Raw genomic sequence first — 85,360 nt, 5'->3', positions numbered from 1 at the left:
CGCAGCGACCTCATAGACGGCTGCCTCGCCGAGACCGGCCTGACCATCAGACCCGCCTGAGCAACCCAGCGACATCACGAGTTCAACCTCAGTAGTAATCGCAGCCGAAGTTGCGCTCTCAGCTTGGGAAGCTGCGATCATTTCGAGCTGGCTCGGGCGTTGACCTGGGCGGACGGCTGGGCTGCGGCCTCATCGGCGTCGATGGCTTTCACCGTGGTTACCCGCTGTTCCCCGCTCGATCTGGTGCGCTTGTGGTGCAGCGGCGTTGTCAGCGTTCGCCCGTACCCTACGAAGCGTTGGGTCGGTCTGCTGCCGTTGTACGGCGAGAGCGCGACCAAGGGGGGTGGCTCAGAAGGGGCCCCGAGCCACGTTGGTCCGGGACTTCGTGAAGCTCCGACACCACCCCCTCCCAAGCCTCAGGGGACGTGCACGCTTTCCACCTGTGGTGGTTGGGCGGTGGGACTCGTACGGGAGCGTTCACCTGCGTTCATGGGTGGCCGGCCGTCTGGGCGGCTACCGCCTCCGGCCCTGTTTGAACGGCTGTGAACGGCGCTGAATGAGACGGAAACTGAGACGGACGGCGGGACCGAGTTCGCTAGCATCGTCACTCTCGGAGGGGATGTCATGGCGCTGGTCCGCAAGGGATCACGACGGATCGTCGTCGACGGCACGGCCTACCGCTGGAGCCTGCGAGGCAGGCCGACGTATGCCCAAGGCTTGGCCTGGTCGCCGTGCACATTCGCGGTCGAGCATGCGGACACTCCGGGTACGACCCTTGTGGTCACCACCGACCAGCCGCATCCGAGCAACTGGATCGGTCGCGAGGCTGACCCGGTACTGCCGTCTGGTGTTGCTGCGGCTGTTCGGCTCGCCCTGCGTGAGGGTTGGACTCCGACGGTTCCGGGCTCCGCCTTCCACCTCGATCACTCCGCCGACTTCACGCCTTCGAACTGACCGGATCTGGGAATCGTTGGTGGTCGCACCTCAGCCGACGACAGTCAGCCACGACGGTGAGTGCGTCGACCGACCACGCACGCATGTGCCTCGCTGCACCCCCACCCGCCCCAGCCACGCTGCCATGCCGTCGTTCTGTCAATCCCCTCGGGCTGTGGAGATCTTTCAAGCGGCCAGCTCCACAGTGGGGTCGGCCTGGTGGTCTCGTTCGTAATCGATCGGGCTGTGGTACCCGCATACGCTGTGTAGCCGTCGGTTGTTGCGGGACCGTCCGATGCAGCTGTGGCAGATGGACATCGTCGGTGGCGTGATGCTGGTCGATGCGGTCACCGGCGAGCTGGCCGAGGCCAAGGTGGTGACCGGGGTGGATGACCATTCCCGGTACTGCGTGATCGCGCAGGTGGTGGAGCGGGTGACCGGGAGGGCGGTCTGCGCGGCGTTCGCTGGGGCTTTGCAGAGGTTCGGGGTGCCGGAGGAGGTGCTGACCGACAACGGCAAGCAGTTCACCGACCGGTTCGGGCAGGGCGGTGAGGTGTTGTTCGACCGGATCTGCCGGGAGAACGGGATCGCGCACCGGCTCACCCAGCCGGCCTCGCCGACCACGACGGGCAAGGTCGAGCGGTTCCACCAGACACTGCGGCGCGAACTTCTCGGCGAATGCGGTGCGTTCGAGAGCGTCGAGCAGGCTCAGGCGACGCTGGATATGCAGTCTTCGGGAGATCGGTTCGCCCCGGTTGCTGAGCAGGAGCAGAACGTCCTGGGCCTGAAGATCCCCGGAGTGCTGGCGCTGGTGCCGCAGCAGCGGACACCCCTGAAGGATCCGGAGTCGGTTCCGGCCGGAGCCTCCGAGGTTCCTGCCGCCCTGCCTGGGGTGGTCCCGGCAGCGGTGCCGGTGGAGCCCGGCGCCCCGGTGGAGTTCGAGCGGGTGGTGCCTGCGAGTGGGAATCTGCAGGTCGCGGGCAAGCAGTTCTGGCTGGGGCCGGCCCGTTCGGGGCTGACGGTGACCTTCTGGGCGGACACGTCGGTGATCCACCTGCTGATCGCCGGGACGCGGATCAAGACCGTGCGGTCGCACCTGTCGGTGGCGGATCTGGGACGGCTGGCGGCCCGGGGCGGTCGTGCGGCCGGACCCCTGCCGCTGCCGACCGGTGACGAGGCCGCGTTCGAGGTGGACCGGGTGGTGAACAACAGCGGCCTGGTGGGCCTGGGTGGGCACCAGGTGCTGGCGGCGGAGATCCTGGGTGGCCGGCCAGGTGGGCATCCACATCGACGAGGAGACGCTGTCGTTCTTCGATCCGTCCTCGCGGGAACTGCTGCGGGTGCGGCCCAATCCGTTGACCAGTGAGGAAGTCCGCAGGCTGCGGGGTCTGCGTCCGGCTGGCCCGCCGCCGCGTCCGGGCATCGAGTCGGTGCGGGTGCAGCAGCGGGTCAGTGCGGTGGGCACGGTCATGGTCTGCCGCCAGACCGTCTCCCTCGGCCGCCCCTACGCAGGCCAGACCGTGACCGTGCACGTCTCGGACACGGCTCTCACCGTCGAGCTGGACGGCCAGGTCCGGGTCATCCGGCACACGACCGACGTCCCGGTCCGCAACATGAAGGCGAACAAGCCCCACAAGGTTTCCGATGTTGTCCAGGCCCACCGTCAAGCAACAGCTGAGACCAGAACGTCAAACATCACCTGGGACTAGACACTGTGCGGTGGGGCGTGAAGCTGTGTGCGCATGCTGGGAGTTCGGTGTCCTGCCGGTGTGCGAGGGGTAGGAAGAGCGCTGGTCGGATCGTCCAGGTGATGCGGACGTCGGCATGGGTGATGGTCACCGTGCAGGGCTCGGAGCGCATCAGGGCTCTGCGGGTCTCGGCGCGTTCGTCGTGCAGCCATGTCCATGCTTCGTCTGACGCGTCGGAGTCGAGTGCCGGTGAGATGGTACGGAGAGCGATGGCGACCCATCGGTCTGTCTCGGGTGCCGAGTATGCGTCGAACGATGCCAGGCGCGCCGGTTCTTCTGTGCTGGTGACTTGCTCGGTCCAGCATTCGCACCAGTAGCCGCGGGTGGGCCCGTTCATGGGGTCGCTCCTGCCGGGTAGGCCAGCAGTACGTAGCGGGTGCTTTCGTCGTAGAGGGTGAGTTGGTACCCCGTGCCGCTGGTCAGGTAGGCGAGGGCTCGTTCGTGTTCGGTCTCATCCGTCAGCCAGTGCAGGCCTGGTTGTGCGTATGCGGCGTCGAGCTGGTCGGTGATGTGTTGCGTGCGTTCGCGTAACCAGCGCAGTGCCAGGCGTGGGCTCGTGGCGCCGTGTGATCCCAGGAGGATGGAACAGACCTCGTTCAACGGGTAGGCGGCGGCTCGGCATTGGTAGGGGAGGGGGCGGCTGCCTGTGCTCAGCGCTGCGGGAGGAGCGGACGTCAGCACGGGTGTTCTCCTGCGGGGCCGGCATCGGTGAAGAGTTCCGCGGTGACCGTGTGGCCGCCGTGGCTGCCGTGGACGACGACCCGGTGAGCGAGTGCGCGGACCATGCCCAGGCCCCGGCCGTGCTCCGCCTCCTGGTCCTGGTGCTCGACCTTCGGCGCGGTGCCGGTGCTTCCGTCGTCCGTGACGGATAGGGCAATCACCTGCGGGGAGACCGCGAGGGCCAGATGGAAGGTGCCGGATGTCTGGCCGCTGGCCGTGTGGAGGATCGCGTTCGCGCTCAGCTCGCTGACGATCAGCTCGGCGTCCTCGGCCAACGGCGATCCCCGCAGGATGTCGCGGGTCCAGCGGCGGGCCCTGCTGACCTCTTCCGGGAATCCTGGGCAACTGAGCCCCCAGACCCGGGCGCTACTCGTATACTCGTGCATACAAGTTCCTTCGTGCTGGTAGGCCGCCATGTGCAGCGGGTTCGGACTAGACGAGTTTCACGCCGTCGTGGGCGCGGACGGCCGGCGGGGATGCCGCGTCGAGTGCGTCGAGGACGCGGATCGCGTATGCCTCGTCGGCGAGTTCGATGACTTCTTCGCGGGTGGCCCAGCGCAGTGCGCGGGTCTCGTCTCCCGTGGTGGGGGTGCCGTCGGCCGCCTGGCAGCGGAAGACGAGGGAGACGATCAGGCCCGTCATGTTCTTGTAGACGCCGGTCAGGGTCGCGGGAAGCTCGATCTTGATGCCGGTCTCTTCGAGGACTTCGCGCTGGAGGGCTTCGGGGATGGTTTCCTCGCGTTCGAGGACTCCGCCCGGGGGTTCCCAGTGGCCGTTGTCGCGGCGCTTGATCAGGAGGGCCCGGCCCTGGTCGTCGACGATGACCCCGGCGACGCTCACGGAGTGCGGGCGTTCTGTGCTCACGTTCCTCGGCCCTCTCGGCTGACTAGGCTCACCACCGTAGCAACGAGGCTCGCCTACTTGTCTAGATATCTAAAGGAGTACGTGTGACATCCCTGTCCAGCATCCTCGGCGGTCTCGACCCGACCAGTGACCGGGCCGTCTTCCGGCAGATCGCCGACCAACTGCGCGAGGCCATCGAGCGCGGAAGGTTCCAGGAGGGCGAGAAGCTGCCCTCCGAGGCCGAACTGGTCGAGCACTACGGGGTCTCCCGGATGACGGCCCGGAACGCCTTCTCGATCCTCCAGGGCGAGGGCCTGGTGCACGCCGAGCATGGCCGGGGAGTCTTCGTCCGCCCCCGGCCTCCGGTCCGGCGCCTCGCCTCCGACCGGTTCGCCAGGCGCCACCGCGAGCAGGGCAGGTCCGCGTTCCTCGTGGAGGCCGACGCCGCCGGCAGCCCCCCCCACCGTGGACAGCCTGGAGGTGAAGGAGGAGAAGGCCGGCCAGGACATCTCCACCCGGCTCGGTTCCGTGCGGCGCGTGCTGGCCCGGCGTCGCCGGTACCTGCTCGACGGCCGACCGGTCGAGTTCGCCACGTCCTACCTCCCGCTCGACATCGCCCGCGGGACGCAGATCGCCGAACCCAACCCGGGCCCCGGCGGCATCTACGCCCGTCTCGAGGAACTGGGTCACCAGCTCGACCACTTCGAGGAGGAGATCCGGGCCCGGATGCCCTCACCGTCTGAGGTGAAGACGCTGCAACTGGCCTCCGGCGTGCCCGTGATCCACCTGGTCCGTACCGCCTACGACACGGCTGGGCGGGCCGTGGAGGTCTGCGACACGGTCATGGCCGCCGACGCGTACGTCCTCTCCTACCAGCTCCCGGCAACCTGATCAGCGAGATCAACCAGGGCATTTCCCGAACGGCCCTCGCCAGGTACCTGGGCCACTCGGACCCGGGCCTGACGCTCTGCGTGTACGCACATCTCATGCCTTCGAGTCAGGAACGTACTCACAAGGCAGTGGCGTCCGTCTTCGACCGCAGGTGACAGACCTCTTCTCAGTCAACTTGACCAGCTCAGCGGCGGCGAAGAGGGGCCATCGCGGCTCTGGATCAGGTCACAAAACTTGATGGAATTAGTAGCGTCGTGAGACATTGCATTGCAATGTCTGAGTGTCACACTCGGATGACCGAGGACCTGGATCCGGCGGCAACCAGACCCAGGCCCTCTCGCCGTCAACGAGCCCGGTCGCCTATCAGCAGACCGGGCTCGCTGCATGCACAGCTCCCGGTCGCGACCGTCCTCGCGCGTGACTCGCTCATCGAGCGAACTGCATCACGCCGGTAGCGATGGCCACCAGGAGACCCGCTCCCGTAAGCCAGACCTGCCACCTCTCGGCGCTGGTCCACCTACGAGGCTCGTCCTTCTCAAGGCTCACCTCTACCGCCTCCCTTCTCCTCCAGCCGACCCGCTTCTCGGGCCGGGGCCTTGGAACTCACTCGCATCTGCGCGGAGTTCAGGGGAGGTTCAGGCGAGGCGCGATCAGCATACCGGGCACATCGCTATTCACCGAGACACACGGGAACGCTTGACAGCGGCCCCGGATCCCTTTCACGGCCCAGCGACGGCCCCAGTGCAGAAACAAGCCCCCTGCCTACGGGAAAACCGCAGGAAGGGGGCTTGATCAGTACCGGTTACTTCTTCTTGCCCTGGTTCTTCACGGCCTCGATGGCCGCTGCCGCCGCGTCCGGGTCGAGGTAGGTGCCGCCCGGGTTGAGGGGCTTGAAGTCGGCGTCGAGCTCGTAGGTGAGCGGGATGCCGGTGGGGATGTTCAGGCCCGCGATGTCGGCGTCGGAGATGCCGTCGAGGTGCTTGACGAGGGCGCGCAGCGAGTTGCCGTGCGCCGCGACCAGGACGGTGCGGCCGGTGAGGAGGTCGGGGACGATGCTGTCGAACCAGTACGGCAGCATGCGGACGACGACGTCCTTGAGGCACTCCGTCTGCGGGCGCAGCTCCGGCGGGAGCATGGCGTAGCGCGGGTCGGAGAACTGGGAGTACTCGGCGTCGCGGTCCAGCGGGGGCGGCGGGGTGTCGTAGGAGCGGCGCCAGAGCATGAACTGCTCCTCGCCGAACTCGGCGAGGGTCTGGGCCTTGTCCTTGCCCTGGAGGGCGCCGTAGTGGCGCTCGTTGAGGCGCCAGTGGCGGTGGACGGGGATCCAGTGGCGGTCGGCGGCCTCCAGCGCGAGCTGGGCCGTGCGGATCGCGCGCTTCTGGACGGACGTGTGGACCACGTCGGGCAGCAGGCCGGCGTCCTTGAGCAGCTCGCCGCCGCGCGTCGCCTCCTTCTCGCCCTTCGGGGTGAGGTTGACGTCCACCCAGCCGGTGAACAGGTTCTTCTCGTTCCACTCGCTCTCGCCGTGGCGGAGGAGGATCAGCTTGTACGGTGCGTCGGCCATGGTTCCGAGCGTAATCGAACCGCCTGATCGACCGCGCGCCGCGCCCGCCCGTCGGACGGTTGACGGGAAGTGTTAATCGAGTGGCCTGCGGCGATCACTCGATCGTAAGTTGTGCTCATCACTTGAGACGCTTACATCTACCGGGGGTCCCCTATGTCCGTCGCCGGGCTGAGACGTGCCGTCCGGGAGTCCGTCGCCGGGCTCCCGCGGGAGTTCTGGTGGCTGTGGACCAGCACCCTGGTCAACCGGCTCGGCGCCTTCGTCGCCACGTTCATGGCGCTGTACCTGACCCTGGACCGGGGCTACTCCGCCTCGTACGCCGGTCTGGTGGCCGCGCTGCACGGGCTCGGCGGGGTGGTGTCCTCGCTGGTGGCCGGGGTGATGACGGACCGGCTCGGGCGGCGGCCGACGCTGCTGGTGGCGCAGGTCTCCACCGCCCTGTCCGTCGCGCTGCTCGGCTTCGTGCGGGATCCGGTCTCCATCGCGGCCGTCGCCTTCCTGGTCGGCATGGCGAGCAACGCCTCGCGGCCCGCGGTGCAGGCGATGATGGCGGACATCGTGCGGCCCGAGGACCGTATCCGGGCCTTCTCGCTCAACTACTGGGCGATCAACCTCGGTTTCGCGGTCTCCTCGATGGGGGCCGGTTTCATCGCCGAGTTCAGTTATCTCGCCGGTTTCCTGATCGAGGCGGGCATGACCCTGGTCTGCGCGGTCCTGGTCTTCGTGAAGCTGCCCGAGTCGCGGCCCGGGAAGGACTCCGCGCAGGCCGCCGCCGCGGCCGGTGAGCCGTCGGTGTCCCTGCTGACCGTCCTGCGGGACGGTCGTTACATGGCCGTCGTCGGGCTGTCCTTCCTGGTGGCCCTCATCTTCCAGCAGGGGTATCTGGCGCTGCCGGTGGCGATGGGCGAGGCCGGGTTCACGCCCGCGGACTACGGTGCGGCCATCGCGGTCAACGGCGTCCTGATCGTCGTCCTGCAGATCCCGGTCACCCGGTTCATCGAGCACCGGGATCCCCGGCGGCTGCTCGTCGTCTCGTCGCTGCTGGCCGGGTACGGCTTCGGGCTCACCGCCTTCGCCGGGTCGGTCGGGGTGTTCGCCCTCACCGTGTGCGTGTGGACGCTGGCCGAGATCGTCAACGCGCCGACGCAGACGGGGCTGGTCGTGCGCCTGTCCCCGGCGCACGGGCGCGGGCGTTACCAGGGCATGTACTCCATGTCCTGGGCCGTGGCCGCGCTCGTCGCCCCGCTGCTGTCGGGTTTCGTCATCGACCACTGGGGTGCCGAGTGGCTGTGGGGCATGTGCGCGGTCGTCGGCACGGGGGCGGCGGTCGGGTACGCGGCGCTGATGCGGCGGCTGCCGAAGGAGGAGAAGGAGGAGAACGAAGAGAAGGAGGAGGCCGGGCCCGTGCGCTCCGGGGCGTCCGTCCCGGTGGAGTCCGGGACCGGCGCGGCCTGACGTTCTCCTCCGGTGCCCGTAAGGGGTGCTTCAGGGGTGCATGCGGGCGCCCTTGAGCACCTTGTCCACGGCGTTCCTCGGGCCGTACACCGCCAGGCCGGCCAGGTCCAGGTCGGCGGTCGGTACGGCCCGCACCGCCGCGCGGTTGTCACGGTCGTTGCCGGTGGTGAAGAGGTCGGTGGTGAACAGGGCGCGGGGCAGGGCCCGGGTCAGCGCACGCGCGTGGGCCCGGGTCAGGGTCTCCTTGGTGCCCTCGAAGACCAGCACCGGCTGCCGGAACATCGGCAGGTAGGGGACGTCGTCGGCGTCCTCGTAGGGCTCGCCGATCAGCTCGGGGAACCGGGTGCCCAGGCCGCTGACCAGGAAGGCGGTGACGTTCAGGCGCTGCCAGGTCTCCAGGTCCTCGCTGAGCAGGACGGCGATCTTGGTGTCGTGGCGGACGGGGGTCCGGGCGTCGTCGTGCGTGTTCATACGGTGAGACTGCCGGTCGGCGCACGGCGTGGTCTTGTACGTTTTTTGCATGGCCGAGCAGCGGAACGTCTCCGCCTGGCGTCCCCGTGTCCCGGGGGTCGTCGAGGTCTTCCACGCGCACTACACGGCGTACAGCTATCCGATGCACGTCCACGACGCCTGGACGCTGCTCGTGGTGGACGACGGGGCCGTGCGCTACGACCTGGACCGGCACGAGCACGGCACGCCGCACGACACGGTCACGCTGCTGCCGCCGCACGTGCCGCACAACGGCTCCCCCGCCGGCCCGGACGGTTTCCGCAAGCGCGTCCTGTACCTGGACACCTCCCTGCTCGGCGAGGAGCTGATCGGGCGGGCGGTCGACGCACCGGTGCTGCGGGACCCGGTGCTGCGGCGGCGGGTCGGGCAGGTGCACGCCGCGCTGGCCCGGCCCGGTGACGAGCTGGAGGCGGAGAGCAGGCTGACGCTGATCGGGGAGCGGCTGCACGGTCATCTGCTGCGCCGGGAGGAGCCGCGCCCTCCGCGTCCCGACCCGGTCCTCGCCCGCCGGCTGCGTGAGCTGCTGGACGAGCGGGTCGTCGAGGGGGTGGGGCTGGAGGAGGCCGGCCGGCTCGTGTCGGCCCATCCCGCGCATCTGGTGCGGGCGTTCGGCGCGGCGTACGGGATCGCGCCGCACCAGTACCTGATGTCCCGTCGGGTGGGCATGGCCCGGCGGCTGCTGCTCGCGGGGCGTGCCCCGGCCGATGTGGCGGGGGCGGCCGGGTTCTACGACCAGGCGCATCTGACCCGGCACTTCAAGAGGCTGGTGGGGGTGACGCCGGGGCGTTACCGCGCCGGCGCGCGGCGGAACTGACCAGGCGTCAGGAGTCAGTCCCCGGAGCCGCGTTCGATGAGGTGCTGGAAGGCCTCCAGGTTCCGGGTCGGCTCGCCGCGCGACGTACGCCACTCGTACTCCTTGCGGATGGCGGAGGCGAAGCCCAGTTCCAGCAGGGTGTTGAAGGCGCCGTCGGCGGCCTCCAGGACCTGGCCGAGGAGGCGGTCGATCCCGTCGGCGGTGACGGCGGCCAGCGGGAGCCTGGCGGTGACATAGACGTCGCCGAGGCGGTCGACGGCGTAACTCACGCCGTACAGCTTGAGGTTGCGTTCCAGGAGCCAGCGGTGGACGGCGGGCTCGTTCTCGTCGGGGTGGCGGATGACGAAGGCGTTGAGGGAGAGGGAGTGCCGGCCCAGGCGCAGGGAGACGGTCGTCGACAGTTTGCGGGTGCCGGGGAGTGCGACGACGTAGGTGCCGGGTTCGGGGCTCTCCCAGTCCAGCCCGGCGTCCTTCAGGGCGTCCTCGAGGACCTGTGCTGCCTTCTGCGCTGCCTCAGCCATGGTGGGAGCGTACGTGACGGCGGTGGGACTGGGTCGCGGCCGTGTAGACGTCGGCGGTCGCGGCGGCGGCGCTGTCCCAGCCGAAGGACCGGGCGTGGCGGGCGGCGGCGTCGCCCATGCGGGAGACGAGCTCCGGGTGGTCGGCGAAGTCGCGCAGCACGCGCGCGTAGGCGGCGGGGTCGTGGCCCTGGACGAGGCGGCCGGTGTGTCCGTCGCGCACGGCGACCGGGAGGCCGCCGACCGCGGCGGCGAGGACGGGCGTGCCGGTGGCCTGGGCCTCCAGGGCGACCAGGCCGAAGGACTCGCTGTAGGACGGCATGACCAGCACGGACGCGGCCCGGAACCAGTCGGCGAGCTGCTCCTGTCCGACCGGCGGCCGGAAGCGCACGACGTCGGCGATGCCGAGCCGCGCGGCGAGTTTCTGCAGGCCCTCCGGTTTGGCGAGGCCGCTGCCGCTGGGGCCGCCGACGACGGGGACGACGAGGCGGGAGCGCAGCTCGGGACGCTCGTCGAGGAGGACGGCGACGGCGCGCAGCAGGACGTCGGGGGCCTTGAGGGGCTGTATGCGGCCGGCGAAGAGGGGGATCAGCGCGTCCTCGGGCAGGCCGAGGCGGGCGCGTGCGGCGGCGCGGCCGTCGGCGGGGCGGAAGCGGTCGAGGTTGACGCCGGGGTGGACGACGGCGACCTTGGCGCGGTCGGCGTCGTAGTGCCGGACGAGTTCCTCGGCCTCCTCGGCGGTGTTGGCGATCAGCCGGTCGGCGGCGGCGACGATCTGGGTCTCGCCGATGACGCGGGCGGCCGGTTCGGGGGTGTCGCCGTCGGCCAGGTTGGCGTTCTTGACCTTGGCCATGGTGTGCATGGCGTGCACCAGGGGGGCGCCCCAGCGCTGGGCGGCGAGCCAGCCGACGTGGCCGGAGAGCCAGTAGTGGGAGTGGACCAGGTCGTAGTAGCCGGGGCGGTGTCCGGCCCAGGCCTGCATGACGCCGTGGGTGAAGGCGCACAGCTGGGCCGGCAGCTCCTCCTTGGCGAGTCCCTCGTAGGGGCCGGCGTCGACGTGCCGGACGAGGACGCCGGGGGCCAGTTCGACGGTGGGCGGGAGCGCGGCGGTCGTCGCCCGCGTGAAGATCTCGACCTCGATGTTGATCGCGGCCAGGCGCTGGGCGAGCTCCACGATGTAGACGTTCATGCCGCCGGCGTCACCGGTGCCGGGCTGGTGGAGCGGGGATGTGTGCACGGAGAGCATGGCGACGCGGCGTGGCCTGCGGTGCAGCCGGAGCCGCGGGGAGGCCGCCGGTGAACGGCGCCCGAGCCTGCTGACGTACTGGCTCACGAGCCGTTCCTCCTCGCTGCGGGCATGCCGGTCGGAGGACACGCGCCGCCCTCCGTGAGAGGGAACGCCGGACGGAGGGACTCCATTTCCGGATTCCCGCCCTTTACCGAATCATTACCGACACTCGCTCAACCGTTCGACACCCGGGGGCGTACGAGGGCCTCGATGCCCTTCCCCCACGCCTCCGCCAGATCCGCCCCCGGCGGAAACCGGCCGTGGATCTCGAGGACCACCATCCCGTGCGCGAACGCCCAGACCGACCGCGCCAGGTCCCCGTCCCCCGCGCAGGCCCGCAGCAGCGGGGCGGCGGCCCGTTCCTCCAGGCCGGCCGGGAGGGACTCGCGGGGCAGGGGGCGCTCGTTGACCAGGCAGTACAGGTGGGGGTGGGCGAGCGCGTAGGCCCGGTACGCCCGCGCCAGCGCCGTCGGGGAGCCGGGTTCGCGGGCCTCGGCGGCCTCCAGCGTCTCGGCCACCTCGGTGAGCAGCTGGGCGGCCAGCTCGTCCTCGACGGCCTTCTTGTCCGGGAAGTGCTTGTAGAGGGAGGGGGCCTTGATGCCGAGGCGGTCGGCGAGCGCCCGCAGGGTGAGCGCCGGGGCTCCGGCCTCCTCCAGGAGGGCGCGTGCCGCCGCGGCGATCTCGCGGGCCCGGGGGGACAGGCGGTCGGTCACGCCGATGCCCTCCTTCGTGTGCGGTCCACGGCCGAAGGCGCGACCGCACGCGGGGGCGCGGAATCCTCGGCTAACGCTGTTAGCCGCAGGGTAGGGTTCGCGGCGTCCGCCGTCAAGCACGGCCGGCCGGGCGCATACCCTCGTACACATGACAGCCCGCGCCGCCTCACGCCCCGTAGGGACGGTCACGCGCGGGACGACCAACCCGAACCGGCTGCGCCGCATGGACCGCTGGATCGCGGCCGTGCACGGCGCCGAACTGCGCCGCGCCACCGATCCCCTCGCCGTCGACCTCGGCTACGGCGCGGCCCCCTGGACCGCCGTCGAGCTGCTGCACCGCCTGCGCACGACGGCCCCGCGCGTGCGCGTGGTGGGCGTCGAGATCGACCCGGCGCGGGTGGCGGCGGCCGCGCCGTACGCGCGCGAGGGGCTCGCCTTCCGGCACGGCGGCTTCGAGGTGCCGGTCCCCCGGCCGCCGTCGCTGATCCGCGCGGCGAACGTGCTGCGCCAGTACGACGAGGGCGAGGTCGCCGCGGTCTGGCGGCGGCTGTGCGCGCGGCTCGCGCCGGCGACGGAGCACTCCCGCGGCGGGCTGCTGGTCGAGGGCACCTGCGACGAGATCGGCCGCCGGCACGTGTGGGTCGCGCTCGGCCCGGAGGGACCGCGCACGGTCACCTTCGCGACCCGCCTCGGCTCCCTCGACCGCCCCTCCGACCTGGCCGAACGGCTGCCCAAGGCGCTCATCCACCGCAACGTACCCGGCGAACCGGTGCACGCCTTCCTGCGCGACTTCGACCGCGCCTGGGCCGCCGCCGCGCCCTACGCCTCCTACGGCGCCCGCCAGCGCTGGATCCGGGCGGTGCGGGACCTGAGCGCCGACTGGCCGGTGACGGACGGTCCGGCACGGTGGCGGCAGGGTGAGGCGACGGTGCGCTGGGAGGCACTGGCGCCGCGCGGCTGAACCGGCGGACCCGCACCCCGCCGCCCCCTCCGGCGCGGCGCCGGGAACGATCTCCGTGCGGCGTTCGTCACACCGCGAGGGGATCACCGTGCCGCGGGGCGGGGACGCGGGAAGGGGGAGGCCGGAGAGGGGGGAGAGGGGAGGGGGAAGGGGAGGAGACATGCGGAGGACGCTCTCCGCCCACCGGCCCCGAAGCACTTCCCCCACCATCGGCACCGCCTCTGTCGCTTTGCGCTCCGGCGTGGCACGATCCCTCGAGCACCGATGTTACTGACGGTTAATCAGTTCTGGGGGCGAGGTATGCGTACGGGCAAGCAGGGCTGGACGGCCGCCGCCGTGACCGTGGTCTGCGCGGTCACCGTGCTGGCGGCGCCGGGCACGGCGTTCGCGGACCCGGGCCCGTCACCGGCGGCCTCGCCGACGGCACCGCCCGCCGCCTCCCCGGACAAGGACCTGGAGGCCGTGCGCAAGAGGCTCGACGAGCTCTACCGCGCGGCGTCCTCGGCCACGGACCAGTACAACGCCGCCGAGGAGGCGGCGAAGAAACAGTCCGACGAGCTGGCCGGGCTGGCGAAGAAGATCACCGAGGGCCGGCGGGAACTGGACGGGCTGAAGGACCGCGCCGGCGCCGCGGCCCGCTCCCAGTACCGCACCGGCGGGCTGCCCGACGAGGCCAAGCTGGTGCTCAGCGGTGACCCCGAGGAGTTCCTCGACGGCACCGGCCGCGTCATGCAGGGCCAGCGCGCCGCCGAGGCCCTGCTCGGCGAGCTGTCCCGCGCCCAGGCGGACCTGCTGGCCTACCAGGCCGACGCCTCGGCCCGGTGGAAGAAGCTGGAGTCCAGCCGCAGGGCGAAGGCGGCCGCCCGGAAGGAGATCGAGCAGCGGATCGCGGCAGCCGAGAAACTCGAGTCCGAGCTGGAGAAGGAGGAGAAGGAGCGCCTCGCCCGGCTGGAGCGGATCGCCCAGGAGAAGGCCCAGGCCGCCTGGCTCGGCTCCGGCGCCGTCAAGGACCTCGGCGTACAGGCGACCGGGCAGGGCAGGAAGGCCGTGGAGTACGCCACCGCCCAGATCGGCAAGCCGTACCGGTGGGGCGCCGAGGGCCCGAAGGCGTACGACTGCTCCGGTCTGACCTCACAGGCCTGGGCGGCGGCCGGGAAGGCCATCCCGCGCACCTCCCAGCAGCAGTGGCAGCAGCTCAGGCACGTCGGCACCGAGGACATGCGCCCCGGTGACCTGATCATCTACTTCGACGACGCCAGCCACGTCGGGATGTACATCGGCGACGGCAGGATCGTCCACGCCCCGCGTCCGGGACGCGCGATCACGGTCGCGGGGGCGGGCACCATGCCCATCCTCGGTGTGGTCCGCCCCGAAACGCCCCCGGCACCGCCCCGGACCCAGGCCCCCGGCGCGTGACGCCGCCCACGTGACCCACCGCACGCCGGGCGCCCCGCCCCGCGTGACGTTCGTCATCCCCGGCCCCCGGCCGACGTGTCCAACTGCGCTGGACAACACGGCACATGACGGTGGCCGAAGGACGCCCGACGTGTCGCGGACCATTCCGCGGCGGCACCGTCACCCGCTATGGTCCCCGTCGGTGGGTCGAGGTCCCTCGCCCCCGCCATGCCCTCGGGGGAGGGAAGGAACCCAAGACGATGCCCGTACCCGTACCGCGGCAGAGGGCGATCCCGGCCGTGGAACGCGGTCAGGTGCCCGCCGTACCCCAGGGCAGCGGCCGTCCCCAGGACCAGGCCCCGCCCGTGACGAAACCGGCCGGGAACCCCACCGGCCGGCCGGAGACCACGCAGAAGCGCGAGAAGACCACGGAGACGCGAGAGAGCACCACTCCCACCAACCTGACCCTGCTGCTGATCGAGGACGATCCGGCCGGCTCGCCGATCGTGCCGGATCTGCTCGACCAGGCCGGCAAGCCGATCCGCGTCCGCACGGCCCGCAACCTCACCGAGGCGGAGCGGCTGCTGACCGACGACGTCCACTGCATCCTGCTGGACCTCGCCCTGCCGGCACCCGGCCCCGCCCGCAAGGGCGAGGACGGGCGGGACGACGAGCTGGCGGTGCTCAAGCACGTGCTGGAGCTCGCGCCCCGGCACGCCGTGCTCGCGCTCACCTCCTCCAGCGACGCCGAGCGCGGCGCGGAGGCGGTCGCGGTCGGCGCCCAGGACTACCTGTTCCGCGACGAGCTGGACGGCCGGCTGCTGAGCCGCGCCATCCGCTACGCCGTCGAACGCAAGCGCTCCGACACCGCCGAACGGCGCCTGGCCGAGGGCCGGCTGCGGGCACAGGAGAACCGCCGGCTGGAACGCGGCCTGCTGCCGACCCCGCTGCTGGCCGGATCCCCGCTGCGGTTCGCCGCCCGCTACCGTCCGGGCCGCTCCCGCGCCCTGCTCGGCGGCGACTTCTACGACGTCGTCCGCACCCCGGACGGCACCGTCCACGCCATGATCGGCGACGTCTGCGGGCACGGCCCGGACGAGGCGGCGCTCGGCGTCGAGCTGCGCATCGCCTGGCGCGCGCTGACCCTGGCGGGGCTCTGCGGCGACCAGCTGCTCGGCACGCTGCAGCAGGTGCTGGAGCACGAACGCCCGGACGACGAGATCTTCGCGACCGTGTGCACGGTGGACATCGCGCCCGACGGCCGCCGCGCCGGCCTCTGCCTGGCCGGCCACCCGGCACCGCTGGTCGCCGGCCCCGGCCTGCCCGCCCGGCTGCTGCCCTACGACAACAACGGCCCGGCGCTCGGGCTGCTGCCGGGCGCCCGCTGGCCGCGCACGCAGGTGGAGCTGGGCGCCGAGTGGAGCCTGATGCTCTACACCGACGGCCTGATCGAGGGCCACATCGGCGAGGGGCGCGAGCGGCTCGGTCAGGACGGCATGGTGGAGATGGTCCGCCGCCGCTTCGCCGAGGGCCTGCGCGGCGAGGAACTGCTGCGGACGGCGGTGAACGAGGTCCGCGAACTCAACGGCGGCGAGCTGGCGGACGACGTGGCGGTCCTGCTGCTGGACCGGATCCCGGACCGCCGCTGAGGACTCGGGGGCCCGGAGGAACGGCGCGGGCGTCAGCGTCCGCCGTTGTACGGGCCGTAGGGGCCGTCGCTGCTGGAGCCGCGGCGGCTGTTGCGGCCGCCGCCCGGCAGACCGCGCAGCGCGGGCCGTACGTCGACCATGTACACGATCGTCGCGATCAGGCCGATGATCGGCAGGAACGACAGCAGCGGGAAGATCAGGCTCACCACGAAGGCGAGCCCGAGCATGATCAGCCAGAACGGCTTGGTCTTCTTGTCCGCCGCGCGGTAGGCGTCCTCCCGGCGGACGGCGGCGTCGATCAGCGCGAAGCCGTTGAAAACGGTCAGGGCGATGCTCAGAAGCCCCATGAAGTTCATGAACCCCTGCATCAGCACAACGTCCACCACCAGACTCGGGTCGTCCTACGCGGTCACCGTACCCGGAGAACGGGCCGGGCACCCCCAGGGTGCCCGGCCCGCACACGCTTCCGCCGTCCCTTACTCGGCTACTCGGCCTTACTCGGCCTTGCCGAGGCTCACTCGGCGGTCGGCGTCGTCTTCTTCCCGGCGGGGGTGGTGCTCTTCTTCGCCGCCGGGGCCTTGCGGGCGGCGGGCGTGGTGCCGGACTTCGCCGCGGCGGGCTTGTCCTCCGTGACAGTGACGGGCTCGGCCTTCGGCTCGACGGCCACGGCCAGCTCCTCCACCTCCCCGGCGACGCCCTCGATGCCGTCGGCGGCCTGGCCGCGCCAGGTGCGCACGGCCTGCTCGCCGCGCTCGGCGACCTTCTCGTAGGTCTCCCGGGCCTTCACGGCGTACTCGGCGGCGACGCCGACGCTCCGCAGCGCGAGGTCCTGGGCGGTCTCGCCGAGCTTCTTGAGGTCGGCGTCGAGGGAGCCGAAGAGCTCGCCGGCCTTGGCCTGGAGCGTGCCCTGGGTCTCCTTGACGCGGGCCGCCGCCTTCTCCTGGACGGCCTTCGGGTCGGTGTTGCGGACGGCCTCGATCCGTGCCGGGGCCTCGGCGCGCAGCTGCTCCACCAGCACCGGCACCTTCTTCGCCTGCTGGAAGGCCAGGTCGGCGGTGCCGGCGGCGAAGTAGAGCGGGCGGGGGTCGCTGAGGGTCTTGCGCAGATCGTCGGTGATGGCCATGGTGCTGGTCCTCCCGGAATGCTTTCGGCGATGGGTTTCCTGGTGTTCCCGCGCCCGGCCGGCCGGGCGTTCACTGCCGCTCAGCCGGCCGTCCGCGGCGGGCCGGCGTCTTCGCCGCCCCCCGTACGGGGACGGTCGCCGGATATGGAGTCGCCGACGGTGTCGCCCGGGGCGGCCTCGGGGGCGCCGTCGGCACCGAATCCGTTCTCCTTGCGGAAGGAGTCGTAGATCTGGAGCAGCACCTGCTTCTGCCGCTCGGTCAGCGTGGGATCGGCGAGGACGACCGCACGCGTCTCCACCGCGTCCCGCTCCCGTTCCGCGTCGAGGATGCCGGCGCGGACGTACAGCGTCTCGGCGGAGATCCGCAGGGCCTTGGCGACCTGCTGCAGCACCTCCGCGCTCGGCTTGCGCAGGCCGCGCTCGATCTGGCTGAGGTACGGATTGGACACCCCGGCGGCGTCGGCGAGCTGCCGCAGCGACAGCTGTGCGTTGCGCCGCTGCTCGCGCAGGTACTCGCCGAGATTGCCGACGTTGAGCGAAGCCATGCTTCCCACCATGCCCCACTCCGCTAACTATTGCAAGCGCATGCTTGCAATAGTGCGCCCACGGAGGTCCGGGCGTGATCCTGAACATGCCGACACAGCCGAGGGACGCGGACGGCCGGCTGACGGGCGAGGAGACGGCGACCGGCCTGCGCTGGCTGCTGGACGACCTCGCCGACGCGGCGGCCGGGGCACGCGAGGACGACAACACCTTCGTCTGACTCCTCGGGGTTCCCCGGGGTGCCCCCGCCGACCCCGGCGGGGGCACCCCTCAGGCCGGTTCGGGCCGGGGGCGTGCCTGCGGTGCCGGCACCGCCACCGCCTGGGGGTCCCACTGCCGGGTGGTGCGGGTGTAGCCGTAGACCACGGAGGCCGCCGCGAGGATCAGCAGGGGGCCGGCCACCCACGGGTGCGCGGCCATCTCCTCGGGCAGGTAGCGGTACGAGGTCAGGAGCGCGGCGAAGACCGCCGTGCCGTAGGCGACCAGCACGACGCCCGACCGGTCCCAGCCGCGGTCGAAGGTGCGCAGCGCCGCCTCGACCGTGTACGCGAACACCACGCCGGCCACCAGGTCCACGCCGTAGTGGTAGCCGAAGCCCAGCGTCGCCGTGAGCGTGGCGACGAGCCAGGCGGTGCCCGCCCAGCGCAGGGGGCGGGGGGCCGTGCGGGAGTGGATGAAGATCACCACGGACCACGCCGTGTGCAGGCTCGGCATGCAGTTGCGCGGGGTGGCCTCGTCGTAGAGCAGGTGCTGCGGGGCGGCGGCCGGCGGCAGCGTGTGCGGCCACAGGTCGGCCACCGCCCATTCCAGGCCGCCGGTGCCCCAGGCGCCGGTGCCGTAGGCGAAGACCGGTCCGACCACCGGGAAGATCATGTAGACGGCCGGTCCGAGCAGGCCCACGACCAGGAAGGTGCGCACCAGGTGGTGGCGGGGGAAGCGGCGCTCGGCCGCCACCTTGCGCAGCTGCCAGACGGCGACGACGACCGCGGCCACGGGGAGCATGACGTAGACGAAGTCGAGGATGCCGTGGCCGACCGCGCCGGTGGCCTCGACGATCCGGCCGGCCACCCAGGAGGGGTTGCCCAGGGCGTGGTCGGCGCTCGCCAGGTACCGGTCGAGCACCATGGGGCGGGTCCTGGAGGTGATGAGCAGCCAGGTGTCGCCGGTCTTGCGGCCGGCCACCAGCAGCAGCCCCAGCCCGACGCCCTTCAGCAGCAGGACGCGTTCATGGCCGGTGCGGCGCGTGAGGGCGAGGACCGCGTGGCCCAGGATCACCCACAACGCGCCGTTGCCGAAGCCCATGTCGGCGCCGACCGCCCAGCGCACCAGCGCGAAGACGACGTCGATACCGGCCGCGGCGCCCACCGCGACCAGACGCTGCCGCCAGGTGAGCACCACCGACATCAGCGCCAGGCTGGCGTACAGCAGGGGGCCCGAGCTGGGTACGAGAATCGCCTCGCGCGCCTGGGTGGTGAGCGGCCCCGGCGCCCCGTAGTGACGCGCGGCGAACTCCAGCGCGACGAGGAAGCCGAGGACCGTCGCACCCGCCGCGGTCCACAGCACCGCCCGTGGCCGGCGCCACGCGGCGAACGTTTCTCTGACGCTGGTCCGCGCGGACGGGCGCGGGGCTGAAGATATCAATTTTTGGCCGATTTGTGAGGAAGATCCGGTGGACGCGAGGCGAGCGCGGGAGGGGCGTTCGTCGCAAGTTCGGACATGCTAGCGAATCCTGTGCGAGTCGCGCCGGTGTCTTCCCGGCCGTCCTCAGAACGGCAGCGGCCGCGAGTGCACCACGTCCAGCCGGGACACCGCCCGGGTCAGCACGACGTACAGCCGGTGCAGCCCTCGCTCCTCCGCCTCGGCGATCGCCGCCGGCTCCACGGCGACGACGTGGTCGTACTCCAGACCCTTGACGAGGCTCGCCGGGGCGTCCGGCGGCGGCTCAGTCGGCAGGCGTCGTGCACCAGGGAGGCACCGACGCCAGGCCCCAGAGGCTGTCGAAGTGCTTGTTCCAGGTGGTGAGGGCCACCTTGGCGTCGTCGCCTCCTTCCCGCGACCAGACCATGAGGTCGGTGCGGTAGCCCTTGGGGTCGTAGAACTCCGGGCCCGAGTTGCGCAGGACCGTGCGGGCGGTGACGTCGTAGAGGCCGTGCAGGACGAGCTCGCGGTTGAAGACGCAGACCTTGTGCGTGGGGATGCCGGGATACAGGCGGTACTCGCACCGGGCCGTCACCCTGCCGAGACGGGTCAGGCGCTCGGCCAGGCCGGAGAGTGTCTGGTCGTACTCCCGGCACTTGTCCTCGAGCCGCTTGCGGAAGTCCTGGTCGTCCTCCGGCCTGCCGTCCTGGCCGACCCTCGAGGGCACGGTCATGGGGCGGCCGAAGTCGGGGACGAGGAACCGCACGTTGACGTGGCGGGTGGGCCCGGGGTCTTCCTGCAGACCTTCCAGGCGGTGGTGCAGCTCGTTGTAGAGGGTCTCGCCGGTGTAGCCGAGGAAACTGATCTCCACCGTACGGGCGCGGAACGCCTCGCTCACGAACGTGCCCAGTTCCCTGGACTCGACCTGGGCCCGCGCGGGAAGGCGCAGTGATGTCGCCAGATCCTTCACCGCCTCGTACAGCACGTACCCCACGAGGCTGAGCAGTGCGCCGCCGAGAAAGGCCTTGTCCTGCAGGGCGTCACCGACCGGCTCGATGAGCTGGGCGCTCACTCCTGTGACGAACAGGCCCAGCAGCAGGGTGCGGGTCACCACCGGTTCATAACGTGCCTGCAGCCGCCGGAAGCGCGACGCCATTCCATCGGTGCCCGTTCCGTCCGGCCTGCCCGGCATACGCAGTCCCCCCGAACCGTCACCGCCCTGCGGTCGCTCAGACGTCCGCCGCCAGGCGAGCTCTTTGTGACCCACCATGGTCTCCCTGCGGCAACGCACGGGCAAGGCCGTGACGGGCCGCGGACTTGTCCGGCAGGCCCAGCGCGGCCGTGGCCCCGGCCAGGGTCATCGCGTAGGACTCGAGGGCGCGTTCGACGTTGGGCGCGTCCCGACCGGTACCGGTCACCAGGCGGTCGAGGTCGATGTAGGCGGAGCGGACGGTCTCGACCCACCGGTACACACGCCAGTCCTCGTGCGCGTCCTTGGTGCAGTCGGACGGGAGCAGGCGCTCCCAACGGCGGAACATGCGGTCGCGGATCTCGGGCCGCGTCGGGGTGAGGTGCATGTGGCGGACGAGGTCGTACAGGGGGTCGCCCACCATGGCCATCTCCCAGTCGATCAGCGTCAGTCCCCCGTCCCTCCGGCGCACCAGGTTCCACGGGTTCAGGTCACCGTGCAGCAGGACGGAACGGCGGGGTGTCAGAGTGTGACGGGAGAGGATCTCGGCCAGCCGGACGCTGTCCGGCAGCCCCAGTTCGCGGGCCAGTTCCATGGTGGCTTCGGGCAGTTCGCTCACCAGGCGGACCAACTCGCCGCGCAGCCAGGGGTAGAAGACGGCCCCGTTCAGCGGGTCCAGCGCCGCGCAGTCGACCTTGGTCAGCTCGGCCAACTGGTCCACAAGGTCGTCCGCCTCGTGCGGGCGCAGTCCACGCGTGGGGTGCTCCGGTGGGCAGAACCGGTCCGCCGGCCCCTCGTAGGAGTGCACGGCGAACTGCTCGTCCAGTCCGCTGGTGCCCAGAGCCAGCACCCGTGGGGCCCGGACGCGTGCCCCGCACACCTCGATCGCGGACAGCACGGCATGCTCGCTGAGGAACCGGCGTTCCCGTGTGTCGCCGGTGCCTGTCTTCCGACGGACCACGACGAGCGTGCTCACACCCTCGACCTGTACGACCGTGTTCAAGTGGGCCGTACCCCTGAAGACCCGGTCGGCGGGGGCCTTTCCCTCCTCCAGCAGCGCCCGGCCGACCGCCCACGCGGGGAAGCCGTGCCGGAGGGGGACACGCGGATCGCGCTGCCACACGACCTGGCGCGGGGCCCGTACTCGGCTGTGCCGGTTGCCGTGGGACTCATTCCACCGGAAGAGGACACGCTCAATGGCCGACTCGTCCGGCACGTTCTTCAGCCGCAACGGCTCTTCGGCCGCCACCAGCGCCCGGTGCACCGTCCGCGTCGCGGCGTCCAGGTCCCTCTGGTCGAACGCGTCACCGAGCGACCGCGCGGCTCGCATGACGTCCGGGTAGACCGACTGAGCCCGCTCGAAGGCGACGTAGTGCTTCAGGTCCCGGTCCAGACCGTTGACGGCCCTGCCACGCCGCTCCCCCATCACCTTGCGCCAGGCCTCGACGACCTCCGGCCACTGATGGCCGGGGTAGCGCATGCGCACCAGGTGCGTGGCGAGATCGTGGAGCGGGTCGCCGTAACCGGCCAGCTCCCAGTCGACACAGATCAGTGGGGGATTCCCGCCGTACGAGATGATCACGTTGTCCCGGTGCAGGTCCGTGTGGAGCAGGCTGAACGGGCGGCTGACGAGCGTGGGCACCCGTTCGGCGAACCGGATCAAGGCGTCCTCCGGGATGCCCAGCATGGCGAGCAGGCCGCCGAACTCCGCCCGGTTGCGCTGCCTGATCTGTTCCTCGGCCGCGAACGCCAGTGCTCTGAGGAACGCGCCGCTGTCCCGGCCGGACCGGGGCCAGGAGGTCGGCAGCGGGGGCAGGTGATGCCGACGTACCCGTGTCATGTCGGCGAGCAGCTCCACCAGCGCGGTGATCAAGTCGTGGTCGACGGGTGTGTCGTCGGGGCAGACGATCGACAGGGGCACGCCCTCGACGTGGCTGAGAACCATGACGTCACCGTGCTTGGCCGGACAGCGTGGGACGTTGTGCAGCACGCTCCGGATCCGGTTCAGCAGGTCGGCCTCGTCCTGCCACGTCCGGATGACCGCCGGCAGGGCGGACGGGATGCGCTTGCGGACGGTGACCGGCGCACCGTTCCCGGCGGCCCCCCGTCTCGAGTCCTCGGTGGTGAGGGGGCGCACCATGTGGTTCAGGCGGTGGTCCCCCCGGCTGAACCGGCCCAGCGCCGTCGCTTGCGCCAGAGACCGGTCGAACGCCTCGCCCGCCGCCCGCTCCGGTGCCGGTTCACCGAGCGGGGAGGGACGGCTCACGGAGTGCTCCAGGAGGGACGTGCGACGCGCCAGGGCTTCGTACGATGACGAAGAAAGCGGGCACACAGTACAGCTGCGACAGGTTGCCCGTTGGGTGTACTTCAGCCTTTGTGCCGCACAGCGGCAACCCGGTTGACCCGGACGGGCGAATCGGTCCTGTCGTCCGCCGGTCCCCGCCCGGCACACCGGAGCGGCCGGCAGTCCCAGCAGGAGTCGAACCAGCTCTGCACGCTCCGGACGAAGACGGAGCCGGCCGAGCTCGGGTCCCCTTCGTCGCTGACGTGCCGGGTGAGCACGGAGCCCGGCCCCAGCACGTCCAGGACCTCGACCGCCGTACCGTCGTCCAGCAGGCTGGTCCGCTCGATCACCTCGTACGGTCCGAAGAGCGCCGCGGTCCCCGGAGGCGGGTACAGCTTGAACACCGGCGTCAGGGGCACGTGCCGGACCTCCACGCGCACGGACGAGACGGTGCCCTCGGTCCGCAGGTCGCGCAGGGCGGTCTCTTCGGAGGGCGGCAGCATCCGCGCCTCGATGGCGGCGGCCGTGCTCTGCGTCCTGCTGATGACTCAGGCGTGAGCCCGCCGTCCGCCGCTCTCCCGCACCAGCGTCAGCACCGGTTCCAGTGACCGTACGACCGTTTCCGCGCCGGCCTTCCTCAGGAGCTTCTCCTTCTCCTCGTTGCGGGCGTACCCGAGGAACGGCACACCGGCCCGCCGGGCGGCCGTCAGGTCGGAGGCGGTGTCGCCGACCATCAGGGCCTGTCCGGGTGCGGCACCCATCGCGTCGAGGGCGCGGTCGAGGCAGTACGGGTCGGGCTTGAGCAGGGCGAGATCCTGGGTGCGGCCGTAGATGTGCGGGGAGAAGCAGCCCAGCAGGCCGCGCGTCGTGAGGTACTCGCCGACCACGCGCGGCGAGTTGTTGGTGGTCATGGCGAGGCCCACCCCCAGCGCGGCCCAGGTCCGGATCAGGGGGTCCGCGTACGCGGTCGGCCGTGCGGTGGGCACGGCGCGCAGTTCCTCGCGGGTGAGTTGCTCCTCGAACTCGGCGACCAGGTCACTGCGGTGGCTCCTGCGGTCGACCGCGCCCAGCAGGACGTGCGGATCGGGGTGGACCCGCTCCTCCTCGGTCAGCAGGTCCTTGTGGCCCGTCCGCTCGAGCCAGCCCACCAGCCGGCCGGCGACCCGGTCCGCCGGGTAGCCCGCGAACAGTCTGCAGACGGGGCCGTCGAAGTCCCACAGGACGACCCGGGCACCCGCTATCAGGTCTCTGAGGCCGGCGGTCCGCTCGGTCGCCGGTTCGGTCCGTTCCGTGTCGGATGTCACTAGGAGAGTGTCATGTCCGTGGTGATGGTTTCCCAGAGGGCGTCGAACCACTTCTGCGATTCCTCCACGAACACGGCGTCCCGGTGCCCCGTGCGCTTCAGGAAGGAGAACAGCAGCGACTGGGAGCCGAGGGCGTCGTACATCTCCAGGGTCCGGCTCTCGTACTCCTCCTCGCGCCGGGTCAGCAGGTAGTAGCCGAGGAGGGCCTCCTCGCCGTTGAGCAGGTACAGCTTCATCGGCGAGGTGAAGGGCAGCGCGCGGAAGGCGACGCGGACGTCGACGTGGTGGGTGGAGCGCACGGCGTGCAGGTTGTGCTGGAGGACGCGGGCCTGGGCGTTGCGCATCTGCAGCCAGCGCTGGTGGACCGGGTCGTCCTCCTCGTCCTCGACCAGGACGGGGAAGGCCAGCTCGATGTCGCGCGAGGGCATCAGGACGCGGAAGTCGATGGACTCCGGGCGGATGCGGCCCTCGTGGATCAGGCGGAGCGGCTCGCTGAGCGCCAGCATCAGCGTCTCCGAGGTGTGGCACACGACGTCGATCCGCACGTGCGGTGCCGCGAACGCCTCCGCCAGCCGCGGCCCGAGCGCCACCATGGTCGGCTGCGGTTCGCCGCGGGCCGGGGCCGGTTCGGCGATGCGGGGCGGGCTGCCCTTGCTGACGTTGGTGAGCAGGCCGTCCTCCTGGAGGGCGCGCAGGGCCTGGCGGACGGTGCCGCGCTCCACCCCGAACTCGTCGGCCAGTTCGGCCTGGGTGGGCAGGCGGTCGCCCGCCTTGAGGACGCCCCCTCGGATCCGCTCCCGCAGGATGTCGGCGATCTCCTGGGACGAGGGCCTTCTGCCGTCGTTCACGGGCACGTTCTCCTGAGTCACGACCAAACGGTACAACTCCGGTCCATCCGAGGGGAGTTGTTGGGAACTTGTTTACAACTACAGACCAAGTGGGGACAACATAAGCAGAGTTGGTTACCAACTTTTTCGAGTTGGCGGAAGTTTTACTTCCAAGGCTCCCGAAGGGGGAACGACCATGCCCGTCCTCGCCCTCGTCTCCGCGGTCTTCGTCATCGGCTTCGAACAGCTCGTCCAGTGGAAGTACGGCACCACGGGCATCGTCGGCCTGCTCCTGCTCACCGTCGGCATCAAGGCCAAGAGCCCCTCCGTCAGCTCCGCCGGCGCGGTGGTGCTGGCCCTGCTGGTCGCCGGGCCCGCCCTGTGAGAGGGAGGGGCCGGTTCGTGCGCGTCAGTCCGTGAGCGTCAGCCCGGTGCTGATCGTCTCCCACAGCGCGTCGAACCACAGCCGCGACTGCGCGACGAACGCCGTGTCACGCGGCCCGGCCCCCCGCTCGAAGGCGAACAGCGTCGAGCGGGTGCCCTCGACGTCGTACGTCTCCAGCCGCTCGTGGCCGATCTGCTGCTCGCGCCGGGTGAGGGTGTAGTACGCGAACAGCGCTTCCGTGTCGTTGAGCAGGTAGAGCTTCACCGGCGGCGTGAAGGGCAGCGCCCGGAAGGTGACGCCCACGTCGATGCCGTGCGTGGCGCGCAGCGCCAGCAGGCTGTGCCGCAGCACCCGCCCCTGGGCGTTGCGCATGGACAGCCACCGCTCGTGCACCGGGGCGCCGCCGCCCCCGCCCCCGGGGCCCGGCACCGGCACCGGCACCGGGAAGGCCAGGGGGATGCCCCGGTCCGGCAGCAGGACGCGGACGTCGACCTTGGCCGGTTTCCACCGCCCGGCGTGTATCTGGCGCAGCGGTTCGCCGATGGCCAGCGTGAGGGAACCCGCGGTCAGGCACAGCGCGTCGATACGGACGTGCGGGGCGGCGAACGCCTGCGAGATCCGGGGGGCGAGGGTCACCGTGGTCGGCATCGGCGGCGCGTCCGGGCCGGTCAGCGCCCTGTCGAGGCCGGGCGCGACGGTCGCCGGGCTCCCCTTGGTCACGTTGGTGAGCAGGCGCTCCGACTGCAGGATGCGCAGAGCCTGGCGGACGGTGCCGCGCTCCACCCCGAACTCGTCGGCCAACTGGGCCTGGGTGGGCATGCGCTGGCCCGAGCGCAGCGTCCCGGACCTGATCCGGGCGCGCAGTTCGTCGGCCACCTCGCGATGTGTTCTCGCAGGTGCCGGCGGCTTCTTCCGGCCGTTGACCGGGGCATGTTCCCGCTCCACGACCAAACCCTACAACTTCCCGCCATCTTCCGGCAGTTCACGGAAAGGTGGTTATGAGACTCTCCCAAGTGGAGATAAGTAAAGAGAAGTTGGCTGCCAACTTGGGCAGCGTGGTCGGGCCTCCTGCCCGTCACCATCAAGGCGCTGAACCGGCGTACCGCCGTCCGGGCTCTCCTCCGGAGGGGAGCCGTGAGCCCGGGCGGCCGGTCGTCACCACCGCACGACAACCACAACCACAACCGAACAGCACGCGCTACGGATGGCGCTTGCGCGCACCACCCGTCCCGTCACCGGCAGAAGGGAGCGATCCTCGGAACATGTCCGGGCACCGAGGCCGCCCGGACGTACGCAGCAGGGCGTCGGCCGGACGGGCGGCGCCCGCTCGCTCTTCCCGGACCCGTCCGAGCGCCGCCGGCCGTACGGCCGACTCGTCGCCCGGCCACAGCGTCGCGGGTGTCTCCGCGGACCGCGCCCGCCGCCGGCCCGTGGTCAGAACGCCGCCCGGATCTCCCCCACCTCGTGCCCACCGCCCAGCAGCGGTGCGCGGCCGATGCGTTCGACCACCGGCGCGTCCACGCCCAGCAGCGTCAGCGCGCGGGCCAGCACCGGGCCCAGCGCCCTGCCCGCCCCGTCCTCCACCTTGAAGGCGAGGGCGCGGCCGTCGGGCAGGGCGAGGGCCTGGACGGCCTCCGCGCCCATCTTGGAGAGCGTGCCGGGCACCTCGCGCATCAGCCAGGTGTCGGGGCGGCGGGTGCCGGCGACGTACTCGGGGTGGGCGCGCATCGCGTCGGCGACCCGGCGTTCGGCCGTGCCGGGCTCGGCGGCGACGAAGCCGCGGAAGGCGCGGGCCAGTCCGACCAGGCTGATCGCCATCAGCGGGGCCCCGCACCCGTCGGTGCCGACGGCGGCGACCGGCTCGCCCGCCGCGTCCTCCACCACCTTGTGGATGAGCCGCTGCAGCGGGTGGTCCGCGTGGAGGTAGGTGTCCAGCGGCCAGCCCCGCTGGGCGCAGACGGCGAGCATCGCGGTGTGCTTGCCGGAGCAGTTCATGGTGATCCGGTCGGGCACCTCGCCCGAGGCCAGATAGGTGTCCCGTTCCTCGGGGTCCAGCGGCAGGTCGGGCGGGCACTGGAGCAGGGCCGGGTCGAGGCCGTGCTCGTCGAGCATCTTGCGGACCAGGTCGCGGTGGAAGGGCTCCCCGGAGTGGCTCGCGGCGGCCAGCGCCAGCCGCTCCCCCGCGAGGTCCAGGCCGGCCCGCAGCACGCCCGCGGCCTGCATCGGCTTGTTGGAGGAGCGCGGGAAGACCGGCGCCGTCACGTCCCCGAGCGCCAGTTCCACGGCCCCGTCGGTCCCCAGGACGACCAGGCTGCCCCGGTGCCGGCCCTCGACGAAGCCGGACCGGACGACCTCGGCGAGGACGGGCGGTGCGACGGACGGCAGGGCGGTCGGGGAACCGGGCGCGGGCGCTGTCGGGGACGAGGGCTGGAACCGGGACGGGGACTGGGGCGCGGACATCGGCGGTGGCCTTCCGGACGGGGCGACCCGCCGCGCGGCCCGGGGTGGCCGGGCTCGCGGGTGCGGCTCGTGGAGCCGCACCCGGCGTCATACGAGCAGGTCGTCGACTTGTGCTTCCCCTTCACGGTACCGGCGTGCGATCTCCGCGCTGCAGCCGTCGGCCGTGTGCTGCAGCCGCTGCCGCCGCCGGGAGACCTGCTGCTCGAAGCGCACGAGGCGGCCCATCGCCGCCTTCAGCTCCGGATCGGTGCGGGCCGTCAGGTCGGACAGCTCCACCTCGCCGAGCATCTCCGCGGCCAGTCTGCGTCCCTCCTCGCTGCGCGGCGTGCCCAGCGTCACATGGCGGGCGGAGGACCTCTGCCGGGCCGGCGCGTCGGCCAGGATCTCCGACAGCCGCTCCACGACGGAGGTCACGGACGCCACGTCCGGGTCCGCCACGGACTGTGGCCCGCGCCGCGCCAGCTCCGCGCGCAGGATGTCGATCCGCCCCTGCAGCAGCCGCCGCACATAGCTGAGATCGGCCTCCTCGCGCTGGACGTCCCTGCGCAGGGCGCGCAGCTCGGGCAGGCTCAGCGCGGGCAGGTCGTGCTCCGGCGGCTTCGCGGGCAGCTCCGGGCTGTCCGTGCGCTGCACGGGCGTCCGGAGCGGCTCCAGGCCCTCCGGGTAGGTCACCGCGGCGATACCTGACGGCTGCCCCGTAGTACTCGGTGTGCTCATATCCCTCAACCCGTCCCCTCGACCGGCGTCTGGGGAGCATCGTGCCACCCCGCGTGGCCGCTATGTGACCGAGTGCCCCCGAACAGCCCCAGATGGGGGGTTAGGGGGGAGAAAAGAAGCCCCGTACGGGCCGCCCGTCCCGCTCTCCGGGCGGCACGGCATCATGGCGGCATGCGTGCGGTGGTGCAGAGAGTGGACGGCGCGAGCGTCGTCGTGGACGGCGAGACGGTGGGGGCGATCGACGGCGAGGGACTGTGCGTCCTGGTCGGCGTGACCCACGAGGACACCGAGGAGAAGGCGGCGCAGCTGGCCCGCAAGCTCTGGTCGGTGCGGATGCTGCACGAGGAGAAGTCGTGCAGCGACATCGACGCCCCGCTCCTGGTGATCAGCCAGTTCACCCTGTACGGCGACGCCCGCAAGGGCCGCCGCCCCACCTGGAACGCCGCCGCCCCCGGTGACGTGGCCGAGCCGCTCGTCGACGAGGTCGTCGCGCAGCTGCGCGCGCTGGGCGCGACCGTGGCGACCGGCCGCTTCGGCGCGCGGATGCGGGTGTCGCTGACGAACGACGGCCCGTTCACGGTGCTGATCGAGGTCTAGGTCCTCCACGGTCCCTACGGCCTCTACGGCTACGGCCCCTACGGCTCGACGACCGTCTCCTGGGCCGCCGCCGTGCCCTCGGCGAGCAGCCGGGCGTCCACCGGCACGTTCCGCTTGACCAGGGCGAGGGCGACCGGGCCGAGCTCGTGGTGGCGTACGGACGTGGTGACGAAGCCGATCTTCCGGCCGTCGGGACCGTCGTCGGCCAGGCGCAGCTCGGCCCCGGCGGGCGGCAGGTGGACCTCGCTGCCGTCCAGGTGCAGGAAGACCAGCCGGCGCGGCGGCTTGCCCAGGTTCTGCACCCGGGCGACGGTCTCCTGGCCCCGGTAGCAGCCCTTCTGCAGGTGGACGGCGATGCCGATCCAGCCCAGCTCGTGCGGGATGGTGCGGTGGTCGGTCTCGAAGCCGAGGCGGGGCCGGTGCTGCTCGACGCGCAGCGCCTCGTGGGCGAGGATCCCGGCCGGCGGCCCGGCCTGGGCCGCGAACGCCTCCAGTTCCCCGCGCGGCAGGAAGAGGTCGCGGCCGTACGGCGTCTCGCGGACGACGGCGTGCTCGGGGACCTCGGCGATGGAGCCGGCCGGCAGGTGGACGAGGGCGGTGTCGGGGGTGCGGTCGGCGACCTCGACCCGGTAGAAGAACTTCATCGACTCCAGGTAGGCGATCAGCGCCTCCCGGGTGCCGGGCTCCACGTGGGCCCAGACGGTCTCGCCGTCGTCCACCAGGTACAGGGCGTGTTCGATGTGGCCGTTGGCGGAGAGGATCAGCGCCTCGGTGGCCTCGCCGGGCCGCAGGTCGCTGACGTGCTGGGTGAGCAGCAGGTGCAGCCAGCTCAGCCGGTCCTCACCGGTGACGGTGACGACACCGCGGTGGGAGAGGTCGACGAATCCGGTGCCGTCGGCGAGGGCGCGCTGCTCGCGGAACAGGTCACCGTAGTGCGCGGCGACGCCTTCGTCCACGCCCTCGGCGGGGACGGCGCCGGGCAGGGACAGCAGAGGGCTCTTCATACGCCTAGCCTACGATCCGTCGGCCGGGCCCTTCCGGGCGCAGTCCTCGCACCGGCCGAAGATCGCGAAGTGCTTCATGTCGGTGTCGAAACCGAACTGTTCGCGCAGCTTGGCGGTGAAGTCGGCGGCCACCGACAGATCGGCCTCGATCACGTGGGAGCAGTCCCGGCAGACCAGGTGGATGTGGTGGTGCCGGTCGGCGAGGTGGTAGGTGGGCGCGCCGTGTCCGAGGTGGGCGTGGCTGACCAGCCCGAGCTCCTCCAGGAGCTCCAGCGTGCGGTACACGGTGGAAATGTTGACCCCCGACGCCGTCTTCCTCACTTCGCCGAGGATGTCGTCGGGGGTCGCGTGTTCCAGGGTGTCCACGGCTTCGAGCACGAGTTGCCGCTGCGGCGTCAGCCGGTAGCCGCGCTGCCTGAGGTCGCTCTTCCAGTCGGTGCTCACCACACCCCTGAGTGTAGGTCTACTTGAAGAAGGCGATCCCGTCGTCCGGCATGTCGTCGGGGAGGGCCTTGGCCCAGCGTTCGACGTCCTCCGGGGTGACGACCTTCTTCAGGTGCGCGGACATGTAGGGGCGGAGTCCGACCTCGGGGGTCTGCTTCTCGCCGACCCACATCAGGTCGCTCTTGACGTAGCCGTACAGCCGCTTGCCGCCGGTGTAGGGCTGCGAGGAGGCGGTGCGGGCGACGGCGTCGGTGACCAGGTCGATCTGGGGCTTCTGGGCGGCCATCTCGCCGTACCAGATCTCGATGACGCCGTCGTCGCGGACCATCGTGACCTCGACCTTGCGGTCCGCGTCGATGCGCCAGAAGCCGTGCTCGGACTCCAGGGGGCGGACCTTGTTGCCCTCCTGGTCCAGGACCCAGGTGTGGGACTGGTACTCGAGGAAGTCACGGCCGTCGTGGGAGAAGGAGACCTCCTGCCCGAAGTTGCACTTCTCGGCGCCCGGGAAGTCGTGCACGCCCGCGCCCGCCCAGTTGCCGAGCAGGAAGGCGAGCGGGACGAGGTCCTTGTGGAGGTCGGACGGGATCTCGATCATGAGCAGTACTTCCTGGCGTGGGGGGTCAGCGCTGGCCCTGGTACAGCTTCTTCACGGTCAGTCCGGCGAAGGCGAGGACGCCGACGCAGACCAGGACCAACAGGGCTTCGAAGAAGATCTCCACGGGGTGCTCCTCGATTGAGCGGGGTGCGGTGCGTGCGCTGTGTGCACAGGGGCCGGGGCCCAGCTTACGCGGCCGGGCCGGGCAGCACTTGGCGAGGTGCGCCGTCGTGGCCGCCGCACGGCGCGGCCGCCGTACGATTCCGTCATGGCGAAGAAGCTCGTGATCAAGGTGACGGCGGGGGCCGACGCGCCCGAGCGGTGCTCTCAGGCGTTCACGGTGGCGGCGGTGGCCGTGGCCAGCGGGGTCGACGTCTCGCTGTGGCTGACCGGGGAGTCCGCCTGGTTCGCCCTGCCGGGCCGCGCGGCCGGGTTCGAGCTGCCGCACGCCGCGCCGCTGCCCGACCTGCTGGACGCGATCCTGGCGGGCGGCCGGCTGACCCTGTGCACCCAGTGCGCGGCGCGGCGCGACATCACCGAGAAGGACGTGCTCGAGGGCGTGCGGATCGCGGGCGCCCAGGTCTTCGTGCAGGAGGCGCTGGCGGACGACACGCAGGCGCTCGTCTACTGACCGCCCGCGTCCCGTCCGCCGGCGCCCCGCCGCTCACTTCCCCATGACGTACGCGACGGTCGGTCCGGTGGTCCAGCCGCCGTCCCCGCCCTTGTCCCTGACCGAGCGCCGCAAGGCCGCCACCCAGCTCGACATCGCGCACGCGGCGGCCGAGCTCTTCGCCACCCGGGGCCCGCACGCCACGACGGCCGAGGAGATCGCCCGGCGCGCCGGGGTCGCGCTGCGCACCTTCTACCGGTACTTCCGCTCCAAGCAGGACGCGGTCGGCCCGCTCCTGACGGTCGGTGCCGACCGCTGGCGCGGACTGCTGGAGAGCACGGAGCCCGGCACCCCGCTCGGCCCGGCCCTGCGGACCGCCGCGGAACAGGCGCTGGCGGCCCCGGACACCCGGGCCGTCGAGGCCCTGCTGCGCACCCGCGGGCTGCTGCGGGCGGGGGAGGACGATCCGGCGCTGCGCGCCGTGTGGTACCGCGTGAACCAGGAGTCCGAGGAGCGGCTCGTCCCGGTGATCGCACGTCTGACGGACGGCGCCGCCGATCCGCTGGAGGTCCGGCTGATGGCCGCCGCCGCCACCGACGCCGTCCGGATCGCCCTGGAGACGTGGGCCGGCACGGAGGCGGGGACCGAGGGCCCCGGCTCCCCCGCCGACCTGGCGGTGCGCTGCCTGGAACGCCTTCTCGGGGGGAGGGAGCGGTCGTCGTAGGCGCGGGGTCCGGGGGGAGGGTGGTTTCCGGCGGGCGGTTCCTGGGCGGGTTCTAGGGACGGTCCTGGCGTCGGGGGCCGCCGGGGCCTTTCCGGCCGTCCAGTTCGTCCCACCACTCGTCGGACTCCGGGTCACCGGAGGGATCGTCCCACCAGCGGTCGTCGGGGCCGCGGCGGTTGGCGGCCATCGCGGCGAACGGGGGGATGACCATGGCGACGACGCACAGGGCGACGGCCGCGGGGACGGACCAGAGGCGGACGACGCCCCAGGCCAGGACGAACAGCGCGATGCAGGTGCCCATCATCACGAAGTAGACGCGCCGCCTCCGTGCGTACATGTGTCCAGGGTAGGTCCGTCCGGGCACGCCGAAGGGGCCGCACCCCAGGCGTCCAACCCGGTGGGTGCGGCCCCTCGGCCGTCGTGCGGCACGTGTGCCGCGTGTGTGCCGCGCGTGCCGTCAGACGGCGATCGCGACCTCCGCCAGCCCGCCCTGCTGGGCGACGACCGTGCGGTCGGCGGTGCCGCCCGGGACGAGTGCCCGTACGGTCCAGGTGCCCTCGGCCGCGTAGAAGCGGAACTGGCCCGTCGCGGAGGTCGGGACCTCCGCGGTGAACTCGCCGGTGGAGTCCAGCAGACGGACGTAGCCCGTCACCGGCTCGCCGTCGCGGGTCACCTGGCCCTGGATGGTGGTCTCACCGGGCTTGATCGTCGAGGCGTCGGGGCCGCCGGCCTTCGCTCCGCACATGTCGTACTCCTGAGGGGTTGGGAAAGGTCGGTGGGAGTGGTTACTTCGCGGGGCCGAGCTCGATCGGCACGCCGACGAGGGAGCCGTACTCGGTCCAGGAGCCGTCGTAGTTCTTGACGTTCTCCACGCCCAGCAGCTCGTGCAGGACGAACCAGGTCAGGGCGGAGCGCTCGCCGATGCGGCAGTAGGCGATGGTGTCCTTGGCCAGGTCCACCTGCTCGGCCTCGTAGAGCGCCTTGAGCTCCTCGTCCGACTTGAAGGTGCCGTCGTCGTTGGCGTTCTTCGACCACGGGATGTTGCGGGCGGACGGGACGTGGCCCGGACGCTGCGACTGCTCCTGCGGGAGGTGGGCCGGGGCGAGCAGCTTGCCGGAGAACTCGTCGGGCGAGCGGACGTCGACCAGGTTCTGCGCGCCGATCGCCTTGACGACGTCGTCGCGGAAGGCGCGGATCGAGGTGTCCTGCGGCTTGGCCTTGTACTGGGTGGCCGGGCGCTTCGGCACCTCGTCGCCGGGGACCAGCTCGCGGGCGTCCAGCTCCCACTTCTTGCGGCCGCCGTCGAGGAGCTTGACGTTCTCGTGGCCGTACAGCTTGAAGTACCAGTAGGCGTAGGACGCGAACCAGTTGTTGTTGCCGCCGTAGAGGACCACGGTGTGGTCGTTGGAGATGCCCTTCTCCGACAGGAGCTTCTCGAAGCCCTCCTGGTCGACGAAGTCGCGGCGGACCGGGTCCTGGAGGTCCTGGGTCCAGTCGATCCGGATCGCGTTCCTGATGTGGTTCTTGTCGTACGCGGACGTGTCCTCGTCCACCTCGACGATGGCGATGGTCGGGTCGTCCAGGTGGTCCTGAAGCCAGTCGGCGTCGACCAGGACGTCGCTGCGGCTCATGGTTTCTCCTCCGGGGCAGTTGCGGCGGGGCGTGCGGTGCGAGGGTGTGCGCGCTCATGCCGGAGCGGCGCGCGGGTGCCCTGATCAGGGCGGTGAGGGAAACCGGACGGCGGCGGCGCCGTCCGCTCAGAAAATGCGACAGAGCATGGCGGCGACGCGGCACAGGTCGACTGCCCGCCGCTTCGTGAGATCCGCCTGTCCCCGCGGCCGGAGGACGCTCGTCTGGTGCTGCATGGCTCCCGATCGTAGGGAGCGACACCGTGCCGTGTCACCGGTGTGTCGCATGATGAGACGCGATCGTCCGTGATGCGGGACAGATGGGGGCGGCGGAGTGCTCCCGGAGGGGTGCGCGGCGGTCGCGTCCGTCACCGCATCTGACGTACGGACGTCACCGTCTCGCCTGTCGGACGCCGCTCCGTGGCCGCCTCCGTGCCACCCGTCCCGTACTACCCGGCGAGCCTGACGTTCGCACCCTTCACCGTGATCTCGACGCCGTTCTCCGCCGCCTCGACCTTGTCGAGCTCGACGCCGCCGGGCAGCTGGTCGATGCGCTGCTGGAAGTCGGTGATGGCCCGGATGCGGGACTCGGCGAGCTCCCTGCCGTTGATCTGCGGCAGACCGTCGGCCTCGACCTCGACCTTGTTGTCCTTCACGGTGACCGAGCTGAGCACGTCGACGGGCTCGGGCAGCGGGGTGCCCAGCACCGTCGTCTCGAGCGTCACCTTGATCTTGCCGTTGCCGCCGTCGGAGAGGCCGACGACCTTGGCGGTGATGCCCGGGGCGACCTGGGTGGGCTCGGACTTCGCGGCCTTCAGCAGCTCGTCGTAGGAGATCGTCGCGGTGCCGGAGGCGGTGGCCGCCGTGGCGGAGCCGAAGTCGCTGGAGAACTCGACGCCCTTCATACGGGCCCGCAGGTCGTCGATACGGATCTTCCCGGTGCCGTCGCCGCTGTCCGTCCGGTAGTCCTCGATGCCGATCTCGACCTCGTCCAGCGTGCCGGCGGCGGCCTGGGTGAGGAAGGGGAAGCCCTTGATGGACACGTCCGGCGCCGAGGCGAGGTTCTCGGTGGTGCGCAGCCTGTCGGCCGCCTCGCCCTCGGCGAAGTTGACCGCCACCCGGTCCGCGATAACGAAGAGCCCGCCCAGGATCACGACGACGATCAACAGTATTCGCAGTGCGCGCATGCGAGTCTTTCCCCACCGGTAGGTGTCAACGACAGCGGTCCCCCGACGACCGTCGGCCGTCCAGCGCGAGCGTAACGCGGTGGACGGCCGGCGCCGGATTTTGTCGATCACCTGTGACAGGCGGGGCGTTTGCACCCGGGAGCGGACCTGCCGCACGGATCAGCCGCACGGCCCCGGCCGCGCGGACCGACCACACGGATCAGCCGAACACCCGTCCGAGCAGGTACACGGCCGGAGCCGCGGCCGCCAGCGGCAGTGCCACGCCCGCCGTGAAGTGGACGAACCGGGACGGGTAGTCGTAGGCCGCCACCCGGTGTCCGATCAGCGCGCAGACCGCCGCGCCCGCGCCGAGCAGCGCCCCCGGCGCGCCGACGTCCGTCATGGCGCCGGCCGCGAACCCGGCGCCCGCCGCCGCCAGCAGCGCGACGGCCACCGAGGCGGGCGTCGGCAGCGGCAGCGCGCGGGCCACGACGGCCACCGCCACGGCGAGGGCGCCGACCGTCACCGCATCCGCGTCGGCCGCGAGGTGGCCGCCCGCCACGATGGCCAGCGCCGCCGCGACGACCGTCGCCGTCAGGCCGTACATCCGCTCGTCCGGGTCGGCGTGCGACCGCAGTTGCAGGACGAGGGAGAGCAGCACCCACACGCCGAGCGTGCCGAGGAGCGCCGCCGGGGAGCGGTCCGAGGCCAGCATCGCCGCGTCGGCGGCCAGCGCGCCCGCGAAGCCCAGCGCGATGCCCTGCCGGGCGGGCCACATGCCGTTCAGCCGGAACCAGCCCGCCGCGGTGACGGCCTGGAGGACGACGAGCGGGACCAGCAGCGCGTACGAGCCGACGGCTGCCGTGCCGGCCAGCAGCAGTCCGAGCAGCGCGGTGAGCAGGGCCGGCTGCATGCCCGGGTCGATGATCGGCGAACGCCCCTCGGCGCGGGCCCGCTGCGCGTCGGTGATCCGCGCGTTGCCCGCGAGGGTCGCGGGACCGTACTCGGGCACGTCCGCGGCGACGGGGGGCGCGGGGGCGGTGGGAGCGGGGGTCGCGGGGGTCGCGGGGGGCTCGTACTGCTGGGGCTGGGGGTGCGGTTGCGGCTGGTACGCCGGTGACTGCGGCTGGTACTGCTGCGGGTGCGGCCGGTACTGGTGCTGCTCGTACTGCTGTTGCTGCGGGTGCGGCTGGTACTGGTGCTGCGGTCCCGGAGGGTACGGCTGTCCCCCGTGCCCTCCGCCGTACGCGGCGTCCGGCTGCGGGGGCAGGTACGCCGTCTCCTCCGCGGGGGCGGGCGCGGGGACGGGCGGCTGCATCTGGGTCTCCCAGGTCTGGCCCTGCCACTGCTGAGTGTGGGGGCCGGAGTCCAGGTCCTCGTACCCCTGCTGTCCCTGCTCGTACTGTCCGGGCCACACCGGGGCGCCGTGCCCGTCGTGTCCGCCGTGTCCGCCGTAGGACTGGTGGGGCTGGTGGGGCTGGTGGGGCTGATACGGCTGGTCGGTCATCGTCACCCTCCCGCGAACGGCGGCAGCACCTCGACCGTGCCGCCGTCGGTCAGCCGTACCGTCTCGTGCGCACGCGTGCCCACCGGGTCGCCGTCGACGAGGAACGAGCAGCGCCGCAGGACGCGCGTGAGTTCGCCGGGGTGTCCCTCGCGCACCGCGTCGAGCGCGTCGGCGAGCGTGGCCGCCTCGTACGCCTCCTCGGCCACGCCTGCCGCGGCCTTCGCGGCGGCCCAGTAGCGCACCGTGACCTTTGCCATCTGGATCCTTCGTCGCCGGAGCCGGCCGGCGTCGGTGCCGGCCGGCGGTGAACACCTCAGGCTAGCCCGCGCGGCGGACGGCCCAGTCGCCGATACGGTCCAGGAGGTCCTCGCCGGCCGCGTGCTCGGCGTGGCCCATGCCGGGCTCCACCCAGAGTTCGCCGTGGTCACCGGCGGCCGCGGCCAGCATCCGGGGGTGGTCGAGGGGGAAGTAGCCGTCCCGGTCGCCGTGCACGACGAGCAGGGGCACCGGGGCGATCCGCGCCGCCGCCTCCACCGGCGACAGCGGCACCGGGTCCCAGTCCCGGTGATGGATGCGGGTGCGCAGGCCGTAACGGCTCACCAGGCGCCCGGTGGGGCGCAGCACCAGCCAGTGCAGCCGGCGCATGGGTGCCGTGCCCCGGTAGTACCAGCGGGCGGGGGCGCTCACCGAGACGACGGCGTCCGTACGGGCGTCATGGGCGTCGCGGTCGTCACGGGCGTCGCCGCCGTACAGCGCGGCGTGCCGCAGCACCACCGAGCCGCCCATGGAGAAGCCGACGGTCACCACCCGCGGGTGCCCGAAGCCGCGCGCCCAGGCGACCGCCGCCGCCAGGTCGAGCACCTCGCGGTCGCCGACGGTCGAGCGGCCGCCCGACGCGCCGTGTCCCCGGAAGGAGAACGTGACGACGGCCCCCCGGCGCGCGAACGCCTTCGCGATCCGGCGCACGTGCGGGCGGTCGGCGTCGCCGGTGAATCCGTGCGCGACGACGAAGACCGGGCCGGCGGTGCCGCGGCCGGTCACGCCGGGCTCGTACACCGCGTCGATCCGCACCCCGTCCGACGTGCGCAGGAACGTCCGCGCGGGGGTGCGGCGGAGGGTCCGTCCGGGGGTTTCGGGGGAGGTTCCGTGACGTGCGCGCGGGGCGAGGGGAGGGAGGGAAGCAGGGGTGGAACGCGCCACACGACCTGCCCGGCCGTTGCTCATGTCGGCTATTGTGCTGGACAGAGGACTCGGGCGACGCAGCCCCCGAGTCCTTTTGTGCTTTCGGGAACGTGCGCCGAGCGTTCACCTCCCGGACGTGCAGCGGGCCCCACGGGCACGGGATCCGCGCCGTACGAAGCAGTGCCGTAAGCTCCCCCGCTGCCTCGAGGGCGCGGGAGGTACCCCCGTCGCAGGGACCGAGGAGGAACCAGACGTCATGGGCGAGCGAACCGTGCTGGACCGTGAGACGACCCGGGCAGGTGGGCCACGATGAGCTCTCTGCTGCTCCTGACCAACGCTCTCCAGCCGTCGGCCGAGGTGCTTCCCGCCCTCGGCCTGCTGCTGCACAACGTCCGGGTGGCTCCCGCGGAGGGGTCCGCCCTCGTCGACACCCCCGGCGCCGACGCGATCCTCGTCGACGGGCGCCGTGACCTCCCCCAGGTCCGCAGCCTGTGCCGGCTGCTGCGCTCCACGGGGCTCGGCTGTCCGCTGCTCCTCGTCGTCACCGAGGGCGGCCTCGCCGCCGTCACCGCCGACTGGGGCATCGACGACGTACTGCTGGACACCGCCGGCCCGGCGGAGGTCGAGGCCCGGCTGCGCATCGCCACGGGACGTCAGCAGATCGCCGGCGACGACTCCCCCATGGAGATCCGCAACGGCGACCTGTCGGTGGACGAGGCGACGTACTCCGCCAAGCTCAAGGGGCGGGTCCTGGACCTGACCTTCAAGGAGTTCGAGCTGCTGAAGTACCTCGCCCAGCACCCGGGCCGGGTCTTCACCCGCGCCCAGCTGCTCCAGGAGGTGTGGGGCTACGACTACTTCGGCGGCACCCGCACGGTCGACGTCCACGTACGGCGGCTGCGCGCCAAGCTCGGCCCCGAGCACGAGTCGCTGATCGGCACCGTCCGCAACGTCGGCTACCGCTTCGTCACGCCGGAGAAACCGGAGAAGAAGGAGCGGGCCGCGGAGGGGACCGAGACGCAGCAGGGGCCCGGGGCCGGGACGGACGCCGCGAAGGCGGCACCGGCCGCCGCCGAGGCCTGAGCACCGCCGGCCGGACCGGGGCCTGAGCACCGCCGACCGGTCCGGAACGTGAGCGCCGTCGCCCGGGCCGGGGCGTGAGCGCCGTCGGCCGACCGAGGGCTGATACGCCCTGCCCACGGCGGGTCCATCCGCGTAGACTCCGCGCGTGGCCAAGGTGACTCGGGACGATGTGGCGCGACTGGCGGGGACGTCCACCGCCGTCGTCAGCTATGTCATCAACAACGGACCCCGGCCGGTCGCCCCGGCCACGCGCGAGCGCGTCCTCGCCGCGATCAAGGAGCTGGGGTACCGGCCCGACCGGGTCGCCCAGGCCATGGCCTCGCGGCGCACGGACCTCATAGGCCTGATCGTGCCGGACGCGCGCCAGCCCTTCTTCGCGGAGATGGCGCACGCGGTCGAGTGGGCCGCCTCCGAGCGCGGGAAGATGGTCCTCGTCGGCAACTCCGACTACGTCGGCGAACGCGAGGTGCACTATCTGCGCGCCTTCCTCGGCATGCGGGTCTCCGGCCTGATCCTGGTCAGCCACGCCCTGAACGACCTGGCCGCCGCCGAGATCGACGCCTGGGACGCCCGTATCGTCCTGCTGCACGAACGCCCCGAGGCCATCGACGACGTCGCCGTCGTCACCGACGACCTCGGCGGCGCCCAGCTCGCCGTACGCCACCTGCTGGAGCACGGGTACGAGTACGTCGCCTGCATGGGCGGCACCGCCGAGACGCCGTCCGTCGGCGACCCGGTCTCCGACCACGTCGAGGGCTGGCGGCGCGCGATGAAGGAGGCCGGGCTCTCCACCGAGGGCCGGCTCTTCGAGGCGCCGTACAACCGCTACGACGCGTACGAGGTGGCCCTGGAGATCCTCGCCGGGCCGCGCAGGCCGCCCGCGGTCTTCTGCTCCACCGACGACCAGGCGATCGGCCTGCTGCGCGCCGCCCGCGAGCTGCGCATCGACGTCCCCGGCGAGCTGGCGGTGGCCGGCTTCGACGACATCAAGGAGGCGGGGCTGGCCGATCCGCCGCTGACGACGGTCGCCTCCGACCGGTCGGCCATGGCGCGGTCCGCCGTGGACCTGGTGCTGGACGACGGGCTGCGGGTGGCGGGCTCTCGGCGCGAGCGGCTGAAGGTCTTCCCGTCGCGTCTGGTGGTCCGGCGCTCCTGCGGCTGCGCGTAGCCTCCGGCGGTCGTGCCCGAGGTTCCTGGAGGCAGTCCCCCTTCGTGGCGACGGGGCTTCTTTACATCGGGCATACGAGGTTCTGCCGGGCTTCTCAGGCAGGACTCAGGAAGCTCTCATACAGGGACGCGAAGCTCATGAACATGACCGAGAGCTTCCGCCGCAGCGGCGAGTACGAGAACGCGCATCCGTACGCGGCCTCCCGTGAGGACGCCCAGCAGCACGTCTCCTCCTCGCCGGAGGGGACCGTGGGCCAGGCGAGCCCGGTGTCCCCGGTGAACCCGGTGAACCCGGTGAACCCGGTGAACCCGGAGTGGCCGCCCCCGCCGGCTCAGCCGCCGGCTCAGCCGCCGCACCCCCCGATGGCCGGGGAGCAGGGCGGGCACGCCCAGGGGCCCCGCAGGCGGGCCCGGCGCGGGCCGGTCGCCCTGCTCGCGGCCGTGGCGATCGTCGCGGCGGCCGTCGGCGGCGGCACCGCCTTCGGCATCCAGGAGCTGACCGGCAGCGACACCGTCGCCTCCAGTTCCACCAGCACCACCGTCGTGCCGTCGAGCCAGAAGGGCACGGTCGCCGGGGTCGCCCAGGCAGTCGGTCCCAGCATCGTCGAGATCAACGCCGACACGGACTCCGGCTCCTCCACCGGATCCGGCGTGATCATCACCGCCGACGGCGAGATCATCACCAACAACCACGTGGTGGCCGGCGCCTCCTCGGTCGAGGTGACGACCAGCGACGGCAAGCAGTACACCGCCGAGGTCGTCGGCACCGACAGCACGAAGGATCTGGCGCTGATCGAGCTGGAGAACGCCTCCGGCCTGAAGGCCGCGACCCTCGGCGACTCCGACGGCGTCCGGGTGGGCGACCAGGTCGTGGCGATCGGCTCTCCCGAGGGGCTGACCGGCACCGTGACCAGCGGCATCGTCTCGGCCCTGAACCGCGACGTGACCGTCTCCACGGACGGGGGACAGCAGCAGCGGCAGCGGCAACAGCAGGGCGGGGGCTGGCCGTTCGAGTTCGGCGGGCAGCAGTTCAACGGCGACACCGGGTCGTCCACGACGACGTACAAGGCGATCCAGACGGACGCCTCCCTCAACCCGGGCAACTCCGGCGGCGCGCTGATCGACATGAACGGCAACATCATCGGCATCAACTCCGCGATGTACTCGGCGGCCGGCTCCTCCTCGTCGGCGGACGCGGGGAGCGTCGGCCTCGGCTTCGCCATACCGGTGAACACCGTCAAGGCGGACCTGCCCTCGCTGCGGGCGGGCGACCGGAAGTGACGCGGGAGCGCGGCACCGTGCCCCGGCTGTTCACCCACGCCACGGCGTCCGCCGGCGCCGGCCCCGCCGGACTCGCCCTCGCCCTGGAGGTCGCGGCGGAGCTGCACCCGCCGGTGTCCCGGGCGCCAAAGGTGCCGGCCCGCGCCGCCCACCGCCCGCCGCCGCCCGGCACCGCCGACCGCGGTGCCCCGCCCGGCACCGCCGCACGACCGGGACGGTCCCGTGCCGCCCGTCGCCGCGCCGCACGGGGCTGAGCCGGACGTGCGACGCTGAAGACGTTGTCCGTCCGTATCCGACCGCACCCGAGGAACCCGAGCCATGAGCCCCGCAGAAGGCGACCGCGACCGTGACGTCCAGCGCATCCTGATCGTCGACGACGAGCCGGCGGTCCGCGAGGCCCTCCAGCGCAGCCTCGCCTTCGAGGGATACGGCACCGAGGTCGCCGTCGACGGCGCCGACGCCCTGGAGAAGGCGGCGGCGTACCGGCCCGATCTGATCGTCCTCGACATCCAGATGCCCCGCATGGACGGCCTGACCGCCGCCCGCCGGATCCGCGGCGCGGGCGACACGACCCCGATCCTGATGCTGACGGCCCGCGACACGGTCGGCGACCGGGTCACCGGCCTGGACGCCGGTGCCGACGACTACCTCGTCAAGCCCTTCGAGCTGGACGAACTCTTCGCCCGCATCCGCGCGTTGCTGCGCCGCAGCTCCTACGCGGCGGCGGTGGAGGCCACCGCCGAGGACGACGACACCCTGACCTTCGCCGACCTGACCATGGACCTGGCGACGCGGGAGGTCGTCCGGGCCGGGCGCCCGGTGGAGCTGACCCGCACGGAGTTCACCCTCCTCGAGATGTTCATGGCGCACCCGCGCCAGGTCCTCACCCGGGAGCAGATCCTGAAGGCCGTCTGGGGCTTCGACTTCGAGCCGTCCTCCAACTCCCTCGACGTGTACGTCATGTACCTGCGCCGCAAGACCGAGGCGGGCGGCGAGCCGCGGCTCGTGCACACCGTCCGGGGCGTGGGCTACGTCCTGCGGCAGGGCGGCGCGGAGTGATCCGACGGTTCCGTGCCCTGCCGCTGCGCTCGCGGCTGGCGCTGCTGGTGGCGGCGGCGGTGGCGTTCGCGGTGACCGCGGCGGCGGTGGCCTGCTGGTTCGTGGTGAAGAACGTGCTGGTGAACTCGCTGGACGAGGCGCTGCGGGCGAACCGCATGGACCTGCCGCAGGTGACGCAGTACGTCAACCTGAACACCGGCCTGTGTCTCAACGACCCCGACGCCCGCGAGCCCAACCTCTTCAACTCGACCGTGCAGCTGCTGGACCGGCAGGGGCAGAGCTGCCTCATCGTCGGCACCGAGAAGGTCCGGCTCACCGCCGCCGACCACGCCGTGGCCGAGGGCGGGGCGCCCGACGCGCTGCACGACGCCACCGGCGCCGACGGCACCGAGTACCGCGTCTACACGTACACGGTGCGCGGTCTGCAGGGCGTCGCCGTCTCCGCGGCCCGGCCGCTCGGCGAGGTGAAGGGCTCGCTCAACAACCTCGCGCTGGTGCTGCTGTTCGTCGCGGGAGCGGGTGTCGTCGGCGCCGGTGCCGCCGGCCTGTGGGTGGCCCGCGCCGGACTGCGGCCGGTGGACGAGCTGACCCGTGCCGTGGAACACGTGGCCCGCACGGAGGACCTGACCGTCCGCATCCCCGTCGAGGACGACAGCGAGGACGAGATCGCGCGCCTGTCCCGCTCCTTCAACTCCATGACCTCCTCCCTCGCCAGCTCCCGCGACCTGCAGCAGCAGCTCATCGCCGACGCCGGCCACGAACTGCGCACCCCGCTCACCTCCCTGCGGACCAACATCGAACTCCTCACCCGCAGCGAGGAGACGGGACGGCCGATCCCCGAGGCCGACCGCAAGGCCCTGCTCGCCTCCGTGAAGGCGCAGATGACGGAGCTGGCGGCGCTGATCGGCGATCTCCAGGAGCTGTCCCGCCCGGACACCGGCCAGCACGCGGGCCGGACGCGGATCCTCGCCCTGCAGGACGTCGTCGAGTCGGCGCTGCGCCGGGCCAGGCTGCGCGGACCGGAGCTGACGTTCACCGCCGACGTCCACCCCTGGTACGTACGGGCGGAGCCGAGCGCGCTGGAGCGGGCCGTCGTCAACATCCTGGACAACGCGGTGAAGTTCAGCCCGGACGGCGGCACGGTCGACGTGCGCCTCGCCGAGGGCGTGCTCACCGTCCGCGATCACGGGCCCGGCATCTCCGCCGAGGAACTCCCGCACGTCTTCGACCGGTTCTGGCGCTCGCCGTCGGCCCGTGCGCTGCCCGGCTCGGGTCTCGGCCTGTCGATCGTGGCGCGCACGGTGCAGCAGGCGGGCGGCGAGGTGACGCTGGCGCCGGCCGGGGACGGGGGCGGCGGCACGGTGGCGACCGTACGGCTGCCGGGGGCGCCGGTGCCGCCGCCCGGTGCGGACCCGGCGGACGGCGACGCCTGACCGCGCGGCGGCGGACGGCACTTCCACGACGGCCGGACGGCGATTTCGCGCCAATCGAACGGCAACCTTCCGCTCTCCGGCGGCGACAGGCAGGTGACACAGTCCCCGTCTGAACGGAATCATCCGTGAGCGAGACCCGTACCCACGCCCGCACCCGCACCCGCACCAAGGCCCGTCACCGCAGGACCAAGAAGGCCCTGGCCGTCGGTGTCCCCCTGGCACTGGTCGCCGCCGGCGCGCTGGCCTACGGCACGGACACCGGCTTCTTCGGCTCCGGATCGGCCAGCGAGGCGTCCGCCGCCGGTTACACCGCCCCCGCGTGGGCGACCGCCACCGCCGACGGCTTCGCCTCGGTCGACGCCCTCGGCCAGAAGGGCACCTACGGCGGCCGCGGCGGCAAGACGGTGACCGTCCGCACGCAGGCAGAGCTGGAGAAGTACGCGACGGCCGAGGAGCCGTACGTCATCGTCGTCGCCGGGAAGATCAACATGGCGCCCGCCGGCAAGGAGATCAAGGTCCGCTCGGACAAGACGATCGTCGGCGCCGGCGCCTCCGGGCACATCGTCGGCGGCGGCTTCTTCCTCGGCCCCGGCGTGCACAACGTGATCATCCGCAACCTGACGATCCGGGACTCCTACCAGGGCACCTGGAACGACAAGGACCACGACTTCGACGCCATCCAGATGGACGGCGCGCACCACGTGTGGATCGACCACAACGACCTGCGGCACATGGCCGACGGCCTGATCGACGTCCGCAAGGACAGCACGTACGTGACGGTCTCCTGGAACAGACTGAGCAACAACAACAAGACGTTCGGCATCGGCTGGACGGACAACGTCAAGACGGACATCACGATCCACCACAACTGGTTCCGCGAGACCGAGCAGCGCAACCCCTCCACCGACAACGCCGCCCACGCGCACCTCTACAACAACTACCTGGAGGACGTGCCGGGCACCGCCATCACCTCCGCCTACGGCAACTACGCGCGCGGCCGGACGTCGATGGTCCTGGAGAACAGCTACTTCCAGGGCGTGCGCAACCCCGTCACCAAGGACACCACCGCCTCCCTCGTCCAGCGCGGCAACGTCTTCTCCGGCACCTCGGGCCGCAACGAGAGCGGCGGGAAGGCCTTCGACCCGAAGAAGTTCTACGCCTACAAGCTCGACAGGGCCGCGGACGTGCCGGGGCTGCTGAAGTCCGGCACGGGCCCGCGCCCCTCGATCGGCGTCGCGAACGGCTCGGGTGGCTCGGGTGGCTCGGGTGGCTCGAACAACTCGGCCACGAAGGCCGCGACGACGCTCACGGTCGCCAAGGACGGCAGCGGCCAGTACAAGACCGTCCAGGCCGCCGTGGACGCCGTCCCCGCGAACAACGCCTCCCGGGTCGTCATCGCCGTGAAGCCGGGGACGTACCGCGAGACGGTGAAGGTCCCCTCCAACAAGCCGCACGTCACCATCCAGGGCACGGGCAGCAGCCGCAAGCAGACCGTGATCACCTACGACAACGCGGCCGGGACGCCCAAGCCCGACGGCTCCGGCACCTACGGCACCTCCGGCAGCGCGACCGTCGCCGTCGAGGCCGACGACTTCCAGGCCCGCAACCTGACCATCGCCAACGACTTCGACGAGGCCGCCAACCAGTCCCTGTCCGGCCATCAGGCGGTGGCGCTGCGCACCGCGGCCGACAAGGTCTTCCTGGACGGCGTGATCGTCACCGGTGACCAGGACACCCTGCAGCTGGACACGGCGGCCAGGGACAAGCTCGGCCGCGTCTACGTGAAGAACTCCTACATCGTCGGCAACGTCGACTTCATCTTCGGCCGGGCCTCCGCCGTGATCGACCGCTCCGTCATCACCCTGAAGAAGCGCTGGGACGGCACCTCGGCCGGCTTCGTCACCGCCCCCAGCACCCCGGCCGACCGCAAGGGCTTCCTGATCAACCGCTCCGTCGTCAACGGCGACGTCGCGGCCGGCTCCTTCCACCTCGGCCGCACCTGGCACGCGGGCGGCGACGCGACCCTCGACCCGCAGACCACGGTCCGCGACACCGAGCTCAGCGCCGCGATCAAGTCCACGCCGTGGTCCGACATGGGCGGCTTCTCCTGGAAGGACGACCGCTTCGCCGAGTACCGCAACACGGGCCCCGGCGCGGGCACCGCGAGCGCCGACCGTCCGCAGCTGACCGACTCCCAGGCCTCCGGCCAGGAGGTCGCGGACTGGCTGGGCAGCTGGGTGCCGACGGCGTCGTGACGCCGTAGGACCACGGGGCCGGGCGGACCGGGGACAGTTGTCCGCCCGGCCTCAGGGAAGGTTTTACCGAACGGTCGACCAGTGATCGTCCCTGCTCGGGTAGCTTCCCGGTCATCCGCTGAACGTGACGGGCGGGCTGCTCGCCTCGTGGTGAGCGGTCCGCGGGGAGGCTTGCGATGAAACCGACCGACCTCGCGAAGGCAGCGGCCGCGCTGCCGGACGCCTGGAGTTCCTCCGCCCTGGGAAGGGTGGGGACGGCCTGCGTGAAAGTCCTGCGCATGGACGGCCGCACGGTCCCGGAAGAGGTACACGGCGCCGACGAGGTGCTGCTGGTCCTCGACGGGCGGCTGGAACTGCTGGTGGAAGGTGCCGAAGTCCCCGTGGAAGCGGGTGAGATGTACCGGGTACCGGCAGGCGCGCGTCACGCCGTCGGACCGGGCAGTCGCGGCACGCTGGTGATCGTGGAGGAATCCGGGTCCTGACGGGGCGGCTTCAGGCGGCGGAGAGGCGGGCCCGGTACGGCGGGCGGCTCCGCACCGGGACGGAGCCGCCACCGCACGATCGTGAGGCGCTCCGCCGCCGACTACCGCGCCACGCCCTTGACGCCCTCCAGGAACGACCGCCACGAAGCCGTCCCGAAGACGAGCACCCGGCCGTGGGGGACCTTGCTGTCCCGTACGGGGACGAGACCGGGGCAGCCGTCGGCGACCTCGACGCAGTTCGTGCCGCCCCCGTCGCTGTAGGAGGACTTGCGCCAGGTCACGGTAGTGGGGTCAGGGAGTCGGTTCACGGTCTGCACTCCTCCAGAAGTTCTTTGATGAACGTCATCGACTCCACCGGAGTCAGAGCCGCGTCCCTGACCAGATCGTAGGACAGGCGGAACGACAGGACCTTGTCCGGATCGTCGATCAGCTCGCCGAACCCGTTGCCTTCCACGTAGGCAACGGGATCACCGGTCCGTTGCCACAGAAGCCAGAGGTGGCTGTCCATGAGGTCGTGCACGCCGGCCGTGTAGGGCAGCACCTGGAGTGCGACAGAGGGCAGTTCAGCCGCGTCCAGAAGATACGACAGTTGGTCCTTCCACACCTTCGCGTCCGGGACGCGTCGCCGCAGCGCGCCCTCGTCCAGGATCACGCGAACGCTCGGCGCGGGCTGGCGGTACAGCAGCTCCTGCCGTCCCAGCCTCAGGGCCACCTGCTCCTCGACTGCCTCGCTGTTGCCCGTCGTTGCCTGGGCGCCCGACAACCCCGACAACACCGCGCGGGCGTAGTCCTCGGTCTGCAACAAGCCGGGCACCCGGAGTTGGAACAACCACATCACCCGCGCCGTCGCTTCGAGCTCCATGAACGCCTTGTACTTGTCCTTGACGACCTCGTGGCGCGCATCCCGCCACAGCCGGACCAGCAGGTCACCGGTGCCGTGATAGCGGTCCAGGTCCTCCATGACCGCCCGCTTGGAGAGCCGTTCTCCCTTCTCCAAGCGGTACAGGTAGCTCTTGTCGTACGACGTCTCCTCAGCCAGCTGTCCGAGGGACTTGCCTGCTTTCTCCCGCAGTATCCGAAGGGTTTCCCCGAGCTCCTCACGCCTCGACTCCCGTTCTCCGCCCGGGTTTTCGACCATGTCGCCCCTCCCCGTTGTCTGCTCCGCAGGCAACACCAGCCCTCTTCCGCAGCGTACGCCGACCCGGTGACGATCGATGCACCAACGGTAATCGCCGCAGGTCGCCACCCCGAAGGGACAGCCTCCATGCACACGCCCCCGCTCCGTCTCCTCCCCTGGACCACCCCCGAGGGCAAGCCCTGCTATCTGAGCACCGACAGCAGCCACAGCCGGCTCTCCCTGCTCGCCGACGACATCGAGGAAGCCCAGCTGGAATCCGGCGCACAGGTGCTCGCGGGTGCCAGAGCCGTGCTCGGGGACGCGAAGGCCGGCGAACAGGCCGTGCGGTTCGCGCTGACCAGAGCGACGGAAGCGCTGGACGACGTCCTGCGGATCGCGGTCAGCCGGGAGCTGCGCATCCCCCACCCGGTCGAGTGATCCGGCCTCGTTCCACCAGGTCAGGCAGGCCACAGTACGTAGCGTGACGACGTTGCTTGTCCCCCGAGCAGGTCCAGCCCACATTTGAGGAGGTGACGCCACCATGACCGCTCTTGCGTACGAGAGGCCCGAGACCATGTCCGAGTTCGCAGCGACCGGAACGGAGCAGGGCCCCGGCCTGGACGAGGTCGTGTGGCAGGCGTGGAAGGCCATGGAACTCCCGGAGGGCTACCGCGCCGAGATCATCGAGGGAGCCATCGAGGTGTCGCCCACCGGCCGCCTGCCCCACGCCCGGACCGTCAACCGGCTGCGCAACGCGCTGGTGCGTTTCCTGGGCGAGGGCGAGTACTCGGCGTACCAGGACGCCAACGTCGTCTTCCGGCGCAGGACGTGGATCCCCGACCTCTTCGTCGCACCGGACGACCTGGAACCGTACGCGGACGAGGACGGGCTCGGCGTCGACGCGGCGGCGGTTCGTCTGGTGGTCGAGGTGGTCTCCCCCGGCAGGCACAACGAGGACCGCGATCGGGTCAGGAAGCGCCGCGAGTACGCCCGTGCCGGGAACCTCGTGTACGTGATCATCGACGACCACGATGCCCAGGGCACGGTCACCGTGCTCACCGAACCCCGCCCCGACAAGGGTGACTGGCTGGGTGTCGTACGCGTCCCCTACGGGACGGACGTCGAGATCCCGAAGGGACCCGCGACGGGCTTCGTGATCGGAGAGGCGATCACCGGCCCCAAGCACACCTGATCCCGGACGGGGAGTCACGTGACGGGTGTGATTGTCGGCTTCCCCTTGTGTGCAACAGCCCGTTGCACAATTGCCCTGGAGACTCGACACCTTCCTCATGCGACAGCGCCGGGCGCAGCGCAAGCGGGAAAAGGAACGGGCCCGTGACCGGTGAGGGTCGCGGGCCCGCGGGAAGAGCGTGGAGCGCTACTTCACGATGGTGATGCGGTCCGCCGCCGGCGGGGCGAGGGGGGCGCTCGCCGAGGAGTTGGCCGTCAGGTACTGCACGAAGGCCGCCAGGTCGTCGGAGCCGACGAGTTCGTCCGTGCCCCGGCCCATCGTGGTGAAGCCGTCGCCGCCGCCCGCGAGGAAGCTGTTCGCCGCGACGCGGTAGGTGGCCGCCGGGTCGATGGGGGCGCCGTTCAGGCGGATGGAGCCGGTGACGACGCGGTCGGCGCCCGACTTGGTCAGGTCCAGGGTGTAGGTGAGGCCGGAGGAGACCTGGAGGATCTTCGGGGAGGCCTCGTTGGGGCCGCTGACCTGCTCCTTGAGGACCTGGACCAGCTGGGCGCCCGTGTAGCTGCGCAGGTTCACCGTGTTGGCGAAGGGCTGGACCGTGAAGCCCTCGGCGTACGTGACGACGCCGTCGCCCTCGCTGCCCGAGGCCGCGTAGGTCAGGGGCGCGCGGATGCCGCCCGGGTTCATCAGGGCGAGGTCGGTCTCCGGGTCCAGGGACCTGCCGTGGGCCAGTTGCGCGTCGGCGATCAGGTCACCGAGCGGGGACTCGGTGCCGGTGCGGTCGATGTCACCGGAGATGTAGCCGACGGGGCGGTTGCCGATGGGGGCGGCGAGGGTGTTCCAGCGGTCGATCAGGCGGGTCATGTCCGGCGCCTTCGCCACGTCCCGGGTGACGACGTGGTTGGCCGACTTCACCGAGGTGCGGGCGATGTCGCCGGTGGCGCGGTCGTAGGTGAGCGTCGTGTCCGTGTAGAGGCGGCCGAAGGAGGACGCCGACGTGACCGTGCGGGGCTTGCCCGCCGGGTCGGGGATCGTGCAGACGTACGCGCTGTGGGTGTGGCCGGTGACCAGGGCGTCGACCTGCGGCGAGACCTTCTTGGCGATGTCGACGATCGGGCCGGAGACGCCGTCGCCGGCGCCCGGGGAGTCGCAGTCGTAGTTGTAGGAGGACGAGGCGGGGAAGCCGCCCTCGTGGATGAGGGCGACGATCGACTTCACGCCCTGGCGCTCCAGCTCCTTGGCGTACTTGTTGATCGTGTCGACCTCGTCCTTGAACGTCAGGCCCTTGACGCCCTCCGCCGAGACGATGTCCGGGGTGCCCTCCAGGGTCACGCCGATGAAGCCGAGCTTGACGCCCTTGTGCTTCCACACCCAGTAGGGCTTGAGGAGGGGCTTGCCGGTCTTCTCGTCCTGGACGTTCGCGGCGAGGTAGGGGAAGTCGGCGCCCTCGAACTCCTCGTCCGTGTAGCAGCCGTCGACGGGGTGGCAGCCGCCGTTCTGCAGGCGGGCCAGTTCCTTGGCGCCCTCGTCGAACTCGTGGTTGCCGACGCTCGACACGTCGAGGTCGAGCTTGTTCAGCGCCTCGACGGTCGGCTCGTCGTGGAAGAGTCCGGACAGCAGCGGGGAGGCGCCGACCATGTCGCCGCCGGCCGCGGTGACGGAGTACGGGTGGCCCTTGCGGGCCTGGCGCAGGTGCGTGGCGAGGTACTCGACGCCGCCCGCGTCGACCGTCTTCGTCGTACCGTCCGGCTGGACCTCGGTGACGCGGCCGGAGGAGCCGGCCGGGGGCTCCAGGTTGCCGTGCAGGTCGTTGAAGGAGAGGAGCTGGACGTCCTGGTAGCGGCCCGGCTTGTGGTGACCGCGGTCGTGGCCCCGGTGGTTCCCGTCCGCGACCGCCGACGCCGGCAGGGCCGCCGCGGCGAGCGCCCCGGCGGTGGCGACGGTGGCGGCGGCGACGAGCAGACGGGCCGTACGGCGTCTGCGGCGCGGCTGGTGCGGCTGTGCTGTGGCTGGCATGCGGCCCCCTGTGGGTGTGCGTGACACGAGCCGCTGAGGAGACGGCCCGACGGCGCGACAGCCTAGGGTCAACGCGCGTAGCGCGACAGGGGGTCCCGGGTTACATCCTGGTTTACCTTGCCCGTCCGGTGCCGACAGCGGTACCGATCCCACGACCGCTCGCGATACCACCGCTTTACCACCCCCTCGCCTTAACCTCGTACACATGACCAGCGACGACACCATGCGGCCCGGCCGCCCCCGTTCGATCGAGACCCTCTCCGCGCTCACCCCGGAGCAGACCGACGCCGTCCTCGCCCTGCTCGCCGAGGCCGCCCGTACCGACGGGCAGCAGGCCGTGTCCGAGCAGGGCCGGCTGCAGCTGCGCGGCCCGGCGCGGGAAGGCGTCTCGCACCTGCTGCTCACCGTCGACGGCGGCGAACTCGTCGGCTACGCCCAGCTGGAGGGCACCGACCCGATCGAGCCCCCGGCCGCCGAGCTGGTCATCCACCCCTCGCGCCGGGGGCAGGGGCACGGGCGGGCGCTGGGCTCCGCGCTGCTCGCCGCGTCCGGCAAGCGGCTGCGACTCTGGGCGCACGGCGGCCACTCCGCCGCCCGGCACCTCGCACAGGTGCTGGGGCTGACCCTCTTCCGCGAACTGCGGCAGATGCGCCGCCCGTTGGCGGACCTGGACCTGCCGGACCCGCGCCTGCCCGAGGGCGTGAGCGTGCGTACCTTCGTGCCCGGGCAGGACGACGCGGCCTGGCTCGCCGTGAACGCCGCCGCCTTCGCCCACCACCCCGAGCAGGGCTCCCTCACCCAGCGGGACCTCGACGACCGCAAGGCCGAGGCGTGGTTCGACCCGGCAGGCTTCTTCCTCGCCGAGCGCGACGGCGAGCTGATCGGCTTCCACTGGACGAAGGTGCACGCCGAGGAGGGGCTCGGCGAGGTGTACGTTCTCGGCATCCGCCCCGACGCCCAGGGCGGCGGGCTGGGCAGGGCGCTGACCACCATCGGCCTGCGGCACCTGGCGGAGCGGGGACTGCCCACGGCGATGCTGTACGTCGACGCCGACAACAAGGCGGCGGTGTCCGTCTACGAGCGTCTGGGCTTCGTCACCCACGAGACGGACCTGATGTACCGCACGGAGACCTGAGCCTCCCGCCCCTCCGGCACGCCCTGGTGCGTCACACCCCCGGCGTGCCGGGCGGGCCGGCCGTCCCCCGCGCGCCGGCGGCCCGCACGCGCCCCCGGCGTCCCACCGGCTCCGGTCCGCTCGCCGCCCACAGCGCGGCGGCCGCCGCCAGCAGCACCGCCCACCGGTCGTGCGCCGCCGCCCACCTCGGGTCGTCCGGGACCACGAACAGCGCCCAGTCCTCGGGCAGCAGCAGGGGCGCGAGGACGGCCGCGACCAGCAGGGCCGCCGCGACGGCGGGACCGGGGCGCGGCTCCTCCGTCAGCCGGACCGTCCCCGCCGCGCCGGCGAGCGCCAGCACGCCGATCACCGCCGCCTCCAGCGTCATGTCACCGGCCGGGGGCCGGAGGCCGGCGGGGACGAGCAGCAGCACCGCGGCCCACCACAGCGCGGCGAACGGCGCGACGAGGGCCACCCGCAGCGCCTGCCGCAGGGGGCGCCGGGCCGGGACGGGCGTGGTCAGGTGCCGGGCCCGGTCGTCCAGCAGGAAGGCCAGGCCGAGCGCGCCGGTCAGGGCGATGCCTCGTAGCAGGGTGAGCGTCTGCCAGGGCGTCGGTTCGGCGCCGGTCAGCCTCGGGACCGAGGCGAGCAGCAGGCCGAGGGCGCCGGCGGCGGCCAGGGTCCGTCGCGGCAGCGTGCGCCACACGGGCACCACCAGAGCCCGCGTCACTCCCCGCGTCACTCCCCGCGCCGCTCCCCTCGGCTCCCCCCGCGCCTCTTCTCTCGCCTCTTCTCTCGCCTCTCCCCGCGTCACTCCTCGCACGAGTCCGCCTTCCCGGGCCCGGCGACGCCCAGCAGCCCGGCCGCCTCGGCCGTGGTGACGCCCGGGGCGGTCAGCTCGGCCCAGTGCGCCTTCACCCGCTCGGCGACACCGGGGCGCGGCTCCTCCAGCAGCCGCCGTACGACGTCGGTCTGACCCTCCGTCATCGTCAGCGGGTCGGTGGGCGACAGGACCACGGCGGAGCCCTCCACGCTGTCGTCGAGACGGACCCGGCGCAGGGCGCCCATCGGGTCGTCCTGCCAGCTCAGGGAGAGCCACATGAGGGTGACCATCCGCCCGTCGCACACCGTGCCCGCCGCCGCCTCGCTGCCGGTGACCAGGACGGCGGCGACGGCGGTGGAGAACTCCGGGACCCGGTTGCCGCCCCAGGCGGTGCCCACGGTGACCTGGTGCGGTGCGCTCAGCGGGGGGATCGCGGCGTCGGCCTCCAGGCCGTACCGGGCGTCGATCCGCTGCCGTACCAGGAGCCGCCGCTCGTGCGCGGTGCCGCCCGCGAGGGACTGGACGCGGTCCACCACCCCGGCCCAGTCGGCGGTCCGCGGCTCCCACTCGGGGAAGGCGCAGTACGCCGACCGGCCCCGCTCGACGCAGGTCTGCTCCTTCTCCGGGCTCACCGAGGCCCGTTCGCGGGCCGCGGTCAGCTCCGGCGACGGGTCCACGCCCCGGGCCTGCAGGACACCGCCGGTCACCGCGAGCGCGAGGGACAGGGCGGCGCCCGCCCGTACGGCGACGCCCGCCCGGGCGGACCGTCCGCGACCGCCGGCGGCCAGTACGGCGAGGAAGCCCGCGCACAGGGCGGCGCCCGCCAGGTACAGGGCGTGCCAGGCGGCGGGGCGTCCCAGCAGGTCGGAGGGGAGGGGGGCGGTGTTGTTCGCGATGACGACCGGGGACAGCCAGGACAGTCCGCCCGTGCTGCCCGGAACGGTGCCGAGGACGAGGGTGAACAGCAGGCAGACGACCAGCAGCGGCGCGGCGAGCGCCGACCGCACCACCCCGGCCAGCAGCACGCCGAGCGCCCCGAGGAGCAGTACCGTCAGCGGTCCGGTGAGCAGCTCGGCCGGCGAACCGCTGCCGACCGCGCCCGGTTTGGCGGCCTCCCAGGCGAACTGGCCCGCCACGCACACCGCGGTGAGCGCGGCGGCCGGTACGACGGACAGCGCGTGGGCCGCCGTACGGCGCCAGGGCGCCACGACCAGGATCGCGAACTGGTCCGCCGTGCCGTGCCGTACGGAGCGCAGGGCGGCGGAGTTGGCGGACAGCAGGACGGCGAGGCCGACGAGCAGGGGACCGCCCTGGGTGGCGCGGTCGGCGTCCTGGAGCACCGGGTACCCGTCCCAGGAGGACCGGGTGCGCCACACGATCCAGGCGACATAGGCGGCGAAGGCGAGGACGACGGGGACGCTCAGCAGCAGCCGGCGCGTCTCGAAGCGGGCCAGGGCGAGCACCGCCCGTGCGCCCCCGGGTGATCCGTACTGCACGGCGGGCGGGGCGGCGGTCGGGGCGGCGGTCGGTACGGTGCTCATGCCGCCACCTCCGCGCCGGTGCCGTCGAGGGTCAGCAGGTAGCCGTCCTCCAGGGTGGGTTCGAGGAGTGCGGCACCGGCGGGCGGGTCGCCCACGTTGCGGAAGGAACCGGTGCCGGTGCGCCAGCCTGCCTTCGCCCCCGGATCGCGTTCCGTACTGCTCCACACGCGTCCGGCGGCCCGCGCGGTCAGCTCGGCGGGGGTGCCGTCGAAGCGCACGGCGCCGGCGGCCAGGACGACGACCCGGTGGCAGAGCATCGCCACGTCCTCGGTCTGGTGGGTGGAGAGCAGCACCGTCCGCCCCTCCCCCGCGCCGGCGATCAGTTCCCGGAACCGCATCCGCTGCTCGGGGTCGAGTCCGACGGTCGGCTCGTCCAGGACGAGGAAGCCGGGGTCGCCGACCAGTGCCGCCGCCAGCGCGACCCGCTGCCGCATGCCGCCGGACAGTTTCCTGATGCGCCTGCCGCGCACGTCGCCCAGGTCGACCTCGTCCAGCACGCGCCGCACCTCGCGGTGGCGGGCGGCCCGGTCGGTGAGCTCCTTCAGGATCGCGACGTAGTCGACGAACTCGAAGGCGGTGAAGTCCGGGTGGAAGCCGGGGGTCTGCGGCAGGTAGCCGAGGCACCGCCGCACCTCCTGCCGGCCGCGGGCGGTGCCCGGGTCGTGTCCGAGCACGGTGAAGGAGCCCCGGTCGGCGGGCACGGCGGTCGCCAGCACCCGCAGCAGCGTGGTCTTCCCGGCGCCGTTGGGGCCGAGCAGCCCGGTGACGCCCGGGGTCAGCCGCAGCGACACCTCGTCCAGGGCGCGGGTGCGCCCGTAGTGGAGGCTGAGCCCGGAGGCGGAGACGGTGACGGTCATACGGCACTCCCGTACGGAGAAGGGACGAGGAAGAAAGCTGCGGACGGAGAACCACCGCGCGGCGGAGCAGCACCGGCCGAAGCGGCGGCGGACGGAGAGGCACCGGACGACGCAGCGGCACCGGACGACGCAGCGGCGCCGGACGACGCAGCGGCGCCGGTGCGAGAGGGAAGGCGGCTCACACGGCCCGCCCCGGCGAGACGTCGAACCGGTCGCGGAACAGAACCAGCAGCCCCGCCCCCAGCGCCGCCACGGCCGCGGACACGCCCTGCCCGGCCGCGGTGAACGGCGCCAGCGGGCCGTCCGCCGCCGCCCGTGCCGCGTCCGCGGCGAACAGCACCGCGCCCCACCCCCCGGCGACCACCGAGGGCGCGGCCACCGGCCCCAGCCGGGGCGTCAGCGCCAGCCCGGACGCGGTGAGGGCGAGCGCGGGCAGCAGCCAGCCCAGGGCGCGCAGCCCGTACCCGGGCAGGGCGAGGGTGGCCAGGCCGTTGACCCCGAGCCCGACGGTGAGGACGGCGACCGTGCGGATCATCAGCAGCCGGAAGCCGTGCATCGGCGAGACGACCGCCATCTCGTACGTGGGATCCAGCGCGGGCCCGTAGGCGAGGGCCACCCCCGCCAGCGGCAGCAGCGGCGCGAAGGCCAGGAAGACCGCCGGCCTTCCGGTGGCGCCGGAGGCGAGGGCGACGGCGACCGTCATCGCCAGCACGGCGAGGACCGCGCCGAGCCAGGACCGGCGCAGCACCGGTGTCGCGGCGAGCAGCCGCGCCGTGTGACCGGCGACGCCGCACCGCACCAGCAGCCCCTCGAGCCGTCCGGGCCGGGGCGCGTCCAGCTCGGCGTCGAGCCGTTCCCACCCGGCGTCCAGGGCGGCGGCGTCGCTCACCCCGGCGAGGACGTCCCGGCACCGCGCGCACGCGGTGAGGTGGGTGTCGGCGGACCACAGCGCGGGCGCCGCGAGCTCGCCCGCGGCGTACGCGCGCAGGTCGTCCTCGTCCACGTGCCAGCCGCTCTCGCTTCTCATGCCAGTGCCTCCCGCAGCTGCCGGCGGGCCCGCATCGCCCGCGTCTTGACCGTGCCCGGCGGGATGCCGAGCAGGACGGCGGCCTCGCGGGTGGTCAGCCCGTCGAGGACCGTGGCCTGGAGCACCGCGCGCAGCTCCGGCGAGAGCCGGACGAGCGCGCCGGCCAGGTCCCCGTGCTCGACGCCGGCGAGCACCCGCTCCTCGGCCGACGCCTCGTCCCGGTGCCGCAGCCGGGCCAGCGCCTGCCGCAGCCGCCCCCGGGCGCCGTCGCCACGCAGCGCGTCGACCAGCCGCCGGGACCCGATCCGCCACAGCCAGCCGGCCACGTCCCCGTCCTCCCGGTAGCGGGCGCTGCCCCGCCACACCGCGAGGAACGTCTCCTGGACGACGTCGTCGACGACGCCCGCGTCGGCGCAGCGGCCGCGCATACGGGCGGTCAGCCAGGGGGCGTACCGCCGGTACAGCTCCTCGAAGGCGCGCCGGTCGGCGTCCGCCGCGACGGCGCGCAGCAGCTCCCCGTCGCTTCTCGTTTCGCTCACGTCTCCTCATCGCACGAGCCGGCCCGACCGGTTCACACGATCACAGGACGATCTCCCGGACGGCGGCGGGGACGGGGCGGGGCATTGGGGCGGGGAACGCCGGTGTGCCGTGGTCCGCCCGCCGGAGGACTCCGCCCGCCGGAGGTCTCCCGCTATCCCACACGTCATGTCCCCGTAACCGTCGATTCAGACGGCCTTGCGACCCTCGCCGAATGAAGCCGACCGTGCCGCCACCAGGAGCAGAGCATTCCGCGCCCTCCGACGCGCCTGTCCTGAGCGTGACGCGGAAGAATGGGTTCATGAGGCAGCCGAACACCCAGGCAGAGGTCCAGCACCAGCAGCCCTCCGTGGGCTCCATCACCGCGCACCGCTCGCACACCGTGGCCGCCGCCGTCTCCGACCTGGAGCCCGACCTCGACGCCGATCTCGACGCGTACGAGGAGTCGCTGGAGGCCCGGGCGGACGGCACGGGCGGGGGCACCGCGCTTCCGCAGGGCCGCTTCCTGGACCGCGAGCGCAGCTGGCTCGCGTTCAACGAGCGCGTCCTCGAGCTCGCCGAGGACCCGGCCACCCCGCTCCTGGAGCGGGCCAACTTCCTGGCGATCTTCGCCAGCAACCTGGACGAGTTCTTCATGGTCCGGGTCGCCGGCCTCAAGCGCCGCATCGCCGCCGGCGTCGCGACCCGTTCCGCCTCGGGTCTGCAGCCCCGCGAGGTGCTGGACATGATCTGGGCGCGTTCGCGCGAGCTGATGGCCCGGCACGCCGCCTGCTTCCAGGAGGACATCGCGCCCGCCCTCGCCGGGGAGGGCATCCACCTGGTCCGCTGGAACGAGCTGGCCGAGAAGGAGCAGGCCCGCCTGTTCACCCTCTTCCGGCACCAGATCTTCCCGGTCCTCACCCCCCTCGCCGTCGACCCCGCGCACCCCTTCCCGTACATCTCGGGTCTCTCGCTCAACCTCGCGGTCGTCGTCCGCAACCCGGTCACCGGCCACCGGCACTTCGCCCGCGTCAAGGTCCCCCCGCTGCTGTCCCGCTTCCTGGAGGCCGCCCCGGGCCGTTTCGTCCCCATCGAGGACGTCATCGCCGCGCACCTGGAGGAGCTGTTCCCGGGCATGGAGGTGCTGGAGAGCCACGCCTTCCGCGTCACCCGCAACGAGGATCTGGAGGTCGAGGAGGACGACGCCGAGAACCTCCTCAAGGCCCTCGAGAAGGAGCTGATGCGGCGCCGCTTCGGCCCGCCCGTCCGCCTGGAGGTCGAGGAGTCCATCGACCGCGAGGTCCTGGACCTCCTCGTGCGCGAGCTGAAGGTGAGCGAGGCGGAGGTCTACCCGCTGCCCGGTCCCCTGGACCTCACCGGTCTCTTCCGCATCCACAGCCTGGACCGTCCGGAGCTGAAGTACCGCAAGTTCGTCGCCGGCACCCACCGGGACCTCGCGGAGGTCGAGTCGGCGTCCGCGCCGGACATCTTCGCCGCCCTGCGCAGCCGCGACGTCCTGCTCCACCACCCGTACGACTCCTTCTCCACCTCCGTGCAGGCCTTCCTGGAGCAGGCGGCGGCCGACCCGGACGTGCTGGCGATCAAGCAGACGCTGTACCGCACCTCCGGCGACTCCCCGATAGTCGACGCGCTCATCGACGCGGCCGAGTCCGGCAAGCAGGTCCTCGTCCTGGTCGAGATCAAGGCCCGCTTCGACGAGCACGCCAACATCAAGTGGGCCCGCAAGCTGGAGGAGGCCGGCTGCCACGTCGTCTACGGGCTGGTGGGCCTGAAGACCCACTGCAAGCTGTCCCTGGTGGTACGGCAGGAGGGCGACACGCTCCGCCGCTACAGCCACGTCGGCACGGGCAACTACCACCCGAAGACGGCCCGCCTCTACGAGGACCTCGGTCTGCTCACCGCGGACCCGCAGGTCGGCGCGGACCTCTCCGACCTGTTCAACCGTCTCTCCGGCTACTCCCGCCGCGAGACCTACCGCCGTCTCCTGGTCGCCCCCAAGTCCCTGCGCGACGGGCTCGTCTCCCGCATCCACAAGGAGATCCAGCACCACCGCTCCGGACGCCCCGCCTCCATCCGCATCAAGGTCAACTCGATGGTCGACGAGGCCGTGATCGACGCGTGCTACCGCGCGTCCCAGGCCGGTGTCCCGGTCGGCATCTGGGTGCGCGGCATCTGCGCGCTGCGGCCGGGTGTGGAGGGGCTGTCGGAGAACATCCGGGTCCGTTCGGTCCTCGGCCGTTTCCTCGAGCACTCGCGCGTCTTCGCCTTCGGCAACGGGGGCGAGCCCGAGGTGTGGATAGGAAGCGCCGACATGATGCACCGCAACCTCGACCGCCGTATCGAGGCCCTGGTGCGGGTCACCGACCCGGCCCACCGGGCGGCCCTCGACCGGCTGCTGGAGACCGGCATGTCCGACGGCACCGCCTCCTGGCACCTCGGCCCGGACGGCGAGTGGACCCGGCACGCGACCGACGCGGACGGCCAGCCCCTGCGCAACGTCCAGGAGATGCTCATAGACGCCCGGAGGCGCCGGCGTGGCACAGCAACACCTTGATCCGACGGACCCCCGGACCGGCCTGCCCGGCCTGTCCGGCCTGTGCGACCCGGTCGGACCGGCCGCGAGGAAGGCGGGTGACGCGGGTGACGCGGGTGGCGCGGGAGAGGCGGCCGGGGCGGTGACCGCGGACGCCCTCGCGGGCTATCTGCGGGCCCAGGCCACCGAGTTCCTCCGTGCCCTGCGCCTGCACCGGGAGTCCGGCGGCGCGGGCGGGAACGGGGCGCACCACGCGCCCCCGCCCGCACGCAGACAGCCGTCCGGCACGGACGGCGCGGAGGGCACGGGCGGCGCGGAGGGGACCGCCCCGGCGTACACCGCCGGCCCCCTCGATCCCACGGCCCCCACGGCCCCCGTGGACCCCGCTCTCGCTCTGCGCCGCGCGGCCCGCCGCCTCAGCGGCACCCTGCACACGTACCAGCCCCTGCTGGACGCCGACTGGGCGGAGGAGATGCGCCCCGAACTGGCCTGGCTGTCCGGCACGCTGGCGCTGGAGCACGCGTACGCGTCCCGCCTGGAACGTCTGCTCCAGGCCCTGCACCGCCTGTCCGGTTCGTCCGCGCTCCCCGGCCGTCGTCCGGCGGCCGGCGCGCGGACCGCCACGGCGGCCGGCTCCGCGCCGGCCCTGACCATGACCGTGCCGCCGCCCGCCCACCCGTCGGCCAAGGCCCCGGACCGCGGCAGCCTCACCGTGGGTGCGGCGAAGGCGGGCGCCCTGCTCGACCGGCAGCTGACGCTGGCCCGCACCCGGGCCCACTCCACCGCGCTGCAGGCTCTGGGCAGCAGCCGTTTCCACGCGGTCGCCGACAAGGTCGCGTTACTGGCCAGCGAGGTCCCGCTGCGGACCACCGCGGCCATGGCCGACCTGCGCCCCCTCGCCTCGGCGGCGGAGGAACGCCTCGCCGACGCCGTGGCGGCGCTCCCGCTGGTCACCGCGGGGCACCCCTACAACGCGGAGGCGCTGGTCCACGGCCTGTCCCCGGACCCCGCACCGCACCCCCAGGACGCGCCGTGGCACCAGGTCCGCCTGCTGCTGCGCCTGCACCGCTACGCCCGTGAGGTCATCGCCCACAGCACCGCGGCCGGACACCCGCCCGCCGCCGACCCCCGCCTCCACGCCGCCGCCCAGGCCCTCGACCGTCATCGCGACGCCTCCGAGGCGGCCGCGGCGGCGGCCCACGCGGCCCGCACGCCCCGGATCGCACCGGCGACGGCGTACGCGCTCGGCGTGCTCCACGCCGACCAGCGGCACGAGGTGGAGGCGGCGCGGTACGCCTTCCAGCGCAGCTGGCAGAAGGACCCGGCCACCACCCGCGGCTGACCCCCGGTCGAGCCCCGGGCCCCTCCCCTCACCGGCGCACGACCGCCCGCGCCCCGGCACGCCCCCGGCGCGCCCCGCACACCACCGTCCCGCCCCCGCACGTCACCGTCCCCCACCCCGCACGTCACCCTCCCGTAACCCAGGGCCCCTCCGCCCCGCCCCACAGGCCCCGCTCCGCCGGGACCGCTCCGTGTCCTCGACGTAAGCGTTCCGTGACCTCACCGCACCGACCGCAGGGGTTCACCGTGCGTTCATTTACGCCCATCGGCGCCTTCACCTGTTCTGCCTAATTTCGGCCTTACCCGATACGGGGCGCACCTCGAAAGCGCGACCGTGTCGTTCAGTCCTCGCACGCCGCCGGATTTCAGGACGGCGGCTCCTGGAAGGAACTCCCTCAAGTGAAGCTTCAGCGCATGAACCGGCGGGCCCTCGCTCTCGGTGCTCTCGCCGTCTCCGGCGCCCTGGCCCTCACGGCGTGCGGCTCCGACGACACCGGTGGTTCCAGCAACGGCGGTGACGCCAGCGCCGCCGCCGCCAACAGCAACATCAAGTGCGACGACGCCAAGGGCCAGATCCAGGCGTCCGGCTCCTCGGCCCAGAAGAACGCCATCGACGCCTGGGTCAAGCAGTACACGGCGGCGTGCAAGGGCGTGCAGCTCAACTACCGCCCCGACGGTTCGGGCGCCGGCATCACGGCGTTCACCCAGGGACAGACCGCGTTCGCCGGTTCCGACTCGGCGCTGAAGCCCGACGAGATCGAGGCCTCCAAGAAGGTCTGCTCCGGCGGCCAGGGCATCGACCTGCCGATGGTCGGCGGCCCGATCGCGATCGGCTACAACGTCCCCGGCGTCGACACGCTGGTCCTGGACGCCCCCACGCTCGCCAAGATCTTCGACAGCCAGATCACCAACTGGAACGACGAGGCGATCAAGAAGCTCAACCCCGACGCCAAGCTGCCCGACCTGAAGATCCAGGCCTTCCACCGCTCCGACGAGTCGGGCACCACGGACAACTTCACCAAGTACCTCAAGGCCGCCGCCCCGAACGACTGGAAGTACGAGCCGGGCAAGGCGTGGGCGGCCAAGGGCGGCCAGTCCGCTCCCCAGTCCTCCGGCGTCGCCCAGCAGGTGAAGGCGACCAGCGGCGCGATCTCCTACTTCGAGCTCTCCTACGCCAAGGAGGGCATCAAGACGGTCGACATCAAGACCGAGGCCGCCGAGCCGGTCAAGGCCACCGTCGACAACGCCACCGCCGCCATCGGCGCCGCGAAGGTCGTCGGCACCGGCAAGGACCTCGCGCTGGAGCTGGACTACACCCCGAGCGCCGCCGGCGCCTACCCGCTGGTCCTCGTCACGTACGAGATCGTCTGCGACAAGGGCAACAAGCCCGACACCCTGCCCGCCACCAAGTCCTTCCTGAACTACATCGCCTCGGAGGACGGCCAGGGCCTGCTGAAGGAAGCCGGCTACGCCCCGATGCCGACCGAGATCATCACCAAGGTCCGCGAGACCATCTCGGGCCTGAGCTGACACGGGTGCGGTCCGGTCCCCCACGGGTGACCGGACCGCACCGTCCGGTGCACCGCCGCCAGGGGCCCCCGACACGCGGGCGGCCCCGTCCGGGCCGCCGCGCAGGCGGCTCCGCAGACCGGAGAACCCGATGGACATCACCACGCAGAAGCCAACATCTCCCCCCACCCCCCCGCCGTCCCCCACCGAGACCGCACGCGCGGCGCGCGGCGTCACCCGCCCCGGCGACCGGATCTTCCTCGGGCTGTCCCGCGGATCCGGCATCCTCGTGCTGGTCCTCATGGCCGCCATCGCGGCGTTCCTCGCCTACCGGGCCGCGATAGCCATCGGCAAGGACGAGGCCAACTTCTTCACCACCTTCGAGTGGAACCCCAGCGGCCTCCCCCCGCAGTTCGGCATCGCCGTCCTGGCCTTCGGCACCATCGTCTCGTCGATCATCGCCATGGTCATCGCGGTCCCGATCGCCGTCGGCATCGCCCTGTTCATCACCCACTACGCCCCGCGCCGCCTCGGCGGCACCATCGCGTACGTGATCGACCTGCTCGCCGCCGTGCCCTCCATCGTCTACGGCCTGTGGGGCGCCCTCGTCCTCGTGCCGCACCTGGACGGCCTCTACGGCTGGCTGGACGAGTACCTCGGCTGGACCGGCGTCCTCGAGTGGAACGGCGGCGCCCCGCGCTCGCTGCTCACCGTCGGCATCCTGCTCGCGATCATGATCCTGCCGATCATCACCAACGTGAGCCGTGAGGTCTTCCGGCAGGTCCCGCAGATGCACGAGGAGGCCGCGCTGGCCCTCGGCGCCACGCGCTGGGAGGTCATCCGGATGTCGGTGCTGCCCTTCGGCCGCTCCGGCGTCATCTCCGCCTCGATGCTCGGTCTCGGCCGCGCGCTCGGCGAGACGATGGCCGTGGCCATGGTGCTCTCCCCGTCCTTCGACATCACCGCCAGCCTGCTCGACCCGGGCGGCGGCACCTTCGCGCAGAACATCGCCAGCAAGTTCAACGAGGCCACCCCGATGGGCCGGGACGCGCTGATCGCGTCCGGTCTGGTGCTCTTCGTCATCACGCTGCTGGTCAACGGCGCGGCGCGCCTGATCATCGCCCGCCGCAAGGAGTACTCGGGGGCCAACGCATGAGCCACGCAACCCTCTCCGACAAGCGTCCGGGCGGTTCGCTGCGCGGCGCCACCCTGCCCAAGTGGTTCCCCTGGGCGGTGGCCGCCGGATCGGTCGCCCTGGGCCTCGGCATCAGCGCCGCGGCGGGTCTGCACAGCGACATCCAGTGGGCCCTGATCGCTGCCGTCCTGTTCGTCCTCGGCACCTTCGGCGTCTCCGCCAAGGTCGAGGGCCGCCGGCAGGCCAAGGACCGGGTCGCGACCAGCATGGTCTGGGTGGCCTTCCTCCTGGCCGTCATCCCGCTGGCCTCCCTCGCCTGGGAGACCGTGAAGCAGGGCGTCAAGGTCCTCGACGGCTACTTCCTCACCCACTCCATGGGCGTCGTCGCCGACACCGAGCCCGGCGGCGGTATCTACCACGCCCTCCTCGGCACCCTGGAGCAGGTCGGCATCGCCACCGTGATCTCCGTGCCGATCGGCGTGCTCACCGCCGTCTACCTGGTCGAGTACGGGCGCGGCCGGCTCGCGAAGGCCGTCACCTTCTTCATCGACGTCATGACGGGCATCCCGTCGATCGTCGCCGGTCTGTTCGTCCTCAGCCTGTGGATCATCATCCTGGACATGGGCCCCTCCGGCTTCGCCGGTTCGCTCGCCCTGTGCATCCTGATGATCCCGGTGGTCGTCCGCTCCACCGAGGAGATGCTCAAGCTCGTGCCCAACGAGCTGCGCGAGGCGTCGCTGGCCCTCGGCGTGCCGAAGTGGCGCACCATCGTCAAGGTGGTCGTGCCCACGTCCATCGGCGGCATCGTCACCGGCATCATGCTGGCCATCGCCCGCATCACCGGCGAGACGGCCCCCGTGCTGCTGCTGATCTGGGGCACGAACTTCATCAACACCAACCCGTTCCAGGACCCGCAGGCGTCGCTGCCGATGTACATCTACCTGCAGTACGGCGCCGGCTCCGACGCCGCCTACGACCGTGCCTGGGCGGCGGCCCTGACGCTCATCGCGTTCATCATGATCCTCAACCTGGTGGCCCGCGGCATCGCGCGCTGGAAGGCCCCGAAGACGGGTCGCTGACGCGGCCAGAGCAAGAACAGTCGGCGACCCGGACACGCGAAAGAAGAAGTGATACCCATGGCCAAGCGCATCGACGTCAGCGGCCTCAACGCCTACTACGGCTCCTTCCTGGCCATCGAGGACATCTCGATGACCGTCGAACCCCGCTCGGTGACGGCCTTCATCGGCCCCTCCGGCTGCGGCAAGTCCACGTTCCTGCGCACGCTCAACCGCATGCACGAGGTCACCCCCGGCGGCCGGGTCGACGGCAAGGTCATGCTCGACGACGAGAACCTGTACGGCCCCGGCATCGACCCGGTGGCCGTGCGGCGCGAGGTCGGCATGGTCTTCCAGCGCCCGAACCCGTTCCCGACCATGTCGGTGTACGACAACGTCGCGGCGGGCCTGCGCCTCAACGGCAACTACAAGAAGTCCCAGCTGGACGACATCGTCGAGAAGTCGCTGCGCGGCGCCAACCTCTGGAACGAGGTCAAGGACCGCCTGAACAAGCCGGGCTCCGGCCTCTCCGGCGGCCAGCAGCAGCGTCTGTGCATCGCCCGCGCGATCGCCGTCGAGCCGAACGTCCTGCTCATGGACGAGCCCTGCTCCGCCCTCGACCCGATCTCCACCCTCGCCATCGAGGACCTCATCGGCGAGCTGAAGGAGCGCTTCACGATCGTCATCGTGACGCACAACATGCAGCAGGCGGCCCGCGTCTCCGACCGCACGGCCTTCTTCAACCTGGCGGCGGTCGGCCAGCCCGGCAAGCTGATCGAGATCGACGAGACGGAGCGCATCTTCTCCAACCCGTCCGTCCAGGCCACGGAGGACTACATCTCCGGCCGCTTCGGCTGACCCGAACCCCTCGCGGTGCTGCATGGCGGTGCCACCGCGAGGCAAAAATGGGCCCGCCCCCATCCCGGGGGCGGGCCCATTCACATCCACTCAGCCACAGGCAGCCGCCCGCAGCTGCGGGCAGTCGTGCCTCCCCAGAGAGGGGAGGCACCCCGCAACGCCGGGCACCCGGCATACAGCGGCCCCCCGCTACAGCACCGCCAGATTCACCACCCAGAACGACACCGCAGCCACCAACGCCGCCGCCGGCATCGTGATGAACCACCCCAGGATGATGTTCTTCGCGACCCCCCACCGCACCGCGTTCACCCGCTTCGTGGCCCCCACACCCATGATCGCCGACGTGATGACATGCGTCGTCGAGATCGGCGCGTGGAACAGGAACGCCGACCCGAACATGATCGACGCACCCGTCGTCTCCGCGGCGAACCCCTGCGGCGGGTCCAGCTCGATGATCTTCCGGCCCAGCGTCCGCATGATCCGCCAGCCGCCCGCGTACGTGCCCAGCGACAGCATCAGCGCGCAGGTGATCTTCACCCACACCGGGATCGGGTCGCCGTAGTCCTCGACGTCGGCGATGACCAGCGCCATCACCACGATGCCCATCGTCTTCTGCGCGTCCTGCAGACCGTGGCCCAGCGCCATTCCGGCCGCGGACACCGTCTGCGCGATACGGAAGCCCCGCTTCGCCTTGTGCGGGTTGGACCGACGGAAGATCCACATGATCGCCGTCATGACGAGGTACCCGGCGATCAGACCGATCACCGGCGACACGAACATCGGGATGACGATCTTGTCGACCACCCCGTGCCAGTACACGGTCGTACCGCCCGCCAGGGCCGCGCCGACCATGCCGCCGAACAGCGCGTGCGAGGACGACGAGGGCAGGCCGAAGTACCAGGTGATGAGATTCCAGACGATGGCGCCGATCAGCGCCGCGAAGAGGATCCCCATCCCCTTCGAGCCCTCGGGCGTCTCGATCAGCCCCTCGCTGACGGTCTTGGCGACCCCGGAACCGAGGAAGGCACCGGCGAGGTTCATCACGGCGGCCATCGCGAGCGCCGCCCGGGGCGTCAGCGCGCGTGTCGACACGGACGTCGCGATCGCGTTCGCCGAGTCGTGGAAGCCGTTGGTGTAGGTGAAGAAGAGCGCGACCCCGATGGTCACGACCAGAGCGAAGGTGTCCATGGAGGGGTCAGGACTCCTTGACCGCGATGGTCTCCACCGTGTTGGCCACGTGCTCGAACGCGTCGGCCGCTTCCTCCAGCACGTCCACGATCTGCTTCAGCTTGAGCACCTCGATGGCCTCGTACTTGCCGTTGAAGAGGTGCGCCAGCAGCTTGCGGTGGATCTGGTCGGCCTGGTTCTCGAGCCGGTTGACCTCGATCCAGTACTCGGTGAGGTTGTCCATGGTCCGCAGGTTCGGCATGGCCTCGGCGGTCAGCTCGGCGGCCCGCGCCAGCACCTCGATCTGCTGGTCGACGCCCTTGGGCAGTTCCTCGATGTTGTAGAGGACGACCAGGTCGACGGCCTCCTCCATGAAGTCCATGATGTCGTCGAGGGACGACGCGAGGGTGTAGATGTCCTCGCGGTCGAACGGCGTGATGAACGAGGAGTTCAGCTGGTGGAAGATCGCATGCGTCGCGTCGTCACCCGCGTGTTCGGCGGCCCGCATACGCTCTGCGATCTCGGCCCGGGCGGGTGCGTCCGCCCCGAGCAGTTCCATCAGGAGTTTGGAGCCCGTGACGATGTTGTCCGCGGACGCGGCGAACATGTCGTAGAAGCTCGTCTCCCTGGGGGTCAGACGAAAGCGCACGTGGGGTCCTCGGGATGCATCGGTTTCGGTCAGGCTGATGCTAGGCGCATCATCCGGCCACGGCTAACGGGCCGCCTCCCAGTGTCGCGCATGAGGCAGAGTGGTGAGCAGGGGGGCGACCCGGGGGCCCTCGGCCCATGCCGCTCCCAGGGATCCCTTACCCCGCGAAATTGGATACGATATACCCGCTAGGGGTATATGTCCGCCCACCCGCCCAACAGGAGGACGCGATGACGACCACCGAGGCCGGCGCAGGCGCGCCCTCCCCCACCGTGGACGCGGTGGAGACCGACGGCACGGACGTCGTCACGGACCACGACCGCGGCGTGCACGGCTACCACCACCAGAAGGACGAGCACCTCAAGCGTCTGCGGCGCATCGAGGGACAGATCCGCGGCCTGCAGCGCATGGTCGACGAGGACGTCTACTGCATCGACATACTCACCCAGGTCTCCGCCTCCACGAAGGCCCTGCAGTCCTTCGCCCTGCAACTCCTGGAGGAGCACCTGCGCCACTGCGTCGCGGACGCCGCCGTCAAGGGCGGCGCCGAGGTCGACGCGAAGGTGGCGGAGGCCACGAAGGCGATCGGCCGCCTCCTGCGCACCTGAGCGCGCGTCTCCGTCTCCTCTTTCCCCGCGGCCCGGCGTCTACCGGTCGGCGCCTGTGCCGCGCCGTTCCTCGGCCACCCTCAGCACCTCGTCGATGCTCTCGAGGCTGAGCCGTTCCCGGGCCGCCGAGGCCGCGATGATGAGGTCCCCGCACAGCTCTATCTCGGCCAGTGCCACGTGGTCCTGGACTGCCGTACCGCCGAGCGGAGCCACGCGCGTCACCTCGTCTCTGCCGTCACCGGCTTCCTAGAGTAGGGAGCGGCCCACGCGCCGCGCATGGCACGGAAGGGCTAGTCCTTGCCGTCCGCCCCACCGCCCGCGCCGCCCGGCGCCTCGCCGGCTTCCTCGGCGATCTTCCCGGCGTAGATGTCGTCCGCCTCGGGCAGCCGTACGCGCACGGCGGTGCCGAACTCGTAGAGCAGCGTCGTCGAGGAGACGGCCACGGTGCCGTCGCCCTGCCGGTTGGTGAAGCTGAAGCGGTGCCGGATCTTGCGGATGCGGCCCTCGTCGTCGAGGTAGACGTCGAAGGGCACCTCGGCGGTGGCGAAGCCGTCGGCCGCGGCGGCCAGCGCCTCCCTGGTGCCGTCGGACGCGGCCCGCGCCGCACGCGCGAGATCGGCGGTCCCCCGGTAGTGCCGCACCCCGGTCCCCGCGACCTCGGTGCGCCCCACGTACGTCGCCGTCCGCGTCCCCCGCAGCACCTCGGCGGCGGCGAACGGGTCCGTCGCCCCGCCGGTCACCAGGTTCCCGTCGGACAGCGTGGCGGTCGTCACCCGCACCCACTTGTCGTCGGGCACACCGGCGCCCCGGTTCTTCATGAACAGGGCATCCGGCGTGAGCAGTTCGGTGATCGGACGGCGCCCGCCGCTGCCCGCCGGGCCCGGCGGCAGCCGCACCTTCAGCCGGCCGAGCCGTTCCCGGAAGTCGTAGACGCCCTCGCCGCGGATGGTCACCCGCGTCCCGCCACTGGCCATCTCCATGGCCGTACGGGCCCTGGAAGTGCCGGCGGCCACCAGCCGGTCGGCGGCCCGTTGCAGTACCCGGACCGGATCCCCGGGAGGCCCGTCCCGGCCGGCGGCTCCCTGTCCGGCGCACCCGGCCCCGGCGAGCCCCGCACACACCACGGCCCCGACGACGACGGCGGACGTTCCCCTTCTCCCGCTCTCCCGCCCGACCATCGCCACCCGTCCCAGCCGTCCCGGACCCCTGCCGTCCCGGTTAACGACGGGCGGGCGACCCCGGTAACGTGGTGACCGTGGCTCAGCAGGACGCTTGTGAAGCTCCCCAGGACATACCGGAACACCGCACCACCACGGTCGAACAGGGCCCCTTCTGCGTGGCCCGCTGCACCTGCGGCTGGCGGGGCCCGGCCCGCAGAGCCAGAAGCCAGGCCCGCACAGACGCCCAGACCCACGACCGCCCGCTGCCCTAGCTGCGGGCAATCGTGCCTCCCCCAGTGCCTGAACGGCCTGAGAGGTACCCCCAGGAGCGGCACGGGTGGGCGCTGGGGGTCCCCCTCCGGGGGGAGGCACCCCGTCAGCGCCGGGCCGCGCGCCCCACCCCCGCCCAGCCCCCACGCCGGGCACCCCGCAATGCCGACGGCACCGGCACCGGCACCGCCGACCAGGGAAACCGCTACGCGGCCAGGTCCCGCTCCTCCGCCCCCGCGCTCTCCCGCCGCGCCCCCGGAATCACCGCACCACGCCCCGCAGCGCCCCGCCCCCGCGCACTGACCAGCCACCCCACCCGCGGCGACCGCTCCACCGCCCTGACCACCGGCGTCAGCAGCGCCATGGCGACCGGCGACAGCAGCAGCGCCACCGCCGTACCGAGGGCGAACCCGCCGATGACGTCGGTCGGATAGTGCACGCCCATGTAGACCCGGGCGAAGCCGCCGAACAGCGCCAGCACGATCGCGCCGATGCCGAACTTCCGGTTGGCCACGAACAGGGCGACGGCCAACGCCATGACCAGCGTCGCGTGGTCGCTCACGAACGAGTAGTCGTTCTTGCCGTCGACGAGCACTTCCAGCCCGTCGTGGTCCTTGAACGGCCGGGGCCGTTCCACGAAGCCCCGTATCGGCACGTTGACCAGGACGGCGACCCCGGCGGCCAGCGGCGCCCACACCAGCGCGGCCACGGACGACGCGGCGTCCTCGCCGCCCCGCCGCCGTACGCCCCACCAGCACCACAGCACGAGCAGCACGATCGCGAAGAGCAGCCCGTACTCACCCACGAACTCCATGACCCGGTCGAACCAGTGCGGCGCGTCCTTGGCCAGGCCGTTGATGTCGTAGAGCAGCTCGACGTCGGGGTTCGACCCGGAATCAGCGAGTCCAGCCATGTTGCAGCGGCCCCTTCGTCATGTCGTGCGGCGCACCTTGCGCACGCCTTGTCTGCCACCCCCGTGGTTGTAGATCCGCCCGTCCGCACACCTACACGACAACAGGAACGCACGGTCCCCGTTGATACGTTCCACCCTCCACCGAACGATCACGCAGACGTTATCGAAGAGATACTCGTCGTCGCAGCTCAGGGGTGGGGTTCACGCTCCGCTCACACCGTCGTGGGCAACGCTTTCGCGCCATCCGCGGTGACCCGGGTGGCGCCGAAGTAGTCGGGCGTGTCGATCGGGTCGAACCGGATCACGGCCCCCGGCCGAGGCGCGTCGATCATGTACCCGCCGCCGACGTAGATCCCCACGTGCCGGATGGCCCGCGAGTTGGTGAGGTCGTCCGAGAAGAACACCAGGTCCCCGGGGAGCAGCTCCTCCCGGCTCGGATGCGGCCCCGCGTTGTACTGGTCGTTGGCGACCCGGGGCAGCGTGATCCCGACACTCTCGTACGCGGCCTTGGTCAGCCCGGAACAGTCGAACCGCCCTCCCTGGTCGGCGGTCCCGTTCCCGCCCCACAGATACGGCGTGCCGAGCTTCTTCTGCGCGTACGCGATGGCCCCGGCGGCCTGCTCCGACGGGTCGACCCGCCTCTCGGGCGCGGCGAAGCTCTTCTCGAGCGCCCGGATGTTACGCACATAGTTCTGCGTCTCGGTCAGCGCCGGAATACCGCCCGCGTCGATCACGCGGTACGGCCCCGAGTTGTATGCGGCCAGCATGTTGTTCGTGACGTCGCCGGGAACGTCCTTGACGTACTTGGCGAGGTGACAGTCGTAGGACGCCGCAGAGGGAATCGCGTCCTGGGGATCCCACACGTCACGGTCGCCGTCGCCGTCACCGTCGATGCCGTAGGCGGCCCACGTGCCTGGAATGAACTGGGCGATGCCGCGAGCATCCGCGTGACTGAGCGCGTCCGTCCGCCACTTGCTCTCCTGATAAATCTGCGCGGCCAAGAGTGCCGGGTTGATGGCTGGGCACAGGTTGCCCCACGTCTGCACGAGCTGCTGATAAGCGGCGGGGACCGTGCCCTTGGCCAGAGTCTTGCTGCCCGAGACCGCGCCGCCGGCCAGGTTCCCGGCGACGATGTAGACACCCACGACCAGCAGCATGACAAGACTCAGCCCCGCAGCGACCGCGGCGCCGACGACGACCCAGACTTTGCGCATGCCCCAACTTTCCCCCACAGAAGCGCCGTCCAATGACTGCTTTCAGCCATGTCGGGCTCACCGGGCCATTACTTCACCAGGAATCCGTCGCAGGCGATGGAAGCGAACTCGCTCGGTTCCTTGACGTGAAGGAACAGAACGGTCCAGTCGCCCGGTGCCTTGGTGGTGGGAAACGCATCCTGGTACTTCTCTCCCTTCACGTAGTCGACGAAGTCGTCCGGGTACGTCAGCTTCGCGGTGCCGTTGCTGCCCGGCGTCTCGTAGACCTCGTACATGTCGATGGGACGACTGGTGAACCCCAGGGACATGTTGCCCGCTGCCGCGTTGTGCAGAGGCTCGCCGGTCTCCGGGTCGATGGAATAGGGCGGCTTCACCGCCACCGAGAGGAAGTACGACTCGCCCGGCTTGGGGTCCGCGAATTTCAGGCGCACGGTGATCTCCAGAGGGCCAGACGCGTACGAGTCGCTGCCGTCCACGGGTACGACGGAGTACTGGAGGTACTCGTTGCGTTCCTCGGAGGGCAGGTTGCACTGTCCCCCGCCGCTGGACCACATGTCGCGGATCAGTCTGTTCGCCTCCACATAGGCAGGTGCTTGTGCCTTGGGGGCCTCGGCCGTCTGCGTGGTTCCTGAAGGAGTGGTGGCCGGCGCCGATCCGCCGGGGCCGGCGGAAGCGGTGCTCTCCTGGCCTCCCTTGGCACTGTCCTTCCCTTTTTCATCGGGCAGTGCCAGCATCGCCGTGGCCCCTCCGACAACGAGGATCAGACCGACGGCCAGCGCGATTATCCAAGGCTTTTTCCGGTGTTGGGCCGCCGTCCCGGCGACCACCTGGGTCGGCGTGTATCCCATGTGGCCAAGAGGGCGTGGCGCGGCGGTCGGCATGTCGTGCAACCCTGGGGGAGTTTCGGGCCCCGGCGGCACGACTCCCCCAGTATCACCCTCGGGCCGACGTGGCACCGCCTCGACCAGGCTCAGCAAACCCGCGTAGTGGGCATCCTCCACCAGCGCCGACCGCACGCCACAGCGCTCGATGACCTCGGCCGGCGTGGGACGATCCGCCGGGTTCTTGGCCATGCACAGGTCGATGAGGGCAGCCAGTTCCTGCTCGACACCGGCCAGGTCGGCAGGTTCGTACACGGCGCGGTAGTGGATACCCGCCGGATCACCCGAGCCGAACGGCAGGCGCCCGGTCGCGGCATACGCGAGCGTGGCTCCCAGCGCGAAGATGTCCGCGGCCGGTCCAGTCTCGTTGCGCACCAGCACTTCGGGCGCGGTGAAACCGGCTGTGCCGGGTGCATACCCCGTCTCCGTGAGGGCCGCCTGATCGACACCCCGAGCGATTCCGAAGTCGATGAGTTGCGGTCCTTGTCCGGCGATGATCACGTTCTGCGGCTTGAGGTCCCGGTGGGTCACGCCTTGCGCGTGCACCGCGGCCAGCCCTTCCGCCAGTGCGGCGAGTACACCACGGCACGTCTCAGCGGGCAGCGGTCCTCGCTCCTCCACCCCGCGACTCAGCGTCGGCCCGGCGACGTACTCCGTCGCCAACCAGTACGGTGCCGCGTCCAGCGAAGCGTCGATCAGGTTCGCCGTGTACGCGCTGCGCACCGCACGTACGGTCTCCACCTCGCGTCGGAATCGCGCCAACGCGTCCGGCCGGTCCACGATCTCGTCGCGGATCACCTTCAGCGCAACCAACCGCCCGCCCGGCGAGCGCCCGAGGTAGACCTGTCCCATGCCGCCGGCGCCAAGCCTGGCAAGCAACGTGTACGCACCTATCTGCGCCGGATCCTGACCCTTGAGTGCCTCCACGCCCCAGACCTTGCCACAGAGATCAGCCAGATGCAGAGCCCAGTGACAGGCATGCAGGTCTCCAGGGCCAATGGGCGACACAGCGCCAACTACGGCCAGCAGCAGGCGCTTAGGCGCAAAGAGGAGATTTTCCATTGGTTTCCTCTGGTGAACCGCCAGGGCAGTCGCACGATCACTCGGCAGGCGCTTCTTCCCGCGCTGCTGTCCGCCCCGACCATTACGGCAGGTCGGCCCGTCGACACTCGGCCCACAGCAGCTTCCCGCCCTTCGACGCGCCGAGTTCACGCGGCACGGAGATCCCGACGGCGTCGGCGCAGGCACGCACCAGGCCCAGTCCCCGCCCGCTCTCGGCGTCCACCGGGGGCGCGGCGCCGGGGTGCTCACCGCCCCGGAAGCCGGGCGGCACCCGACGGTCGGTGTCCCACACCCCGACCCGCAGCCGCCCCGGCTCGCGCGACAAGATGCGGAGGGAGTAGGGACCAGCGGTGTGCAGATGGGCGTTGGCGAGAAGCTCGGCGGCCACCAGCTCGGCGGTCGGGGTCAGCTCCGCGAAACCGTGAGCGGCGAGAACCGCCCGGAGCGTGGCGCGGGCGATCCCCGGTGCGCGTGGATCGTGCGGGAGGTGAAGTGTGTACCTCCAGGACGGGTCTACGGTGGCCATGGAAGTCTCCGATCGCAGGAAGGAGTTGGGAACTCACTTGCGGTGCCCCAGTGGCCTGCCGACCCGTCGGCCGGTGCACTTCTGGGCGGGGAGGCGCCACGACCGAAGCTAACAGCATCAGGATATTTTCTTTATCCCAAACGGAGCTATAACTACTTCTTCCATCCCTGTGGGTGACAAGTGGTACGGAGGAGCGACGGGCATGCCCGTGAGAAGCAACCCCACGGCGCGGCAGCTCCGCTTGGGCACCGAGCTGCGCAAGCTGCGTGAACGCGCCGGCCTCACCTCCACAGAGGCCGCACGCCGGCTCGGCATCAAGCAGGCCCAGGTCAGCAACATGGAAACCGGACGCCTGCCGGTGAGCGCCGAGCGGGTACGCACCATGGCGTGCCTGTACGAGTGCCCCGACAAGAACCTCGTCGAGGCACTGGCCGGTATGACCGGTGAGCGACGGCGCGGTTGGTGGGTGGAGTACCGCGACGTCCTGCCATCGGGGTTGCTGGATCTGGCCGAACTCGAGCATCACGGCACTGCACTGCGAACCGCCCACACGTCCGGTATCCCCGGCCTGCTCCAGACGCTGGATCACGCCCGCGAGGTGTTCCGTCAGGTCGTCCCCGAGCTGTCACCTCCCGAGGTGGAACACCGGGCCTCGTTTCGCATCAAGCGACAGGCCGTGCTCTTCCGCAAGGACCCGTCCCCCTATCGGGCGATCATCCACGAGGCCGCCCTGCATATGCGGTTCGGCGGACGTCACGTCGCCCGCCAGCAGCTCAAGCACCTGCTCAAGATGAGCGAGCACCCCAACATCTCGCTCCGCATCATCCCCTTCGACGCGGGGGGCTATCCGGGCGCGGGACAGCCCATCTACTACGTCCACGGCCCCGTACCGCAGCTCGACACGGTGCAGCTCGACCAGTCCCACGGCATCGCCCTGCTGGATGCCGATGCCCAGCTGGACAAGTACCGCAAGGTCCTGGACCGCCTGACCGCCCTCAGCCTGATCGAGCTCGAGTCCCGCGCCCTCATCCACCGCGTCATCCAGACGATCTGAGAGGAAGCCATGCAGCCCACCCACTGGCAGAAGTCCTCCTACTGCGGCGAAGGCGAGTCATGCGTACACGTCGCCGCCACCGGTTCCGGCGTCCACCTCACCGAGACCGGCGACCCCACCGGCTCCATACTCACCGTGACGCCCGCGGCCTTCGGCGCCCTGCTCACCGCCCTGAAGACGGGCACCCGTCCGGTGGCCGTCCACGTCACCCTCACCCCTGGGAGTGACGCCGACACCCCTGTCCTCATCCGTCACACCGAAACCCCGGAAACCGTCGTCACGACGGACCGACAGAAGTGGGAGACCTTCGTCCTCGGTGCGAAGGCGGGCGAGTTCGATCACTTCGTAGAAGGGCACAACGACATGACCACGCGTCAGGTTGCGCACCGGCATCATTGCCCGGCGTAACCTCCTGTGATACACAGAGTGACGATACGACTCTTTTCACGCCGGCCCGCACCGCCCCACGAGGACCCGGCGCGGGCCGGTGGCAAGCTGTTCGCACGAAACCCGCCAAACAATGACGTCAAGTCGACATACGACCGCGGCATTGTCGGCGACAATGAGGCCTGACCTCTGCACCAACGCAGGGGGCACGGAACTACCCAACAGGGGCGGTGACTTACATGCTCTTTGCGGCCGACGAGGGAGACATCAACACCATCATCGGGGGGATCGCTCCGGACTGGGGCCCCTTCGGCAGCCTGGGCAACGAGGCGAAGGTGATGATCGAGGTGGTGATGGCCGTCGCCATCCTGCTCTGCCTCGGCATCGCCATCTGGGGCGCCGCCAAGCAGCGCATCGGCGCCACGGCCCTGCGGGACACCTTCAGCGCCGAACAGGGCAAGGGCCTCATCATCGCGGGCTTGACGGGCGTGTTCATCATCGGCTCGCTCGGCACGCTCTTCACCATCGTGTACGGCATGGCCGTGTAGACGGACGCCCGGTTCCCCCTCCGTCCCACCCGCCCGTCGTGCCCACCGACTGAGGTTGCGTTTTCCTGATGTCCAGTCACCACACAGCACGCGAGCGGGAGCCGGCACGGCTACCGTCATACTTCTACGGCATGGGGTACGACGTGTTCCCGCACGACGTCGAGGGGGCGTACGCGGCATGAGTCTCGGAGACGACCACCAGTCCTCCGGCGGTTACGGCGGCACGGGCCACACCCGCACGCGGCTGCCCGACGCGGACGGCGGTCCGCGGCGCGGCAGCCGCTCGTCCTCGCGCAGCCTGGTCACCGTGGTCGGTGTCGTCGTCCTCCTCATCGCCGCGATCGCCTTCGCGAACCGTGGAGGAGACGATTCCGCAGCCTCCGGCGAAGCGGCCGGCGACAAACCGAAGACCTCGGCGACGGCGCCCTCCGGCACGCAGCCGGTCACCACCAAGGCAGCCGGCATCCCCTCGGGCTTCCCCCACGACGAACAGGGCGCGCAGAGCGCTGCGGCGAACTATGCCGTGGCACTGGGCTCGGCCGACATGTTCGACAAGGCCAGACGGGACTCCATCCTGCAGGCCATCATCGTTCCCGCCAGAGTGGCGGACTTCAAGGCCACCCTGGACAAGGCTTACAGCCCCAGCTTCAACAAGAACATCGGGCTGAACGATGACGGTACGCCCCCTAAGGGGTACACCTTCGTGTCCCGCACAAGCCCGATCGGCACCAAGGTCATCGCGGGCTCGTCCGACAACACGACCGTCGAGGTCTGGTGCAGCGGCCTCCTCGGCCTCGCAGGCCAGGACTCCACTGCTCCCGTCACGAGCAGTTGGTTCACCATCACCATGGAACTTGAGTGGATCGGTGATGACTGGAAGATCGTGACGCACTCCCAGAAGGACGGCCCGGCGCCCATTCCCGGGGATGACAAGGCGTCCAGCGCTGACGAGATGGCGAAGGCCGTCCAGGAGTACGGAGGGTTCACGTATGCCCGCTAACCGTCGCGTACTCGAGCTGACGGGAGTCACCGCCGCCGTACAGGTGGCAGCTTTTCTCTTCGCCACGCGTGCCTTCGCCGCACCCACTCCCTCCCCCACTCCGAGCAACGACCCCTGTGACCTGATCCACGGCCCCGCCAAGGACTACTGCGAACGCGGGGAATCCGGCGGCGGCTCCACCGGAGGTGCCGGCGGGGACGCCCCCGGCGTCACCTCCACGCTCGACCCCCTCGCCTCCCTCGCCAAGGGCTGTGCCGACGCCGCCGCCTGGACCGTCGACACGCTCAGCGACGCCGTGAAGACCACCGCCGAGGTCGACTTCACGAACGGCACGTTCCTCAAGCAGTACGCCGTCGTCTTCGCGGCGTCGACGATCCTCACGCTGGTCCTCTGGCTGCTGGCGGTCGCCAAGCGCGCCGTGCGCGGCGTGCCCTTCGCCACCGCGCTCTCCGAGGCCATCGGGTTCCTGTGGCTCACGGTCCTGGCCTCGGCGTTCACCCCGCTGATCCTCTACACGGTCGTCTCCGCCACCGACGCGGTGACCGATGTCCTGGCGAAGGGCACCGGGGACCAGACGGACACGTTCTTCGGCACGTTCTCCGACGCGCTCAAGCAGGGCAACGACATCGGCGGCGGCCCGATCATGCTGATCCTGGTGTCGTTCGTGTCGATCATCGCCGCGGGCGTCCTCTACCTGGAGCTGTATCTGCGGGCCGTCCTGCTCTACGTCGGCGCCCTGCTCGGTGTCGTCGTCTACGCCGGTCTGGTCGACAAGAACCTGTGGGGCCACGTCCGCCGCTGGGCGGGCATCATGATCGCCGTGATCATGGTCAAGCCGGTGATCGTCATCGTGCTGGGACTCGCGGGCGCGCTGACCACGGAGGAGGGCCCCGACTCCGTCGCCGCCATCGTCTCCGGCCTCGCCATCATCCTGCTCGCCATCTTCGCGTCCGCGATGATCTACCGCTTCGTCCCCGGCTTCGGCGACGAGATCGCGAACAGCCGCAACAACCGCATCATGCAGGGCGCCGAGGGCAAGGCCGCAGCCGTGATCAGCTCCCCGGCCAACCTCGTCGCCCAGGGCATCAGAACGCACAGCACCCGCCACAACGGTGACGGCGGAGGCGGCGGGGGCCAGTCCGGCTCCGCCGCGTCCCGCCCCGCCAATCCCGCCTCCGGCGGGGTCGCCGCGCACAGCTCGCGCCCCTCGGCCGGCAGCGGAAGTGTCCCCTCCGCCGCACCCGTGCCGCGCTCCGCCAGCCCGGTGAACACGCCCCACGCCGGCAACACCCGCAACAGCAACAACAGCTCAGGAGGTGACGGGCGTTGACGACCGAGTCCCACGTGTCCCACCAGGTCACGCCCCGCCGTACGTATCTGATCGGCCGCGCCCGGCCGAACGCGATCGTCGGCCGCAATCGCGAGACCGGCGAGATCGCGCTGATCGTCGTGGGCGCGTTCCTCGGCATGATGTGCGGGCTCCTCGTCCCCGTCCTGACCCTGCGCATCGTGCTGCTCGTCGGCTTCCCGATGCTCGCGCTGGCCGCCGTCTACGTGCCGTACAAGCACCGGACGTTCTACAAGTGGTTCGAGATCAACCGCAGTTACAAGCGGACCCTGCGCAACGGCGCCACCTACCGTTCCGGCGTCATCGAGGCCGGCACCCGGCTCGACGGCCGGGAGGTCGAGGTCGGTCCGCCGCCCGGCATCGGCCGCATCACCTGGCTGGCGGCGCCCTTCGGACCGGACGAGATCGCCGTGCTGCTGCACGCCGACCGCAAGACGGTGACGGCCGCGATCGAGATCGAGGGCCCCGGCGTCGGTCTGCGCGACTCCGAGGACCAGGAGGCCCTCGTCGACCGCTTCGGCACCCTGCTCAAGCACGTGGCCAACGGCGACGGCTTCGTCACCCGCATCCAGATGCTCGCCCGCACCCTCCCGGCCGACCCCGACGCGCACGCCAAGGACGTCGCCCTGCGCGGCGACGACAAGGCGCCGCCGTGGCTGCAGCGGTCGTACGACCAGCTGCAGTCGATGGTGTCCACCAGCAGCGAGCAGCACCGCGCCTACCTCGTCGCCTGCATGCACTACACGCGCGAACTGGCCGCCGAGGCCCACACCATGGCCCGCGCGGCCCGGGCGCAGAACGGGCGCAGGGTCGACCGGGACGCGGGACTCGCCGTGGTGATGGCGCGCGAGCTGACCGACATCTGCTCGCGCCTGCAGGAGGCCGACATCCGCGTCCGCCAGCCGCTCGGCCAGGGCCGGCTCGCCTCCCTCATCCACTCCATGTACGACCCGGACCACCCGATCGACCACATCCAGGCGATGACCAAGCGCAACGCCTGGCCGGCCGAGCTGGACGCCATGGAGCCCACCTACCTCCAGGCCAAGACCCGCGAGTCCTCCACCCGCGCCCCCTGGTGCCACGCCACGGCCTGGATCAAGGAGTGGCCGATGACCCCGGTCGGCGTGAACTTCCTCGCGCCGCTGCTCGTCCACACCCCGGACGTCATCCGGACGGTCGCCGTGACGATGGACCTCGAACCCACCGAGGTCGCCATCGAGCGCATGCTGACCGAGAAGACCAACGACGAGGCCGAGGCCTCCCGCGCCGCCAAGATGAACCGCACGGTCGACCCGCGCGACGTCGCCGCCCACAGCCGCCTCGACCAGCGCGGCGAGGATCTCGCCAGCGGCGCGGCCGGCGTCAACCTGGTCGGCTACATCACCGTCTCCTCCCGCTCCCCCGAGGCGCTCGCCCGCGACAAGCGGACGATAAGGGCCTCGGCCGGAAAGTCGTACCTGAAACTGGAGTGGTGCGACCGCGAGCACCACCGCGCCTTCGTGAACACACTTCCGTTCGCCACCGGCATCCGAAGGTAGGGGCTGAGCCTGATGCGGGACCCGCTGACCGTCCTCACCGACGCCTTCACGTCCTTCCTGTTCGGGAAGGTCGAGACGACCCGCCTGCCCGTGCGCACCTCCACGGGCCAGGCGCAGGCCGTCTACCTGCCCACCGCCGCCCCCGGCCTCGGCGACTCCGGCGTGATCATCGGCCGCGAGGTCTACTCCGGCAAGGGCTACATCTACGACCCCTTCCAGCTCTACGGCCAGCAGCTCCCCGCCCCCCACTGGCTGGTCCTCGGGGAGTCCGGCAACGGCAAGTCGGCGCTGGAGAAGACGTACGTCCTGCGCCAGCTCCGCTTCAAGGACCGCCAGGTCGTCGTCCTGGACGCCCAGGGCGAGGACGGCGTCGGCGAGTGGAACCTCATCGCCGAGGAGCTGGGCATAACGCCCATCCGGCTGGACCCGATGGCCGCCCTGGACCACGGCATCCGGCTCAACCCCCTCGACCCGGCGATCACCACGACCGGCCAGCTCGCGCTGCTCCGCACGATCATCGAGGTCGCGATGGGGCACGGCCTGGACGAGCGCTCCGGTTTCGCCCTCAAGGTCGCGCACGCCTACGTCAACGAGACCATCGTCGAACGCCAGCCCGTTCTCACCGACATCGTCGAGCAGCTCCGCCACCCCGAGCCGGAGTCGGCCGAGGCGATGAACGTCGACATAGACGACGTACGGGCCTGGGGCCTGGACGTGGCGCTGGTGCTGGACCGGCTCGTCGACGGCGACCTGCGCGGCATGTTCGACGGCCCGACGACCGTCGGCATCGACCTCGACGCGCCGCTCATCGTCTTCGACCTGTCCCACATCGACCGCAACTCCATCGCCATGCCGATCCTCATGGCCATCGTCGGCGTGTGGCTGGAGCACACCTGGATCCGCCCCGACCGGAAGAAGCGCATCTTCCTGGTCGAGGAGGCCTGGCACATCATCAACAGCCCGTTCGTGGCGCAGCTGTTCCAGCGGCTGCTGAAGTTCGGGCGCCGGCTGGGTCTGTCGTTCGTGGCGGTGGTGCACCACCTGTCGGACGTCGTGGACGGCGCGGCGGCGAAGGAGGCCGCGGCCATCCTGAAGATGGCCTCGACACGGACGATCTACGCCCAGAAGGCCGACGAGGCGCGGGCGACCGGCCGGGTGCTCGGTCTGCCCCGGTGGGCGGTGGAGATCATCCCGTCGCTCACTCCGGGCATCGCGGTGTGGGACGTCAACGGCAACGTCCAGGTCGTCAAACACCTGGTCACCGAGACCGAACGCCCCCTGGTCTTCACCGACCGCGCGATGACCGAGTCCTCCGCCGACCTCGCCGACGACGCCCTGCGCGCCGCCGAGCTGGAGGCGGAGCAGCGGGCGGCGGCCTTCATGGAGCAGCACATCGCCGACTCGTCGGAATCGACGGTGGCGTAGGCACAGGGGGAGGAACGGGACGGATGAGACCGGACGACCAGCGGCGGGACGGCCAGGGCGGCGGCATCCCGGACGGCCTGCTGATCGGCATACTGGCCTTCCTCCTCGGCATGACCCTGCTGGTGTGGACGGCGACGGGCCTGTCCGGTCTCTTCTCCCACGGCTCCTGGCCCGCCGGCGTCACCTTCTCCGCCACCCCGACGGCCATGCGCCACCTGGTCGCCGAGCCCCACGACCTCCCCGGCGCCTGGCCCGACGCCCCGGCGGGAGCACTCTCCGGGTACGGGCTGTTCTGGGGGCTGTTCATCGGCCAGCTGATGGTGCTGGTCGTGCTCGCGGTGTTCGTGATGGGCACGGTGGCCCGCTGGAAGGCGGTACGGCAGCGCCGGCGCGAGGAGGCCTCGGCGGCCGCGCAGAAGCGGACACAGACGCCGATGCCGACACCGATGCCGGAGCCGATGCCGGAGCCGGAGCAGCCCCGGGTGCAGCCCCACGCGCACGAGGTACCGACCCCGAGGGCACCGCGGCTCGAGACGACACCGGAAAAGGAGCCCCGCCCTCCCGTGGCCGGCGGCCCCCGGCCCGGCGGGTGGGAACCGCACCGCGCCGCGGCCGGGGTGCGCTACGGTCCCCCGGACACCCGCCGTTCGACCGCCGTGGACGCCCTGCGCGCGGCCGAGGGCGCCGCCCTCGTCGTCACCTCCAGCCCCGCCCTGTGGCAGGAGACCAAGGACGCCCGCGCCAAGCTCGGACCGGTCCTGCTCTACGACCCCGCGCACCTCTGCGACACCCCGGCCCGTCTCCACTGGTCCCCCACCAGCGGCTGCGAGGACAGACAGACGGCCACGGCCCGGGCCGCCGGTCTCCTCGCCCCCGTCCGCCCCACCGCCCGCCTCGACCAGGCCGTCGGCGACACCGCGGAGCTGCTCCTGCGCAGCTACCTCCACGCCGCCGCCGTCGACGGCCGTACCGTCCGTCACGTCCACCGCTGGTCGCAGGGCCTCCAGGTCCAGGACGCCGTACGCGTCCTGCGCACCAGCCCGAAAGCCGCGCCCGGCGCCGCGGGGGAACTCGAGGGCGCCCTCACCGCGCATCCGGACCGCCGGGACATGGCTCAGCAGCTGACCGCCCGGGCCCTGGCCGCCCTCTCCACGGTCAACATCCGCGAGGCGTGCACTCCCAACCGAACCGATGCGCTCACCCTGGATTCCTTCGTCCACGAACAGGGCACGCTTTACGTGGTGGGTGAATCCATCGAGGACCCCCGGACGAGCCCGGGCGCGATGCCGCTGCTGACGGCGCTCGTCTCCAGCGTGGTCGAGCACGGCCGGCGCGTGGCCGAACGGTCATCCTCCGGTCGGCTCGACCCACCACTCACCCTCGTCCTGGACGACGTCGCCGCCGTGGCCCCGCTTCCCCAGCTCCCCGAGCTGCTGGCCACCGGAGCGGACCGCGGGATGCCGACCCTGGCCCTGCTCCGCTCCCGTGAACAGGGCCGCACCCGCTGGCCCCACGACGAACTGCCGGTGTGACGCGCAGGGACGGGGAACGGGGCCGCGGCCGGCCGGTCAGCGGTCGACGACGAACTCCAGCTCCGTCTCCTCCGGCTTCCCTTCCAGTCGCACGGTCCGGCCGCTGGGCACGAGGCCTGCCTTGCGATAGGCGCCCTGGGCCCGGCCGTTGTCCTCGTGCACGAACAGCCGCACCCGCTGCGCCCCTGCGGACCACGCCCACTCCAGCCCGGCGTCGAACAGGGCCTTGGCCAGCCCGCTCCCCCGCCACTCGGGCCGCACGAACACGCCGACGACGTGCCCCTGCCGCCGGTCCACGGGGAGCCCCGCCCAGTCCGTCGTCCCCGGCTCCTCCATCAGCACGGTCAGCGAACCGAGCCACTGCCCGCCGGGCCCCTCCGCGATGATCTGCTGCGCACCCGAGGCGCCCTCGGCCGCCTTGGCCGTGCGGTCCTGCCAGTAGGAGTCCGGCCGGGCGACGGCGTTCTCGTAGGTCTCCAGGAAGGCGAGGTGCGCCACCGGGTCGCGCAGCGCACGCAGCCGCAGCTCCTTCACGGCGGGCCACTCGTCTGTGCGTATGGAGCGGATCACGTAGTCACCGGGGGTCGAGACACTCATGGGGGCCACCGTAGTACCGGGGTACTACGGTCCTCATCCCATATCCGGCCCCGGGAAGGACGACCCCGCCCGCCCGCCGGCGCGATCATGGGCGGATGGAGCCCGTGGTGGAAGAACGAGCGGCGGAACCTCTCACCGAGTACGTGCAACGCGTCAACCGGCGGGTACGCGCCTTCGACCGGCGCCGCCCGCTCGTGTGGGACCTCCTCGTCACCGTCTTCTGGATGACGGCCGCCCTGATCGACTACTCCGGCGGCGGCTGGCGCAGCGTCGCCCACGACACGGACGTACCCGGCGCACTCGTTCTCGCCATGAGCCTCGGCCTCTCGGTCCCCCTGCTCTGGCGCCGTGCCCGCCCCCGCACCGCCCTGCTCGCCATGGCTCCGGTCGCCGTGCTGAACGCCTGGTCGGGCGCCGCCCTCCAGGTCTCCCTGCTCCAGCTCGTCCTGCTCTTCCACGTCACCCTGCGCCTGCCGCTGCGCAACCTGTGGTGGGCGGCGGCCCTGGCGACGGTTCCGACGTGCGTGACGCTGGCCCGCTTCGGTGAGGACGGCGGTCCCTGGAACCAGCAGCTCGGCTCGCATCTGATGTCCGTCGGCGTCGTGGCCCTCATCGCCGTCACCGTCCGCACGCGGCGCAACTACACCGAGGTCCTGGAGGACCGTGCCCGACGTCTGGAGATCGAACGCGACCAGCAGGCCCAGCTCGCCACCGCAGCCGAACGGGCGCGCATAGCCCGGGAGATGCACGACATCATCGGCCACAACCTCTCCGTCATCACGGGGCTCGCCGACGGCGGCCGTTACGCCGCCGTCAAGTCCCCGCAGCGCGCCGGCCAGGCCCTCGACGCCATCGCCACCACCAGCCGCCAGGCCCTCACCGAGCTGCGGCGCCTGCTCGACGTGCTGCGTGACGAGGAGGAGGGGGAGCGGCCCGAACTCGCCCCGCAGCCCGCGCTCGCCGACCTCGGCCGGCTCGTCGACGGTGTCCGCAGGGCGGGCCTGTCCGTCAGTATGACCGTCCGGGGTGACGCCACGCTCGCCCCCGGCCGCCAGCTCGCCCTCTACCGTGTCGTCCAGGAAGCCCTCACCAACACCCTCAAGCACGCCGGCCCCGGTGCCACCGCCCGCATCGACCTCTCCTACGGGCCCGGCGGCGCCGTCGCTCTCACCGTCACCGACACCGGCCGCGGCGGCCCCGCCCCGGCCTTGTCCGACGGCCGGGGCCTGCCCGGAATGCGGGAGCGAACGTCCCTGTACGGCGGCACACTTGAGGCCGGCCCCCGTCCGGCCCCCGACCGGGGCTGGCGCGTCCACCTGCGACTACCGGAGGAAACCCCGCAGTGACCACCGTCCTCATCGCCGACGACCAGCCGCTGCAGCGGTTCGGTTTCCGGATGCTGCTGGAGAGCCAGGACGACATGGCGGTCGCCGGAGAGGCGACAGGCGGCACCGAGGCCGTGCGCATGGCGGCCGAACTCGCCCCCGACGTCGTCCTCATGGACATCCGTATGCCCGGCCTGGACGGCATCGAGGCCACCCGCCGGATCGTCGCCACCGGGGGCCGCACCCGGATCCTCATCCTCACGACCTTCGACCTCGACGAGTACGCCTACGCCGGCCTGCGCGCCGGTGCCTCCGGTTTCCTGGTCAAGGACGCCCAGCCGGAGGAGCTGCTCTCCGGCATCCGCGCGGTTGCCTCCGGAGACGCCGTGGTGGCCCCGAGCCTGACCCGCCGCCTGCTCGACGCCTACGTCCACCATCTGCCGGCATCCGCCGGACCGGGCGACTCCCCCGATCCGCGCCTGGCCGCCCTCACCGACCGGGAGACCGAGATCCTGCGGGTGATGGGCCAGGGCTGGACCAACACGGAGATAGCGGAACGCCTTCATCTGGCGGAGTCCACGGTGAAGACCCACGTGGGCCGCATCCTGGCCAAGACGGGCTCCCGGGACCGCGTGCAGGCGGTGATCCTGGCCTATGACACGAAGCTGGTGAAGCCGGCCTGACAAGCCTCCTGAAAAGACCCTGCAAATATGGAGGCAGAAATGCAGAAAGCCCCGCACCGTTCCCGGTGCGGGGCTCTCCTCAATGATTGTTCGGCGGTGTCCTACTCTCCCACAGGGTCCCCCCTGCAGTAC

General features: G+C 71.6%; 90 protein-coding genes and 3 pseudogenes. 44 read left to right on the top strand and 49 right to left on the bottom strand.

The window, feature by feature from the left end:
• Positions 1-624: 624 nt before the first annotated feature.
• The 3 genes from ACFYOJ_RS32555 to ACFYOJ_RS32545 all read left to right on the top strand — a co-directional run bounded on the left by ACFYOJ_RS32555 (position 625) and on the right by ACFYOJ_RS32545 (position 2,642).
• On the top strand, positions 625-954 hold the full coding sequence (locus ACFYOJ_RS32555) for a hypothetical protein (RefSeq protein ID WP_356557207.1): 330 nt from the start codon (positions 625-627) through the stop codon (positions 952-954).
• Between the two features lie 274 nt (positions 955-1,228).
• A complete protein-coding gene (locus ACFYOJ_RS32550; protein WP_388598422.1) occupies positions 1,229-2,299 on the top strand; it encodes a DDE-type integrase/transposase/recombinase in 1,071 nt (356 codons plus the stop codon).
• On the top strand, positions 2,289-2,642 hold the full coding sequence (locus ACFYOJ_RS32545; RefSeq protein WP_356557206.1) for a hypothetical protein: 354 nt from the start codon (positions 2,289-2,291) through the stop codon (positions 2,640-2,642). The genes ACFYOJ_RS32550 and ACFYOJ_RS32545 overlap by 11 nt, the downstream gene beginning before the upstream one ends.
• Here ACFYOJ_RS32545 and ACFYOJ_RS32540 read toward each other — a convergent pair.
• From ACFYOJ_RS32540 to ACFYOJ_RS32525, 4 genes are read right to left on the bottom strand one after another with little or no spacing between them, the layout of a single operon-like run.
• On the bottom strand, positions 2,629-3,018 hold the full coding sequence (locus ACFYOJ_RS32540) for a hypothetical protein (RefSeq protein WP_356557205.1): 390 nt from the start codon (positions 3,016-3,018) through the stop codon (positions 2,629-2,631). The two genes, ACFYOJ_RS32545 and ACFYOJ_RS32540, sit on opposite strands and share 14 nt — an antisense overlap.
• Entirely contained in the window at positions 3,015-3,362 is a 348-nt protein-coding gene (locus ACFYOJ_RS32535) for a hypothetical protein (protein WP_356557204.1), read from the bottom strand. Before ACFYOJ_RS32535 ends, ACFYOJ_RS32540 begins: the two co-directional genes overlap by 4 nt.
• Positions 3,356-3,787 carry an ATP-binding protein gene (locus ACFYOJ_RS32530; protein WP_356557203.1) on the bottom strand — a complete coding sequence of 144 codons (432 nt, stop codon included), beginning with the start codon at positions 3,785-3,787 and terminating at the stop codon, positions 3,356-3,358. Before ACFYOJ_RS32530 ends, ACFYOJ_RS32535 begins: the two co-directional genes overlap by 7 nt.
• Before the next feature lie 46 nt (positions 3,788-3,833).
• Positions 3,834-4,241, bottom strand: coding sequence for an NUDIX hydrolase (locus ACFYOJ_RS32525; RefSeq protein WP_053914019.1), 408 nt, complete (start codon positions 4,239-4,241; stop codon positions 3,834-3,836).
• Between the two features lie 107 nt (positions 4,242-4,348).
• On the opposite strand from ACFYOJ_RS32525, the pseudogene ACFYOJ_RS32520 reads away from it, so the two are divergent.
• Together ACFYOJ_RS32520 and ACFYOJ_RS32515 are read left to right on the top strand one after the other, a co-directional pair.
• Positions 4,349-5,135: pseudogene (locus ACFYOJ_RS32520) on the top strand (GntR family transcriptional regulator).
• Between the two features lie 26 nt (positions 5,136-5,161).
• Positions 5,162-5,290: pseudogene (locus ACFYOJ_RS32515) on the top strand (integrase); the annotation flags it as partial.
• Between the two features lie 647 nt (positions 5,291-5,937).
• Here the strand turns inward: ACFYOJ_RS32515 and ACFYOJ_RS32510 are convergent.
• Complete coding sequence (locus ACFYOJ_RS32510) at positions 5,938-6,699, bottom strand: phosphoglyceromutase (RefSeq protein WP_356557202.1); 762 nt, start codon at positions 6,697-6,699, stop codon at positions 5,938-5,940.
• Positions 6,700-6,852: 153 nt separating this feature from the next.
• On the opposite strand from ACFYOJ_RS32510, the gene ACFYOJ_RS32505 reads away from it, so the two are divergent.
• Positions 6,853-8,154, top strand: coding sequence for an MFS transporter (locus ACFYOJ_RS32505; RefSeq protein WP_356557201.1), 1,302 nt, complete (start codon positions 6,853-6,855; stop codon positions 8,152-8,154).
• Positions 8,155-8,184: 30 nt separating this feature from the next.
• Here ACFYOJ_RS32505 and ACFYOJ_RS32500 read toward each other — a convergent pair whose 3' ends face one another.
• Positions 8,185-8,625, bottom strand: a complete 441-nt coding sequence (locus ACFYOJ_RS32500) for a DUF2000 domain-containing protein (protein WP_356557200.1) — start codon at positions 8,623-8,625, stop codon at positions 8,185-8,187.
• 49 nt (positions 8,626-8,674) lie between these two features.
• Between ACFYOJ_RS32500 and ACFYOJ_RS32495 the strand changes: the two genes are divergently transcribed.
• Entirely contained in the window at positions 8,675-9,478 is an 804-nt protein-coding gene (locus ACFYOJ_RS32495; RefSeq protein ID WP_356557199.1) for an AraC family transcriptional regulator, read from the top strand.
• Between the two features lie 14 nt (positions 9,479-9,492).
• Here the strand turns inward: ACFYOJ_RS32495 and ACFYOJ_RS32490 are convergent, their stop codons facing one another.
• From ACFYOJ_RS32490 to ACFYOJ_RS32480, 3 genes are all read right to left on the bottom strand, one after another.
• Complete coding sequence (locus tag ACFYOJ_RS32490; protein ID WP_356557198.1) at positions 9,493-9,999, bottom strand: YbjN domain-containing protein; 507 nt, start codon at positions 9,997-9,999, stop codon at positions 9,493-9,495.
• Positions 9,992-11,329, bottom strand: coding sequence for a D-inositol-3-phosphate glycosyltransferase (gene mshA, locus ACFYOJ_RS32485; protein ID WP_356557209.1), 1,338 nt, complete (start codon positions 11,327-11,329; stop codon positions 9,992-9,994). Before mshA ends, ACFYOJ_RS32490 begins: the two co-directional genes overlap by 8 nt.
• A 128-nt stretch (positions 11,330-11,457) precedes the next feature.
• Positions 11,458-11,997: a TetR/AcrR family transcriptional regulator gene (locus ACFYOJ_RS32480; RefSeq protein ID WP_356557197.1), complete on the bottom strand. Its 540-nt coding sequence runs from the start codon at positions 11,995-11,997 to the stop codon at positions 11,458-11,460.
• A gap of 148 nt (positions 11,998-12,145) precedes the next feature.
• Between ACFYOJ_RS32480 and ACFYOJ_RS32475 the strand changes: the two genes are divergently transcribed.
• The 3 genes from ACFYOJ_RS32475 (at position 12,146) to ACFYOJ_RS32465 (ending at position 16,002) form a co-directional block, all read left to right on the top strand.
• Entirely contained in the window at positions 12,146-12,958 is an 813-nt protein-coding gene (locus ACFYOJ_RS32475) for a class I SAM-dependent methyltransferase (RefSeq protein ID WP_356557196.1), read from the top strand.
• Between the two features lie 300 nt (positions 12,959-13,258).
• Complete coding sequence (locus tag ACFYOJ_RS32470; RefSeq protein ID WP_356557195.1) at positions 13,259-14,374, top strand: NlpC/P60 family protein; 1,116 nt, start codon at positions 13,259-13,261, stop codon at positions 14,372-14,374.
• Between the two features lie 239 nt (positions 14,375-14,613).
• The gene (locus ACFYOJ_RS32465; protein ID WP_356557194.1) at positions 14,614-16,002 is read left to right on the top strand and encodes a fused response regulator/phosphatase; all 1,389 of its coding nucleotides are present in this window, start codon (positions 14,614-14,616) and stop codon (positions 16,000-16,002) included.
• 32 nt (positions 16,003-16,034) lie between these two features.
• On the opposite strand, the gene ACFYOJ_RS32460 is transcribed toward ACFYOJ_RS32465, so the two are convergent.
• The 3 genes from ACFYOJ_RS32460 to ACFYOJ_RS32450 form a co-directional block, all read right to left on the bottom strand.
• On the bottom strand, positions 16,035-16,370 hold the full coding sequence (locus ACFYOJ_RS32460) for a DUF2516 family protein (protein ID WP_356557193.1): 336 nt from the start codon (positions 16,368-16,370) through the stop codon (positions 16,035-16,037).
• Positions 16,371-16,516: 146 nt separating this feature from the next.
• Complete coding sequence (locus ACFYOJ_RS32455; RefSeq protein ID WP_356557192.1) at positions 16,517-17,125, bottom strand: hypothetical protein; 609 nt, start codon at positions 17,123-17,125, stop codon at positions 16,517-16,519.
• 80 nt (positions 17,126-17,205) lie between these two features.
• Positions 17,206-17,670, bottom strand: a complete 465-nt coding sequence (locus ACFYOJ_RS32450; protein ID WP_356557191.1) for a helix-turn-helix transcriptional regulator — start codon at positions 17,668-17,670, stop codon at positions 17,206-17,208.
• Positions 17,671-17,744: 74 nt separating this feature from the next.
• Between ACFYOJ_RS32450 and ACFYOJ_RS32445 the strand changes: the two genes are divergently transcribed.
• On the top strand, positions 17,745-17,888 hold the full coding sequence (locus tag ACFYOJ_RS32445; protein WP_356557190.1) for a hypothetical protein: 144 nt from the start codon (positions 17,745-17,747) through the stop codon (positions 17,886-17,888).
• Between the two features lie 50 nt (positions 17,889-17,938).
• On the opposite strand, the gene ACFYOJ_RS32440 is transcribed toward ACFYOJ_RS32445, so the two are convergent.
• The 7 genes and pseudogenes from ACFYOJ_RS32440 to ACFYOJ_RS32410 all read right to left on the bottom strand — a co-directional run bounded on the left by ACFYOJ_RS32440 (position 17,939) and on the right by ACFYOJ_RS32410 (position 24,958).
• Complete coding sequence (locus tag ACFYOJ_RS32440) at positions 17,939-19,231, bottom strand: phosphatase PAP2 family protein (protein ID WP_356557189.1); 1,293 nt, start codon at positions 19,229-19,231, stop codon at positions 17,939-17,941.
• Between the two features lie 201 nt (positions 19,232-19,432).
• Positions 19,433-19,594, bottom strand: a pseudogene (locus ACFYOJ_RS32435) (ATP-binding domain-containing protein); the annotation flags it as partial.
• A gap of 16 nt (positions 19,595-19,610) precedes the next feature.
• A complete protein-coding gene (locus ACFYOJ_RS32430) occupies positions 19,611-20,417 on the bottom strand; it encodes a hypothetical protein (protein WP_356557188.1) in 807 nt (268 codons plus the stop codon).
• Positions 20,418-20,535: 118 nt separating this feature from the next.
• Complete coding sequence (locus tag ACFYOJ_RS32425; protein ID WP_388598424.1) at positions 20,536-22,635, bottom strand: phosphotransferase family protein; 2,100 nt, start codon at positions 22,633-22,635, stop codon at positions 20,536-20,538.
• Positions 22,636-22,862: 227 nt separating this feature from the next.
• A complete protein-coding gene (locus tag ACFYOJ_RS32420; RefSeq protein WP_356557186.1) occupies positions 22,863-23,282 on the bottom strand; it encodes a hypothetical protein in 420 nt (139 codons plus the stop codon).
• Between the two features lie 45 nt (positions 23,283-23,327).
• Positions 23,328-24,083: an HAD family hydrolase gene (locus ACFYOJ_RS32415; protein WP_356557185.1), complete on the bottom strand. Its 756-nt coding sequence runs from the start codon at positions 24,081-24,083 to the stop codon at positions 23,328-23,330.
• Positions 24,083-24,958: a winged helix-turn-helix domain-containing protein gene (locus ACFYOJ_RS32410; protein ID WP_356557184.1), complete on the bottom strand. Its 876-nt coding sequence runs from the start codon at positions 24,956-24,958 to the stop codon at positions 24,083-24,085. Before ACFYOJ_RS32410 ends, ACFYOJ_RS32415 begins: the two co-directional genes overlap by 1 nt.
• 148 nt (positions 24,959-25,106) lie before the next feature.
• Between ACFYOJ_RS32410 and ACFYOJ_RS32405 the strand changes: the two genes are divergently transcribed.
• A complete protein-coding gene (locus tag ACFYOJ_RS32405) occupies positions 25,107-25,295 on the top strand; it encodes a hypothetical protein (RefSeq protein WP_356557183.1) in 189 nt (62 codons plus the stop codon).
• A 24-nt stretch (positions 25,296-25,319) separates the two neighbouring features.
• On the opposite strand, the gene ACFYOJ_RS32400 is transcribed toward ACFYOJ_RS32405, so the two are convergent.
• From ACFYOJ_RS32400 to ACFYOJ_RS32390, 3 genes are all read right to left on the bottom strand, one after another.
• On the bottom strand, positions 25,320-26,246 hold the full coding sequence (locus ACFYOJ_RS32400; RefSeq protein ID WP_356557182.1) for a GntR family transcriptional regulator: 927 nt from the start codon (positions 26,244-26,246) through the stop codon (positions 25,320-25,322).
• A gap of 483 nt (positions 26,247-26,729) precedes the next feature.
• Positions 26,730-27,755: an asparaginase gene (locus ACFYOJ_RS32395; protein ID WP_356557181.1), complete on the bottom strand. Its 1,026-nt coding sequence runs from the start codon at positions 27,753-27,755 to the stop codon at positions 26,730-26,732.
• Between the two features lie 87 nt (positions 27,756-27,842).
• Positions 27,843-28,472 (bottom strand): aerial mycelium formation protein, encoded by a 630-nt coding sequence (locus ACFYOJ_RS32390; RefSeq protein ID WP_356557180.1) that lies wholly within the window; start codon positions 28,470-28,472, stop codon positions 27,843-27,845.
• Positions 28,473-28,643: 171 nt separating this feature from the next.
• Between ACFYOJ_RS32390 and dtd the strand changes: the two genes are divergently transcribed.
• The gene (gene dtd / locus ACFYOJ_RS32385) at positions 28,644-29,069 is read left to right on the top strand and encodes a D-aminoacyl-tRNA deacylase (protein ID WP_356557179.1); all 426 of its coding nucleotides are present in this window, start codon (positions 28,644-28,646) and stop codon (positions 29,067-29,069) included.
• Between the two features lie 38 nt (positions 29,070-29,107).
• On the opposite strand, the gene ACFYOJ_RS32380 is transcribed toward dtd, so the two are convergent.
• Genes ACFYOJ_RS32380 through ACFYOJ_RS32370 form a run of 3 tightly spaced genes read right to left on the bottom strand, consistent with a single transcriptional unit; the run spans position 29,108 to position 31,112 of the window.
• Positions 29,108-30,073, bottom strand: a complete 966-nt coding sequence (locus tag ACFYOJ_RS32380) for a folate-binding protein (protein ID WP_356557178.1) — start codon at positions 30,071-30,073, stop codon at positions 29,108-29,110.
• A 9-nt stretch (positions 30,074-30,082) separates the two neighbouring features.
• A complete protein-coding gene (locus tag ACFYOJ_RS32375) occupies positions 30,083-30,520 on the bottom strand; it encodes a Fur family transcriptional regulator (RefSeq protein ID WP_356557177.1) in 438 nt (145 codons plus the stop codon).
• A gap of 16 nt (positions 30,521-30,536) precedes the next feature.
• Positions 30,537-31,112 (bottom strand): FABP family protein, encoded by a 576-nt coding sequence (locus ACFYOJ_RS32370; protein WP_356557176.1) that lies wholly within the window; start codon positions 31,110-31,112, stop codon positions 30,537-30,539.
• 268 nt (positions 31,113-31,380) lie between these two features.
• Between ACFYOJ_RS32370 and ACFYOJ_RS32365 the strand changes: the two genes are divergently transcribed.
• Positions 31,381-31,743: a DsrE family protein gene (locus ACFYOJ_RS32365; protein ID WP_356557175.1), complete on the top strand. Its 363-nt coding sequence runs from the start codon at positions 31,381-31,383 to the stop codon at positions 31,741-31,743.
• A 43-nt stretch (positions 31,744-31,786) separates the two neighbouring features.
• Entirely contained in the window at positions 31,787-32,446 is a 660-nt protein-coding gene (locus ACFYOJ_RS32360; RefSeq protein ID WP_356557174.1) for a TetR family transcriptional regulator, read from the top strand.
• Between the two features lie 52 nt (positions 32,447-32,498).
• Here ACFYOJ_RS32360 and ACFYOJ_RS32355 read toward each other — a convergent pair whose 3' ends face one another.
• The 7 genes from ACFYOJ_RS32355 to ACFYOJ_RS32325 all read right to left on the bottom strand — a co-directional run bounded on the left by ACFYOJ_RS32355 (position 32,499) and on the right by ACFYOJ_RS32325 (position 37,971).
• A complete protein-coding gene (locus tag ACFYOJ_RS32355; protein WP_356557173.1) occupies positions 32,499-32,783 on the bottom strand; it encodes a DUF3099 domain-containing protein in 285 nt (94 codons plus the stop codon).
• Between the two features lie 120 nt (positions 32,784-32,903).
• On the bottom strand, positions 32,904-33,191 hold the full coding sequence (locus ACFYOJ_RS32350; protein ID WP_004986406.1) for a DUF1416 domain-containing protein: 288 nt from the start codon (positions 33,189-33,191) through the stop codon (positions 32,904-32,906).
• A 40-nt stretch (positions 33,192-33,231) separates the two neighbouring features.
• On the bottom strand, positions 33,232-34,077 hold the full coding sequence (locus ACFYOJ_RS32345; protein WP_356557172.1) for a sulfurtransferase: 846 nt from the start codon (positions 34,075-34,077) through the stop codon (positions 33,232-33,234).
• Between the two features lie 446 nt (positions 34,078-34,523).
• The gene (locus ACFYOJ_RS32340) at positions 34,524-35,261 is read right to left on the bottom strand and encodes a DUF2993 domain-containing protein (RefSeq protein ID WP_356557171.1); all 738 of its coding nucleotides are present in this window, start codon (positions 35,259-35,261) and stop codon (positions 34,524-34,526) included.
• Between the two features lie 199 nt (positions 35,262-35,460).
• On the bottom strand, positions 35,461-36,747 hold the full coding sequence (locus ACFYOJ_RS32335; protein ID WP_356557170.1) for a hypothetical protein: 1,287 nt from the start codon (positions 36,745-36,747) through the stop codon (positions 35,461-35,463).
• 2 nt (positions 36,748-36,749) lie between these two features.
• The gene (locus ACFYOJ_RS32330; RefSeq protein WP_356557169.1) at positions 36,750-37,004 is read right to left on the bottom strand and encodes a MoaD/ThiS family protein; all 255 of its coding nucleotides are present in this window, start codon (positions 37,002-37,004) and stop codon (positions 36,750-36,752) included.
• A 61-nt stretch (positions 37,005-37,065) separates the two neighbouring features.
• Entirely contained in the window at positions 37,066-37,971 is a 906-nt protein-coding gene (locus tag ACFYOJ_RS32325) for an alpha/beta fold hydrolase (protein WP_356557168.1), read from the bottom strand.
• Positions 37,972-38,238: 267 nt separating this feature from the next.
• On the opposite strand from ACFYOJ_RS32325, the gene ACFYOJ_RS32320 reads away from it, so the two are divergent.
• The 8 genes from ACFYOJ_RS32320 (at position 38,239) to ACFYOJ_RS32285 (ending at position 46,689) form a co-directional block, all read left to right on the top strand.
• Positions 38,239-39,012 carry a response regulator transcription factor gene (locus ACFYOJ_RS32320; protein ID WP_356557167.1) on the top strand — a complete coding sequence of 258 codons (774 nt, stop codon included), beginning with the start codon at positions 38,239-38,241 and terminating at the stop codon, positions 39,010-39,012.
• 145 nt (positions 39,013-39,157) lie between these two features.
• Entirely contained in the window at positions 39,158-40,180 is a 1,023-nt protein-coding gene (locus ACFYOJ_RS32315; protein WP_356557166.1) for a LacI family DNA-binding transcriptional regulator, read from the top strand.
• Positions 40,181-40,323: 143 nt separating this feature from the next.
• Complete coding sequence (locus ACFYOJ_RS32310; protein WP_356557165.1) at positions 40,324-41,460, top strand: trypsin-like peptidase domain-containing protein; 1,137 nt, start codon at positions 40,324-40,326, stop codon at positions 41,458-41,460.
• 17 nt (positions 41,461-41,477) lie between these two features.
• Positions 41,478-41,714 (top strand): hypothetical protein, encoded by a 237-nt coding sequence (locus ACFYOJ_RS32305; protein WP_356557164.1) that lies wholly within the window; start codon positions 41,478-41,480, stop codon positions 41,712-41,714.
• Positions 41,715-41,778: 64 nt separating this feature from the next.
• Positions 41,779-42,519, top strand: coding sequence for a response regulator transcription factor (locus ACFYOJ_RS32300; RefSeq protein ID WP_356557163.1), 741 nt, complete (start codon positions 41,779-41,781; stop codon positions 42,517-42,519).
• The gene (locus ACFYOJ_RS32295; RefSeq protein WP_356557162.1) at positions 42,516-43,952 is read left to right on the top strand and encodes a HAMP domain-containing sensor histidine kinase; all 1,437 of its coding nucleotides are present in this window, start codon (positions 42,516-42,518) and stop codon (positions 43,950-43,952) included. The genes ACFYOJ_RS32300 and ACFYOJ_RS32295 overlap by 4 nt, the downstream gene beginning before the upstream one ends.
• A 125-nt stretch (positions 43,953-44,077) precedes the next feature.
• Complete coding sequence (locus ACFYOJ_RS32290; RefSeq protein ID WP_356557161.1) at positions 44,078-46,207, top strand: pectinesterase family protein; 2,130 nt, start codon at positions 44,078-44,080, stop codon at positions 46,205-46,207.
• 176 nt (positions 46,208-46,383) lie between these two features.
• Positions 46,384-46,689 carry a cupin domain-containing protein gene (locus ACFYOJ_RS32285; RefSeq protein WP_356557160.1) on the top strand — a complete coding sequence of 102 codons (306 nt, stop codon included), beginning with the start codon at positions 46,384-46,386 and terminating at the stop codon, positions 46,687-46,689.
• 101 nt (positions 46,690-46,790) lie between these two features.
• On the opposite strand, the gene ACFYOJ_RS32280 is transcribed toward ACFYOJ_RS32285, so the two are convergent.
• Positions 46,791-46,997 carry a DUF397 domain-containing protein gene (locus ACFYOJ_RS32280; RefSeq protein ID WP_356557159.1) on the bottom strand — a complete coding sequence of 69 codons (207 nt, stop codon included), beginning with the start codon at positions 46,995-46,997 and terminating at the stop codon, positions 46,791-46,793.
• Positions 46,994-47,827, bottom strand: a complete 834-nt coding sequence (locus tag ACFYOJ_RS32275; RefSeq protein WP_356557158.1) for a helix-turn-helix transcriptional regulator — start codon at positions 47,825-47,827, stop codon at positions 46,994-46,996. The genes ACFYOJ_RS32280 and ACFYOJ_RS32275 overlap by 4 nt, the downstream gene beginning before the upstream one ends.
• A gap of 126 nt (positions 47,828-47,953) precedes the next feature.
• Here ACFYOJ_RS32275 and ACFYOJ_RS32270 point away from each other — a divergent pair, with 126 nt between their 5' ends.
• Positions 47,954-48,244, top strand: a complete 291-nt coding sequence (locus ACFYOJ_RS32270; RefSeq protein ID WP_356557157.1) for a hypothetical protein — start codon at positions 47,954-47,956, stop codon at positions 48,242-48,244.
• A 103-nt stretch (positions 48,245-48,347) separates the two neighbouring features.
• Positions 48,348-48,998: a Uma2 family endonuclease gene (locus ACFYOJ_RS32265; protein WP_356557156.1), complete on the top strand. Its 651-nt coding sequence runs from the start codon at positions 48,348-48,350 to the stop codon at positions 48,996-48,998.
• A 186-nt stretch (positions 48,999-49,184) separates the two neighbouring features.
• Here the strand turns inward: ACFYOJ_RS32265 and ACFYOJ_RS32260 are convergent, their stop codons facing one another.
• Positions 49,185-51,011, bottom strand: a complete 1,827-nt coding sequence (locus tag ACFYOJ_RS32260) for a bifunctional metallophosphatase/5'-nucleotidase (protein ID WP_356557155.1) — start codon at positions 51,009-51,011, stop codon at positions 49,185-49,187.
• Positions 51,012-51,216: 205 nt separating this feature from the next.
• On the opposite strand from ACFYOJ_RS32260, the gene mshD reads away from it, so the two are divergent.
• Positions 51,217-52,146, top strand: a complete 930-nt coding sequence (gene mshD / locus ACFYOJ_RS32255; RefSeq protein ID WP_356557154.1) for a mycothiol synthase — start codon at positions 51,217-51,219, stop codon at positions 52,144-52,146.
• A 31-nt stretch (positions 52,147-52,177) separates the two neighbouring features.
• Here the strand turns inward: mshD and ACFYOJ_RS32250 are convergent, their stop codons facing one another.
• The 5 genes from ACFYOJ_RS32250 to ACFYOJ_RS32230 all read right to left on the bottom strand — a co-directional run bounded on the left by ACFYOJ_RS32250 (position 52,178) and on the right by ACFYOJ_RS32230 (position 56,912).
• Positions 52,178-52,855: an ABC transporter gene (locus ACFYOJ_RS32250; protein WP_356557153.1), complete on the bottom strand. Its 678-nt coding sequence runs from the start codon at positions 52,853-52,855 to the stop codon at positions 52,178-52,180.
• Between the two features lie 80 nt (positions 52,856-52,935).
• A complete protein-coding gene (locus ACFYOJ_RS32245) occupies positions 52,936-54,489 on the bottom strand; it encodes an ABC transporter permease (protein ID WP_356557152.1) in 1,554 nt (517 codons plus the stop codon).
• The gene (locus ACFYOJ_RS32240; protein ID WP_356557151.1) at positions 54,486-55,346 is read right to left on the bottom strand and encodes an ABC transporter ATP-binding protein; all 861 of its coding nucleotides are present in this window, start codon (positions 55,344-55,346) and stop codon (positions 54,486-54,488) included. Before ACFYOJ_RS32240 ends, ACFYOJ_RS32245 begins: the two co-directional genes overlap by 4 nt.
• 178 nt (positions 55,347-55,524) lie before the next feature.
• Positions 55,525-56,373: a zf-HC2 domain-containing protein gene (locus ACFYOJ_RS32235; RefSeq protein ID WP_356557150.1), complete on the bottom strand. Its 849-nt coding sequence runs from the start codon at positions 56,371-56,373 to the stop codon at positions 55,525-55,527.
• Positions 56,370-56,912 (bottom strand): RNA polymerase sigma factor, encoded by a 543-nt coding sequence (locus ACFYOJ_RS32230; protein WP_356557149.1) that lies wholly within the window; start codon positions 56,910-56,912, stop codon positions 56,370-56,372. Before ACFYOJ_RS32230 ends, ACFYOJ_RS32235 begins: the two co-directional genes overlap by 4 nt.
• Positions 56,913-57,211: 299 nt before the next feature.
• Here ACFYOJ_RS32230 and ACFYOJ_RS32225 point away from each other — a divergent pair, with 299 nt between their 5' ends.
• The 6 genes from ACFYOJ_RS32225 to pstB all read left to right on the top strand — a co-directional run bounded on the left by ACFYOJ_RS32225 (position 57,212) and on the right by pstB (position 65,341).
• Positions 57,212-59,464: an RNA degradosome polyphosphate kinase gene (locus ACFYOJ_RS32225; protein WP_356557148.1), complete on the top strand. Its 2,253-nt coding sequence runs from the start codon at positions 57,212-57,214 to the stop codon at positions 59,462-59,464.
• On the top strand, positions 59,445-60,785 hold the full coding sequence (locus ACFYOJ_RS32220) for a CHAD domain-containing protein (RefSeq protein WP_388598408.1): 1,341 nt from the start codon (positions 59,445-59,447) through the stop codon (positions 60,783-60,785). The genes ACFYOJ_RS32225 and ACFYOJ_RS32220 overlap by 20 nt, the downstream gene beginning before the upstream one ends.
• 398 nt (positions 60,786-61,183) lie before the next feature.
• On the top strand, positions 61,184-62,314 hold the full coding sequence (gene pstS / locus ACFYOJ_RS32215; RefSeq protein ID WP_356557147.1) for a phosphate ABC transporter substrate-binding protein PstS: 1,131 nt from the start codon (positions 61,184-61,186) through the stop codon (positions 62,312-62,314).
• 130 nt (positions 62,315-62,444) lie between these two features.
• Complete coding sequence (gene pstC / locus ACFYOJ_RS32210; protein ID WP_356557146.1) at positions 62,445-63,449, top strand: phosphate ABC transporter permease subunit PstC; 1,005 nt, start codon at positions 62,445-62,447, stop codon at positions 63,447-63,449.
• Positions 63,446-64,507, top strand: coding sequence for a phosphate ABC transporter permease PstA (pstA, locus tag ACFYOJ_RS32205; RefSeq protein ID WP_356557145.1), 1,062 nt, complete (start codon positions 63,446-63,448; stop codon positions 64,505-64,507). The genes pstC and pstA overlap by 4 nt, the downstream gene beginning before the upstream one ends.
• Positions 64,508-64,564: 57 nt before the next feature.
• A complete protein-coding gene (pstB, locus tag ACFYOJ_RS32200; protein WP_356557144.1) occupies positions 64,565-65,341 on the top strand; it encodes a phosphate ABC transporter ATP-binding protein PstB in 777 nt (258 codons plus the stop codon).
• Between the two features lie 189 nt (positions 65,342-65,530).
• Here pstB and pitH read toward each other — a convergent pair whose 3' ends face one another.
• Both pitH and ACFYOJ_RS32190 read right to left on the bottom strand, forming a co-directional pair.
• Positions 65,531-66,529: a low-affinity phosphate transporter PitH gene (gene pitH / locus ACFYOJ_RS32195; protein WP_356557143.1), complete on the bottom strand. Its 999-nt coding sequence runs from the start codon at positions 66,527-66,529 to the stop codon at positions 65,531-65,533.
• A 7-nt stretch (positions 66,530-66,536) separates the two neighbouring features.
• On the bottom strand, positions 66,537-67,157 hold the full coding sequence (locus ACFYOJ_RS32190) for a DUF47 family protein (RefSeq protein WP_356557142.1): 621 nt from the start codon (positions 67,155-67,157) through the stop codon (positions 66,537-66,539).
• Positions 67,158-67,387: 230 nt separating this feature from the next.
• Here ACFYOJ_RS32190 and ACFYOJ_RS32185 point away from each other — a divergent pair, with 230 nt between their 5' ends.
• Positions 67,388-67,765, top strand: a complete 378-nt coding sequence (locus ACFYOJ_RS32185) for a metal-sensitive transcriptional regulator (RefSeq protein ID WP_356557141.1) — start codon at positions 67,388-67,390, stop codon at positions 67,763-67,765.
• 39 nt (positions 67,766-67,804) lie between these two features.
• Here ACFYOJ_RS32185 and ACFYOJ_RS32180 read toward each other — a convergent pair whose 3' ends face one another.
• Both ACFYOJ_RS32180 and ACFYOJ_RS32175 read right to left on the bottom strand, forming a co-directional pair.
• Positions 67,805-67,987: a hypothetical protein gene (locus ACFYOJ_RS32180; protein ID WP_356557140.1), complete on the bottom strand. Its 183-nt coding sequence runs from the start codon at positions 67,985-67,987 to the stop codon at positions 67,805-67,807.
• Between the two features lie 68 nt (positions 67,988-68,055).
• Entirely contained in the window at positions 68,056-68,943 is an 888-nt protein-coding gene (locus tag ACFYOJ_RS32175; RefSeq protein ID WP_356557139.1) for a hypothetical protein, read from the bottom strand.
• A gap of 68 nt (positions 68,944-69,011) precedes the next feature.
• On the opposite strand from ACFYOJ_RS32175, the gene ACFYOJ_RS32170 reads away from it, so the two are divergent.
• A complete protein-coding gene (locus ACFYOJ_RS32170; RefSeq protein ID WP_388598403.1) occupies positions 69,012-69,197 on the top strand; it encodes a hypothetical protein in 186 nt (61 codons plus the stop codon).
• A gap of 203 nt (positions 69,198-69,400) precedes the next feature.
• Here ACFYOJ_RS32170 and ACFYOJ_RS32165 read toward each other — a convergent pair whose 3' ends face one another.
• The 4 genes from ACFYOJ_RS32165 to ACFYOJ_RS32150 form a co-directional block, all read right to left on the bottom strand.
• Positions 69,401-70,108 (bottom strand): phosphatase PAP2 family protein, encoded by a 708-nt coding sequence (locus ACFYOJ_RS32165; protein ID WP_356557137.1) that lies wholly within the window; start codon positions 70,106-70,108, stop codon positions 69,401-69,403.
• Positions 70,109-70,320: 212 nt separating this feature from the next.
• A complete protein-coding gene (locus tag ACFYOJ_RS32160; protein ID WP_356557136.1) occupies positions 70,321-71,322 on the bottom strand; it encodes a bifunctional lytic transglycosylase/C40 family peptidase in 1,002 nt (333 codons plus the stop codon).
• 68 nt (positions 71,323-71,390) lie between these two features.
• Positions 71,391-73,265: a serine/threonine-protein kinase gene (locus tag ACFYOJ_RS32155; protein ID WP_356557135.1), complete on the bottom strand. Its 1,875-nt coding sequence runs from the start codon at positions 73,263-73,265 to the stop codon at positions 71,391-71,393.
• A gap of 82 nt (positions 73,266-73,347) precedes the next feature.
• Positions 73,348-73,791 (bottom strand): ATP-binding protein, encoded by a 444-nt coding sequence (locus ACFYOJ_RS32150; RefSeq protein WP_356557134.1) that lies wholly within the window; start codon positions 73,789-73,791, stop codon positions 73,348-73,350.
• 202 nt (positions 73,792-73,993) lie between these two features.
• On the opposite strand from ACFYOJ_RS32150, the gene ACFYOJ_RS32145 reads away from it, so the two are divergent.
• The 8 genes from ACFYOJ_RS32145 to ACFYOJ_RS32110 all read left to right on the top strand — a co-directional run bounded on the left by ACFYOJ_RS32145 (position 73,994) and on the right by ACFYOJ_RS32110 (position 82,623).
• Positions 73,994-74,845 (top strand): helix-turn-helix transcriptional regulator, encoded by an 852-nt coding sequence (locus tag ACFYOJ_RS32145; protein WP_356557133.1) that lies wholly within the window; start codon positions 73,994-73,996, stop codon positions 74,843-74,845.
• A 9-nt stretch (positions 74,846-74,854) separates the two neighbouring features.
• Positions 74,855-75,253: a DUF397 domain-containing protein gene (locus ACFYOJ_RS32140; RefSeq protein WP_356557132.1), complete on the top strand. Its 399-nt coding sequence runs from the start codon at positions 74,855-74,857 to the stop codon at positions 75,251-75,253.
• Positions 75,254-75,471: 218 nt separating this feature from the next.
• Positions 75,472-75,780: a hypothetical protein gene (locus ACFYOJ_RS32135; RefSeq protein WP_019526682.1), complete on the top strand. Its 309-nt coding sequence runs from the start codon at positions 75,472-75,474 to the stop codon at positions 75,778-75,780.
• A 178-nt stretch (positions 75,781-75,958) separates the two neighbouring features.
• Positions 75,959-76,780: a hypothetical protein gene (locus tag ACFYOJ_RS32130; protein WP_356557131.1), complete on the top strand. Its 822-nt coding sequence runs from the start codon at positions 75,959-75,961 to the stop codon at positions 76,778-76,780.
• On the top strand, positions 76,770-78,110 hold the full coding sequence (locus ACFYOJ_RS32125) for a hypothetical protein (RefSeq protein ID WP_356557130.1): 1,341 nt from the start codon (positions 76,770-76,772) through the stop codon (positions 78,108-78,110). The genes ACFYOJ_RS32130 and ACFYOJ_RS32125 overlap by 11 nt, the downstream gene beginning before the upstream one ends.
• Positions 78,107-79,666 (top strand): SCO6880 family protein, encoded by a 1,560-nt coding sequence (locus ACFYOJ_RS32120; protein ID WP_356557129.1) that lies wholly within the window; start codon positions 78,107-78,109, stop codon positions 79,664-79,666. Before ACFYOJ_RS32125 ends, ACFYOJ_RS32120 begins: the two co-directional genes overlap by 4 nt.
• A 12-nt stretch (positions 79,667-79,678) precedes the next feature.
• The gene (locus ACFYOJ_RS32115; RefSeq protein ID WP_356557128.1) at positions 79,679-81,091 is read left to right on the top strand and encodes an ATP-binding protein; all 1,413 of its coding nucleotides are present in this window, start codon (positions 79,679-79,681) and stop codon (positions 81,089-81,091) included.
• 23 nt (positions 81,092-81,114) lie between these two features.
• On the top strand, positions 81,115-82,623 hold the full coding sequence (locus tag ACFYOJ_RS32110; RefSeq protein ID WP_356557127.1) for a TraM recognition domain-containing protein: 1,509 nt from the start codon (positions 81,115-81,117) through the stop codon (positions 82,621-82,623).
• 36 nt (positions 82,624-82,659) lie between these two features.
• On the opposite strand, the gene ACFYOJ_RS32105 is transcribed toward ACFYOJ_RS32110, so the two are convergent.
• Positions 82,660-83,220, bottom strand: a complete 561-nt coding sequence (locus ACFYOJ_RS32105; RefSeq protein WP_356557126.1) for a GNAT family N-acetyltransferase — start codon at positions 83,218-83,220, stop codon at positions 82,660-82,662.
• A gap of 95 nt (positions 83,221-83,315) precedes the next feature.
• On the opposite strand from ACFYOJ_RS32105, the gene ACFYOJ_RS32100 reads away from it, so the two are divergent.
• Together ACFYOJ_RS32100 and ACFYOJ_RS32095 are read left to right on the top strand one after the other, a co-directional pair.
• Entirely contained in the window at positions 83,316-84,566 is a 1,251-nt protein-coding gene (locus ACFYOJ_RS32100; RefSeq protein ID WP_356557125.1) for a histidine kinase, read from the top strand.
• Entirely contained in the window at positions 84,563-85,228 is a 666-nt protein-coding gene (locus ACFYOJ_RS32095) for a response regulator transcription factor (protein ID WP_356557124.1), read from the top strand. Before ACFYOJ_RS32100 ends, ACFYOJ_RS32095 begins: the two co-directional genes overlap by 4 nt.
• Positions 85,229-85,360: the final 132 nt, after the last annotated feature.

It is taken from the genome of Streptomyces sp. NPDC006384 (assembly GCF_042870695.1).
In the GTDB taxonomy this organism is placed as follows: domain Bacteria; phylum Actinomycetota; class Actinomycetes; order Streptomycetales; family Streptomycetaceae; genus Streptomyces.
This window is presented reverse-complemented; position numbering and strand designations above follow the sequence as displayed.

Excerpts from the sequence above, each read along its gene's own strand:
- ACFYOJ_RS32555 (WP_356557207.1), top strand. The coding sequence starts at position 625 with ATGGCGCTGGTCCGCAAGGGATCACGACGGATCGTCGTCGACGGCACG.
- ACFYOJ_RS32550 (WP_388598422.1), top strand. The coding sequence starts at position 1,229 with ATGCAGCTGTGGCAGATGGACATCGTCGGTGGCGTGATGCTGGTCGAT.
- ACFYOJ_RS32540 (WP_356557205.1), bottom strand. The coding sequence starts at position 3,018 with ATGAACGGGCCCACCCGCGGCTACTGGTGCGAATGCTGGACCGAGCAA.
- ACFYOJ_RS32530 (WP_356557203.1), bottom strand. The coding sequence starts at position 3,787 with ATGCACGAGTATACGAGTAGCGCCCGGGTCTGGGGGCTCAGTTGCCCA.
- ACFYOJ_RS32510 (WP_356557202.1), bottom strand. The coding sequence starts at position 6,699 with ATGGCCGACGCACCGTACAAGCTGATCCTCCTCCGCCACGGCGAGAGC.
- ACFYOJ_RS32505 (WP_356557201.1), top strand. The coding sequence starts at position 6,853 with ATGTCCGTCGCCGGGCTGAGACGTGCCGTCCGGGAGTCCGTCGCCGGG.
- ACFYOJ_RS32500 (WP_356557200.1), bottom strand. The coding sequence starts at position 8,625 with ATGAACACGCACGACGACGCCCGGACCCCCGTCCGCCACGACACCAAG.
- ACFYOJ_RS32495 (WP_356557199.1), top strand. The coding sequence starts at position 8,675 with ATGGCCGAGCAGCGGAACGTCTCCGCCTGGCGTCCCCGTGTCCCGGGG.
- ACFYOJ_RS32490 (WP_356557198.1), bottom strand. The coding sequence starts at position 9,999 with ATGGCTGAGGCAGCGCAGAAGGCAGCACAGGTCCTCGAGGACGCCCTG.
- ACFYOJ_RS32475 (WP_356557196.1), top strand. The coding sequence starts at position 12,146 with ATGACAGCCCGCGCCGCCTCACGCCCCGTAGGGACGGTCACGCGCGGG.
- ACFYOJ_RS32470 (WP_356557195.1), top strand. The coding sequence starts at position 13,259 with ATGCGTACGGGCAAGCAGGGCTGGACGGCCGCCGCCGTGACCGTGGTC.
- ACFYOJ_RS32465 (WP_356557194.1), top strand. The coding sequence starts at position 14,614 with ATGCCCGTACCCGTACCGCGGCAGAGGGCGATCCCGGCCGTGGAACGC.
- ACFYOJ_RS32460 (WP_356557193.1), bottom strand. The coding sequence starts at position 16,370 with ATGCAGGGGTTCATGAACTTCATGGGGCTTCTGAGCATCGCCCTGACC.
- ACFYOJ_RS32455 (WP_356557192.1), bottom strand. The coding sequence starts at position 17,125 with ATGGCCATCACCGACGATCTGCGCAAGACCCTCAGCGACCCCCGCCCG.
- ACFYOJ_RS32450 (WP_356557191.1), bottom strand. The coding sequence starts at position 17,670 with ATGGCTTCGCTCAACGTCGGCAATCTCGGCGAGTACCTGCGCGAGCAG.
- ACFYOJ_RS32425 (WP_388598424.1), bottom strand. The coding sequence starts at position 22,635 with ATGGTGCGCCCCCTCACCACCGAGGACTCGAGACGGGGGGCCGCCGGG.
- ACFYOJ_RS32420 (WP_356557186.1), bottom strand. The coding sequence starts at position 23,282 with ATGCTGCCGCCCTCCGAAGAGACCGCCCTGCGCGACCTGCGGACCGAG.
- ACFYOJ_RS32405 (WP_356557183.1), top strand. The coding sequence starts at position 25,107 with ATGCCCGTCCTCGCCCTCGTCTCCGCGGTCTTCGTCATCGGCTTCGAA.
- ACFYOJ_RS32395 (WP_356557181.1), bottom strand. The coding sequence starts at position 27,755 with ATGTCCGCGCCCCAGTCCCCGTCCCGGTTCCAGCCCTCGTCCCCGACA.
- ACFYOJ_RS32390 (WP_356557180.1), bottom strand. The coding sequence starts at position 28,472 with ATGAGCACACCGAGTACTACGGGGCAGCCGTCAGGTATCGCCGCGGTG.
- dtd (WP_356557179.1), top strand. The coding sequence starts at position 28,644 with ATGCGTGCGGTGGTGCAGAGAGTGGACGGCGCGAGCGTCGTCGTGGAC.
- ACFYOJ_RS32380 (WP_356557178.1), bottom strand. The coding sequence starts at position 30,073 with ATGAAGAGCCCTCTGCTGTCCCTGCCCGGCGCCGTCCCCGCCGAGGGC.
- ACFYOJ_RS32370 (WP_356557176.1), bottom strand. The coding sequence starts at position 31,112 with ATGATCGAGATCCCGTCCGACCTCCACAAGGACCTCGTCCCGCTCGCC.
- ACFYOJ_RS32365 (WP_356557175.1), top strand. The coding sequence starts at position 31,381 with ATGGCGAAGAAGCTCGTGATCAAGGTGACGGCGGGGGCCGACGCGCCC.
- ACFYOJ_RS32360 (WP_356557174.1), top strand. The coding sequence starts at position 31,787 with ATGACGTACGCGACGGTCGGTCCGGTGGTCCAGCCGCCGTCCCCGCCC.
- ACFYOJ_RS32355 (WP_356557173.1), bottom strand. The coding sequence starts at position 32,783 with ATGTACGCACGGAGGCGGCGCGTCTACTTCGTGATGATGGGCACCTGC.
- ACFYOJ_RS32350 (WP_004986406.1), bottom strand. The coding sequence starts at position 33,191 with ATGTGCGGAGCGAAGGCCGGCGGCCCCGACGCCTCGACGATCAAGCCC.
- ACFYOJ_RS32345 (WP_356557172.1), bottom strand. The coding sequence starts at position 34,077 with ATGAGCCGCAGCGACGTCCTGGTCGACGCCGACTGGCTTCAGGACCAC.
- ACFYOJ_RS32340 (WP_356557171.1), bottom strand. The coding sequence starts at position 35,261 with ATGCGCGCACTGCGAATACTGTTGATCGTCGTCGTGATCCTGGGCGGG.
- ACFYOJ_RS32335 (WP_356557170.1), bottom strand. The coding sequence starts at position 36,747 with ATGACCGACCAGCCGTATCAGCCCCACCAGCCCCACCAGCCCCACCAG.
- ACFYOJ_RS32330 (WP_356557169.1), bottom strand. The coding sequence starts at position 37,004 with ATGGCAAAGGTCACGGTGCGCTACTGGGCCGCCGCGAAGGCCGCGGCA.
- ACFYOJ_RS32325 (WP_356557168.1), bottom strand. The coding sequence starts at position 37,971 with ATGAGCAACGGCCGGGCAGGTCGTGTGGCGCGTTCCACCCCTGCTTCC.
- ACFYOJ_RS32320 (WP_356557167.1), top strand. The coding sequence starts at position 38,239 with ATGAGCTCTCTGCTGCTCCTGACCAACGCTCTCCAGCCGTCGGCCGAG.
- ACFYOJ_RS32310 (WP_356557165.1), top strand. The coding sequence starts at position 40,324 with ATGACCGAGAGCTTCCGCCGCAGCGGCGAGTACGAGAACGCGCATCCG.
- ACFYOJ_RS32300 (WP_356557163.1), top strand. The coding sequence starts at position 41,779 with ATGAGCCCCGCAGAAGGCGACCGCGACCGTGACGTCCAGCGCATCCTG.
- ACFYOJ_RS32285 (WP_356557160.1), top strand. The coding sequence starts at position 46,384 with ATGAAACCGACCGACCTCGCGAAGGCAGCGGCCGCGCTGCCGGACGCC.
- ACFYOJ_RS32275 (WP_356557158.1), bottom strand. The coding sequence starts at position 47,827 with ATGGTCGAAAACCCGGGCGGAGAACGGGAGTCGAGGCGTGAGGAGCTC.
- ACFYOJ_RS32270 (WP_356557157.1), top strand. The coding sequence starts at position 47,954 with ATGCACACGCCCCCGCTCCGTCTCCTCCCCTGGACCACCCCCGAGGGC.
- ACFYOJ_RS32265 (WP_356557156.1), top strand. The coding sequence starts at position 48,348 with ATGACCGCTCTTGCGTACGAGAGGCCCGAGACCATGTCCGAGTTCGCA.
- ACFYOJ_RS32260 (WP_356557155.1), bottom strand. The coding sequence starts at position 51,011 with ATGCCAGCCACAGCACAGCCGCACCAGCCGCGCCGCAGACGCCGTACG.
- mshD (WP_356557154.1), top strand. The coding sequence starts at position 51,217 with ATGACCAGCGACGACACCATGCGGCCCGGCCGCCCCCGTTCGATCGAG.
- ACFYOJ_RS32245 (WP_356557152.1), bottom strand. The coding sequence starts at position 54,489 with ATGAGCACCGTACCGACCGCCGCCCCGACCGCCGCCCCGCCCGCCGTG.
- ACFYOJ_RS32240 (WP_356557151.1), bottom strand. The coding sequence starts at position 55,346 with ATGACCGTCACCGTCTCCGCCTCCGGGCTCAGCCTCCACTACGGGCGC.
- ACFYOJ_RS32235 (WP_356557150.1), bottom strand. The coding sequence starts at position 56,373 with ATGAGAAGCGAGAGCGGCTGGCACGTGGACGAGGACGACCTGCGCGCG.
- ACFYOJ_RS32225 (WP_356557148.1), top strand. The coding sequence starts at position 57,212 with ATGAGGCAGCCGAACACCCAGGCAGAGGTCCAGCACCAGCAGCCCTCC.
- pstC (WP_356557146.1), top strand. The coding sequence starts at position 62,445 with ATGGACATCACCACGCAGAAGCCAACATCTCCCCCCACCCCCCCGCCG.
- pstA (WP_356557145.1), top strand. The coding sequence starts at position 63,446 with ATGAGCCACGCAACCCTCTCCGACAAGCGTCCGGGCGGTTCGCTGCGC.
- pstB (WP_356557144.1), top strand. The coding sequence starts at position 64,565 with ATGGCCAAGCGCATCGACGTCAGCGGCCTCAACGCCTACTACGGCTCC.
- pitH (WP_356557143.1), bottom strand. The coding sequence starts at position 66,529 with ATGGACACCTTCGCTCTGGTCGTGACCATCGGGGTCGCGCTCTTCTTC.
- ACFYOJ_RS32185 (WP_356557141.1), top strand. The coding sequence starts at position 67,388 with ATGACGACCACCGAGGCCGGCGCAGGCGCGCCCTCCCCCACCGTGGAC.
- ACFYOJ_RS32175 (WP_356557139.1), bottom strand. The coding sequence starts at position 68,943 with ATGGTCGGGCGGGAGAGCGGGAGAAGGGGAACGTCCGCCGTCGTCGTC.
- ACFYOJ_RS32165 (WP_356557137.1), bottom strand. The coding sequence starts at position 70,108 with ATGGCTGGACTCGCTGATTCCGGGTCGAACCCCGACGTCGAGCTGCTC.
- ACFYOJ_RS32160 (WP_356557136.1), bottom strand. The coding sequence starts at position 71,322 with ATGCGCAAAGTCTGGGTCGTCGTCGGCGCCGCGGTCGCTGCGGGGCTG.
- ACFYOJ_RS32155 (WP_356557135.1), bottom strand. The coding sequence starts at position 73,265 with ATGGAAAATCTCCTCTTTGCGCCTAAGCGCCTGCTGCTGGCCGTAGTT.
- ACFYOJ_RS32150 (WP_356557134.1), bottom strand. The coding sequence starts at position 73,791 with ATGGCCACCGTAGACCCGTCCTGGAGGTACACACTTCACCTCCCGCAC.
- ACFYOJ_RS32145 (WP_356557133.1), top strand. The coding sequence starts at position 73,994 with ATGCCCGTGAGAAGCAACCCCACGGCGCGGCAGCTCCGCTTGGGCACC.
- ACFYOJ_RS32140 (WP_356557132.1), top strand. The coding sequence starts at position 74,855 with ATGCAGCCCACCCACTGGCAGAAGTCCTCCTACTGCGGCGAAGGCGAG.
- ACFYOJ_RS32135 (WP_019526682.1), top strand. The coding sequence starts at position 75,472 with ATGCTCTTTGCGGCCGACGAGGGAGACATCAACACCATCATCGGGGGG.
- ACFYOJ_RS32130 (WP_356557131.1), top strand. The coding sequence starts at position 75,959 with ATGAGTCTCGGAGACGACCACCAGTCCTCCGGCGGTTACGGCGGCACG.
- ACFYOJ_RS32125 (WP_356557130.1), top strand. The coding sequence starts at position 76,770 with ATGCCCGCTAACCGTCGCGTACTCGAGCTGACGGGAGTCACCGCCGCC.
- ACFYOJ_RS32115 (WP_356557128.1), top strand. The coding sequence starts at position 79,679 with ATGCGGGACCCGCTGACCGTCCTCACCGACGCCTTCACGTCCTTCCTG.
- ACFYOJ_RS32110 (WP_356557127.1), top strand. The coding sequence starts at position 81,115 with ATGAGACCGGACGACCAGCGGCGGGACGGCCAGGGCGGCGGCATCCCG.
- ACFYOJ_RS32105 (WP_356557126.1), bottom strand. The coding sequence starts at position 83,220 with ATGAGTGTCTCGACCCCCGGTGACTACGTGATCCGCTCCATACGCACA.
- ACFYOJ_RS32100 (WP_356557125.1), top strand. The coding sequence starts at position 83,316 with ATGGAGCCCGTGGTGGAAGAACGAGCGGCGGAACCTCTCACCGAGTAC.